General features: G+C 65.3%; 114 protein-coding genes and 1 other RNA gene (1 of these 115 running past the window's edge). 65 read left to right on the top strand and 50 right to left on the bottom strand.

The window, feature by feature from the left end; translation table 11 throughout:
• The 3 genes in view from R2770_08070 to R2770_08060 are tightly spaced (at most 31 nt apart) and all read left to right on the top strand, a layout consistent with a single transcriptional unit that may run on beyond the window.
• On the top strand, positions 1-267 hold the 3' end of the coding sequence (locus R2770_08070) for a hypothetical protein (protein ID MEZ5280416.1). 366 nt of this gene lie to the left of the window's left edge; 267 of the gene's 633 nt are visible here — the last part of the coding sequence; its start codon lies off the left edge, out of view; its stop codon occupies positions 265-267.
• 4 nt (positions 268-271) lie between these two features.
• On the top strand, positions 272-1,273 hold the full coding sequence (locus tag R2770_08065) for an NDP-sugar synthase (GenBank protein MEZ5280415.1): 1,002 nt from the start codon (positions 272-274) through the stop codon (positions 1,271-1,273).
• Positions 1,274-1,304: 31 nt separating this feature from the next.
• Positions 1,305-2,231, top strand: coding sequence for a GDP-mannose 4,6-dehydratase (locus R2770_08060; GenBank protein MEZ5280414.1), 927 nt, complete (start codon positions 1,305-1,307; stop codon positions 2,229-2,231).
• A gap of 20 nt (positions 2,232-2,251) precedes the next feature.
• Here R2770_08060 and cofE read toward each other — a convergent pair whose 3' ends face one another.
• The 6 genes from cofE to R2770_08030 are packed head-to-tail and all read right to left on the bottom strand — an operon-like array spanning position 2,252 to position 8,217.
• Positions 2,252-2,968: a coenzyme F420-0:L-glutamate ligase gene (gene cofE / locus R2770_08055; protein MEZ5280413.1), complete on the bottom strand. Its 717-nt coding sequence runs from the start codon at positions 2,966-2,968 to the stop codon at positions 2,252-2,254.
• The gene (gene cofD / locus R2770_08050; protein MEZ5280412.1) at positions 2,965-3,924 is read right to left on the bottom strand and encodes a 2-phospho-L-lactate transferase; all 960 of its coding nucleotides are present in this window, start codon (positions 3,922-3,924) and stop codon (positions 2,965-2,967) included. The genes cofE and cofD overlap by 4 nt, the downstream gene beginning before the upstream one ends.
• Before the next feature lie 10 nt (positions 3,925-3,934).
• Complete coding sequence (locus tag R2770_08045) at positions 3,935-5,134, bottom strand: glycosyltransferase family 4 protein (GenBank protein MEZ5280411.1); 1,200 nt, start codon at positions 5,132-5,134, stop codon at positions 3,935-3,937.
• Positions 5,131-6,207: a glycosyltransferase family 4 protein gene (locus R2770_08040; protein MEZ5280410.1), complete on the bottom strand. Its 1,077-nt coding sequence runs from the start codon at positions 6,205-6,207 to the stop codon at positions 5,131-5,133. Before R2770_08040 ends, R2770_08045 begins: the two co-directional genes overlap by 4 nt.
• Positions 6,204-7,259 carry a glycosyltransferase gene (locus R2770_08035; protein MEZ5280409.1) on the bottom strand — a complete coding sequence of 352 codons (1,056 nt, stop codon included), beginning with the start codon at positions 7,257-7,259 and terminating at the stop codon, positions 6,204-6,206. Before R2770_08035 ends, R2770_08040 begins: the two co-directional genes overlap by 4 nt.
• A gap of 7 nt (positions 7,260-7,266) precedes the next feature.
• Positions 7,267-8,217, bottom strand: coding sequence for a hypothetical protein (locus tag R2770_08030; GenBank protein MEZ5280408.1), 951 nt, complete (start codon positions 8,215-8,217; stop codon positions 7,267-7,269).
• 40 nt (positions 8,218-8,257) lie between these two features.
• On the opposite strand from R2770_08030, the gene R2770_08025 reads away from it, so the two are divergent.
• Both R2770_08025 and gmd read left to right on the top strand, forming a co-directional pair.
• Complete coding sequence (locus R2770_08025; protein MEZ5280407.1) at positions 8,258-9,328, top strand: glycosyltransferase family 1 protein; 1,071 nt, start codon at positions 8,258-8,260, stop codon at positions 9,326-9,328.
• 112 nt (positions 9,329-9,440) lie between these two features.
• Positions 9,441-10,424, top strand: a complete 984-nt coding sequence (gene gmd, locus R2770_08020; protein ID MEZ5280406.1) for a GDP-mannose 4,6-dehydratase — start codon at positions 9,441-9,443, stop codon at positions 10,422-10,424.
• Positions 10,425-10,504: 80 nt separating this feature from the next.
• On the opposite strand, the gene R2770_08015 is transcribed toward gmd, so the two are convergent.
• Positions 10,505-10,870 (bottom strand): hypothetical protein, encoded by a 366-nt coding sequence (locus tag R2770_08015; protein MEZ5280405.1) that lies wholly within the window; start codon positions 10,868-10,870, stop codon positions 10,505-10,507.
• Here R2770_08015 and R2770_08010 point away from each other — a divergent pair.
• Both R2770_08010 and R2770_08005 read left to right on the top strand, forming a co-directional pair.
• A complete protein-coding gene (locus tag R2770_08010) occupies positions 10,857-12,446 on the top strand; it encodes a S8 family serine peptidase (protein ID MEZ5280404.1) in 1,590 nt (529 codons plus the stop codon). The two genes, R2770_08015 and R2770_08010, sit on opposite strands and share 14 nt — an antisense overlap.
• A 46-nt stretch (positions 12,447-12,492) precedes the next feature.
• On the top strand, positions 12,493-14,595 hold the full coding sequence (locus R2770_08005; protein ID MEZ5280403.1) for a SpoIID/LytB domain-containing protein: 2,103 nt from the start codon (positions 12,493-12,495) through the stop codon (positions 14,593-14,595).
• A 24-nt stretch (positions 14,596-14,619) separates the two neighbouring features.
• Here the strand turns inward: R2770_08005 and R2770_08000 are convergent, their stop codons facing one another.
• On the bottom strand, positions 14,620-14,790 hold the full coding sequence (locus tag R2770_08000; GenBank protein MEZ5280402.1) for a hypothetical protein: 171 nt from the start codon (positions 14,788-14,790) through the stop codon (positions 14,620-14,622).
• 98 nt (positions 14,791-14,888) lie between these two features.
• Here R2770_08000 and R2770_07995 point away from each other — a divergent pair, with 98 nt between their 5' ends.
• The 3 genes from R2770_07995 to R2770_07985 are packed head-to-tail and all read left to right on the top strand — an operon-like array spanning position 14,889 to position 20,245.
• Positions 14,889-18,089 (top strand): glycosyltransferase, encoded by a 3,201-nt coding sequence (locus tag R2770_07995; GenBank protein MEZ5280401.1) that lies wholly within the window; start codon positions 14,889-14,891, stop codon positions 18,087-18,089.
• Complete coding sequence (locus R2770_07990) at positions 18,086-19,786, top strand: hypothetical protein (protein MEZ5280400.1); 1,701 nt, start codon at positions 18,086-18,088, stop codon at positions 19,784-19,786. The genes R2770_07995 and R2770_07990 overlap by 4 nt, the downstream gene beginning before the upstream one ends.
• A 21-nt stretch (positions 19,787-19,807) precedes the next feature.
• A complete protein-coding gene (locus R2770_07985) occupies positions 19,808-20,245 on the top strand; it encodes a thioredoxin family protein (protein MEZ5280399.1) in 438 nt (145 codons plus the stop codon).
• An 18-nt stretch (positions 20,246-20,263) separates the two neighbouring features.
• On the opposite strand, the gene ftsH is transcribed toward R2770_07985, so the two are convergent.
• Positions 20,264-22,153, bottom strand: a complete 1,890-nt coding sequence (gene ftsH / locus R2770_07980; GenBank protein MEZ5280398.1) for an ATP-dependent zinc metalloprotease FtsH — start codon at positions 22,151-22,153, stop codon at positions 20,264-20,266.
• Positions 22,154-22,216: 63 nt separating this feature from the next.
• On the opposite strand from ftsH, the gene R2770_07975 reads away from it, so the two are divergent.
• From R2770_07975 to R2770_07895, 17 genes are all read left to right on the top strand, one after another.
• Entirely contained in the window at positions 22,217-22,501 is a 285-nt protein-coding gene (locus tag R2770_07975; protein MEZ5280397.1) for a DUF3499 family protein, read from the top strand.
• A gap of 4 nt (positions 22,502-22,505) precedes the next feature.
• Complete coding sequence (locus tag R2770_07970) at positions 22,506-23,216, top strand: type II CAAX endopeptidase family protein (protein MEZ5280396.1); 711 nt, start codon at positions 22,506-22,508, stop codon at positions 23,214-23,216.
• Positions 23,217-23,398: 182 nt separating this feature from the next.
• Complete coding sequence (locus R2770_07965) at positions 23,399-23,545, top strand: hypothetical protein (GenBank protein MEZ5280395.1); 147 nt, start codon at positions 23,399-23,401, stop codon at positions 23,543-23,545.
• An 84-nt stretch (positions 23,546-23,629) separates the two neighbouring features.
• Positions 23,630-26,458, top strand: coding sequence for a hypothetical protein (locus tag R2770_07960; GenBank protein MEZ5280394.1), 2,829 nt, complete (start codon positions 23,630-23,632; stop codon positions 26,456-26,458).
• A complete protein-coding gene (locus R2770_07955; protein MEZ5280393.1) occupies positions 26,455-27,639 on the top strand; it encodes a glycosyltransferase in 1,185 nt (394 codons plus the stop codon). The genes R2770_07960 and R2770_07955 overlap by 4 nt, the downstream gene beginning before the upstream one ends.
• Before the next feature lie 58 nt (positions 27,640-27,697).
• A complete protein-coding gene (locus tag R2770_07950) occupies positions 27,698-29,050 on the top strand; it encodes a phosphomannomutase/phosphoglucomutase (protein ID MEZ5280392.1) in 1,353 nt (450 codons plus the stop codon).
• Between the two features lie 53 nt (positions 29,051-29,103).
• Complete coding sequence (locus R2770_07945) at positions 29,104-29,334, top strand: Trm112 family protein (protein ID MEZ5280391.1); 231 nt, start codon at positions 29,104-29,106, stop codon at positions 29,332-29,334.
• A 178-nt stretch (positions 29,335-29,512) separates the two neighbouring features.
• The gene (ahcY, locus tag R2770_07940; GenBank protein ID MEZ5280390.1) at positions 29,513-31,009 is read left to right on the top strand and encodes an adenosylhomocysteinase; all 1,497 of its coding nucleotides are present in this window, start codon (positions 29,513-29,515) and stop codon (positions 31,007-31,009) included.
• Positions 31,010-31,101: 92 nt separating this feature from the next.
• Positions 31,102-31,944, top strand: a complete 843-nt coding sequence (locus R2770_07935) for an SDR family NAD(P)-dependent oxidoreductase (protein MEZ5280389.1) — start codon at positions 31,102-31,104, stop codon at positions 31,942-31,944.
• A 143-nt stretch (positions 31,945-32,087) separates the two neighbouring features.
• A complete protein-coding gene (locus R2770_07930; protein ID MEZ5280388.1) occupies positions 32,088-32,621 on the top strand; it encodes a hypothetical protein in 534 nt (177 codons plus the stop codon).
• Positions 32,622-32,651: 30 nt separating this feature from the next.
• Complete coding sequence (raiA, locus tag R2770_07925; GenBank protein ID MEZ5280387.1) at positions 32,652-33,239, top strand: ribosome-associated translation inhibitor RaiA; 588 nt, start codon at positions 32,652-32,654, stop codon at positions 33,237-33,239.
• Positions 33,240-33,298: 59 nt separating this feature from the next.
• Positions 33,299-36,007 (top strand): preprotein translocase subunit SecA, encoded by a 2,709-nt coding sequence (gene secA / locus R2770_07920; GenBank protein MEZ5280386.1) that lies wholly within the window; start codon positions 33,299-33,301, stop codon positions 36,005-36,007.
• Complete coding sequence (gene prfB / locus R2770_07915) at positions 36,004-37,119, top strand: peptide chain release factor 2 (GenBank protein ID MEZ5280385.1); 1,116 nt, start codon at positions 36,004-36,006, stop codon at positions 37,117-37,119. The genes secA and prfB overlap by 4 nt, the downstream gene beginning before the upstream one ends.
• On the top strand, positions 37,116-37,811 hold the full coding sequence (ftsE, locus tag R2770_07910) for a cell division ATP-binding protein FtsE (protein MEZ5280384.1): 696 nt from the start codon (positions 37,116-37,118) through the stop codon (positions 37,809-37,811). The genes prfB and ftsE overlap by 4 nt, the downstream gene beginning before the upstream one ends.
• Positions 37,808-38,695, top strand: coding sequence for a permease-like cell division protein FtsX (locus R2770_07905; GenBank protein ID MEZ5280383.1), 888 nt, complete (start codon positions 37,808-37,810; stop codon positions 38,693-38,695). Before ftsE ends, R2770_07905 begins: the two co-directional genes overlap by 4 nt.
• Before the next feature lie 53 nt (positions 38,696-38,748).
• Positions 38,749-39,654 (top strand): crotonase/enoyl-CoA hydratase family protein, encoded by a 906-nt coding sequence (locus R2770_07900; GenBank protein MEZ5280382.1) that lies wholly within the window; start codon positions 38,749-38,751, stop codon positions 39,652-39,654.
• 22 nt (positions 39,655-39,676) lie between these two features.
• Positions 39,677-40,738 carry a phosphotransferase gene (locus R2770_07895; protein ID MEZ5280381.1) on the top strand — a complete coding sequence of 354 codons (1,062 nt, stop codon included), beginning with the start codon at positions 39,677-39,679 and terminating at the stop codon, positions 40,736-40,738.
• A 4-nt stretch (positions 40,739-40,742) separates the two neighbouring features.
• Here R2770_07895 and R2770_07890 read toward each other — a convergent pair whose 3' ends face one another.
• From R2770_07890 to R2770_07875, 4 genes are all read right to left on the bottom strand, one after another.
• On the bottom strand, positions 40,743-41,213 hold the full coding sequence (locus R2770_07890) for a DUF427 domain-containing protein (protein MEZ5280380.1): 471 nt from the start codon (positions 41,211-41,213) through the stop codon (positions 40,743-40,745).
• A 109-nt stretch (positions 41,214-41,322) separates the two neighbouring features.
• Positions 41,323-41,700, bottom strand: a transfer-messenger RNA (tmRNA) gene (gene ssrA, locus R2770_07885).
• A 54-nt stretch (positions 41,701-41,754) separates the two neighbouring features.
• Complete coding sequence (gene smpB / locus R2770_07880) at positions 41,755-42,243, bottom strand: SsrA-binding protein SmpB (GenBank protein MEZ5280379.1); 489 nt, start codon at positions 42,241-42,243, stop codon at positions 41,755-41,757.
• Positions 42,244-42,286: 43 nt separating this feature from the next.
• On the bottom strand, positions 42,287-43,135 hold the full coding sequence (locus R2770_07875; GenBank protein MEZ5280378.1) for a hypothetical protein: 849 nt from the start codon (positions 43,133-43,135) through the stop codon (positions 42,287-42,289).
• Positions 43,136-43,231: 96 nt separating this feature from the next.
• Between R2770_07875 and R2770_07870 the strand changes: the two genes are divergently transcribed.
• Complete coding sequence (locus R2770_07870) at positions 43,232-43,948, top strand: hypothetical protein (protein MEZ5280377.1); 717 nt, start codon at positions 43,232-43,234, stop codon at positions 43,946-43,948.
• On the opposite strand, the gene R2770_07865 is transcribed toward R2770_07870, so the two are convergent.
• Positions 43,911-44,834: a YihY/virulence factor BrkB family protein gene (locus R2770_07865; protein ID MEZ5280376.1), complete on the bottom strand. Its 924-nt coding sequence runs from the start codon at positions 44,832-44,834 to the stop codon at positions 43,911-43,913. The genes R2770_07870 and R2770_07865 overlap by 38 nt on opposite strands.
• Positions 44,835-44,892: 58 nt before the next feature.
• Here R2770_07865 and murI point away from each other — a divergent pair, with 58 nt between their 5' ends.
• From murI to rdgB, 4 genes are read left to right on the top strand one after another with little or no spacing between them, the layout of a single operon-like run.
• On the top strand, positions 44,893-45,690 hold the full coding sequence (gene murI, locus R2770_07860; GenBank protein MEZ5280375.1) for a glutamate racemase: 798 nt from the start codon (positions 44,893-44,895) through the stop codon (positions 45,688-45,690).
• Entirely contained in the window at positions 45,690-46,433 is a 744-nt protein-coding gene (locus R2770_07855) for an MBL fold metallo-hydrolase (GenBank protein ID MEZ5280374.1), read from the top strand. The genes murI and R2770_07855 overlap by 1 nt, the downstream gene beginning before the upstream one ends.
• 36 nt (positions 46,434-46,469) lie before the next feature.
• Entirely contained in the window at positions 46,470-47,204 is a 735-nt protein-coding gene (rph, locus tag R2770_07850; GenBank protein MEZ5280373.1) for a ribonuclease PH, read from the top strand.
• Positions 47,201-47,776 (top strand): RdgB/HAM1 family non-canonical purine NTP pyrophosphatase, encoded by a 576-nt coding sequence (rdgB, locus tag R2770_07845; GenBank protein MEZ5280372.1) that lies wholly within the window; start codon positions 47,201-47,203, stop codon positions 47,774-47,776. Before rph ends, rdgB begins: the two co-directional genes overlap by 4 nt.
• 28 nt (positions 47,777-47,804) lie before the next feature.
• Here rdgB and R2770_07840 read toward each other — a convergent pair whose 3' ends face one another.
• Positions 47,805-48,809, bottom strand: coding sequence for an alanine racemase (locus R2770_07840; protein ID MEZ5280371.1), 1,005 nt, complete (start codon positions 48,807-48,809; stop codon positions 47,805-47,807).
• A 148-nt stretch (positions 48,810-48,957) separates the two neighbouring features.
• Between R2770_07840 and R2770_07835 the strand changes: the two genes are divergently transcribed.
• Positions 48,958-49,548: an ATP-dependent Clp protease proteolytic subunit gene (locus R2770_07835; protein MEZ5280370.1), complete on the top strand. Its 591-nt coding sequence runs from the start codon at positions 48,958-48,960 to the stop codon at positions 49,546-49,548.
• Between the two features lie 17 nt (positions 49,549-49,565).
• Here the strand turns inward: R2770_07835 and R2770_07830 are convergent, their stop codons facing one another.
• Positions 49,566-49,991 (bottom strand): hypothetical protein, encoded by a 426-nt coding sequence (locus R2770_07830; protein MEZ5280369.1) that lies wholly within the window; start codon positions 49,989-49,991, stop codon positions 49,566-49,568.
• A complete protein-coding gene (gene rpe / locus R2770_07825) occupies positions 49,988-50,668 on the bottom strand; it encodes a ribulose-phosphate 3-epimerase (GenBank protein MEZ5280368.1) in 681 nt (226 codons plus the stop codon). The genes R2770_07830 and rpe overlap by 4 nt, the downstream gene beginning before the upstream one ends.
• A gap of 55 nt (positions 50,669-50,723) precedes the next feature.
• Here rpe and R2770_07820 point away from each other — a divergent pair, with 55 nt between their 5' ends.
• Genes R2770_07820 through R2770_07805 form a run of 4 tightly spaced genes read left to right on the top strand, consistent with a single transcriptional unit; the run spans position 50,724 to position 53,736 of the window.
• Positions 50,724-51,953 carry a methyltransferase gene (locus R2770_07820; GenBank protein ID MEZ5280367.1) on the top strand — a complete coding sequence of 410 codons (1,230 nt, stop codon included), beginning with the start codon at positions 50,724-50,726 and terminating at the stop codon, positions 51,951-51,953.
• Between the two features lie 47 nt (positions 51,954-52,000).
• Positions 52,001-52,447 (top strand): hypothetical protein, encoded by a 447-nt coding sequence (locus R2770_07815; protein ID MEZ5280366.1) that lies wholly within the window; start codon positions 52,001-52,003, stop codon positions 52,445-52,447.
• A 57-nt stretch (positions 52,448-52,504) separates the two neighbouring features.
• The gene (locus tag R2770_07810) at positions 52,505-53,038 is read left to right on the top strand and encodes an RNA polymerase sigma factor (GenBank protein MEZ5280365.1); all 534 of its coding nucleotides are present in this window, start codon (positions 52,505-52,507) and stop codon (positions 53,036-53,038) included.
• 5 nt (positions 53,039-53,043) lie between these two features.
• Entirely contained in the window at positions 53,044-53,736 is a 693-nt protein-coding gene (locus R2770_07805; protein ID MEZ5280364.1) for a hypothetical protein, read from the top strand.
• Between the two features lie 12 nt (positions 53,737-53,748).
• Here R2770_07805 and R2770_07800 read toward each other — a convergent pair whose 3' ends face one another.
• Positions 53,749-54,351, bottom strand: coding sequence for a hypothetical protein (locus R2770_07800; GenBank protein ID MEZ5280363.1), 603 nt, complete (start codon positions 54,349-54,351; stop codon positions 53,749-53,751).
• Positions 54,352-54,404: 53 nt separating this feature from the next.
• Here R2770_07800 and R2770_07795 point away from each other — a divergent pair, with 53 nt between their 5' ends.
• Positions 54,405-54,587: a hypothetical protein gene (locus R2770_07795; protein MEZ5280362.1), complete on the top strand. Its 183-nt coding sequence runs from the start codon at positions 54,405-54,407 to the stop codon at positions 54,585-54,587.
• Between the two features lie 168 nt (positions 54,588-54,755).
• Here R2770_07795 and R2770_07790 read toward each other — a convergent pair whose 3' ends face one another.
• From R2770_07790 to R2770_07780, 3 genes are read right to left on the bottom strand one after another with little or no spacing between them, the layout of a single operon-like run.
• Positions 54,756-55,481: an SGNH/GDSL hydrolase family protein gene (locus tag R2770_07790; GenBank protein MEZ5280361.1), complete on the bottom strand. Its 726-nt coding sequence runs from the start codon at positions 55,479-55,481 to the stop codon at positions 54,756-54,758.
• A 10-nt stretch (positions 55,482-55,491) separates the two neighbouring features.
• A complete protein-coding gene (locus tag R2770_07785; protein MEZ5280360.1) occupies positions 55,492-56,223 on the bottom strand; it encodes a DsbA family protein in 732 nt (243 codons plus the stop codon).
• A gap of 39 nt (positions 56,224-56,262) precedes the next feature.
• Entirely contained in the window at positions 56,263-57,510 is a 1,248-nt protein-coding gene (locus tag R2770_07780; GenBank protein ID MEZ5280359.1) for a cytochrome P450, read from the bottom strand.
• A gap of 97 nt (positions 57,511-57,607) precedes the next feature.
• On the opposite strand from R2770_07780, the gene R2770_07775 reads away from it, so the two are divergent.
• Positions 57,608-59,614 (top strand): ATP-binding protein, encoded by a 2,007-nt coding sequence (locus R2770_07775; GenBank protein ID MEZ5280358.1) that lies wholly within the window; start codon positions 57,608-57,610, stop codon positions 59,612-59,614.
• Between the two features lie 3 nt (positions 59,615-59,617).
• On the opposite strand, the gene R2770_07770 is transcribed toward R2770_07775, so the two are convergent.
• From R2770_07770 to R2770_07755, 4 genes are read right to left on the bottom strand one after another with little or no spacing between them, the layout of a single operon-like run.
• Positions 59,618-60,616 carry an amidohydrolase family protein gene (locus R2770_07770; GenBank protein MEZ5280357.1) on the bottom strand — a complete coding sequence of 333 codons (999 nt, stop codon included), beginning with the start codon at positions 60,614-60,616 and terminating at the stop codon, positions 59,618-59,620.
• A gap of 55 nt (positions 60,617-60,671) precedes the next feature.
• Complete coding sequence (locus R2770_07765; GenBank protein MEZ5280356.1) at positions 60,672-61,676, bottom strand: hypothetical protein; 1,005 nt, start codon at positions 61,674-61,676, stop codon at positions 60,672-60,674.
• Positions 61,673-61,873: a hypothetical protein gene (locus tag R2770_07760; GenBank protein ID MEZ5280355.1), complete on the bottom strand. Its 201-nt coding sequence runs from the start codon at positions 61,871-61,873 to the stop codon at positions 61,673-61,675. Before R2770_07760 ends, R2770_07765 begins: the two co-directional genes overlap by 4 nt.
• 45 nt (positions 61,874-61,918) lie before the next feature.
• Positions 61,919-62,203 (bottom strand): hypothetical protein, encoded by a 285-nt coding sequence (locus tag R2770_07755; GenBank protein MEZ5280354.1) that lies wholly within the window; start codon positions 62,201-62,203, stop codon positions 61,919-61,921.
• Positions 62,204-62,250: 47 nt separating this feature from the next.
• Here R2770_07755 and R2770_07750 point away from each other — a divergent pair, with 47 nt between their 5' ends.
• The gene (locus R2770_07750; protein MEZ5280353.1) at positions 62,251-63,906 is read left to right on the top strand and encodes a thiamine pyrophosphate-binding protein; all 1,656 of its coding nucleotides are present in this window, start codon (positions 62,251-62,253) and stop codon (positions 63,904-63,906) included.
• Positions 63,907-63,944: 38 nt separating this feature from the next.
• Here R2770_07750 and R2770_07745 read toward each other — a convergent pair whose 3' ends face one another.
• A complete protein-coding gene (locus tag R2770_07745) occupies positions 63,945-64,949 on the bottom strand; it encodes a methyltransferase (protein ID MEZ5280352.1) in 1,005 nt (334 codons plus the stop codon).
• A 57-nt stretch (positions 64,950-65,006) separates the two neighbouring features.
• Between R2770_07745 and R2770_07740 the strand changes: the two genes are divergently transcribed.
• Positions 65,007-65,561 carry a carboxymuconolactone decarboxylase family protein gene (locus R2770_07740; GenBank protein MEZ5280351.1) on the top strand — a complete coding sequence of 185 codons (555 nt, stop codon included), beginning with the start codon at positions 65,007-65,009 and terminating at the stop codon, positions 65,559-65,561.
• The gene (locus R2770_07735) at positions 65,562-66,362 is read left to right on the top strand and encodes an SDR family NAD(P)-dependent oxidoreductase (protein MEZ5280350.1); all 801 of its coding nucleotides are present in this window, start codon (positions 65,562-65,564) and stop codon (positions 66,360-66,362) included. It abuts the gene before it with no gap.
• A 15-nt stretch (positions 66,363-66,377) separates the two neighbouring features.
• Here the strand turns inward: R2770_07735 and R2770_07730 are convergent, their stop codons facing one another.
• Both R2770_07730 and R2770_07725 read right to left on the bottom strand, forming a co-directional pair.
• On the bottom strand, positions 66,378-66,866 hold the full coding sequence (locus R2770_07730) for a pyridoxamine 5'-phosphate oxidase family protein (protein MEZ5280349.1): 489 nt from the start codon (positions 66,864-66,866) through the stop codon (positions 66,378-66,380).
• A gap of 4 nt (positions 66,867-66,870) precedes the next feature.
• Positions 66,871-68,055, bottom strand: coding sequence for an MFS transporter (locus R2770_07725; GenBank protein ID MEZ5280348.1), 1,185 nt, complete (start codon positions 68,053-68,055; stop codon positions 66,871-66,873).
• Positions 68,056-68,077: 22 nt separating this feature from the next.
• Here R2770_07725 and R2770_07720 point away from each other — a divergent pair, with 22 nt between their 5' ends.
• Positions 68,078-68,551, top strand: coding sequence for a VOC family protein (locus R2770_07720; protein ID MEZ5280347.1), 474 nt, complete (start codon positions 68,078-68,080; stop codon positions 68,549-68,551).
• Here the strand turns inward: R2770_07720 and R2770_07715 are convergent.
• Positions 68,490-68,975, bottom strand: coding sequence for an isoprenylcysteine carboxylmethyltransferase family protein (locus R2770_07715; protein MEZ5280346.1), 486 nt, complete (start codon positions 68,973-68,975; stop codon positions 68,490-68,492). The genes R2770_07720 and R2770_07715 overlap by 62 nt on opposite strands.
• Positions 68,976-68,986: 11 nt before the next feature.
• Positions 68,987-69,955, bottom strand: a complete 969-nt coding sequence (locus tag R2770_07710) for an aldo/keto reductase (protein ID MEZ5280345.1) — start codon at positions 69,953-69,955, stop codon at positions 68,987-68,989.
• Positions 69,956-70,011: 56 nt separating this feature from the next.
• On the opposite strand from R2770_07710, the gene R2770_07705 reads away from it, so the two are divergent.
• Complete coding sequence (locus R2770_07705) at positions 70,012-71,229, top strand: CoA transferase (protein MEZ5280344.1); 1,218 nt, start codon at positions 70,012-70,014, stop codon at positions 71,227-71,229.
• Positions 71,230-71,262: 33 nt separating this feature from the next.
• Positions 71,263-72,978 (top strand): amidohydrolase family protein, encoded by a 1,716-nt coding sequence (locus R2770_07700; GenBank protein ID MEZ5280343.1) that lies wholly within the window; start codon positions 71,263-71,265, stop codon positions 72,976-72,978.
• Positions 72,979-72,984: 6 nt separating this feature from the next.
• On the opposite strand, the gene R2770_07695 is transcribed toward R2770_07700, so the two are convergent.
• The gene (locus R2770_07695; GenBank protein MEZ5280342.1) at positions 72,985-74,538 is read right to left on the bottom strand and encodes a hypothetical protein; all 1,554 of its coding nucleotides are present in this window, start codon (positions 74,536-74,538) and stop codon (positions 72,985-72,987) included.
• 90 nt (positions 74,539-74,628) lie between these two features.
• On the opposite strand from R2770_07695, the gene R2770_07690 reads away from it, so the two are divergent.
• On the top strand, positions 74,629-75,768 hold the full coding sequence (locus tag R2770_07690) for a transporter substrate-binding domain-containing protein (protein MEZ5280341.1): 1,140 nt from the start codon (positions 74,629-74,631) through the stop codon (positions 75,766-75,768).
• Between the two features lie 3 nt (positions 75,769-75,771).
• Here R2770_07690 and R2770_07685 read toward each other — a convergent pair whose 3' ends face one another.
• From R2770_07685 to R2770_07670, 4 genes are read right to left on the bottom strand one after another with little or no spacing between them, the layout of a single operon-like run.
• Positions 75,772-76,518, bottom strand: coding sequence for an SDR family oxidoreductase (locus tag R2770_07685; GenBank protein MEZ5280340.1), 747 nt, complete (start codon positions 76,516-76,518; stop codon positions 75,772-75,774).
• Complete coding sequence (locus R2770_07680; GenBank protein ID MEZ5280339.1) at positions 76,515-77,753, bottom strand: cytochrome P450; 1,239 nt, start codon at positions 77,751-77,753, stop codon at positions 76,515-76,517. The genes R2770_07685 and R2770_07680 overlap by 4 nt, the downstream gene beginning before the upstream one ends.
• On the bottom strand, positions 77,750-78,529 hold the full coding sequence (locus tag R2770_07675; protein ID MEZ5280338.1) for an SDR family oxidoreductase: 780 nt from the start codon (positions 78,527-78,529) through the stop codon (positions 77,750-77,752). The genes R2770_07680 and R2770_07675 overlap by 4 nt, the downstream gene beginning before the upstream one ends.
• On the bottom strand, positions 78,526-79,734 hold the full coding sequence (locus R2770_07670) for a CoA transferase (protein ID MEZ5280337.1): 1,209 nt from the start codon (positions 79,732-79,734) through the stop codon (positions 78,526-78,528). The genes R2770_07675 and R2770_07670 overlap by 4 nt, the downstream gene beginning before the upstream one ends.
• Positions 79,735-79,857: 123 nt before the next feature.
• Here R2770_07670 and R2770_07665 point away from each other — a divergent pair, with 123 nt between their 5' ends.
• The 3 genes from R2770_07665 to R2770_07655 all read left to right on the top strand — a co-directional run bounded on the left by R2770_07665 (position 79,858) and on the right by R2770_07655 (position 82,613).
• On the top strand, positions 79,858-81,438 hold the full coding sequence (locus R2770_07665; GenBank protein ID MEZ5280336.1) for an AMP-binding protein: 1,581 nt from the start codon (positions 79,858-79,860) through the stop codon (positions 81,436-81,438).
• 73 nt (positions 81,439-81,511) lie between these two features.
• Entirely contained in the window at positions 81,512-81,922 is a 411-nt protein-coding gene (locus tag R2770_07660) for a pyridoxamine 5'-phosphate oxidase family protein (protein MEZ5280335.1), read from the top strand.
• 1 nt (position 81,923) lies between these two features.
• Complete coding sequence (locus tag R2770_07655; GenBank protein ID MEZ5280334.1) at positions 81,924-82,613, top strand: hypothetical protein; 690 nt, start codon at positions 81,924-81,926, stop codon at positions 82,611-82,613.
• Between the two features lie 19 nt (positions 82,614-82,632).
• Here R2770_07655 and R2770_07650 read toward each other — a convergent pair whose 3' ends face one another.
• The gene (locus R2770_07650) at positions 82,633-83,856 is read right to left on the bottom strand and encodes an acetyl-CoA C-acetyltransferase (protein MEZ5280333.1); all 1,224 of its coding nucleotides are present in this window, start codon (positions 83,854-83,856) and stop codon (positions 82,633-82,635) included.
• A 168-nt stretch (positions 83,857-84,024) separates the two neighbouring features.
• On the opposite strand from R2770_07650, the gene R2770_07645 reads away from it, so the two are divergent.
• Together R2770_07645 and R2770_07640 are read left to right on the top strand one after the other, a co-directional pair.
• Positions 84,025-84,660 (top strand): MBL fold metallo-hydrolase, encoded by a 636-nt coding sequence (locus R2770_07645; GenBank protein ID MEZ5280332.1) that lies wholly within the window; start codon positions 84,025-84,027, stop codon positions 84,658-84,660.
• A gap of 5 nt (positions 84,661-84,665) precedes the next feature.
• Positions 84,666-85,397 (top strand): rhodanese-like domain-containing protein, encoded by a 732-nt coding sequence (locus R2770_07640; GenBank protein ID MEZ5280331.1) that lies wholly within the window; start codon positions 84,666-84,668, stop codon positions 85,395-85,397.
• An 88-nt stretch (positions 85,398-85,485) separates the two neighbouring features.
• Here R2770_07640 and R2770_07635 read toward each other — a convergent pair whose 3' ends face one another.
• Positions 85,486-86,580: an NADH:flavin oxidoreductase gene (locus tag R2770_07635; protein MEZ5280330.1), complete on the bottom strand. Its 1,095-nt coding sequence runs from the start codon at positions 86,578-86,580 to the stop codon at positions 85,486-85,488.
• A gap of 60 nt (positions 86,581-86,640) precedes the next feature.
• Here R2770_07635 and R2770_07630 point away from each other — a divergent pair, with 60 nt between their 5' ends.
• Positions 86,641-87,837: an MFS transporter gene (locus R2770_07630; GenBank protein ID MEZ5280329.1), complete on the top strand. Its 1,197-nt coding sequence runs from the start codon at positions 86,641-86,643 to the stop codon at positions 87,835-87,837.
• Between the two features lie 7 nt (positions 87,838-87,844).
• Here R2770_07630 and R2770_07625 read toward each other — a convergent pair whose 3' ends face one another.
• From R2770_07625 to R2770_07615, 3 genes are read right to left on the bottom strand one after another with little or no spacing between them, the layout of a single operon-like run.
• On the bottom strand, positions 87,845-89,068 hold the full coding sequence (locus R2770_07625) for an MFS transporter (protein ID MEZ5280328.1): 1,224 nt from the start codon (positions 89,066-89,068) through the stop codon (positions 87,845-87,847).
• Between the two features lie 30 nt (positions 89,069-89,098).
• Positions 89,099-91,345, bottom strand: a complete 2,247-nt coding sequence (locus R2770_07620) for a xanthine dehydrogenase family protein molybdopterin-binding subunit (protein MEZ5280327.1) — start codon at positions 91,343-91,345, stop codon at positions 89,099-89,101.
• Entirely contained in the window at positions 91,342-92,811 is a 1,470-nt protein-coding gene (locus R2770_07615) for an FAD binding domain-containing protein (protein MEZ5280326.1), read from the bottom strand. The genes R2770_07620 and R2770_07615 overlap by 4 nt, the downstream gene beginning before the upstream one ends.
• Before the next feature lie 52 nt (positions 92,812-92,863).
• Between R2770_07615 and R2770_07610 the strand changes: the two genes are divergently transcribed.
• Both R2770_07610 and R2770_07605 read left to right on the top strand, forming a co-directional pair.
• The gene (locus tag R2770_07610; GenBank protein ID MEZ5280325.1) at positions 92,864-93,580 is read left to right on the top strand and encodes an alpha/beta hydrolase; all 717 of its coding nucleotides are present in this window, start codon (positions 92,864-92,866) and stop codon (positions 93,578-93,580) included.
• Between the two features lie 107 nt (positions 93,581-93,687).
• The gene (locus R2770_07605; protein MEZ5280324.1) at positions 93,688-94,836 is read left to right on the top strand and encodes a 6-phosphofructokinase; all 1,149 of its coding nucleotides are present in this window, start codon (positions 93,688-93,690) and stop codon (positions 94,834-94,836) included.
• Between the two features lie 20 nt (positions 94,837-94,856).
• Here R2770_07605 and R2770_07600 read toward each other — a convergent pair whose 3' ends face one another.
• Both R2770_07600 and R2770_07595 read right to left on the bottom strand, forming a co-directional pair.
• A complete protein-coding gene (locus tag R2770_07600; protein MEZ5280323.1) occupies positions 94,857-96,107 on the bottom strand; it encodes a globin-coupled sensor protein in 1,251 nt (416 codons plus the stop codon).
• Between the two features lie 16 nt (positions 96,108-96,123).
• On the bottom strand, positions 96,124-97,530 hold the full coding sequence (locus tag R2770_07595) for a globin-coupled sensor protein (GenBank protein MEZ5280322.1): 1,407 nt from the start codon (positions 97,528-97,530) through the stop codon (positions 96,124-96,126).
• A 187-nt stretch (positions 97,531-97,717) separates the two neighbouring features.
• Between R2770_07595 and R2770_07590 the strand changes: the two genes are divergently transcribed.
• From R2770_07590 to thrH, 9 genes are all read left to right on the top strand, one after another.
• Positions 97,718-98,530: an ABC transporter ATP-binding protein gene (locus tag R2770_07590; protein MEZ5280321.1), complete on the top strand. Its 813-nt coding sequence runs from the start codon at positions 97,718-97,720 to the stop codon at positions 98,528-98,530.
• Positions 98,527-99,363, top strand: coding sequence for an ABC transporter permease (locus R2770_07585; GenBank protein MEZ5280320.1), 837 nt, complete (start codon positions 98,527-98,529; stop codon positions 99,361-99,363). The genes R2770_07590 and R2770_07585 overlap by 4 nt, the downstream gene beginning before the upstream one ends.
• A gap of 23 nt (positions 99,364-99,386) precedes the next feature.
• A complete protein-coding gene (locus tag R2770_07580) occupies positions 99,387-100,523 on the top strand; it encodes an ABC transporter substrate-binding protein (protein ID MEZ5280319.1) in 1,137 nt (378 codons plus the stop codon).
• Positions 100,508-101,560 (top strand): LLM class flavin-dependent oxidoreductase, encoded by a 1,053-nt coding sequence (locus R2770_07575; GenBank protein MEZ5280318.1) that lies wholly within the window; start codon positions 100,508-100,510, stop codon positions 101,558-101,560. Before R2770_07580 ends, R2770_07575 begins: the two co-directional genes overlap by 16 nt.
• 16 nt (positions 101,561-101,576) lie before the next feature.
• Positions 101,577-102,269 carry a response regulator transcription factor gene (locus tag R2770_07570; protein MEZ5280317.1) on the top strand — a complete coding sequence of 231 codons (693 nt, stop codon included), beginning with the start codon at positions 101,577-101,579 and terminating at the stop codon, positions 102,267-102,269.
• A gap of 1 nt (position 102,270) precedes the next feature.
• Entirely contained in the window at positions 102,271-103,635 is a 1,365-nt protein-coding gene (locus tag R2770_07565) for an ATP-binding protein (GenBank protein MEZ5280316.1), read from the top strand.
• A gap of 82 nt (positions 103,636-103,717) precedes the next feature.
• Positions 103,718-104,752: a serine protease gene (locus R2770_07560; GenBank protein MEZ5280315.1), complete on the top strand. Its 1,035-nt coding sequence runs from the start codon at positions 103,718-103,720 to the stop codon at positions 104,750-104,752.
• Positions 104,753-104,853: 101 nt separating this feature from the next.
• Positions 104,854-106,155 carry a PhoH family protein gene (locus R2770_07555; protein ID MEZ5280314.1) on the top strand — a complete coding sequence of 434 codons (1,302 nt, stop codon included), beginning with the start codon at positions 104,854-104,856 and terminating at the stop codon, positions 106,153-106,155.
• A 27-nt stretch (positions 106,156-106,182) separates the two neighbouring features.
• Positions 106,183-106,809, top strand: coding sequence for a bifunctional phosphoserine phosphatase/homoserine phosphotransferase ThrH (gene thrH / locus R2770_07550; protein MEZ5280313.1), 627 nt, complete (start codon positions 106,183-106,185; stop codon positions 106,807-106,809).
• Positions 106,810-106,824: 15 nt separating this feature from the next.
• Here thrH and R2770_07545 read toward each other — a convergent pair whose 3' ends face one another.
• The 4 genes from R2770_07545 to R2770_07530 all read right to left on the bottom strand — a co-directional run bounded on the left by R2770_07545 (position 106,825) and on the right by R2770_07530 (position 110,913).
• Positions 106,825-107,673, bottom strand: coding sequence for a phytanoyl-CoA dioxygenase family protein (locus R2770_07545; protein MEZ5280312.1), 849 nt, complete (start codon positions 107,671-107,673; stop codon positions 106,825-106,827).
• A 10-nt stretch (positions 107,674-107,683) separates the two neighbouring features.
• Positions 107,684-109,114, bottom strand: coding sequence for a DUF2254 domain-containing protein (locus tag R2770_07540; GenBank protein MEZ5280311.1), 1,431 nt, complete (start codon positions 109,112-109,114; stop codon positions 107,684-107,686).
• A 132-nt stretch (positions 109,115-109,246) separates the two neighbouring features.
• Positions 109,247-109,438, bottom strand: a complete 192-nt coding sequence (locus R2770_07535) for a hypothetical protein (GenBank protein ID MEZ5280310.1) — start codon at positions 109,436-109,438, stop codon at positions 109,247-109,249.
• Positions 109,439-109,461: 23 nt separating this feature from the next.
• Positions 109,462-110,913, bottom strand: coding sequence for a HAMP domain-containing methyl-accepting chemotaxis protein (locus R2770_07530; protein ID MEZ5280309.1), 1,452 nt, complete (start codon positions 110,911-110,913; stop codon positions 109,462-109,464).
• A gap of 208 nt (positions 110,914-111,121) precedes the next feature.
• On the opposite strand from R2770_07530, the gene R2770_07525 reads away from it, so the two are divergent.
• Both R2770_07525 and R2770_07520 read left to right on the top strand, forming a co-directional pair.
• Positions 111,122-111,931, top strand: a complete 810-nt coding sequence (locus tag R2770_07525; GenBank protein MEZ5280308.1) for a metal-dependent hydrolase — start codon at positions 111,122-111,124, stop codon at positions 111,929-111,931.
• Between the two features lie 11 nt (positions 111,932-111,942).
• Entirely contained in the window at positions 111,943-112,449 is a 507-nt protein-coding gene (locus R2770_07520) for an alpha/beta fold hydrolase (protein ID MEZ5280307.1), read from the top strand.
• A gap of 31 nt (positions 112,450-112,480) precedes the next feature.
• On the opposite strand, the gene R2770_07515 is transcribed toward R2770_07520, so the two are convergent.
• The 4 genes from R2770_07515 to R2770_07500 all read right to left on the bottom strand — a co-directional run.
• Positions 112,481-112,846: a hypothetical protein gene (locus tag R2770_07515; GenBank protein MEZ5280306.1), complete on the bottom strand. Its 366-nt coding sequence runs from the start codon at positions 112,844-112,846 to the stop codon at positions 112,481-112,483.
• Between the two features lie 168 nt (positions 112,847-113,014).
• The gene (locus R2770_07510) at positions 113,015-114,010 is read right to left on the bottom strand and encodes an aminoglycoside phosphotransferase family protein (GenBank protein MEZ5280305.1); all 996 of its coding nucleotides are present in this window, start codon (positions 114,008-114,010) and stop codon (positions 113,015-113,017) included.
• 98 nt (positions 114,011-114,108) lie between these two features.
• Positions 114,109-114,732 (bottom strand): hypothetical protein, encoded by a 624-nt coding sequence (locus R2770_07505; protein MEZ5280304.1) that lies wholly within the window; start codon positions 114,730-114,732, stop codon positions 114,109-114,111.
• A gap of 294 nt (positions 114,733-115,026) precedes the next feature.
• Positions 115,027-115,343, bottom strand: a 317-nt coding sequence (locus tag R2770_07500) for a hypothetical protein (GenBank protein ID MEZ5280303.1), incomplete at its 5' end; no start/stop codon positions are given.

Genomic DNA, 115,343 nt, shown 5'->3' with positions numbered 1-115,343 from the left:
CTCTTGATCCTCAAGTGGGTCAGGGCCGACACCGAGCGGCCGCTGGTCATCGCCGAGGGTCTGGGCGCCGTGCGTTTCGACCAGAACGATCCGAACGAGGGTCAGCTGTTCACGTTTGCTCTCGTCGAAAAGGACGCCGACCTCGACTACGACGCCCTGCGTCCTGACACCACGCTGCTCGACGACTACATCGATGGCGATCCGCCGGCCGAGGAGCCCATCGTGGCCGACGAGTCGACCGAAACCACCGACACCTCCGAAGGCTGATCGCATGAAGGCTCTGGTACTGGTCGGCGGGTTCGGCACCAGGCTTCGGCCGCTCACCCTCTCCAGGCCCAAACAGATGTTGCCCATCGCCGGCAGCCCCATGATCGAGTGGGTGGTGGGCCGGCTTGGCGACTTCGGAGTGGACGAGGTCGTGCTGAGTCTGGGATACCGACCCGACGCCTTCGTAGAGGCCTACCCCGATCAGGTGTGCGCCGGCGTCGCGCTGCGTTATGTGACCGAGCCCGAGCCGCTCGGTACCGCCGGAGCCGTCCGTTTCGCCGCCGTTGAAGCCGGGGTCGACGAGACCTTCCTGGTTCTCAACGGAGACGTCCTGACCAACCTCGATATCGGTGCGCTGATCCAGTTCCATCGCGACGCCGGCGCCGAGGGCACCATCGCGCTGCAGCGCGTCGACGATCCGTCGGCCTTTGGAGTGGTGCCCACCGACGACGACGGCCGGGTCGTTGCCTTCGTCGAGAAACCTCCACGAGATGAGGCTCCCACCGACTTCATCAACGCCGGTACCTACGTTCTCGAGCCCTCTGTCATCGACACCATTCCCGAGGGTCGCCAGGTGTCGATAGAGCGCGAAACCTTTCCGGCACTGGTCGAGCGTGGCTCGCTGTACGCCATGGCTGCCGATACCTATTGGCTCGACACCGGCACGCCCGAGCTCTACATCAGGGCCAACCTCGACGTCATCACCGGAAGGCGGCAGGGCGCGTCCGCGGTGGCGGTCCAAGGCGACGTAGCCGATTCTGCACGAGTCGTCGAAAGTGTTGTCGGAACAGGCTCGACCATCGCATCTGGAGCCTCGGTTTCGGGTTCGGTGATCATGAACGAGGTTTCGGTCGGAGTCGACGCCGTGGTGGCCGACTCGATCCTGATGGACGGCGTCGTCGTGGGCGCCGGGGCCGAGATCGTCGACGGGTCGGTCATCGGCGCCGGACAACACATCGAGGCCGGCCGGCGAGTGGCCGCGGAACGTATTCCGCCGCCGGAGTGACAGTGGCAAGCATGTCGATGGCGGGGGTCGCATGGCACGTGTGATGGTCACCGGAGCAGCCGGGTTCATCGGCTCGCACCTGGTCGATCGGCTCATAGCCGATGGGCACCAGGTCGACGCCATCGACAACCTCTCGGTCGGGAGTTTGTCCAATCTCGCCCAGGCGCGATCTGCAGGCGGTCTCAGCTTCCACAAGATCGATGTTCGGGTCCCCGAGTTCGTCGATCTGGTGGGCCATCGCAAGCCCGATCTGATCTGGCATCTCGCCGGCCACGTCGACCGTCCTGGTTCACTACACGATCCGGTCTTCGACGCCGACGTGAACGTGCTCGGCACGCTCAACGTGCTCGAGGCGGTGCGCATGCACGAGATCGCCCGTATCGGGCTGGCGGTTCAGGGGCTGTTCAGACGTGACTCTGACGTAACCGGTCGCACCATCGTCGGTCAGGCTCCGACCATGCCGAGCCACATAGCGGTCGAGGCGCAGGTCGACTACATGCGGGTACATGGTGATGTCTATGGCCTCGACTGCCGCGTGGTTGCGCTGTCCAACGTCTACGGACCCCGTCAGGCCGCTACCGGCAACGGGCCGTGTGTCGCCAGCTTCGTAAAGCGTGCGCTGGCGGGCGAGGCGCCTGTGGTTCACGGCGACGGCAAACAGGCGCGCGACTTCTTGCATGTGCGCGACGCCGTCGACGCCATCGTCAAGGCGTCCGACATCGACGCCGGCGCGATCGTGGCGGTTGGTACCGGTCGTCTGACCCGGGTGCTCGATGTGGCCAAGGCGGTGTGCGAACTGGTCGACCGCGAGATCGAGCCGGCATTCGGTCCGGCCAGGCGCCTCGACCGGGCAGGCTTGGCATTCCCGACCGACGAGGCGTACAGGCGCCTCGGATGGCGGCCGGCCGTCGAAGTCGACGAGGGCCTGGCTGAGTTGGTCGAGCTGGCCAGGCGCTGAGCGACCAGCTCGGTCCCAGGTCAGCGAAACAGGTCTTCGGCGGGGGCTCTGACGATCTCGTCCACCACCGACGACGTCCTGAACCACGAGCGATCGACTCCGCGGATCAGGGCCACGGGCACACCGGTGGCCTTGCCGCACACCAGATCTGCCGCCGAAGCCAACTCGTCGACGACACAAACCTCGGTGACCTGCAGCTCGCGGCCCAGTGAGTCGTTGGTGCCCTTCAGGTCGAGAATGGCGCCGATGCCTGCGCAACCGATGGCCACGTCGGTCAGACCGCGGCGCCATGGCCTTCCGAACGTGTCGGAGATGATGACGGCCGTATCCACGCCGTGCACGCCCATCAGACGGTCGCGAATTCGCCGCGCCGATCGGTCGGAGTCCTCGGGCAACAGGGCGGCCTGGCCGCGGTCGACGTTCGACAGATCGATGCCGGCATTGGCGCACACGAAACCGTGTTTGGTTTCGCTGATGATGAGGTCACCGCGACGTCGCAGGATGCGCACCGACTCTCGTTCGACTATCGGCTTGTGGCTGAGCGGGTCGGACGGGTCCACCTCGACCATGGCTCCCTCGGCCTTGGACACGATCTTTTGTGTTACCACCAGCACGTCGCCGTCGAGCAGGCCATGCTCGGTCTGTTCGCATGCCTGGACGATGGCCGAGGCGATGTCGTCGCCCCGCCGTATCTCGGGGATGCCAGCGATGGGGAAGATCTGAAGTGCGCCGGTCAAGTCGACCTCCGTCCTTGAATGGTTGCAAGCGTGGTTGCCGCCAAGGCTGCCGCCACGTCGGGCTCGGACATGATGGTGTCGGTGAAGACACACGTCATGCCCAGCTCGCGAATGGGCTCGGCGAGGGCCGCGTCGATCTCGTCGATCACCAGCGAAGAGGCGAACGGCTGGTACATGTGCGCTACTCCCAGTGCCGTCGGCTCGTGACCCAACTCGACCAGCATCCGGTCGGCCGGGCCCTTCAGGGCCTTGCCCCCGACGATCGGTGAGATCGCCCCCACGTGTTGTCTCCTGCTGACCAGGGCCTCGCGGATGCCGGGCACTGCCAGCACCGGACCGATCGACACGATGGGGTTCGAGGGCGCGATCACGATGCTGTGGGCGTTGGCGATGGCATCGAGCACACCGGGCGCCGGCGACGAGGTGTCAGCGCCTGCAAACCGAACGGCGTCGACCGCGACGCTGTGCCGGCGGGCGACGAAATAGTCCTGGAACGAGATCTCGCCCTCTCCCTCGACGGCGACCATGGTCTGGATCGCGTGTTCGCTGGCGGGCAGAACCGTGGTTCGCAGCCCCAGCGCAGCGGTGACTTCGGAGGTGATCTGGGCCAGGCCAGCCCCGTCGGCGGTGCGTTGGGTGCGGTACAAGTGCACGGCCAGGTCGCGGTCGCCCAAGCTGAACCAGGTCTGGCCGCCAAGCCTCTCCAGCTCTTCCTTGACAGTCCACGTCTCGCCGGCGCGTCCCCAGCCGGTTTCGGGATTGACCAGCCCGGCGAGGGTGTAGGTAACGGTGTCCAGGTCTGGGCAGATCCGTAGGCCGTGCAGCACGAAGTCGTCGGCCACATTGACGATGGCGGTGTCGTCGCGAAACGCGTCGCCGCGATGAAGCGCCAGACCGCGAAGGAACTTGGCGGCGCCGACGCCACCGGCGATGGTTACGACCGAGTCGGATTGCACGGCTGGGAGCCTACGCGCCGCCGGCTCGCAGGCCAGACAACACCGTCTCGCAGAACGCTACGTAGCGACCTATCACCGCTTCCCATGCGAATACTTGCTCGGTGTAGCGCCTGCCGTTGGCCGCCAGAAGGGCTCTGAGGTCCGGGTCGCCCATCAGCCGATCGAGCGCGGCCTCGAACGTGGGGTAGTCGCCGAACCACAATCCGCCGCGGGCTCGGTGGGCGTGCTCGACGGTTGCCCCGCACTGGGCATTCACCAACACCGCTGTGTCGGCCAGCCAGGCCTCGAGGATCACCATCGAGAACGACTCCATCGCCGAGGGCGATATCGACACTTCGGCACCGCGCACCAGCGCCCACTTGGTCGCCTCGTCGACGGCGTCGGTCATCACCACATCGGGATGGGGGTCGAGTTTCTCGCTGGCGGGTCCTACGAACACCAGCGCCAGGGGGCTCGGACGGCGCCGCTTGTACTCGCGGAAAAACGCGTCGAGGGCACGGGCACCCTTGCCGTTCTCGACACGCCCCACGCACACGACGTAGGGCCTGTCGGACAGGCCGAAGCGATCCCTGGCCTCGTCGACATCGCCCTGGTCGTCTGGCACGTCGATTCCCAGGCCCAGCGTGACGCTCGGCTTGTGTACGACGGGAAAGAACCGTTCGGCCAACTCGCGTTCGGCGTCGGTGTAGTACGACAGAGCGCCAGCGGCGGTGTACATCTGCTGGACCAGGTCGAGGCGCAGCGCGGCCTCGTCATGGGCGGCGCCGTGCAGTATCGCTCTTTTTCCGATGATGGGTACACCGCGGATCGAGGGCCAGAACAGGTAGGGCGAGAACGCGATCAGGTCGGCGTCGGACGCCTCGGCGGCTTCGATGACGTCTGGGCACACCGGACCCTGCTGGTCGACGAACATCGCCTCGCCGATGGCGTCGAGGCTGGTGGGCGAGTAGTCGACGCGCGTAGCGATGTGGTGCCATTCGGGGTCGCGGCCCGACTTCGATTCGAACCGGTTGACCGTCACACCATTGAAGCTCGACAGGCCCGGTGTCTCGACGTCTTCCCAGGTGATGGCCGACCGGGCGCACGTGGTGAACACCTCGACCTCCCAGCCCTCGAAGGCCACCAGGCGCTCGCCGATCATGCGCATCGCCTTTTCGGCGCCGCCGACGGCGTCGTCGCCGTAGCGGGGTACCACGATGCCGAGCTTCATAGAGCGTCCTCCGAGGTCACAGCATCGAGCAATTCGAGTGCGGCCAAGAAGGCGTCGACCGCCCTGTCGGCCGAGAATGCCTCGGCTCGCCGGCTGCCGGCTGCGGCTAGTGAAGCCGCCAGCTCTGGCGAGCCCAGCACCCGGTCGAGAGCGGTGGAGACCGTCGCCGGATCCTTCACCGGCAGCAGCAGGGCGGCGCCGTCGACGGTTTCTGGCACAGCCGACGACGCGTACGCCACAACGGGCAGGCGTCTGGCCATCGCCTCGATCAGCGGAACGCCGAAGCCTTCGTGGTCTGACAGGCAGCACAACACGTCGGCCTGCGCGTACTCGACTTCGAGTTGTGCATCGTCGACCGGGCCGACGAACACCACGTTTCGAGCCAGGTCCAACCCGGCCACCATGCGCTCGAGAGCGGTCTTGTAGCGGTCGGATGCCGAGGCTCCGACCAGTCTGAGCTGCACCGACGGACGCTGCTGCACCAGGAGCGCAATCGCTTTGATCAGGTCGTGCTGGGCCTTGTTGGGAGCGATTCGGCCTACGAACAGGACGACCTCTGAGTTGCGACCGCCCGAGTGTTCGGCACGCGAGACCGAAGGCGGATCGAACACGATTGGCGCCACCGCAGTAGACGCGAACCCGAGTCGCTCGAGTTCGAGGCGGTTGTATTCGGAGTCGCCGATTCCCAGCCGACTGGAACGCGCCAGCGATTCGAGCTGGCGACGAGCAAGGGTCAGCTGGTGGACCTGTTCTGGGTCCCAAGGTGCCATCAGCTCGAGCGGGGTCAGGTTGTGATGAACCGTCACCAGCGGCTCGGACCTGGCGATGAGGGTTTCGACGACGGCCGAGCCCGTGGCCATGTGGTACACGTTCACCGCGTGCGGGTCGACAGGCCCCAGCGTCGAAACCGGCCGGGTGTGCGCAGCGGTCTCGGGCCTGGTCTCCTCGACGAACACGGGTGCGTCGAATCCGCGCAACCCCAGCTCGCGCGAAAGCCTCAGAACTTGGCCCCCCACCGCGTCTCGTGGGTAAACGGCTGGTACGAACTGGCGAATGGTGCGCAGGGCGCTCATCGTGCTGCGCCGATCGTCGCCTCGATTACCTCTGTCCAGGCCCTCCTGGTGTTGTCCAGGCTGAAGTGTTCTGCTCTGGATCGACCCCTGGTGCGCATCTGCTGGGCCAGATCGGGAGTGCTGACGACCCTGGCAACGGCATCGGCGACGATGTCGGGTGACTTGGACGTAAGCAACAGGCCGGCATCGCCGAGGGTCCCGGCAACGGCCGTCGAGTCGAATGCGATAACCGGGACGCCGTGGTGCATCGCCTCGATCAGGGGCACACAGAACCCTTCGTGGTCGGACACGCATACGAACACGTCGGCCAGCGCGTACTGGGACGCCAGCTCGTCGTCGCTGACCCCGTCGTGGATCTTGACCGCCCTCTCGAGACCCAGATGTTCGACATAGTCCTTCATCGCCTGGGCGTACGAGCCAAAGGTCGCCGACCCCACCAGGTGGAGCTCGGCGAGCGGATCGTGCCTCTGCCGCAGCACCGACAGCATCGCGACCAGCTCGTGTTGGGCCTTGTTGGGCGCCAGGCGGCCCACGAACAACACCCGGGTGGGCGACCCGTTCGGCTTGGTCGCATCGACGTGCTGTAGGCGTCCGGGTTCGAACATCACCGGGATTGTCGTCGTGTTCGGATAGTCCAGAACGTCGACTTCGTGGCGGTTGTAGTCGGAGTCGCACACAGCGACGTCTGTGATCGACGCATACCGCGACAGCTGGTCGCGCCCCAGCGTTATCTCGGCGCCGACGTCGCCCGACCATCGCTCCAGCAATTCGATGGGAGTGATGTTGTGGTAGACGAGGATGCGTCCGCCGAGCCTGGCCTCGTACGCGTCTCCGGCCACTCCGCCGATCGAATGGTGATAGATGCACCAGTTCTCGTCGTCTGGCAGCTCGGTGAGCGGACGTGCGATGTTCATCAGCTCCCAGTGGATGTTGGCCGCGTACAGGCGCGCGTCATGCCCCATGTCGAGCAATAGCTGGTGGAGCTCGAGGGTGCTGTTGCCCACGGCATCGCGGGGGCTCAGCGTGGGGAGGAACTGGTGGACGACGGCCATCGCGATCTCAGGCGATGGACGCTACGACGACGAGGGCCTGCCCGACTCGCTGGACTGTTTCGGAGCGACAACCCAGGCGTTCGAACACAGCGCGCCACGTGTCTTCGGACCAGGGCCGACCCGGTGCCAGATCGATGGCGACCCCTGTGGCGTTGTCGGCCCACGCGTCCGGCTCGGCGGCTGCGACGATCAGGCGACCGCCGGGGCCGATGCAGCGAACCGCCTCGTACACCAGGGCCATTCGCTCGACCGCTCCACTGGTGTCGACCCGCGAGTTGGCAATCACCACGGCGCCCAACGCATGGTCGGCGATGCGGCGCAGGTGATCGAGCGCCGGCTCGTGCCTGACCTCGCCGTGATGAACATCGCCCAGGGGCGAGACCGTATAGGCGTCACAGCCGGCATCGCGCACTGCAATGGCCTGCGCCTCGTCGACTCCGATCATCAGCACTCGGCCGATGGCACCTGCCGCAGCACCCGCAACCGCTTCGACCACCTGCGGGTCGAGGGCGGGCGCGGGGCAACCACCACGACCGATCTCGGCCAGCAGTTCGGCCGCGGGTCCTGACGAGGTCTCGAGCGAGGCAACCCGGTTGGTCAAGGCCTGCTGGGCCTCGTGCAGCATCCTCAGAGGCCGGGTGACCTGGATGCCCAGGGTCGTCACCTGTCTGGCCACGTGGAGGTGGTACCAGGCGGTGCCCCGCTTGATGGCCTCTTTCACATAGTGAAATGGCTTGCGGCTTGCGTCGGTCGGGACTTCGACGTTGATGAACGAGGCTGACTCGACCGCCCTGATGGCTCCGTCGATTCCGGTGCGTCGATATGTCAACGGGGCAAATCGGTCGAACTCGGCGTCGAGACGCTCGAGAGTCTCGACCGAGAACTCGCCCGAATCGCGGCGGCGTTGAGCCTCGGCCACGATCTCGTCGACGATGGCTGAGAAATCAAGATCGCTCACAGGCGGCGAGAGTAGTTCGTGCTGGTCTAGCTTCTGCGCCGTGCGGGTAGGAATCGACGTGACACCGCTTCTGGGCGACCGCACCGGCATCGGGAATGTGGTCGCCGGTTGGTACGAGGGGCTTTCCTCTCGGGGCGACGTCGACCTGGTTCCCTTCACGGTCTCTGGCCGCGACCGCAGCGGGGCCGGCGTGGGCGCCGTGTCCTTGCCGCTGCCGGCCGGCATAGCTCACCGGTTGTGGTGGGCGTTCGATCGCCCGCGCTCGGATGGCCGCCTGGGTCATCCAGACCTGGTCCACGGCACCAACTATCTGGTGCCGCCCTCCCGATCGGCAAGGCTGGTCTCGGTCTATGACCTGTCGTTCGTTCACGACCCGGCCGCTGCGGGCGATCAGGTTGCGCGGTTCGACCGCTACGTTGGCCGGGCGATCGATCGTGGCGCCGCGGTGCACACCACCTCGCGCCACGTGGCCGGCGAACTCGCCGAACGCTACGGCGTGAGCGCCCATGTGGTGATGCCGGGCCTGGATGCGGCACCGCCAGTCGCAGGCCACGCTTCTTCTGAGCACGGCGGACCCCCGACGATCGTGGCCATCGGCACAGCCACGCGACGCAAGAACTTCCCGCTTCTCGTCGCGGCCTACTCGCTGGTTGCCCGGCAGGTCCCGGATGTGCGTCTGGTCATCGCAGGCGGCGATTCGGACGACTCACAAAACCTGCGCTCGGCGGTGGCCCATCTGTCGCCCGAGCTCTCGAGCCGCGTCGAGTTGGTGGGCAGGGTCGCCGATACCGAGCCGCTCTATCGGAGGGCGACCGTGCTGGCGCACCCGAGCAGCTACGAAGGTTTCGGTATTCCGGTGTTGGAGGCCATGGCCAGGGGCGTTCCGGTTGTGGCAGCGGCTGGTGGTGCCGTGCCCGAGGTCGCCGGTGATGCGGCCGATGTTGTTCCCGTCGACGATGTCGACAGCCTGGCCGCTGCATTGGTGCGGGTCATCGACGATGACATGCACCGCGCCGGGCTGATCGATGCGGGTCATCAGCGAGCCATGGCGTTTTCGTGGGAGTCGTCGGTAGCCGAGATGGTCGATCTGTACCGCGCCATATCGGGTTGATATCGCGAAGCGTGGCAAGCTCCGCGTCTAGGCGGACGGGTATGCGCCCCAACCGGCGAAAGGCAACCTACTCTTAGGCCCTCGTCTGCTTCGTACTGCCTAGGGGTGTCACGTGCCTTCCGCTCTGATAACAGGAATCACCGGCCAGGACGGCCAATATCTCGCCGAGTTCCTGCACTCGATGGACTACAAGGTCTACGGAATGGTCCGTGGTCAGCGCAACCCGAGGGCCGACATCATCCAGCGCGAGCTTCCTTTCGTCGAGCTGGTTTCCGGCGATCTCCAGGACCTGTCGTCGCTGATCGCTGCTCTCGAGTACAGCCAGCCCGATGAGGTGTACAACCTCGGCGCCATCAGCTTCGTGGCGCTGTCGTTCAAGCAGGCCGAGCTGACCGCCGACGTCACCGGCCTGGGTGTTCTGCGCATGCTCGAGGCGATCCGCCTGGTCGGTGGTCAAAACAACCCCATCCGCTTCTATCAGGCTTCCAGCTCGGAGATGTTCGGCAAGGTCCGCGAGACTCCCCAGACCGAGTTGACGCCCTTCTACCCGCGGTCGCCGTACGGAACCGCGAAGGTCTTCGGCCATCACACCACGGTCAACTACCGCGAGTCCTATGGCCTCTACGCGTGCTCGGGCATCTTGTTCAACCACGAATCGCCGCGGCGCGGCATCGAGTTCGTCACCCGCAAGGTCACCAACGCCGTCGCCAGGATCAAGCTCGGCTTGCAGAGCGAGTTGGTGCTGGGCGATCTGACGCCGCAGCGCGACTGGGGCTTCGCGGGCGACTACGTCAAGGCGATGTGGGCGATGCTGCAGCAAGACGAGCCCGACGACTTCGTCGTGGCTACGGGCCAGACTCACCAGGTCCAGGAATTCGTGCGGCTGGCCTTTGAAGCGGTTGGCATCGAGGACTGGCAGTCCCACGTGCGACAGGACGAGCGCTTCATGCGCCCGGCCGAGGTCGACCTGCTGATCGGCGATTGTTCCAAGGCTCGGGATCAGCTCAACTGGGCTCCCGAGGTCGAGTTCAAGGATCTCGTCACGATGATGGTCGAAAACGATGTGGCGCTAGAGAGCGCCAACCTCAACCGCTGAGCAATCCCGTCGCATTATCAGCGGCCAGATGACACCCAAGCGGTGAGGTTGTTCTGTACTCTCCGGTAGCGGTCGTGGACTTACGGGCGGAGCACCCGATCGGACCAGACCGTGCATCGATCAGTTGCGGCTATTGCAGCCTTGGCCCTCGCCTTGTCGGCGATGGCTGCGCCTGCGTCTGCCGACGAACCCGTTTCGCCGACGTCGACCTCGGCTGCCGTGCCGCAGCCCGAGATGTCTTCGACGACCTCGACGACGCTTTCGCCGAGCATCACTGCAGCTGACGATCCGGTCGATGTGTCCACCTCGGTGGCGCCGACCACAACCACGACCTCGACCGCGGCGCCGACCACGACCACAACGTCGACCTCGGTAGCACCGGCCACGACCACAACGTCGTCCGTGGCACCGGCCACGACCACAACGTCGTCCGTGGCACCGGCCACGACCACGACCGTGGCGCCCACCCCGCCTGTGTTGGGCCCGGCTTCGGGTCCAGATCCTTGCGTGCTGGGTTGCGCGGTCGGCGAGGTCGTGCTGTCGCAGTGGCACCTGGCCGCCATGGGGCTAGATGCTCCGCTCGATGGCGGTGGTCTGGCGATTGCGATCATCGACTCGGGGATCGAACTCGATCATCCCGACCTCTCGGGCCTTGTCGAGCGGCCCGGCTGCGCACCGGGAGAGCCCATCGAGACCGATCACGCAACGTCGGTTGCAGGCCTGGTGGCTGCCCATCTGGGCGACGGGTCGGGCCTGGCCCCGCTGGTGGACGACGTCAGGTTGCTGGACATCCCCGTGTACAGCCTGGTCGATGGTGAGTTGATCGCAAACGACGCTGCGGTCGCCACCGCCGTCACATGCGCCGTCGCCGAAGGCGCTTCGGTGATCAACCTTTCGATGGCCAGCCAATGCTCGGCGATGCCCCGGGTGGAGGCGGCCATCGCCGCCGCGCATCGGGCGGGTGTCGTGGTCGTCGCGGCCGCCGGCAATCATCGAGGTGAGACGCTGGTGTGTCCGGCAGCCTTCGACACCGTCATAGGCGTTGCCGCCAGCGATCAACAGGCACGACCGTTCACATCGCTGGCGTCGGCCGATGTCGTCGCTCCGGGCCGGTCGCTTCTGACCGCCGGCGTGTTTCCGGGACGGCCCCAGACGACCCGAACCGGTTCGTCGTATGCCACCGCCATCGTTTCGGGAGCAGCGTTGGCGCTCAAGCAGATGCACCCTGAATGGACTGTCGACCGCATCGCTACGCATCTCCACGACCTGTCGCGCGCTGCGGTTGCAGCCAATAGGCACCTCGACCTGTCGGGTCTGGGCCAGTCGCGTCCGGGCTTGCAGGTGCTCAGCACGTCAGGAACCGTGCACGCGCTGGGCGACTCTGTGCCGATCGTCGGGCCCGAGTTCGTGCATCGCGGGGCGGTGGCCGCGGCGCGCAGTTGTTCGGGGCTGTGGACGGTGGATGCTGCGGGGCTCGTCCGAACTGGCGGCGACGCCGCGTTCGTTGGCGACGTCCGCTCGATCGCGCTGGCTGCTCCGGTGGTCGCAATCGTTGCGACGCCCTCGGGTAGGGGCTATTGGCTGGCAGCGGCCGACGGCGGCGTCTTTGCGTTCGGCGACGCCGGATTCTTTGGCTCGCTCGGCGGGGTGAACCTCGGTGCTCGGGTGGTCGACATGGTCGCGTCGCCCTCGGGTCGTGGGTATTGGCTCTTCACATCCGACGCCCGCGTGTTCGCCTATGGGGATGCGACCTATCAGGGCAGCATCCGGGCGACGGTTTCCGGCGCTGCCAACCTCGGCGCCGGGTATGCGTTGATCGTCGATCGGGGTGTCGTGACCCTGCCGGTTGCCGGCTATGTCTCGGCAACCGGGTCTGGGCGCCTGGTCGGTGCGATCTCGTCCGCTGGAGAGCTGTGGTTCGTTCACGACACAGGCGACGTCCGCAACGCCGATGGCACCGCTAGCTTGGTTTCACCGCCAGCGGTGGCGGTGGCGCGGGTCAACCGGTCCGTCGATTGTTAGGGAGTAACGGCCAACTGCCGACATTGCTGGTGGTGAGTGCCCACCGATGCTTCGTTTCACAGATGAGCTGATCGCCGCTATGGCCCGAACTAGTGCTGTTTTTGTTTCCTTGACCCTGATCTTGTCGGCCCTGGCCGGCATCGGCTCGTCGTCGGCCGGCGCTCAGAGCGCGTCGGCGGCCGCCGTTGCGCCCGACCAGATCGTCATCGAAGGCAAGGGTTTCGGCCACGGGCGTGGCCTGGGCCAATACGGGGCGTTGGGCTACGCGGTCGACGACGGATGGACCTACGAGCAGATCCTCGACCAGTACTACGGCAACACGACGTTCGGCGAGATCGTCGCCGACGAAGACATCAAGGTTCACCTCACCGCACTGAACCGCACACCCCTCAGGATCACCGCAAACACGCCGTTCTCGGTGGCTGGTGTCGAATTCGCCGCCGGCGAGGCGGCCCGTATCCGCCTGGAGGGAGTCGATCGGTTTGCTGTGGACCGCGGGCCCGATTGCGCCGGTGCCGACTGGGCGGCCGCTGCCTCCGGCATCGATGGCACCGAGGGCCAAAACGGCCATCCGTTCATCGAAGCGGTCGTCGGGTTGGCCGAGCAAGGCGACGACCTGAACCAGATGCTGCAGGTCTGCACCGGCGACGACAAGCGTGCCTATCGCGGGGCCTTGCGGTTCGTCGAGATCGGCAACGAGTCATTTGTGCTCAACCGGCTCCCGCTCGAGCAATACCTGAGGGGCGTCGTGCCTCGCGAGTCGCCGTCGTGGTGGGGCACAAGAGGTGAAGGCCGCGGCCTCGAGGCCCTGAAGGCCCAGGCGGTGGCGGCGCGCTCGTACTCGATGGCCCAGGCCGCAAGTCGCCGGGTCAGCGGCTATGCCTCCGACACCTGCGACACGCAGTCGTGTCAGGTCTATGGCGGAGCGGGCCTGAACGGTTTGCCCCTAGACCACGGGCCGGCACAGGCCACCACCAACGCTGCGGTTCTGGCCACAGCAGGCCAGGTCAGGCGCCACACCGACAGCTCGATCGCTCTCACCGAGTTCGCCTCGTCGACCGGGGGCTGGACCGCCGACCTGAACGAGGGCAGCGCTTTCCCGGCGGCCGAGGATGCCGGCGACGACGTGTCGCTGAACCCCAACCACAACTGGAGTGTCGCCATCGATCGCAGCCGCATCGAGGAGATCTGGCCGTCGCTGGGAACCCTGGTTCGTATCGACGTGACTCATCGCAACGGTCTGGGCGAGCTCGGGGGAAGGGTCCGTGGACTCGATCTGGTTGGCACCGCCTCTACCGTGCAGCTGCGATTCAACAGCTGGGGCGGCGACGTGTTTCGCCGGTCGTTGGGCCTGCGATCCGACTGGTACCACTTCCCCGACTTCGAGTCTCCCGAGCCTCAGACCCAGGGCCTGTATCTGGCCAAGTCCGACGGCACGGTGCTGGCGTTCGGGCGGGCGATCCACTACGGCGACATGTCGGAATATGACCTGAAGGAGCCCATCGTGGGCGTGGCAGCCACGCGCTCGGGGCGAGGGTATTGGCTTGTGGCCTCCGACGGTGGTGTGTTCGCTTTCGGCGACGCGACGTTCTGGGGCAGCACGGGCGACATCGTTCTGGATCAGCCGATCGTCGGCATGACGCCCACGGCCAGCGGCAACGGATATTGGCTGGTGGCCTCCGACGGTGGTGTCTTCGCGTTCGGCGACGCGGCGTTTCACGGGTCGATGGGTGGTGTACGCCTGGACAAGCCGGTTGTGGGGATGTCTCGCGCACCCAGTGGGCTTGGTTATTGGCTCGTTGCAGCAGACGGTGGAATTTTCGCATTTGGCGATGCCCCCTTCCACGGCAGCACCGGGGGCATGAACCTCGACCAGCCGATCGTGTCGATGATTCCCTCGTCTTCGGGCCAGGGGTACGCGTTCGTCGCCAGCGACGGCGGGGTCTTCATGTTCGGAGACGCCCGCTTCCTGGGCAGCAGGGCCGGGCGCGACAACAAGGGACGGGTGGTTGCGTTGGCGACCTCATCCACGGGTGATGGCTATTGGATAGTCACCGAGACCGGCCGAAGCTTCCCGTTCGGAGATTCCCCCGATTATGTGACCAGCGTTGCGGGCGACGGCGTGGTTTCGGTGGCCTCGCTGCGCTGACGAATCGGGCCGGGCTCTGGTGAGTCAGCGCTCTTCGAGCCACTCCGAGCCGTGGCGGGTCCACGATCGAGCCAACGAACCGAACTCGCGCTCGAGCTGACGCCGCTTGACCTGAAGCCGCTGAAACCCCAGAACGGCGAAGCCGATCGCGGTGTACGCGGCGTCCCTTAGATCGTCTGACTCTGAGCTGGCCATCGGGGGTTGAAGGTATCGGTCCCGAGCCACCTCGACACGCGCAAAACCGGGGGCTTCGCGGGCCTATCGAGGTCGATGTCGAGTACCCTCGCCAAGTCGTGACCGAGTCGCCCGCTGCCCTTCCCCCGGTTGTCGCCGTGGTGGTTGCGTGCAACCCCGGCCCGTGGTTCGAAGAGACGCTTTCCAGCCTGACCACTCAGACCTACTCGAGCCTCGAAATCCTCGTAATCGACACCGGCTCGGAACCGGTAGCAGAGCGCGTCAGCGCCGTGGCTCCCCGAGCGGTGGTGCACCGGGCCGAGGCGGCCAAGGGTTACGGCGCCGCGGCCAACATGGTCACCGAGTCGGTTTCGGGCGCAGGGTTCTACCTGTTTCTCCACGACGACATCGCCTTGTCCGAAGACGTCGTGTCGATCCTGGTCGAAGAGGCTTTCCGTTCCAATGCCGGAATCCTCGGGCCCAAGATCGTCGATTGGTCAGATGGCCGCCGCATCCGGTCTGTGGGCATGGCGGTCGACAAGACGGGTGTTCAGGCTCCGTATGCCGAGGCCGGCGAACTCGACCAAGAGCAACACGACCGGGTGCGCGACGTATTTGCGCTGCAGTCGGGCTGCCTGCTCGTCAGATGTGACCTGTTCGAGTCGGTCGGCGGCTTCGACCCCGAGATCGACTTTCTGGGCGACGACGTCGACCTGTGCTGGCGTTCTCACATCGTCGGTGGGCGGGTCATGGTGGTTCCCGACGCCAAGGTCAGGCATCTCGAAGCCCTGGGCGCTCGCCAGCCCGACATCAGCAGGCGCCATCGGCTGCTGAGGCATCGGGTTCGGTCGATGCTCAAGTGTTATGGCTGGGTCGACCTGCTGCGGGTGCTGCCCCAGGCGATCGTCTGGTCGGCGGGCGAGATCGTCTTTTCGGTGCTCACCGGCCGCTTCGCCCAGGCTCGCGAAATCGCCAGCGCGTGGACTTGGAATCTCCGACGCTTCGGGCGGTTTCCCAAGATGCGTCGCGAGATCCGCAAGATCAGGCGAGTCCGCGACAGTGATGTGAGGCGCCTTCAAGTCGGCGGAAGTGCCCGATTCTCGGCGTTTCTGCGCGGCCAGATCGGGGAAGGTTCGCGCTTCCAAGACTTCGCGGCGCGCGGCCGCGAGCTTGCCGGCGCCATGTCGGAGGGTCCGCGGCGGGTTGCCCTGGTCGTGTGGGCCGTGCTGGCGCTGTTCCTCGTCTTTGGTGCCAGGCACCTGATCACCAGAGACATCGCATCGTTCGGGCAGTTCCTTCAGTTCCCGTCGAGGGGGGCCTTCCTGCACACATTCGGCTCGAGCTGGTCCGACGCCGAGCTGGGTTCTTCTGGGTTCGTTCCGGCCGGTGTCGGGATGCTCGGCCTGGCTTCGACCCTGCTGCTGGGTGCCACCGGGCTGCTGCGCAAGCTCTTGATCGTCGGCCTGATACCGATGGGATGGATAGGCGCCTGGCGGCTGTCGGGGCCGCTCGGGTCCAGGCGTGGCCGGTTGGTTTCGGCTATCGCCTACGCAGCAATACCCATCGCGTACGACGCGGTGGCGGCCGGCCGCTGGGACGTGCTGCTGCTGTACGCCACGATGCCTTTCATCATCGGCCGACTCGCTCGGCTCATCGGGGCCTCGCCCTACGGCCCCCAAGGCGACGGCCCCGGGCCCGGCGTGGTGGTTCGCAGCGCGGGGCACCAAACGGTGTCTCTGGCCTTGGCTCTGGCCATAGTCGCTGCGTTCGAGCCATTCGTGCTGGTGATGGTTCCCGCCATCGCAACGGTGCTGGTGGTCACGTCGATTCTCACCGGCCATGTTCTGCGGCCATTGCGCGCCGTGGTCTTGAGCCTGGTCGCCTCGGCGGTGGCCCTGGCGATGCACGCCCCATGGCTGTCGCGCTGGCTGGACGATCCCGAAGCGCTTTGGCAGTCGGTTCTGGGTCCTAACCGGGGTGGCCCGACCGAGCTGATCGACATCGTGGGCTTCTCGGTGGGCCCGTGGAGCACTTCGGTGGTGACCCTCGGGATACTGGTGGCTGCCGCTCTGTCGTTGGTGATGGGGCGCGATTGGCGGGCCACGTGGGCCACCAGGGCATGGTCGGTTGCGCTGGTGTCTTTTGGCGCGGCCTGGGTGTCGTCCAACCAGCCGTTCTCGCAGCTGGAGCTGCCAGACGTACATCTGCTGTTGGTTCCCGCTGCGGTCGGCGTCTCGTGGGCCGCAGGCATAACCTTTGCGACGTTCGAGTTCGACATTCCCCGCTTTGGGCTCGCAGCTCGACGCTTGACGGTCGGCATCGGTGCAGCCGGGTTGGCCTTGGGCAGTCTGTCGGCTTTGGCCGCCGCGGCCGGCGGCACCTACGGCGCACCCACCACTGATCTGTCCGGTGCGCTCCGCCTCATCGCGAACGAACCCTCGGAAGGTTCGTTCAGGGTCATGTGGATCGGCGACCCCGAGCTGTTGCCGATACCGGGCCGCGAGATATCCGAAGGCCTGGCGGTCACCGCCTCCAGCGACGGCCTGGCCGATGTCAGGTCTGCCTGGCTGACCCCGGCCAACGCGGCCAGCGAGTTCATGGTCGAGTCTTGGAGTGCGGCCCTGGCCGGCGACACCGCTCGCCTGGGTCGCCTGCTAGCGCCGATGGGCGTCAGATACTTGGTGGTGCCCCAAGCCGCTGCGCCGTCGTTCGCGGGCGGCGTGGTGACGCCTGCAGACGCCGACCTGATCGACACCTTGTCGGCACAACTCGACTTCGACCGCATCGCTTCAGATCCGTCGGTCATCGTCTACCAGAACCTCGCCTGGAGGCCGGTCAGGGCAGTTACGGTCTCCGACAATCCGGTGCTGGGCACCAGCACCCCCACCGAGCTGGCGTCGACCCCCACCGGTGACTGGTTCCCGGTCTTCGTCGACCGCAAGTCGCCCGTCGAATACACCGGCGACGTTCCTGCGGGCACGGTGGTGCTGGGAGTCGGCGACGCCGACACCTGGAGCATTCAGGCTGGTGGCCGAACGGTGCAGAGCGCCCCTGTGCACGGCTGGGCCGGCGGGTTCGAGCCCGGTGTCACAACCGGGGCGACCCTGGTACACACCCCGCCGGACGCGAACGGCTGGATACTGCTGGCTCAGTGGGTCGGCTGGTTGGTCGTGGCCCGCATCGCGTTCGCCGAACGACGCCGATCGCCCGATGCTGCGCCCGCAGCGCCCACCGGCGAGCCCGGCACCCACGACGAGCCCTCGCTGCTGGCGCAACTCGAGATAGGAACCGGCGGCCAATTCGATGAGGTCGTGCCATGAGAGCCTGGAGATGGCCGGCGCGTCTGGCGATCGTCACCGCCGTTGCGTCCGCAATCGTCATAGACGCCCAGTTCGGCGAGGAGCAGCCCATCACCGAGGTAGTGGCGGCCGAGACCACTCTCGAGCTAGGTGGGTACCCGCTGCCTGGTGCGGGGGCCGATGCCTTGAGCTCTACCTGGTATTGCCCCACGATCCGATCCGGCTCCGCCGATGGCGGGCTCTTGACGGTCGCCGAACTGTGGGTGACCAACCTGCAAACCGCCCCGACCACCGTCACGGTGACCCTGCAGAGCGCCACCGACCGCGACGTCGTCGTCACGCAACAGTTGGCGGCCCGCTCGTCGACGCTCATCGAGTTGGCTGACGATCTCGTCGCCGACCGAGTCTCGGCGATCGTCGAAGCCGAGCGCGGCCAGGTCTTCGTGACCCGCCAGATGACCAATGCGCTTGGCATCGACGATGCACAGTGTGCTCCAGAAGCCTCGACCGAGTGGCTGTTTGCCGCCGGCGACACACAGCGCGACGCCACCGAGGTGGTGCAGGTTTTCAACCCATTCCCCGACGACGTAGTGCTGGACGTGACCTTCGCAACCGAGGTCGAGGCCGGACAGTACAAGGCGGCTGAGCTTCAGACGATCGTGGTTCCGGCCCGGCAGGCGGTGGGTGTTTCGATCGGCGAGTACGTGCGTCGCCGAGACGTGGTTTCGGTCGTGATGACCTCGCGCGGCGGGGGAGTGGTGGCCGACCGCCTGCAGTATTACGACGGCAGCGAGGGCCGGCGAGGCTTTTCGGCCGGGCTCGGAATATCTTCGCCCGCCACCACCTGGATTCAGCCCGGGCTCGTGGTCGACGACGGCACCACAGCCCTTCTGCATATCCACAACCCGAACCCGATCGAAGCCGAGATCGACGTTGCGGCCTTTGCGGCTTTGGCCTTCGCCGGTGGTGACCCGATCGCTCTGACCGTGCCGGCCCACGACACGCTGGTGGTTCCTGTGGTCGCCACGGGTGAGCCATCGGAGGGACTGAAGCTCGAGGTCGATCCAGACGTCGAGCTCAGTGTGGTCGTGCAGTCGGCCAACTCGGTGAGCTTGGCCGTCGAGGTCGAGATGGTCGTCGAGGAACTGGTCGTTCCGGCACCGCCCACGACCACCACGACCACCACGACCACTACAACCACCGAGGCACCGACCACGACCACCGAGGCGCCGACGACCGATGCCTCCGAGGCCGCCGAAGGCGAGGCGTCGGGCACCACCACCACCGAGCCGACCGAAACGACCACGACCACCACGACCACGACGACCACCACCACGACAACGACGACGGTTCCCGAGCCGATCGAACCCCCGGCGATAGCTCGCGACTTTCGTGCGAAGTCGGGTTTTGCGGTGTCACCCCTGATCTCTCGCTTCGCCACCTCGTGGCTGGTGGTCGGAACATCGGACTCCGACGTGGTCTCCACCGCCCTCATCCACAACAGTTCGGCCGAACCCGTCGATGTCATCGTCGGGCGCCTCGACGGGACCGCCGTCGAGACCCTTTCGATCGAACCTGGGGTGTCGGTTCGCAGGCTGGTGCCGTTGGCCGGCAACGTCTTGTTGCTCGACGCCTCGGGCCCCGTTGCGGTGCTGATCTCCAGTGAGCGGGTCGATGGCGAGGGTGTTTCGTTGGTCCCGGCGTTGCCACTCGACTGACAACCCAGCAGGCTTGTCCTAATGGAACGCGTAATCATCGCCGCAGCCATCATCGCGGTGGCCCTCGTCGTGGCCTTTGTGGCCCAGCGACGCCGCACCGATCCTCCTACCCAGGCCACGCCGGTGCGGTCATTGCCTCAGCAGCTCGACCGCGAAGACTTCGCTGCTCCCGGAACCACATTCGTCGTGGTGATGTTCTCGTCCGACACCTGCGACGCATGTGCGTTGGTTTCCGAGACGGTGAAGGCGATCGAAGCCCCCGACGTGGCGTTCCAGAACGTGTCGTGGCAGGCCGACAAGAAGTTGCACGCCCGCTACGAAATCGAGTCGGTACCGGCAACGGTTATCGCAGGGCCAGACGGAGCTGTGGGCGCAGCATTCCTGGGCACCATCGTCGAGGCAGAACTGGTCGAGGCGATGCAGGCGTTCAGGAACCGCCTCGCCGACGAGAGCGCCTGACGTCGTCGCCAGTGGGGCTCAGGGCTGGGGTACGTCGGCGACGGGTGCTGGCGGGTTGTTGGCCAAGGCGATGGCCTGAACCTCGGCGCCAGTGATGGTCTCGCGTTCCAGCAATGCCTGAGCGATCTCGTCCAGCGCAGGCCGGTGCTCGGTGAGCACACGCCTGGCGCGCTCCTGCTCCGTGCGCAGTATGCGTTCGACCTCTTCGTCGATGACCCTGGCGGTCTCGTCGCTGTAGTCGCGGGTGTGCATGAGGTCCTCGCCCAGGAACACCTGGTTGTTCGAGCCCCAAGCCATGGGGCCGATACGGTCGCTCATGCCCCACTCGCGCACCATCTTGCGGGCGAACTCGGTGGCGACCATCAAGTCGTTGGCCGCGCCCGTCGAGGTGACGCCGTAGATGAGATCTTCGGCCATGCGACCGCCCATCAGCACCGCAAGCCGGTCTTCGATGTACTTCTGGTCGTAGCTGTGGCGTTCCTGCGGAAGCTGCTGGGTGACACCCAGTGCCTGCCCGGTGGGCAGGATCGTGACCTTGTGCACCGGGTCGGCGTTGGGCAACACGGTGGCCAGCAGTGCATGTCCGCCTTCGTGATAGGCGGTCATCTCCTTCTCGTGGTCGGTCATGGCGACCGACTCGCGGCGCTGACCCATCAGCACGCGGTCTCGGGCGTTCTCGAAGTCGATCGCCTCGATGCGATCTGATCCTCGGCGCACAGCGTGCAGCGCCGCCTCGTTCACCAGGTTGGCCAGATCGGCACCGCTCATGCCCGGGGTTCCCTTGGCCATGGTCTTGAGGTCGACGTCGCCACCCATGCGCTTGTCGAGGCAGTGCACCTTCAAGATCGCGAGTCGCTCCTCGGACTCTGGCAGGGGCACCACTACCTGGCGGTCGAAGCGGCCGGGCCGCAGGAGGGCCGGGTCGAGAATGTCGGGTCGGTTCGTGGCGGCCATCATGACGATGCCTTCTGTGGCCTCGAAGCCGTCCATTTCGGCGAGCATCTGGTTGAGGGTCTGCTCGCGTTCGTCGTGGCCGCCGCCCAGGCCCGCACCTCGCTTGCGCCCGATCGAGTCGATCTCGTCGACGAAGATGATGGCTCGGCCAAGCCTGCGGGCGCTCTGGAACAGGTCGCGGACACGGCTGGCGCCGACGCCGACGAACATCTCCATGAAGTCCGAGCCGGTCACCGACAGGAAGGGCACGCCGGCTTCACCAGCGACAGCGCGGGCGATGAGCGTCTTGCCTGTTCCTGGGGGGCCCACCAACAGCACGCCCTTGGGGATGCGGGCACCGATGGCCGCGAACTGATCGGGCTTCTTCAAGAAGTCGACCACCTCGGTGATCTCCTGCTTGACACCCTCGTATCCGGCGATGTCGGCAAACGTCGTGCCTGGGCGCTCGGTCGTGTAGGTCTTGGCCTTGCTGCGCCCGATAGACATGATGCCCGACATCTGGCCCTGGGCCCGGCGCTGCATCCACCAAAAGAAGCCGATGAGCAGGCCGATGGGCAGCAGCAGAGGAATCAGCTGGATGAAGAAGTTGGTGGTCTGGTTCTCGAACTCGACCCCGACGTTGCGCTCCTCGAGGAGTTCGATGTGGCTCTCGATCGGGTCGCGGGGGCCCTTAGTGCGGATCTTGGTGTCGGAGTCGTCGAGGGTCGCGACGATGTCGCCGGTGTCGTTGTTGATTACGACAGACTTGACCTCGCCATTGCGAACCTGCTCTTCGTACTGGCTGAAGGTGACCTGCTCGGCGTTGTCGGCTTCGAACATCTGCGGCACGAGAAAGGTCGCCACGACGATGCCGATCAGAATCCAGAGAGACCAGCGTGGGAAGCCGCCGTCGCCCTTGTTGGTGCGCGGCGCCCCGCCGTCCTGATCGGTTGGTGGAGGGGACTGTCGGGCCATCACTACATGGTAGGGGTGAAAGTGTCCACTCGGGCGGGCGCGGGCGCGGTACCTTGGCCCCACATGGGGTTCGTCACCAACGTCGTGCCGGTTTCCGAGAGGTTGTGTTCGCGGCCTCTGTGCGGAGCCCAAGCCGAGGCCGTGCTGCTGTTCGACTACGCATCGGGCCACGTGGTGCTCGACTGGACCCGCGAGGTCCACGATCCGAACCACCTCGAGTTGTGTGCGGCCCACGCCGAGCGCTTCCGGCCACCGAACGGATGGACGATGGAAGACCGGCGGGTGATCGGCCCGCCAGCTCGTATCGACCTGGTCGGCGGCGAAACGGTCGAGTCTTTCGTACGCTGAGCGGGTGCACGCACCCCAACCCAATCCAGGCGCGCCCTCACCAGCTGGTCGATCTCATTGGTGGGGGCTGATCGGCCTCGCATTCGCCGTATGGTTCGCCTCACAGGTCGTGGGTGCTGTGGCTGCGGCCGCTGTGGCCGACGGCCGCAGCTTCGACTCGTTCTCGGGCCGAGACCTGTTCGTGGTCACCTTGCCATTCCAGCTGGTCATCGGCGGCGGAGCCATCTTGCTGGCAAGGTGGTCGGGCTCGGGGTACGAGCTGTTGCGGCTGGGGCAACACAAGTGGTCTGATCTGCCGGTCGGCCTGGCGATCGGCGCGGCCCTGCAGCTGGTCGTGGGCATCGTGTACCTGCCGCTCTCCGAGCTGTTCGACCGCGACACGAGCGCAGCGCGAGAGCTGGCCGATCGCTTCGACGGAGGCGACATCGCCTTGTTGTTCTTGATGGCCGGCGTGTTTGCCCCCATAGTCGAGGAGTTGTTCTTCCGCGGTGTACTGCAAGGGGCTCTCGAACGGCTCCTGCGTCCGTGGGTCGGCGTTGTGGTGGCGGCGCTGTTGTTCGCCTTCACCCACTTCCAGGTCTTCGAGCTGTTGGGCTTGTTCATCTTCGGGTCGGCCGCGGGCGCCATCTTGCGTCGCACGGATCGCATGTCGTTGGCGGTCACGGTGCACATGGGGTTCAACATGGCGAGCCTGTTGGTGTTGGCAACCACCTGACCCGAAGGGCCAGCCGTCACTTTGAGTGTTATGGCTGACCCGCACATCACTCTGGGTGGGAAATCTCGACCCGTTCCCTCAAATCGCTACGGAGAGTGGCGATGGATAGACAGCGCACCACACGAGGTGGTCGATGTCGAAGGGATAGCCACATGGCGGCATGCTCGCACTGCGGACGAACGATGATCGAGATCGAGCTCTCCACGCCGACGGCACCGGTGACCATGCGCAGCTGTTCGCGATGTGATCGTCGCGAGTGGTTCGTCGACTCCGAACCGACCGATCTCGAGGGCGCCCTGGAGCAGATCGCCACCACCGGCCGGCGGTAGTCCCACCACGGTGAGCGGCGCGGTTTTGGCCATCACCCGACCTGCCGCACCAGAGCGGTCCGCACCTGCGATCATGGTGCGTTCATGCAGACTCCTTCGGAATCTCTGCCAGCGGGCGACTTGACACAGGTGGTCGAAGAACCCCAGGCGGAATCGGTCGAGACACAGTCGGACTCACAAGGACACGAACCCCGACAGCGCGCGAGCGCTGCCGAGAGGTTCGGCGCCCTGTACTCCAGGGCACGTTCGGCGACGCCCGAGTCGTGGGTGACATTCGCCGTCGTGGTCCTGAGCGTGGGCTTGGTTTTCCTGCGACTCCACCCCAGCAAGATCCTGGCCGACACCACCCCGGCGGGCGGCGACATGGGTGCTCACGTGTGGGGCCCCGCCTACCTGCGCGACAACCTGCTGTCGGGCTTCAGCTTCCGCGGCTGGACCATGGACTGGTACGGCGGGTTCCCCGCCATGCACTTCTACATGGTGCTGCCTTACCTCCTCATCGTCCTGCTCGACGTCGTGTTGCCCTATGGCGTTGCCTTCAAGCTCGTTGCGGTCGCGGGTGTAGTGACCATTCCGGCGTCGGCCTATGCCTTCGGTCGCCTGGCTCGCATGCCCTTCCCGGTGCCCGCGATCTTCTCGGTGGCCGGCCTGCTGTTCGTATTCGACTTCAACTTCACCATCTATGGCGGCAACATCGCGTCGACCCTCGCAGGCGAGTTCGCGTTCTCCTTGAGCCTGTCGTTCGCTCTGTTGTTCCTGGGCTTCTTCATCAGGGGCGTCGACGAGGGCACTCACCGGGTGTGGGCTGCGGTCTTCCTGGCGGCGACGGCGACCTCGCATCTGATCCCGCTGGCGTTCGCCGTGGGTGCAGCTGTAGTGATCGTTCTGGGCCGCGCCTACCACCGGCTGCCGAGGCTGCTGGGCGTCGGGCAAACCATCCTGGTGACGGTCGCAGGCGTGATGATGCTGGCCGCCGTGTTTCGGCTGACAGACGCCGCGCTGCCCCGCCTGGTTGCTGTGGCCTCGCTGGCCCTGCTGCTGATGATCGTCGACCTGCGTCGTGCATGGTGGGCCCTGACGGCCGGAACGGCCGGCATCATGCTGGCTTCGTTCTGGTTGGTGCCCTTCCTCTTGCGGCGGCACTACCTGAACGACATGGGCTGGGAAAAGCTCTACGACGTCCGCAACAACCTCTTCCAGCCCGAGCTGCTTTCCGGCACCCATCTCGAAACGACCTGGCTTTTGGGGATGGCCGCGGTGGGCGTCGTCCTGGGAGTGGTCTTGTGGGACCGCATGGCCCTCACCTGGCTGGGCATCGGCGCCATGGCTGGGTTTGCCTTCGTTCACTGGCCCCAGAACAGGCTGTGGAACGCTCGCTTCCTCGGATTCTGGTATCTGGCGCTCTACGTCATGGCGGGGCTCGGAGCCTGGTTCGTTGCCCGAGCGGTCGGTGGCGAACTCAAACGACGTTGGCAGGCCAGCGGTCATCCCTACGGATCCGATGCGTTCAGGGCTCTGCGCCTGGCGTTCCCGGCGTTTGTGTTCCTGTTCGGTTATGGCTACACGAGCCTCCACCTCGGCCTGCTGCCCGGTGGCAGCACTACCGCCGATGGCGGCTATGCGTGGGGTCCGTTGAGGGTGTCGGCCGACGACCGCAACTTCGTCTCGGGATGGGCCAACTGGAACTTCTCGGGATACGAACGCAAGGACGCCTATCCCGAGTACTACAACCTGATGACCACGATGGATCGGCTGGGCGACGATCCCGAGCACGGTTGCGGCCGGGCCATGTGGGAGTTCGGCCGCGAGCACCTCGATCGTTATGGCACGCCCATGGCACCCATGTTGTTGCCACACTGGACCGACGGGTGCATCGCCTCGATGGAGGGCCTGTACTTCGAATCGACAGCGTCGGTACCGCACCACTTCCTGATGCAGTCGGAGCTGTCACAGGATCCTTCCAGGCCCATGCGCGACATCCCGTACTCGGGGTTCGACATCGACGAGGGCATCGCCCACATGAAGCTGATGGGCGTCAAGTACTACATGGCGTTCAGCGACACGGCGCTCAGCGCGGCCTTCGCCCGCCCCGGCGAACTCGAGTTGGTCGCCCAAAGCGACGGCTGGTCGATCTTCGAACTCGCCGAGACCTCCATCGTCGAACCGTTGAGCTATGAGCCCGTCGTAGTGGAAGACATGGGACACAGTGGCCGTGAGTGGACCGATCCGGCGGTCGCTTGGTTCAACGACCCGCAAGCCCGTCAGGTCGTGCTGGTCGACGAGGGCCCAGATCAATGGGCGCGGGTGGACCTCGTCGCCGAGGTGCCCGCCCAGCCCGACGGCACCCCCAGGCAACCCGCCTACGCTGCGCCGGCACCGCTGCATGAGCTCGAGCCCGCCACCGTTTCCAATGTCGTGATCGACGACGACCGGGTTTCGTTCGAGGTCGACCGCACCGGCGTGCCGGTCTTGGTGAAGGTGTCCTACTTCCCGAACTGGAGCGTCTCGGGCGCTGAAGGTATCTATCGGGCCACCCCCAACCACATGGTGGTCGTGCCGACGTCCAACAGCGTGGTGCTCGAGTACGGCGACACCCCGGTCGAGTACGGCGGCTATGCGTTGACGCTGGCCGGCATCGCCTTGTTGTTCGGCCTGGCTCGGTTTGATCCGTTCCGACTTCGCCGCGACCCCGATGGCCGGCTCGTCGACAGCAGGGGACCGGCCTTCTGGGAGCTTGCGACCCACCCCGTAGACGGCGGCGAACCCGACGAAGGCGACGGCGCCGGCGCGGACGGGGCCGAAGAGGTAGAGACCGACGAGATCGAGGCCGACGAGATCGAGGTTGCCGAAGTCGCCGCTGACACCGAAGTCGCCGGCGAGAGCGAGCCCGAGGAGCCCGACCCAGTCCCATGAAGCGCCGTCTCCGCCGCTTCCTGCTGATCGGCCTGGTGGTCACGGGCGTGGACTTGAGTCTCCTCGTGGGTCTGGGCACCCGGGCCGGTTTGGCCTGGATCGTTGCCGACCTGATTTCGGTGCTGGTGGCCTCTGGCGTCTCGTTCGCCTTCCATCGGGTCATCACCTTCGCCGACGACCCCCATGCCCTGGTCGACCACCGGCCGCTGTCGTTCTTCAGGGCCGTGTATCCAGCAGTCGCCGCCGACGTGGCGATGGTGGGTCTGGGCGTCGCGCTGGCCGGTGAGTCGACCACCTCGGCGCTGGTCTCCAAGGCCGTTGCCCTGGCTGTTGCCGCCATGGTCAGGCTGGTGCGCTACCGGCGGGTGCTGTTCGCCGCGGTCAGGGCCGATCAGGTGCCGACCCTGGGCCGACCCCCGGCCCCTGGCGACGTCCGGCTGTCGGTCGTGTTGCCCGCATACAGGGCAGCCGAGGTAGTGGGTCCGTCTGTGCAGCGCCTTCGGGTCGAATTGGCCGCACAGGGAGTCAGCGATGTCGAGGTCGTCGTGGTCGACGACGGCTCCGACGATGGCACGGCCGAGGCCGCCCGAGCCGCTGGTGCCGACTTGGTGGTCGTCCAGCCGCAGAACCGGGGCAAGGGAGCCGCGGTGCGTGCCGGAATGCTGGCAGCCTCGGGGCGAACCCGGGTGTTCACCGACGTCGATCTGGCCTACCCGCCGGCCCAGATCGCGGTCTTGCTGGCGACCATCGAGGACGGCAGCGATCTGGTCGTTGGTTCGCGGCGCCACTCGGCGACCCACACGGTGCACCGCGGCCCCAAGCTGCGCGAGGTCGGCTCGCTGGTGTTCAACCTGTTCACCTACGTCGTGTTGCTCGGCCAATACCGCGACACCCAGTCGGGGCTGAAGGGCCTTCGCAGCGACGCCGCCGACCTGATCTTCAGCCGCACGCTCGTCGACGGATTTGCCTTCGACGTCGAGGTGCTTCACCTGGCCGAACGCTTCCGGCTGACGCTCACCGAGGTGCCGGTGGTTCTCGACAACATCGACGACTCGACCGTCAGCTTCGCAGCCGACACCATGCGTATGGTGCGTGATGTGTTTCGGGTCAGGCGTTGGTCGGCCCAGGGACGCTACGACAGCGATCAAGCCGACCGGTCAGCGGTCGACCGTTGGGTGTAGTTACATCGTTATGCCAGACCCGGCTCCGAGCCGGCAACCGACAGGATGGTCGAAAACCATGAGCTCGATCCCGCCGATTCCCGCCGAGCGTCTAGACGCGATCGTCAAGGCCTACGACGTCAGGGGCACGGTTCCAGACCAGCTGGATGCCGACATCTGCCACTCGTTCGGTGCTGCCTTCGCCAGGTTCGTGGGCACCGAAGCAGTGATCGTCGGGCGCGACATGCGACCTGACGGCGTCGACTTCTCGGAGGCATTCGCCAGGGGTGTCATGTCTCAGGGTGTCGATGTGGTCGACATCGGTTTGGCCTCGACCGACATGTTGTACTTCGCTTCGGGCCACCTCGACCTGCCCGGTGCGATGTTCACCGCTTCGCACAATCCGGCTGGCTACAACGGAATCAAGCTCTGCGGCAGAGCAGCCAAGCCCATCGGCACCGAGACGGGTCTGCTCGACATCAAGGCGATGGTGGTCGAGGGCCATCAAAAGGTCGGGGCCGGTAACCACAGCAAGGTCGAGCTCCTGCCCGACTTCGTCGCCCACATCCACTCGTTCATCGACACCGCCAAGCTCCGACCGCTGAAGATCGTGGCTGACACCGCCAATGGCATGGGCGGATACGTTGCGCCGGCGGCATTCGAGGACCTTCCCGTCGACATCGAGATCCTCTACCCAGAACTCGACGGCACCTTCCCCAACCATCCCGCCGACCCGATCCAGCCAGAAAACCTCAGAGACCTCCAGCGGCGCGTGCTCGAGACCGGAGCCGATATCGGCCTGGCGTTCGATGGTGACGCCGACCGTGTGTTCCTGGTCGACGAGAAGGCCCAACCCATATCCGGCTCGCTGACGACCGCCCTGGTCGCCAAGGCGATGCTCGCTCGAACAGGCCCCGGCCCCATCATCCACAACCTGATCTGTTCGCGTTCGACCGCCGAGGTGATCCGCGAGAACGGTGGCGAGCCGGTTCGCACCAAGGTCGGACATTCGTTCATCAAAGCGGTGATGGCCGAAACGGGTGCTGCGTTCGGTGGAGAGCACTCGGGTCACTACTACTTCCGCGACAACTGGAAGGCCGACTCGGGGCTGATCGCAGCGATGATCGTGCTAGAGCAACTGAGCGACTTCGGCGGGCCGCTGTCCGAGCTGATCGCGCCCCTCGACCGCTATGTCGCCTCCGGCGAGATAAACACCCGCGTCGACGACGCGGCAGCGGTCATCGATCGCGTGGCCGAGGCCTATGCGAACCACCCCCAGGATCGGCTCGACGGGCTCACCGTCGACATGGGCGAATGGTGGTTCAACCTCCGGCCGTCCAACACCGAGCCTCTGCTGCGGCTGAATCTCGAGGCGCCCACGGCTGCAGAGGTCGACGCCCACGTCGACGAGGTCAGGTCACATTTCGCCTAGCGCCGACCGGCGATCGCTAACCTTTGGACCGTTCGCTACCACTGGAGGCCCACGTGGCTCTCGATCCCCGCTTGCTCGAAATCTTGGCGTGCCCCGAAGACAAGGGCCCGTTGCTGTATTTCGAGGACGAGGCGATCTTGTTCAACCCTCGGCTGTCGCGCACCTATGAGATCCGCGACGACATCCCCGTGATGCTCGTTGACGAGGCCACCACCGTCGACGCTGCCGAGGCCGACCGCCTCGTCGCGAAGGCCGATGTCGAGGGAATCGAACCCACCTTCTGACCCGACCTCTGCAGTCGGGCCTTCAGCGAACACCCGAAACTACCGACAGGGTTGACTGGCCGTTCTTGCTAGGTACCCTCGATGGTTGGCATTCCACCAGTTGGTCGTGGATCACGTAGATCCAGGGCAGAAGCCCAGGTGCCGAACGACTACGACAGACGTCAACTGGAGTTTCTACGTGTCTGAACTACCTGCCCTTCTCGACGGCGACTTCAAGGTCGCCGACCTCGCCCTCGCGGCTTCGGGCCGCAAGCAGATCGAGCTTGCCGAAGTCGAGATGCCCGGCCTGATGGAGCTGCGGGCCCGCCACTACGACGACAAGCCCCTCGCCGGCGCCCGCATCATGGGTTCGCTGCACATGACCGTGCAGACCGCCGTTCTCATCGAGACGCTCGTCGACCTCGGTGCCGACGTGCGCTGGGTCAGCTGCAACATCTTCTCGACCCAGGACGAGGCCGCTGCTGCAGTCGTGGTGGGTCGTGAGGGAACCGTCGACGCACCCCGGGGCACTCCCGTGTTCGCCTGGAAGGGCGAGACGCTCGAGGAGTACTGGTGGTGCACCGAGCAGGCGCTTCGCTGGCCCGGTGCGACTGGCCCCAACCTCATCCTCGACGACGGTGGCGACGCCACGCTGCTTGTGCACCTGGGCGCTCGCTACGAGTCAGAGGGTTCCATCCCCGATCCGGCCGGTGCCGACTCGCCCGACGAGGAAGAGATCTACAAGCTCCTCCACAAGGTCGCAGCGACCGACCCCACGATGTGGACCGACATGATCGGCAACATCCGCGGAGTCTCCGAGGAGACCACCACCGGCGTTCACCGTCTCTATGAGATGGTCGAGCGCGGCGAGCTGGCCTTCCCCGCCTACAACGTCAACGACTCGGTCACCAAGTCGAAGTTCGACAACCTCTATGGCTGCCGCCACTCGCTGATCGATGGCCTGAACCGCGCCACCGACGTCATGATCGGTGGCAAGGTCGCTCTGGTCGCCGGTTATGGCGATGTGGGCAAGGGTTGCGCCCAGTCGCTGCGCGGCCAGGGTGCAAGGGTCATCGTGACCGAGATCGACCCCATCAACGCCCTTCAGGCGGCGATGGAAGGCTTCGAGGTAGACCGCATCGAGAACGTCATCGACAAGGTCGACATCTTCGTCACCGCCACCGGCAACAAGGACATCATCTCGGCCGAGATGATGGGTCGGATGAAGCACAACGCCATCGTCTCGAACATCGGCCACTTCGACAACGAGATCGACATGGCGGGTCTCGAGAAGATGAGCGACGTTCAGCGTCGCAACATCAAGCCCCAGGTCGACGAATGGATCTTCCCGTCGGGTAACTCGGTTCTGGTTCTGGCCGAAGGTCGCCTCATGAACCTCGGCTGTGCCACCGGCCACCCCAGCTTCGTGATGTCGATGAGCTTCACCAACCAGGTGTTGGCCCAGATGGAGCTGCACGCCAAGGCCGACCAGCTCGAGAACAAGGTCTACCTGCTTCCCAAGCAGCTCGACGAAGAGGTCGCACGGCTTCACCTCGACAACCTCGGCGTGAAGCTCACCGAGCTCACCCAGGACCAGGCCGACTATCTGGGTATCCCAGTCAGCGGCCCCTTCAAGAGCGACCATCTATCGCTACTAGGCAGATCTAGCTCGCCGCTCGTCGCCGAGGGCTCCTAGTCGGGTCCTCGGCGGCGCCGGTTTTGGCGCCGCCGCCCATTCGTTTCGCAGCCCGGGCACTTGTAGCTTTCTCGAAGCGAAAGGGGCTGTGAATGGAAATGCAGGGCAAGGTCGGGTTGGTCACCGGAGCAGCCAGCGGCATCGGTTTTGCCATGGCGAAGCGCTTCGCTGCCGAGGGAATGCGGGTGGTGATGTGCGACGTCGAACCAGACACCCTCGATGCCGCCGCTACTCAACTCGCCGACGAAGGGGCCTCGGTCGAGGCATACGTGTGCGACGTGCGAAGCGACGATCAGGTCAGAGGCGCAGTCGAGTTCACCACCGGCCTGGGCGGGCTGCACCTGCTGTGCAACAACGCCGGCGTGTCGGGCGGAGGCCAGTCGTGGCAGTCGAGCGAACAAGACTGGCAGTGGGTCATCGACGTCAATCTCCACGGGGTAGCCAGAGGCGTACGCCATGGGGTTCCGGTGATGATCGAACAGGGCGAAGGGCACGTGGTGAACACCGCATCCATGGCCGGCCTGACGGCTATGCCCAGCACTGCGGCCTATTCAGCAAGCAAGCACGCGGTGGTCGCGATGAGCGAGATCCTCAAGCACGACCTGGCCGTAGCCGGTCATGACGGCATCGGCGTATCGGTGTTGTGCCCCGGCTGGGTGGTCACCAACCTGATGGAGAGCGACCGCAACCGACCCGGCGGGCCGCGCGAAGAGCCCACCGATGTGTCTGCCGAGCAGGCAGCGTTTCGTGACACCCTCGCCAATGCCTTCAACCGGGGCAAGAGCCCAGACGAGATCGCATCTCTGGTGCACGACGCCGTTGTGTCCAACCGGTTCTGGATAATCACCCACGACGATTGGTTCCCTGGCGCTGTCGGCAGGGCCCAGGACCTGATCGACCAGCGCAATCCCGAGGTGCGCTTCTGGCCCATGTAGCCCGAGTTTTTGCTGCGAAAATGGTCGTAAAGTATTGAAATGACTTGTGCGCAGTGTTCGGGTGATCCGAGGTGTTGATCGCTGCGGCTTGCGCCGGTTGTGGTGACTCCAGGTGGGCTGTGTGCCCGAACTGCCTCGACGCGATGAAACCGGCAGGACCCATCTCGGTTCGGGGTGCTCGGTCGGCGGCCGGGGTCGTGGCCTACGAGGGAACCGCACGGGCATTGGTGCTGGCGGCCAAAGGCCAATCGGGTCGTGGGCTCCTGCGCTGGTGGGCCGACGCGATCGCGGCCGACAGTCCAGACGACATCGACCTGGTTTCCTGGGTTCCGGCATCCAGGTCGGGCCGGCGCTGGCGCGGCCACGATCAGGGTCGTGTCTTGGCCTCGGCCGTGGCCAGACGCCTGGGTCGGCGCAGCCTGCAAACGCTACGGCGACCAACCGACGACACGCAGCGCGGTGCCCATCGATTGCAGCGCTCGGAAATCGAGATGAAGCCTGTGCGTGCACTCGGCGGCGAATCGGTGTTGCTGATCGACGACGTCTACACCACCGGAGCCAGTTGCGGGGTGGCGAGCCGGATGTTGCTTCAGGCGGGCGCTCGTCGTGTCGACGTGAGGGTCATGGCCGTGGTGGCGCGATCGGGCGCGGACCCCACGACAGAAGGCGTACAGTGAGCCCAGCAGACAACCCGATGGAGGTGCCTCGTGGACGTGACGATCTCAGGACGCAACGTCGACGTCAGTCAAGATGTCAAGGACGCTGTGAGATCGAAGATCGGCAGCCTGGACCGGTTCGTACCGGGCCTGGATCGTGCTGCGGTCGTCTTCCGCGAGGAGAAGAACCCTCGAATCGCCGAGCGTGACCAGCTCGAGGCGACCCTCGAGGGTCACGGCCACCACATCCGTTGCAAGGTCTCGGGCATCGATCAGATGCAAGCGGTCGACCTGGCTGTCGAGAAGCTCGAGAAGCAGCTCCGCAAGCTGAAGACGCGCGTCGTCAAGCGGCATCGCCCCAACTCGCATCGCGAGGACAACCATCGTCCGTTGGCCAAGACGGCCGTCATCGAGGAAGAGATCGTCGACGACGACGACATTCCCGAGGCCGAGCTGGTGGCACCAGAGATCGTCAAGCGCAAGTCGTTCGATCTGATGGAGATGTCTCCAGATGCCGCTGCGACCCGAATGCAGCTGCTGGACCACTCGTTCTTCTTGTTCCGCAACTCGGAAACGGGTCGCTGCGCCGTCGTGTACGTCCGCGACGACCACACGCTGGGGCTCATCGACGAGGCCTGATCAGGCCACATCGCGAGCCGCCCGGGCAACAGGTTGCAGCACCGGTACCCTTGGCTTCGATGTCGATCTTTTCAAAGGTTCTTCGCGCCGGCGAAGGCAAGAAACAGCGCGCCCTTCGGGGAATCATCCCCGACATCGATGCTCTGGAACCGCACATGCAAGGCCTGTCGGATGACGAGCTTCGGTCTCGCACAGCCGACTTCCGCAACCGCCTCGACAACGGCGCCACGCTCGATGACGTTCTGATCGAGGCGTTCGCCGTCACCAGAGAGGCCGCCAGCCGCGTGCTTGGGCAGCGTCACTACCCGGTTCAGCTGATGGGCGGCGCCGCGCTGCACTTCGGGTGGGTGGCCGAGATGAAGACCGGCGAGGGAAAGACACTGGTGTCGACCCTGCCCGTCTATCTCAACGGTCTGTCTGGCAAGGGTGTCCACGTCATCACCGTCAACGACTACCTGGCTAGCCGCGACGCCGACTGGATGGGCCAGGTGCACCGCTTCCTCGGCCTCGACGTGGGCCTGATCATCCCGGGCAACTTCTCGGCCGAACACAAGCGCAAGCAGTACGCATGTGACATCACCTACGGCACCAACAACGAGTTCGGATTCGACTACCTGCGCGACAACATGGCGCCCAACCGCAGCGCCCAGGTTCAGCGAGGCCACGTCTATGCGATCGTCGACGAGATCGACTCGATCCTCATCGACGAGGCCCGCACCCCTCTGATCATCTCTGGTCGGTTGTCCGATGCGGCCAAGCTGTACGTGACGTTCGCCGACGTCGCCCGCAACCTGATTCGCGAGGTCGACTACGAGGTCGACGAGGAGAAGCGCAACGTCGCAGTCCTCGAGCCCGGTATCGAGAAGGTCGAGCAGCGACTCGGTGTCGAGAACCTCTACGACCAGGTCTCGTCCAACCTCGTGCACCAGTTGAACGCGGCGCTGAAGGCCAAAGAGCTCTATCGCCGCGACCGCGACTACGTGATCCAGAACGGCGAGGTCAAGATCGTCGACGAGTTCACCGGTCGCATCCTCGAAGGCCGCCGGTGGTCAGAAGGCCTGCACCAGGCGGTCGAGGCCAAGGAGGGGGTGAAGATCAAAGAGGAGAACCAGACCCTCGCCACCATCACCCTGCAGAACTACTTCCGTCTCTACGAGAAGTTGTCGGGTATGACCGGCACGGCCACCACCGAGGCCGCCGAGTTCGCCAACACCTACGGCATCGATGTGGTGCCCGTACCCACGAACAAGCCGATTCAGCGCATCGACCAGGCCGATCTCATCTTCAAGACCGAAGAGGCGAAGTTCAACGCCGTTGTCGATGACATCGTCGGTCGGGTCGAGGCAGGCCAGCCGGTGTTGGTGGGCACGATCTCGGTCGAAAAGAGCGAACACCTGTCGAACCTGCTCAACAAGCGTGGTGTTCGGCACGAGGTTCTCAACGCCAAGCAACATGCTCGTGAGGCCGAGGTCGTCACCCAGGCCGGAAGGCCCGGCTCGGTCACGGTGGCCACCAACATGGCCGGCCGTGGTGTCGACATCAAGCTCGGCGGTGATCCCGAGGGCATGGCCGCCGGGCGGGTGCGAGCCGAGAACCTCGACCCCGACTCCGAAGAGGGTCAGGCGCGCTTGCACGAGCTGCTGCCCCAGTTCGCGGCCCAGTGCGCCGAAGAGGGTGAAAAGGTGCGCTCCGCAGGCGGTCTTTACGTCTTGGGCACCGAGCGCCACGAGTCGAGGCGTATCGACAACCAGCTCCGCGGCCGCTCGGGCCGCCAGGGCGACCCGGGCGAGAGCCGGTTCTACATCTCGCTTGAGGACGAGCTGATGCGCCTGTTCGCAACGGGCGCCATGAGCTGGGTGATGGATAGGGCGTTGCCCGAAGACGTTCCCATCGAGGCCAAGATGGTCACAAACGCCATCGAGCGGGCCCAGAACACCGTCGAACAGCGCAACGCCGAGATCCGCAAGAACGTCCTCAAATACGACGAGGTGATGAACGAGCAGCGCAAGGTCATCTACGCGCGCCGCGACCAGATCCTCGACGGAGCCGACCTTCGCGCCGAGGGCTTGGAATACCTCGAGGCCGCGGTCGAGGCGATGGTCGAAACGTTCTGCGTCGCCGACTACGAGGACGAGTGGGACCTCGACGGTCTGGTCACCGAGGTCACCACCATGTGGCCTACCGAGGTCACTGTCGAAGATCTGGCCAAGCTCGAACATCGCCGCGAAGTCGAAGCCTTCCTGCTCCAGGAGGGCATCGCCAACTACGAACGCCGCGAGGCCGAGTTGGGCGATAAGACCATGCGTGACGTCGAGCGCCAGGTGATGCTTCGCATCATCGATCAGCGCTGGCGTGAACACCTCTACGAGATGGACTATCTCAAGGAGGGCATCAACCTCAGGGCGATGGGTCAGCGCGACCCGCTGACCGAGTGGCAGCGTGAGGGCTACGAGATGTTCGGCGAGATGATGCAGTCGATTTCACGCGACTTCGTCCGCTACGTCATGCACGTGCAGGTCGTCGTGAACGATCCTGCCCCCAAGCCCACCGATGTCCAGGAGTCTGGTCCGGCCGACCCGTCGACGACCTCGTCGTCTTCGGGGGCGGCTCCCAGCTCGGCCTTGCCGACCCAGCCTCAAGAAAGCAAGCAGGTGTCGCGGACTCCGGTCGTCAAGGGCGATCACGAGAAGATCGGTCGCAACGATCCGTGCTATTGCGGCAGCGGCAAGAAGTTCAAGCAGTGTCACGGCAAGGTAGGCGTGAGTTGAAAGACTTCTCCGACGCGTTCAAGGACCTGAACGCCCGGCTGTCTCAAGCCGAGGGCTACCTGCGGATCGGCCCCGCCCGCGACCGAGTCGTGCAACTGGAATCCGATGCCTCCAGGCCCGACCTCTGGGACGACCCAGAACAGGCTCGCAAGGTCACCACCGAGCTTCGCGAACTTCAGGACGACATATCGACTTTCGAGGGTCTCACCGAAGACCTCGAGAACACCGAGGTCTTGTACGAGCTGGCGGCCGACGAGGGCGACGATTCACATGAAGCCGAGATCGCGGACGCGATAACCGATCTGGGCAGGCGCTTCGACGATGTCGAGCTGCGTTCGTTGCTTTCGGGCGAGCACGACGACAAGGATGCGGTCTGCGACATCAACTCGGGTGCGGGCGGCACCGACGCCCAGGACTGGGCCGAGATGTTGTTGCGCATGTATCTGCGCTGGGCCGACAAGAAGGGCTTCGACGTCGAGATCCAAGAGGTCACCGAAGGCCAGGAGGCAGGCATCTCGTCTGCCACCTTCATCGTTCGGGGCCGCTATGCGTTCGGTTACCTCCAGGCCGAGCGCGGCGTCCACCGCCTGGTGCGCATTTCGCCCTTCGACGCCAACGCCCGCCGCCAGACCGCCTTCGCGGCCCTGAAGGTGGTGCCGTTCTTCGACGCGGTCTCCGACGAGGTCGACATCGACGAAAAAGACCTGCGTATCGACACCTACCGGTCCTCGGGTGCGGGTGGTCAGCACGTCAACGTCACCGACTCGGCGGTTCGTATCACCCACCTGCCGACGGGCACCGTGGTCGCCTGCCAGAACGAACGCAGCCAGCACCAGAACAAGGACCGCGCCATGCAGATGTTGGCCGCCAAGTTGGCCGCTCGTCAGCGCGAAGAGCGCGAGGCTGCCATGAATGCTCTGGCGGGCGAACAGCGCGACGTGGCATGGGGAAGCCAGATCAGGTCCTATGTGCTGGCTCCGTATCAACAGGTGAAAGACCTGAGATCGGGCTACGAAGTGGGCAATCCCGATTCAGTGCTCGACGGAGATGTCGACGCGTTCATGGAGGCGTGGTTGCGCTGGAACCAGGAGCACGGAGCCGCTGAGTCATGATCCGACTCGAGAATGTTTCCAAGGTCTATAGGCCTGGCGGCCGCAGCATGCCTCCCACGGCCGCGCTCAACGGCGTCAGCCTCGACATCGCCAAGGGCGAGTTCGACTTCCTGGTGGGGGCGACGGGTTCGGGCAAGTCGACGCTGCTGCGCCTGCTCACCAAACAAGAGGTGCCCGACGGTGGCCGAGTGTGGGTTGCGGGCAAAGAGGTCAACGAGCTGTCTTCGTGGAAGGTGCCTTACCTGCGCCGCAACATCGGCAGCGTCTTCCAGGACTTCAAGCTGCTGCCCAACAAGACCGTCTACGAGAACGTCGCGTTTGCGCTCGAGGTCATCGGGCGGCCCACCAGTGTGGTCGCGACACAGGTCCCGGCCATCCTCGACCTGGTCGGTCTGGCCTCCAAGGAGTCGAACTTCCCGCACGAGCTGTCCGGTGGCGAGCAGCAGCGGGTGTCGATCGCGCGAGCGTTCGTCAACAGACCACTGATCCTGTTGGCAGACGAGCCGACGGGAAACCTCGACCCTGTCACTTCGAAGGGCATCATGCGGTTGCTCGACCGCATCAACAAGACCGGAACCACTATCGTCATGGCGACTCACGACCGAGGCATCGTCGACGAGATGAGGCGTCGGGTCGTCGAGCTCGACAGCGGGCGGCTGGTACGAGATCAAAAGGAGGGCGTCTACTCATGATTGCCCGTCTCGGATACTTCCTTCGCGAAACCTCCATCAACATTCGCCGCAACGTCACCTTGACCTTGGCCGCAATTCTCACCGTGGCCATCGCCGCGATGCTGGTTGGCGGCGTGCTCCTGGCCCGCCACGCCGTCGATAACGCAACCCAGCGCTGGCAAGAGGGCGTCGAGTTCATCGTCTTCCTCGACCCTGCCATCACCGGCGCCCAGAGCGACTCGATCGGCGCAGAGCTGTCCAGCCATCCCGACGTCGAGAACGTCAAGTACTTCGGAAAGGCCGAGGCCTACAACGAGTTCGTGACGTTCTTTCCCGACTTCGCCGACACCGTCGACCCCGAGCGTCTTCCACCCTCATATCGCATAGTGCCCCGCGAGGCCTCGGCCGATGTCATCGCCTCGCTTGCGGCTCAGTTCTCGGTGAGGCCCGGGGTGTTCGAGGTGGTCAGCGCCCAAGACAGCATCCGGCAACTGCGCGATTTGGGCGCCACCATGAACCGGGTGTTGTTGTTGCTGTCCGCGTTCTTGGCGCTCGCATCGGTGCTCTTGATCTACAACTCGATTCGGGTCGCCATGTTCGCCAGGCGTCGCGAGATCGAGGTCCAGAAGCTGGTCGGGGCAACCAACTCGTTCATCCGCTTCCCGTTCATCATCGAGGGTCTCATCAACGGCTTCGTCGGCGGAGTCCTCGGTGTCTTGTTGCTGATCAGCAGTCGCGGCTGGATGGGTGGTGTCCTCAACAACCTGAGCGACGTGGCCATCTTCGGTGACCTCAAGGTCTTGCCCGATCAGTTCAGCAGCACCGCGCTGCTGGTTGTACTGATAGCGCTGTTTCTCGGTGCGATCGGCTCGGCCTTCGCCGCCGGGAAGTTCCTCGACGTCTGAGCGGCCACGGTTGAGTCCTGGCGTCGCCGGTGGGGCAACATGGAGCGCCGCCTATGAACGGAGCGCCCGTGCCCTACGAGACGATCACTCTCGATGTCGAGGACAACATCGCCACCATCACGCTGAACCGGCCCGATCGGCTCAACGCCTTCACGGCGAAGATGATGGCCGAGATGATCTCCGCCATCGACGAGACCGACGCCAACGACGACGTCAGAGCGGTGATCGTCACCGGAGCGGGTCGTGGATTCTGTGCCGGCGCCGATCTCAGCGAGGGCGCCAACACCTTCGACTACGACAATCGTTCAGATGCTTCCGAGCGCGACCAACAACGGGGTGACGATGACGCGCTCGAGCGACTGCGCGACGGCGGCGGTCGCCTGACCCTTCGACTGTTCGAGAGCCGCAAGCCCCTGATCGCCGCCATCAATGGTCCGGCTGTGGGCGTTGGCGTCACCATGACCTTGCCGATGGACATCCGGCTGGCTTCGACCAACGCCAAGCTGGGCTTCGTGTTCGCCCGGCGCGGCATTGTCCCCGAGGCGTGTTCGTCGTGGTTCCTCACCCGGGTGGTCGGCCTCAGCCAGGCTCTCGAGTGGACTTTCTCGGGTCGGGTGTTCGGTGCCGATGAGGCCCTGGCCGGCGGTTTGGTCCGATCACTGCACGCACCCGACGATCTCTTGCCCGCGGCGCGCGAGATCGCCGCCGAGATCGCCCAGAACACGTCGGCGGTTTCGGTCGCGATGACCAGGCACATGATGTGGAAGATGCTCGGAGCCGACCACCCGATGGAGGCTCACAAGGTCGACTCTCGGGCCATCAAGGCCCTTGGCCAGGGAGCCGACGCCAAGGAGGGCGTGGTGTCGTTCCTCGAGAAGCGCCCCGCCGAGTTCACGATGTCGGCCGTAACGGATATGCCAGACTTCTTCCCCTGGTGGGAAGAGCGGAGGTTCTCGTGATCGTGATCGAGGGGTTGACTCGATGATCGAGCTCATCTCCGACGGCCAGAACGTCTCGGCCGACTGGCTCGGGCGGGTTCTCGACCGAGCCGGTGCCAGCGACGGCGCCAAGCTCGAGGCCATCACCGCAACCCAGGTCGGCTCGGGGCAGATGGGCGAGAACGTTCGCTATGAGCTCACCTGGTCAGACCCCGATCATCCACTGCGGACCGTCGTCGGCAAATTCCCGTCCGACAACGACACCAGCCGCGCGACCGGGTCGACGGGCGCCTATCAGCGCGAGGTGCGGTTCTATACCGATATCGCCGCCACCGTCGACATCAGGGTTGCGCGGTGTTATCACGCCGACGTCGATCTCGAAGTGGGCGACTTCGTACTGATCCTCGAAGACCTCGCGCCAAGACGGCAGGGCGACCAGATCGCCGGCTGCGGTGCCGCCGAGGCCGAGGACGCCGTCGATCAGCTGGTCGGTCTTCAAGCTCCTAGGTGGAACGATCCGTCGCTGTTCGAGATCGAGTGGTTGATGCGCCGGGTGGGCGAGTCGGTCGATCATCACGCGGCCCTGTATCGCACGCTGCTGCCGGGATGGGTCGAGCAGATCGGTCCCCTTGTCGACCCCCGCCATGTCGATGTTGCCCTACGTCTCGGTGAACACGTCGCCGAGTGGATCGACGTTCCTGGCGGACCGATGGTGGTTACTCATGGCGACTATCGCCTCGACAACATGATGTTCCACCCGCAGGCCGGTCTGGCGGTGGTGGACTGGCAGACGGTCAGTCACGGTGCGCCGCTGAACGACCTCTCATATTTCATGGGCACCGGCCCGACACCCGAATTGAGGCGTGAGATCGAATCCGACATCGTCGAGCGATATGTGGCGGGGCTCGGCGCCGCGGGCGTCCAGGTACAACCCGAATGGGTTTGGGAGCAGTATCGCCGTTTGGCTCCGGCAGGCCTGTTCATGTCGGTAGTCGCCAGCCAGATAGTCATCGAGACCGAACGGGGCAACAAGATGTTCGCCGTGATGGCCTCGCGCAGCGCCGACATGGCGATAGACCACGACTCTCTGGACTTGCTGGGCTAGCCGGCTACCACCACATCGAGCCTGGGATTCCCTTGAAGGGGCCCTTGATCTCGTCGGTGATCCAGCCCCCATAGAACTCCCCGGGTTGGGGCCTCACCCGTTCGTCGTCGACGTAGCACTCGAAGTGGGCGGGGTAGAAGGCGACCGCGCCGGCTATCGCGGCGAAGCTGCGGCTCGGGTTCTGGTAGCTCCAGGCCCTGCCGACGACCGAGGCGGTGCCAGCCGTGACAGTCCAGTAGGTGGCATCGCCCTTCCACTCACAAAAACTCGTCCCGACCGCGGGCTCGAAGAAGCTCCATTCGACACCGTTGTGCGGCACGTAATAGGTGGGCGGGTGTGATGTCTCCAATACCCGCAGGGCGTGCTTGGTTTCGGCGATCACCAAACCGCCCAGCCGGACGCAGACATGCCGTTCGACGCGTTCTAGAGCCGGCGGCCGCGGGTAAGACCAGACAGACTCTTGGCCTGGACCCACCGGGTCGGGGGAAGGTCTGTGCAGACTCACTAGGCCGACCCTACAAGGCTCTCGCGACGACACCGACCGGTTGCCAGACCCAAGGCAGGGCCGACCGGCCAGTGTCGTGTGGTGGAGGTGGCGGGAATCGAACCCGCGTCCTTCGACGCATCTATGAGTCTTCACCGAGCGCAGTCGATGAGCGATTGTCGGGAGGATGAGGGCCATCGACAGCCCGCAAGCTCCTTATCCGACTGAGATGTTTCCGCAAAGCCGTCGGCATTCGTTGCAGATGAGCCCCGCTTCATGAAGGCACGCCGACTCCGCAGGGCATGGAATCGGCGGCCAACTCACTTACTGACTAAGCCGAAGCTTGATCAGGCAGCGAGCGCCAGGTCGTCGTTAGAAACGTTGGCGTTTGTTGTGTGTTCCGGCTCTTTAACGTGGCTCCGGAGACCACGGCTCGCTTCTCTCACTTCAACTGCCGAAGTCGAAACCGATCACCCCCTGGTGTGAATTGGTCCTTCGATTGTATCGGCCGGGTGTGACAGCTCCCCGGCGACTAGTCGCGGCGCCGGGAGCGATGAGCCAGGGCACGTCGAGCCTCGAGGTCTGCGTCGCGCTTGGCGATCACCTGGCGCTTGTCGTAGTCGCGGCGACCGCGGGCCAGCGCCAACTCGACCTTGGCCCGTCCGTCCTTGAAATAGATCGACATCGGGATGAGCGACAGGTGCTCTTGTTCGGTACGCGCCCGCAGCTTGTCTATTTCGGCTCGGTGCAACAGCAGTTTGCGTCGCCGGTCGGTGATGTGACCGGTGTGGCGAGAAGAGTGGGCCCAAGGAGAGATGACCACTCCGTGAAGCCAGACCTCGCCCTTGTTGTCGACCCGGGCGAAACCGTCGGCTATCTGCACCTTGGCGTCGCGCAACGACTTGACCTCGGACCCCGAGAGTTGGATGCCGGCCTCGTAGGTGTCGAGCACGTCGTAGTTACGCCGGGCGCGCCGGTTGGACGAGATGACCCGATCTCCGTTGTCGTGCTGCTTGACCATGCCTTCGAACTCCTGGGAAGAGCGTACGCAGATAGGCCCCAGATCAGGTGAGGAAACTCACGACCAACCCGATCGGAATACTCAGCCAGCCGACGGCGAGGATGATCAGAGCGATCAGAGCAAAGGTCTTCGACTGGTCGCCGGGCGGATGGCCGCAGCGTCCGATGGTTTCCCAGAGCGCGTCGAGTGCATCTCGGCTGGTCAGCCTGATTCGGCGCCTGGCGATGGCTGCGCCCCGGATGACGATCCAGCTGATGGCGCCGAACACCGCAGCCAGCACGATGGTGGCAACGACCTTGCTCCAAGTCGAAGTCAGAGCCGAGGTCACCACCTGTTGCATCGCCGTGCCCGCCGCCGAAACGGCGGCGCCACCGAGCAGGAAGGTGGGCACACCCAGCGGGTTTCGCTTGAATCCGCTCTGTAGCTTCTCGGTTTCGTACCGCGCCCGTCCCAGCATCGCCCTGGCGGGGTCGTCTACCAGCGCATTGGCCCAACGCCTGGCGTAGAGCTTGTGCATCGAGTCGATGGCGCTCGACACGTAGCTGCGCACGATGAACCCGGTCACCAGCTGGACCAGATAGGAGGCGACGGGGTCGAGCGGACCGGCCGCCTTGACCTTTATCTGGCGCGTGCCGTTGCGGTCGAGAACCTCGAGCGAGCGCACCGCCAGGGCATGGGCGGCCGGGAAGCGATCGGGCCTGCCCAGTGGGCGCCTGGCGGAGACTTCCAGCAGTATCTGCCGGTCGAGCTCGTCGCTTGCGCCCAGCTGGTCGAGGACAGCGTCGGCGGCCGCCTTGTCGGACTTGCGTAACGCCTGGAAGGTGTCGAATTTGGCCTCGAGGTCGTCGAGAAAAAGCCCTCGCTCGTCGGCTGGTGGGGACTGGTCGTTCACCATGACAGGGTCTCCATGGAGCGATATTCCAGCACACATGGCTCGGGCGGCGCCCATGACGCAACCGGCATCCCCTTTGGGCCTACCTTGGTCGCCATGACCCGCAAAGCCGCCGTGACCGCCCTGGTCTTGCTGATCGCAGTGCTTTCCGCCTGCAGCGACAGCGACGATTCCAGCAGCGAAACGACCTTCGCCACCTCGACCAGCGAGGCCACCGGCACCACCGAGGCCGATGCCAGCACAACCACGGCCGCTTCGCAGACCACCACCACCGAGGCCAACACCACCACCACTAGCGCCGCCGAGGCCGAAACCACGACGACGACCACTCCGCCGACCACGGTCGATCCGGGTCCGACGGGTCTGTCGCTGCATGGCGGCGGGTTGGGCCCCGTGGGGTTCGGTCGCGACGTCGACACCGTTCTGGAGTACATGGGCGGCATCTTCGGGCCGGCCACCGAAGACTCGGGGTGGGTCGACAGTTTCTCGGGTTTCGGCACCTGCCCAGGCTCGGAGGTCAGGGGGGTCACGTATGGCTCGCTGCAACTGTTGTTCGGTGGACCCGACGACGATCGCACCTTCTTCAGCTGGGCGTACTTCGACCACGGAAACGGTGATGTGTTCGGGCTTCGGACCCCGTTGGGCATCGGCTTGGGCAGTTCACCGGCCGAGATCGCCGATGCCTATCCAGACGCAGAGTTCGACGAGGGGGACGAGTCGTTGCCTCCCAGCGCACGCTTCGGTGACATGTGGGCCACGCTCGACGCCGATGCCGTCACCTACCTGAGCGGCGGTCTGAGCTGCGGCGAGTGAGCTTGTCGAGCGGCGGTGGCAGATCCTTGTCGGCCAGCAGGTGATGCAGGCGCCGCGACGGTTGGGCAATGCCGGCGCGGTGGCTGATCAGCCCGTTGACCTCTGCTCCGATCAGCAGCGTCATCGCCAGCAGGTACACCAGTGAGAACGCCAACAGAGCGGCGCTGACCACGCCCACGGCGCCGTTGCCGCCCCGGGTCACATTGACATACACCGTGTAGCCCTGCAGCAGCACGGCCCAGGCGACGGCTGTGAAGAGTGCTCCGGGAAAGTCGTAGCGCCAGGGAGTGTGATGGTCTGGTGCCAGGTGAAAAACCGTCGCCATCCATGCGCTGAGCCCTGCCAGCAGCACCAATGGGGTCAGAACCGTCGCCAGAGGACCGACGGAAGGTGCGGCGAACAAGAAGTACACGCCGGCACCCGATGCGCCAAGCGTACCCAGGCCCAGCCCAAGCGCAGTGAGCCTCACGTCGAGCCAAGATCGATCTGACTCGATGTCGTAGGCCACGTCGAGTGCTCTGACGAGCCCGGCGAAGCTGCGCGAGATCGAGTACAGGGCCACGGCGACCGACAGGGTCAAGATTCCCGACCGGTCCTGCTCGAACAGGCCGGCCACGGTGTCGGTCAGAGCCTGGCTCTCGAACGTCGACGACACATAGTCGGTGATCACCTGTTCGGTGTCGGCAGCGAGGTTCTCGCCCAGCAGGCCGGACAGGGAACCCATGGCGGTGACCATCGCCAGCACCGACGCAGGCATGGCCAGGATGGCAAAGAACGAGATGGAGGCCGCCAGGTCGCCGACACGGTCGTCGCTGATTTCGTTCCACAGGTCTCGGATGGTTCGCCACGCCCAGGCAACCCAGGGCACCTCCATCAACCGTCGCATTCGGTCCACCATAGGCACGCCACTAGGCGTCGGGAACGCCGGTGTCTAACCTGATTGGGTGACCTCGCGTCCGATAGCCATGTTCGACAGCGGTTTCGGCGGGCTGACGGTGGCGCGTGCGGTCATCGATTTGTTGCCCACCCAAGACCTGGTCTACTTCGGCGACACCGGGCGATATCCCTATGGCTCGCGGCCCCTGGCCGAGGTGCATGACTTCGCGATGCAGATCGGCACGATGCTGCGGCGCGAGCACAACGCAAAGCTCCTGGTGGTGGCATGCAACACGGCATCGGCTGCCGCCCTGGACGATCTTCGGGCCGAGCTGGACATCCCGGTGGTCGGCGTCATCGAGCCCGGCATCATCGCTGCTTCCAAGGCATCGAGGACCGGGCGCGTCGGGGTGATAGGCACGGTGGGCACCATCGAGTCGGGTGCCTACCCGTCAGCGGTTGCTCAGAACGGTCTGACGGTCGAACTGACGCCGTGCGCGTGCCCGGGGTTCGTCGAGTTCGTCGAGCGGGGAGAGACCGACGGACCCGGTGTGCACGTCTTGGCTCAGCGGCTGCTGGAGCCCGTGATCCACGCCGAGGTCGACACGTTGTTGTTGGGGTGCACCCATTACCCGTATCTCGCTCGCACCATCGGCGACGTCATGGGACGCGAAGTCGTGCTGGTGTCGTCGGCCGACGAGACGGCCTTCGAGGTCAGGCGCTTGCTGGTCGAAGACGGCAGGCCCGGACGAGTCGGCAGGCGGACGTTCATCAGCTCGGGTGATGCCAGCGTGTTCGAGACGATAGGTAGGCGCCTCTTCGGCGCCGAATTGGTCGGTGCCAAAGAGCACCGTTGGGATGTTTGATGCTGTCTTTGACGGTTCTTGGCTGCTCTGGTTCGTACGCTTCGGCCTCCGAGGCATGCAGTGGCTATCTCGTGCAGACCGAGACCACCAGCATCTGGGTCGACTGCGGGCCAGGAACCCTCAGCGCGATTCAGAGATGGATCGACCCCACCCGCTTGGACGCCATCGTGGTTTCGCATCAGCACCCGGATCACTGTGCCGAACTGCCGGTGTTCTACAACGCCCTCAAGTGGTACCTCGGTGGCAAGCGGATGCCCGTGTACGCCGCGAGCGGCGTGTTCGAGGTCAGCGCGGTTCACGTTCCAGATCTGACCGATGTGTTCGACTGGACCGTCATCGATGCGACCTCGCAGGTGCGCATCGGCGACGTCGATGTGTCGTTCGATCGCACCGATCACACCGTCGAGACACTTGCCTGTCGATTCGACAGTGACGGTCGTTCGATCGTCTACACCTCCGACACCGGTCCGGGTTGGGATCCATCAGGTCTTGCGGCCGACGCCGACGTCTTGCTGGGCGACGCGACCGTGCTGCACGATCAGGTTCACGACGGGTTGCCGCACATGAGCGCCAGGCAGCTGGCCGAGGCCGCGACCCGGGCGCGTGTGGGCGAGCTGGTCCTCACCCACCTGGCGCCGGGTTCTGACCCGGCAGCGTTCATGCAGGAGGCAACCGAGCACTTTGGCGGGCCCATCGGGTGTGCGTCGGGCGGGGTGGTCGTTGTGGCCGGCCGCCACGTGTGAAGATCACTGCTAGCCCCACACCCAGGAGACAAACAGATGCGCCCAGACGGCAGAGCCAACGACGAGCTCCGCGCCATCCACTTTCAACGCGACTTCACCGATGCAACACCGGGCTCGGTGCTGGTGTCGTTCGGCCGTACCAGGGTGCTGTGCACCGTTTCGGTCAACGAGTCGGTGCCCAGGTGGATGGCTGGACAGGGGCGCGGCTGGGTGACCGCCGAGTACTCGATGCTGCCGGGTTCTGGCGCCGAAAGGGTCGGCAGAGAGGCCAAGAAGGGTAAGCAGAAGGGGCGCACCCTCGAGATCGAGCGCCTCATCGCCCGGTCGCTGCGAGGCGTGACCGACCTCGAAACTCTCGGCGAGCGCGAGGTGACCGTCGACTGCGACGTGCTTCAGGCCGACGGCGGCACACGCACAGCGTCGATCTGTGGAGGGTGGGTTGCCCTGCACGATGCCTTCGAGCGCCTGGTCGGCTCAGGATCGCTCGAGGCCAACCCGATCACCGACAACCTGGCCGCGATCTCGGTGGGCATCATCGACGGCGAACCCCGCCTCGACCTGCCCTACGTCGAAGACTCGTCGGCCGAGACCGACATGAACGTCGTCATGAACGGCCGCGGCGAGTTTGTCGAGATCCAGGGCACGGCCGAGGGTCAGACGTTCACCAGAGCCGAGCTCGACGCCTTGCTCGATCTGGCTCAGGCCGGAATTGGGCGCATCATCGAATTGCAGCGCGCCGCCATCGACCCCTCGTCAGGGGAGCCGTCTTGAGCCAGTTGCGCCTGGTGTTGGCGACCGCAAACCCCCACAAGGTGACCGAAATAGCCGAGCTGTTGCCCGGCGTCGAGCTGGTGCCCAGGCCCGACGAGGTGCGTGAGGTCGTCGAGGACGCAGGCACCCTGGTGGGCAACGCCAGGCTGAAGGCGCTTGCGATCTGCGATGCAACCGGGGAAGCGGCCGTTGCCGATGACACCGGGCTCGAGGTCGACGCGTTGGGCGGCCTTCCCGGCGTCGAGTCGGCGTACTACGCGGGTCCCGAGCACGATTCGGACAAGAACGTCGACAAGCTGCTCGCCGAGATGGATGGTGTGACCGACCGTTCGGCTCGGTTCCGCACCGTGGCCCTGGTGAGGTTCCCGGACGGTTCCGAGGTCGTCGCCCAAGGAGTGGTCGAAGGCCATATCGCAACGTCGCGCCGGGGTCCGCACGGCTTTGGCTACGACCCTGTGTTCATACCCGCGGACGGTGACGGTCGCTCGTTCGCAGAGATGTCACAGGCAGACAAGTCGGCCATCAGCCACCGCGGTCGGGCGTTTCGCTCGTTGGCCGACCTACTGGCCTGATTCCGGTCCTGGCCCGCCGCACCACGCGTCACCAGTGGCGCAGGTCTATGGCCCATCGATCGGTGACGTGGCCGTCGGTCACCACCACCAGTTCGGGGTGCTTCGCCATCGTCGGGTCGATATGGGCTGGCACCAATCTCACACGGTCGCCCACCGAAAGTCGCTCGGCCGGGCGAAACACCGTGTGCTCGTCCGAGCAGTACACGATTTCGGCGGCCTGCAGCACCTCTGGCAGGCCGTGGTCCATGCCCAAGGCCTTCAGCCCCGCGTCGCAGACCACATAGTCGGGTGCCACAGAGATCACCGTCGACTCGACGAACAACCCCTGTACGAACGGGAGGTCCTGTTGGGTGTACGCGGTGTCCATCAGCACGTAGCTTCCCGCCTGCAGTTCGTTGACCAGCCGGTTGACCAACCAGGTGCCCGAACCGCCGCCGCTGATTATGTCGCCACCGACCGCCTGGTGTGCCTGAGCCAGCATCTCCATGGCCCTGTCGGTCAGGCGAGCCTTGCGTTCGGGGTCGGTCTGGCCCATGGCGTGACCCTCGTAGCCCATGACACCCCTGACCGTGAGGCCCTTCGATCGGGCCAGGTCGGCCAGCGGGCCGGCTTCTTCGACGGCGCAGCCGCATCTGAATCCCACCCGAACATCGATCAAGACCTCGTGTATGCCGTTGTCTGCCGCAGCCTCGACGGTCTGCGGACTGTCGACGGCCACGGTTACACGTCCGCCGCACTCGGCCATGGCCCTTATTCGCTGGGCGTCGACGGTCTGGTTGGCCAACAAGAGGTCGTCGCCCAGACCGGCTTCGGCCATGCCGATGACCTCGCGCGGCGTTGCGCAAGTGAAGGCCGTGTGACCGAGTTCTGCCTGACGTCTGGCCAGCGCGGTGGTCTTGTGGGCCTTGACGTGCGGACGCAGCGATGTTCCCGGCCACCGCTCGGCCATCGTTGCCAAGTTGTGTTCGAGTGCGGCCGAATCTGCCCAGAGCACCGGTGTGGACAGGTCGCCGAGCGTTTCAGGGTTGCTCACAGATCGTTGCTTACCAGGTGATCGCGACCCTTGCCCAACGTCGCCGACTTCGCTTGGCGTTGCGGCTCGGCGGTCGACCGGTACATTGCGATCGGAGCAGGCAGCCACATCGGGCCTGCCGGCACCTACGAAACGGAGCTCAGCAAAGATGACGATGCCCATCCAGAACCTCTCAAACGCCGGGTCGGGCACCCCGTTCGACATCTACGCCAAGCTGCTCAACGATCGGATCGTCTTCCTCGGCACCGAGGTCGACGACGACATCGCCAACCAGGTAGCGGCTCAGATCCTGTACCTCGAGGGTCAAGACCCGGAGGCCGACATCTGGCTCTACATCAACTCGCCGGGTGGTTCGGTGTCTGCGGGCATGGCCATCTACGACACGATGCAGTTCGTGCAGTGCGATGTCGGCACCCTGTGCATGGGCATGGCAGCTTCGATGGGCCAGTTCCTGCTGACCGCCGGCGCGCCGGGCAAGCGATACTGCCTGCCTCACGCTCGTGTGATGATGCACCAGCCCCTCGGTGGCGTGCGCGGTCAGGCTTCCGACATCGCCATCCAGGCCGAGCAGCTTGCCTACATCAAGCGGCTCATGGCCGAGCGCATCGCCCAGCACAGTGGCCAGTCGGTCGAGCAGATTCAAGCCGACTCAGAGCGCGACCGTTGGTTCACGGCCGAGGAGGCCAAGGAATACGGTCTGTGCGACAACGTCATCGTCAAGCGAGGCGAGATCATCTGAGGCTGTCGCCGCGGCCCTCAGGGGGCCGCGGCGCAGTTTCGAGCTGCGTAGGCGGCTATCTGCTCCATGGCAGCCGGCGCGTCCGGCTCGGCCGTGGTGGCGTCGGCCAGCAGGGCTGCACGGTCGAACGGGTCGTCTGGGTTCGCATTCAGAGCCGCTTCGGCCAGAGCCACACCGAAGCGTGCCACTGCTGCCGTCTGCTCGCTGATGTCGTCTGGGGCCACCTCTGCCAGCCGTTCGAAGTGGTCGCTGAACTCTGACAACGACTCGTGCACCGCAACGCTGTCGTCGAGATCGATCTGACCGAAGCTCACGTCGGCCTCTTGCATCACGTCGAGCTGGTCGCAGAACGCCTCGAGGCTGCGACCGCCGTCGCTGCACGACGCCAGCACACCCACCAGCACCACCGCGAGAGCGCAACGGGCCACAGGGAACGACCTCACGGCCTGGCGGCCTCGGCGCGCGAGCGCAGATCGGCGACGCCGAATGCAAGACCCTCCGGGTACTTGAACAATGCACTCCCGCTGATGAACACATTGGCTCCGGCCGCGGAGGCACCTGCGATGGTCGAAGCGCTGATGCCGCCATCGACCTCGACCGAGACGTCCTCGAAGCCGCCTCGGTCGAGCATTTCGCGGACCCTACTGATCTTGGGCTCCATTGTTGAGATGTAGGCCTGACCCCCGAATCCGGGGTTCACCGTCATCACCAGAACCATGTCCAGCAGATCGAGCACGTTTTCGATTGCAGTCACTGGAGTCGACGGATTGAGTGCCACCGCGGCCTCGGCACCCAGCTCGCGAACGCGCGACAACGTGCGGTGCAGGTGCGGTGTGGTCTCGGCGTGGATGATCAACATCTGGCAGCCGGCCTCGACATACAGGTGCATCAGATCGTCGGGGCGTTCGACCATCAGGTGTGCCTCGAACGGCACGTCGACGTGCGATCGCGCCGCTGCGATGACGTCGGGACCGAAGGTCAGGTTCGGCACGAAATGCCCGTCCATGACATCCCATTGGATCTTGTCTACGCCCGCTTGGGCCAGAGCCATGCACTCGGTACCAAGCCGGGCGAAGTCGGCGGGCAAGACGGACGGGACGATCTGAACGGGGGGCGTCATTGGTCGGAATCCTGCTGTGACGACGGGTGGTTCGCTGGACAGTATCGTCCCGATCGTGACTTCGGGAGCCGCCGACAAGCCAATCTCCGCCGTCGACGGATCGATTGTCGCGGTCGAGTCGTTCGCGGTCGGGGGCAGGGGAGTGGCGCGGCTCGACGATGGTCGGGTCGCCTTCGTCGATGGTGCAGTTCCCGGCGACATGGTGCTCGTCTCGCTGCTGTCGCAGAAGCGCAGATACGTCGAGGCCGAGGCCGTCGAGATCGCTCGGCCCTCGCCGATTCGGGTCGAACCCTGGTGCCCCCACCGGGCGGAGGGCTGTGGCGGATGCGATTGGCAACATGTCGAAGCGGCCGCTCGGCGCCGACACCAGGTTGGTCTGATCGCCGAGGTGCTTGACCGCAGCGTGGGAGCCTCGATCGAGGTCGAGCATGCGGGCTCGGTTCCAGACCGTCACTACCGGACCTCTGCTCGGTTGTCGATCACCGGTGGGCGTGCCGGCTTCAAGCGGAGCCGATCGGCTGAGGTTGTGCCGTTCGGGTCTTGTGGTGTGCTGCACGACGGGCTCGGGTGGGTCGCCGAGGTCGATTGGGGCGGGGCCGACGAGGTCATGGTTCGCCATAGCGGTGCCGATGGCGTTTCGCTGGCCGTGGTGCACCCATCTGTCGAACACATCGATGCGCCAGATTCGGTCACGATTGTGGGTGCCGACGAGATTCGCGCCGGCAGGCGCGCCTGGATCTACGAGCAAGCGGCTGGACAACGATTTCGGCTATCGGCGGGTGCGTTCTTCCAGTCGGGGCCGGCCGCAGTCGAGTTGTTGGTCGACACGATCGCTCAGCGGGTCGGTAACGAGCTTGCGGCCTCTAGCCGAGTTGCCGACCTCTACGGCGGGGTTGGTGTGTTCACCAAGGCCCTGGCTTCGATGGCTCCCCGAGCCGAGTGGCTGGTGGTCGAATCGAACCGATCGGCGGTGGCCGATGCTCGAGTCAATCTCTCCGATGTGCAGGCGAGAGTCATCGCCACGAAGGTCGAGCGTTTGCGCCCTGCCCGGTCATCGGTGGTCATCGCCGATCCTCCCAGGTCGGGTTTGGGAGCCAAAGGGGCCAAGGTCGTGGCCGACATGCAGCCCGAGTCGGTGGTGCTGGTCTCGTGCGACGCGGGCGCGCTGGCCCGAGATGCCAGGCTGTTGGCACAAGCGGGTTTCCAGTTGCTTTCGGCAGACGTGCTCGATCTGTTCCCGCAGACGTCGCACGTAGAGGTTGTGTCTGTCTTTGGTGGTCGATGAATGCACATTCGCACTGCATCCGGTCACTGGGCGTACACTCACAGAACATGAGGTGGGCACCCAAGAGACTCGAGCGAAAACCGCGCCCCGACCAGGGCGAGTTCGCGGCCAAGTCGGATTTTGACCTGATCGCCATGGCGCCGCTCGACCAGTGGGCATTTCCGGAGTTCTACCGGCGGCACTTCTTTGGACTCGCCGGCTTTGTCATGACGCGTGTCGGCGATGTCGAGATTGCGCATTCCATCGCCAACGAGGCCATGGCCATAGGGCTCGAACACGCCATCGAACGCGACCGCGAGTCGATAATCGATCCGCCCGCATGGATCTACGAGCTGACACTTCAGCTTCTCGACGACTTTCGCAGCACCGGCGTGCTTCGTTCCGAGGCGACCGCCAGGGTGGGGCTCGATCTTCCGGTGACCGAGGAACGACTTCAGCGAGTTCGGTCGGAGGCCGAACGTGTTGTCGCTGCGATCGGAGAGGCGGAGGGCTGAGCGATGAGGAGGCGGTGGGCCGGCGGGAACGCCCGCAGATCTCGAGACCTGAGTTCGATGACCGACACCGAGCTCCTCGCTGCCGTCCCTTACGAGCAGTGGGCGTTTCCCGAGTTCTATCGTCGCCATTTCTTCGACGTAGCAGGCTGGATGTTCCGGCGTACCCACGATGCCGGTACCGCCCACGCCTTGGCCAACGAGGCCATGGCACTTGCATTCCAGTGGGCCGTCAAACCCAATCGTGCCGAGGTCGAGTTTCCGAAGGCCTGGGTCTTCACCATCGCCAGGCACGAATTGGCCAGGTGGCGCAAGCGGGGTATGGTCGAAACCCCGGCATCGGACGATGTGGGCCTGGCCATGCCTGTCGCCGACAGCCGTCTCGAAGCCATCGTCGAATACTCCGACCTGTACGCAGCCCTCGACGAGTTGTCCGATGATGAGGCGCTGGCCCTGGTGATGGGTTACGGAGGCGGACACACCACCGAGGAGGTGGCCGAGATGATCGGTCGCAGCCGCGAAGCAACAAAGAAGATGATGCAACGGGCCAAGTCGCGGGTGCGCGATCGGCTCGAGATGGGTGAAGGGGGCTGACCTCGGTGGCAGCAGACGAACTTCGGACCGATCCTTTTGCCTGGGCTCTTGCCAAACACCACGTTCAGGTGGTTGCGCCACGCCAGGCCAAGACCCGTCGTCGCCGGCTGACAGCGATGCTGCTGTCGGCTTCGTTTCTGGCCGTCGTCGCCTCCTGGATTGGCGTGTCGACCCTGTCAGCCGATGCGCCGCCGGCCGCATGGATCGAGGCGGGTTCCGGCGGAGGAGCCTCCTTAGGGGTCAACGCGGGAGCGTCCGAGCGCGAGATGATCGACGAGCTGAGGGCTCTGCTGCGTAAAGCAGAGCTCGACATCGAGGTCGACTCGTACCCCGTGCGGGGCCCAGTGGCCGGCCGGCTGTTGCCAGAGGGCGACGGAATGACCCTGGTCGACCGCGACCCGGCGCTCGACAACACGGGTACCCAGATCGAACTGGCCGCCGGCGCTACTGGCACCATCTTGGTGACCACGCCGGCGGCCGAGAACGAAACCCAGCTCCTCCCCGGACTAGACATGCGCTGTGCTGTCAGGGGTTTGTCCCTGGCCGAGGCCAGGAGGGTTGCCGCAGGTGCCGGATTCGAGGTGTCGATACCCGACGGGTTCGACGTGGCCGAGACGTCGGTGGTTGCTGACGCACTCACCCAGGGCTCAACCGTCTACGTGTTCTTCGACATCCCTCTCTCGGACCAGAACTGCTAGCGAACCAGAGCCCTACAGGTACTGCACCGAGTTCGCCCGGTCGATCATGTAGCTGAGGTTGCCGTTGGGCCAGGTGCTTTGATAGCTGCCGCTCAGGGCGTAGCTGTCGAAGTGCTTGACCCGGTCGCATCCGCTGCCGTACGTGACGGTCGAATTGATGCGGTTGACCCAATTGCTCGGAAGGTTGAGCCACCCACCGCTGCAGCTGGAGCCCGCGATCGACAAGCTCGAACCCGAGTAGTTGCTTCCCTCCCAGTGGCGGGCGAGTGTTGCGTAGCGGGCTCCCGCGGCAACCTCTCCCTCGGAGGCCCACTGGCCTACACCAACCGACGCCGCAAGGCTGTCGAAGGAGCCGGTGGTGCACTCGGGCTCGGAAAGGACGAACTCGCCGTCGTCGTTTTGGCCGAGTACCACCGCAATGCAGTGTTCTTGCTCCTCGGCCGATGACCACGAGTTCTTTCCGAACGCGAGCATTGGGACGGATACGGCCAGGGCCGCGATGATCAGCAGGTACCGCCGCACAGCGATCTCCTCCAGATTGGTCCCACCCAGCTCTGGCGGCCACGGACCGTAGCCGCATGTCGTGAAGAGCCGCAAGGAGAACTTCCGGTTCACCTGTCCCCAGAAGCGCCCGATCGTCCTCTCAACTGGCAATTGGGAGGACCATCATGGTCACTGCGGTCGGCGAGATCCCGCCAACATCACAGCAGCGAGAGGCTCTCAGGGCATTTGTCCTGTCTGCCACCACTGCCGAGGTCGTGGATCGACTCGCGCGTTCTGAGGGACGGCTCCGCGAGCTCGACGAACAACTTCAGCTGATGCGCGAGAGCCTCGTCGACCACGAGGCCTGAGCCTGCGACCAGCCGGTCGCAGCGCTCGGGTTTCGGGTCCTCCTATTTTGTCGCGCCCAAATTCGCGCTTGCGACCAAGGGTCGTTTGACGCGAGTCTCTGTCGAGACCCCCGGTTCGGTGGCCATGTCTGTCCTCCCACCCGGCTCGGCTGATGCCGAACCGGAGGGTCAACCCTCTAGGGGCTCGCCCAGCTTGGCTGCGATGGCTCGCCAAGCCCCGTCGGCGATGAAGCGGTAGCCCTTGTCGCCGGGGTGGAAGCGATCGGCGGCCAAGGTGTTGGACCGCTCGGGCCACCGGTAGGGCTCGAACAACGTCACGTCGCCCTTGTCTGCGGCCGCGGCGAACGGACCGCGAATCGCACGATTTCGAGCTCGGCCGCCAGGCCCTGCGATCTTGCCGAGCAGTGTGCCCGCGGGCAAAGACGTCACGAGCGACTCGGCATCTTCTCGCATCGTTTCGGCCCTGGCTCCTGCGATGAAATCGTTGGTGCCGATCATGCAAGTGACCAGGGCGGGCTCGAGGTCGAAGCGGTCGATGAGTGGTATCTGCTCGTCGACAACGTGGAACATTCGAGCACCTGTCATGGACAGATTGACCACGCGCCAACTGGGGTCGAAGGTTTCGCGCAAGCGGGCCAGAACCTCGGGCACCCAGCCAGTCTGGGGTGAACTGGCGCCCACGCCCTGGGTGGCCGAGTCGCCCAGGGCAACCCATAGAGGTCCTGGCGATGCAAGCGCCAACTCGTTCTGCTGATCCCAGTACCGAGCGAAGGGTTCGCGTTGTGAGTCGACCTCGCGAACACCGCTCAGGAAGATCGAAGCGATGCGAGCCAGGTTCCAGGGTTTGCGCTTGACCCGCAGGGTAGGCAGCCGCGGCTGTTCGGTCTCTTCCACGGGCTTCTGGTCAGTCCCAGCGGCGGCTGCCGGCCTTCCAGTCCTCGACGATCGCAGCCTCGCCGGGCTCGGCTCCGAAAGCCCGCAACTGTGGCCGCTCTCGAAGGCTGCGCTTCATCTCGGCGAAGCCGGGGAACGATGCCATCGTGACCACGGCGTCCCACAGCCTCAGTGCGTCCTCGTCGGTTGGGACGCGGCTGATGACGGGGCCGAAGAACGACGGGCCATCGGGTGGATTGAGCGACAGGATCGGTGTGCCCACGTCGCGACCAGTGCGCGAGAACGCCAGATCGGTCTCGGCTTCCAGTTCGGCATCCCATGACGTGTCATCTGCGGCCTCGGCAAACGACAGAGCGAGGCCCGCTGTCTCGAGTGCCGACTCGATGGCCTGGCGGCTACCCGGCGGCACTCGGTCGTCGGTCGGGTAACTGTCGAACACCTGCGAGCCCATGGCGGTGTAGAGCCCGCCCAACACGTCGCGGCCCACAGCGGCCCTCACGGCCGCCGCGGTGCGCAACATGCGCAGCCCTGCTGTGTGGCCGGCCTCGTATTCGGGCGGGAAGTGGGTTGCGTAGTCGACGTCTTTGTTGATTATGCGAAGCGAGATGAAACGCCAGTCGACGGTGAGGCCTCTCTGCTGGACGACCTTGTTGACCCAGCGCGATGTGATCCATGCAAACGGGCAAACCGGGTCCCAGAAGAACTCGAGGTCGTAGTGATCGGAGCCGTTGGCGTTGGACATGTGATGACCATACAAGCGTCGGGGGTTGCAACCGCCCGCTCAGACCCGCACGGGCAGGGTCTTTGCGCAGTTCAAGAAGTTGGAGTGCGCCCGCGTGGCGGGTGCGGTGACATCTATCGAGGGATAGGCCTCCAGCAGCGCCCTGAGCATCATCTTGATCTGCAGGCGTCCCAGCCTGGCGCCCAGGCAGAAGTGTGTGCCGATGCCGAACGCCAGGTGATGGTTGGGCTCGCGGGTGATGTCGAACTCGTCGGGTCGGTCGAACATCGCCGGGTCACGATTGGCCGCCGGATACCACATCAGCAGCTTGTCGCCCGCCTTGATGTCGGCCCCAAGCAGGTGGTGGTCGACCGTCGCCGTGCGTCTGAAGTGCAGCACCGGGTTGGTATAGCGAAGGGCCTCCTCGACAAAACCCGGGAGGTACCGATCGAGGTCCGACATCAACAACTCGCGTTGGTCGGGAAACTCGCTGAGCATCTGCATGCAGCCGGTCAAAGACGACCGCGTCGTCTCGTTGCCTGCCACCAACAGCAGGTACCAGAGCATGATTATTCGTTCGTTGGTTAGGGGTTCGCCTTCTATCTCGGACTTGATGAAGGCGCTGACCAGGTCGTCGCCCGGGGCCGCCCGGCGGTCGGCGATGACGGCTCTGCCGTATGCGAACAGCTCGTCCTTGGCGCGCAGGAAGTCCTGCACGGTGCCACCGAAGTCGGGGTCGTGGTTGCCGATGATCTTGTTGCTCCAGTCATAGAACTGGCGCCGATCTTCGGCCTTGACACCGAGGATGTGCGACAGGGTCAGCAGCGGCAGCTCCGACGCGACCATCTCGACGAAGTCGAAACGATCGAGACCCTCTAGCCCGGCGACGACGTCGTCGCAGTATCGGGCTATGGCTTCGGTCAGCCCTGCAACACCCTTCGAGCCGAACGGTTCGCGGATCGAGTTGCGAAACAGGGTGTGATCGGGCGGGTCCATCGCCATCAGGTTCATTCGGGTTTCTTCGAGAATGGCCCCCGATATGTCGGCTCCGGTGAACCCGCCCAGCCAAGACGAGTAGGTGGTGGGATCGAGCGAGATCGTGCGTATTCCCTCGTGGCTGGTGACACACCAGAAGCCCGGTCCGTGTTTGCCACCTTCACGGCGCGGTGGCTCTGGATGCCACGCCACCGGGGCGGCCTCGCGGAGCTTCGCGAACTCGCCATAGGGAGGTCCGGACTTGAACGTCGCCGGGTCCCAGAGGTTCACATCGATGAAGTCCGGTGCGTAAGGAGATCGCTGGGTTTCCATGTTTCTCGCCCCTGTTCTGGTCGCACAAACTAGTCGGGGCAGGCCACACTGTCGGCATGTGTGAAGAGCCGTTGGGTCGCCTGGCGAGGTTGTTGCCGTGAAGTTCGTGGTGCGGTCCGGCGATGTCGAGGTGGCTGTGGCCGACCCCACGATGCTGAGGGCACTGGGACTTCCGGCCGGCGGCATCGTGACCCTGGGTTCGACCCATGTACTGGTCAAACCCGGCGAGGTCGCCTCACCTTCGTATCTGATGGTCGGAGCCAGGGACCTGGCCAACTCGGGCCTCGGTGTCGGATCGCCTGTGGACATCAAGCGCAAGGTGCTGGGACCCGCAGAACGGCTGGTGGTCGACGATCTGCCCCCCGACCTTCATGGCGTGCTTCACGCACTTCACGGCAGGCCGGCCACAGCGGGCGACTCGCTGAAGGTTCACGGCGCCTATCTGCAGGGCGGCGAAGATGTCAACCTGCGGGTTCTGGAGGTGGTGCCCGACGGCGTCGGGCTGATCGGCGCGCAAACGCTGGTGACCACCGAGCGGTCGACCACATCGGTTCGGGTGGGCTCGCCGTCCATCAGCGGTGCCCCCGTTGTCGGCGGCCCCGCCAAGCCGTCGATGGCGACCGCCTTGCTGGCCGGTCTCGAAAACGAGGTCGATCTGTTGACGGGCTGGTTCTCGCTGCTTGCAGGCCCCACCGACCTGGCCGGGTCGTGGGGTCTTCCCGAGGTGGCCGGAGTGCTGCTGGCCGGTCCCAACGGTTGCGGCAAGTCCGAGCTCGTGGCGGCGGCTGCGGCCAGAGCCGGCTGCAAGGTGGTCGAGATCGACCTGACGCTGGTGTTCAAGGCCGAGAGCCTGCTCGACAAGCTGTCGGCGGCCATCGAATCGGCAGACGGTCCCACCGTGATACACGTGGATCGGCTCGAAGCGATCACGGGCGACGGCACGCTGATCACGTTCAGGACTCAGGCCGCGGCCATTCTCAGGTGGTTCCTCGATGCTGTGGCCGACAAGCCCAGGCTCGCATGTGTGCTGGGCGTGACCTCGCTGGGGCAGCTCCATACATCGGTTGTCACGTCGCCCCTGCTGCCGCGTTCGATAACCATCCCGCCACCCGATGTCGACAGGCGCAGGTTGCTGTTCGAGGCTGCCACCGCTCGGTTGCCCACCGACGAACTCGATTCGGCACGGCTGGCAGCCGCCTCGTCGGGGTTCTCGGGCGCCGACATCATGGCCTCGGTGGTGCAGGCCTCAACCGTCATCGCCCGCGCCGGAGGCCGGCTCTCGACCGAGCTGATCCTCGAGTCGATCAGGGTGGTGACTCCCTCTTTGGGGTCGGTCCCGGTTGGCGAGATGACCTCGTTCGGGTTCGACAAGGTGGCCAACCTCGAGGATGTCAAGCAGCGCCTGACCGAGGCGGTGATCTGGCCGGTGGCCAACCCCGACCGTTTTGTCCAGCTCGGCATCGAGCCGCCAAAGGGCGTGCTGCTGTACGGCCCGCCCGGCACAGGTAAGACCTTTGTGGTGAAAGCCCTGGCCCACGAGGCCGGCGCAGCGTTCTTCTCGATCAAGGGTGCCGAGCTGCTCGACAAGTATGTGGGCGAGAGCGAGCGCGGGGTTCGTGAGGTGTTCGCCCGGGCCCGGGCAGCGGCACCTTCGATCATCTTCTTCGACGAGTTCGATGCTCTGGCCCCGGTCAGGGGGCGCTCGTCCTCGACGGTGTCTGACTCTGTGGTGGCTGCACTGTTGACCGAGCTGGATGGCGTGTCGGACAGAGGTCAGGTGGCGGTGATCGCCGCGACGAACAGGCCCGACCTGATCGACCCGGCACTGCGACGCGCCGGGCGTTTCGAGGTGCACATCGAACTTGGTCTGCCGCCTGCCGAGTCGCGTCGCAAGATGCTCGACCTGTCAGATGTGCCCCTGGCCGAAGACGTCGATCTCGACGAACTGGCGCGGCGGTGCGAGGGATTGAGCTTTGCCGACATGGCCGGACTGCTGCGCGAGGCAGCACTCGACACACTGCGAGGCGATCACGGTGCGATGACGGTGGGCTGGCCCCAGCTCGAGTCTGCCCTGGCTCGTTTCCAGAACCGGGTCGACGACTGACCTTCAGCCGATGGAGTACACATCGGCGGCGGTGCCGTAGAACATGCGGTCCCGCTCGGTGTCGTCGAAGCTGGCTGCGATCTTCTTCAGGCCGTTCCACATGACGTGGTACGAAATCGACCATCTGTCGACGGGGAAGTTGCTCTCGAACATGCAGCGGTCGGGGCCGAAGCAATCGATCATGTGCAAGTACCAGCGTTCCTGGGCCTGAACGAACTCATCTGAGGTCGGTGGCCGTTCGGCGGTGTCCCAGCCGAACCCGTTGTCTGGCATCGCCATGCCGCCGAGTTTGGCGACGACGTTGGGGAACTTGGCCAAGGCCGCGATTCCAGCCTTCCACACCGGGTAGATCTCGTCGTGGCAGCCGGCGAAACGCCCGACGCCCAGGGGGGTGCTCAGGTGGTCGAGGACGATGGTCGTTGCCGGCGCTGCGGCCGCCAGATGGGTCAGCTCGTCGAGCTGATAGTGGTACTGCCAGGTGTCGTAGGTGAGGCCCAGCTCGCCCAGCCGCCGAACTCCGCGCTGAAAGGCGGCGTCTTCGTAGAGACCTTCGGGCGCCGCGCCTGGAATGCGCATGCCCGTGGGGTCGATCGCCCGGCTGCCGGCGTGGCGTATGCCCTTGAACAGCGATCCGCCGGCCTCGGCGTGGGCATCGAGAACCTCGTCTAGCTCGTCGAGCCTGAGGTCGGCGTGGGCGACGATGCCCTTGATCTCGGCCTTGCCAGAGCGGGCGCTGGCGGCCGCGTTGGCGGCGACGAACTCGGTCTCGCCGATGGGGCGCAGGTGCTGGGGGCCATCGGTCCTGTAATTCGACCTGCACTCGACGAACACGGTGGCGACCACGTTGTGGCCCGATTCGGTGTCGGAGTGCAGTTGCTCGAGGGTGTACGGAATGCGCCCGTCGGGGCCCCACAGGTGGTGGTGTGGGTCGATGATGCGCTGATCGGGGTCGACGATGTCTTCGACGACCTGGGCGAGCCACTCGTTAGAACCTGGTTCCATGAAACTGATTCTCCCAGACGCGCCAGTTTGCATAGGCATTTGCGTCGACGCCTGCTCAGGCGGTGGCCCAGGGCACCTCGCAGGCCTGTCCGATCTCGACCTCGACGCTGACGGCACGGTTGCGGTGTGTTCCAGCGCACCAGGTCGGGAACACGAACGAGTACAGCCCTCCACCTCCGGCAGCCACGATCAACACGTCGTCTGGTGAACCGAACGCAGGCTTGCCGTTGCGCATCAGAGCGCGCTCGAATATTCGCTCGGCGACTGATGCCTTGGTGTGTCCGGCCCGGTGCAGGTGGTCGACCTGGTCGGGGTTGATCACCACCACCGCCTGCCCGCGCCCGAGGTTCGCATTGTTCGTGCCGGGGGCGGCCAGCATCGCCGCCAGGCCGTCGATCAAACGGTTGGGCGATTCGGGGTCGTCACCGTCTCCGATGTGGATCACCGAATGCGGCGGTTCAGTACCGATGACGGTGACCACCGACTGCTCGGCCGTGAACCCGCGGGTGGTGTGCAGCTGCGCCCAAGGGCTGCGCTGGTCTTCGGCCAGGCATTGGCCGAACTTGCCGCCGTGGCCCAGCAGCGTCATGTCGGACGATCCGGGTCTGCCGCCTCCGATGTTGATCATGGCCAACCTCAGAGCGCGGCCGATGGATGCGTTGGCCCTGTGGCCAGGCCCCAGCGCGCCGAAACCCGCCGCGACCCCACACGCTTGGGCGGCAGGGCCGTTGACGATGATCAGCGGTGCGGTTCCGAACGTCGTGGCCTGCATCTCGGTGAGATCGAACTCGGGCTGCATGACCGCCATCGCCGCTGCCAACACGATCGGCATGTGGTCGGGCAGGCAACCGGCCATGACGGCCGCCGCCGCCAGCTTCTCGACCGTGCAGGTTCCCATCATCGGCCCCATGATCCCCAGCGATGCGTCGGGGGGATAGCCGGTGGCGACGACCATGCGCTCGACTCGCTGGGGCGTCGGCACGATGACCGGCAGACCGTCGGTGCAGCCCATCTCGTGCAGCATCTCGATCGCCGCGTATTCGTCGGGTGCCTCGATCATGGCCTGGCCTCCAGCGCCGCAACGATGTGGGGTGCCACATCGCGGGCGATCGCCTGCATGCGGCCCGAGCCCGTGCCCGCCACCGGATGCGGCAGGCGCACGCGCGGCACGGTCGGCATGCCAAATGCGTTGGCCACGAAATCGCCCTGCGCCCAGAACTCGTCGGTCACCAGGGCAACAGCGGGCAGGCCTCGCATGGCCGAGTTCAATCCGTCACGAACCGTGCCGGTTGTGCAGCTGCCTCAATGGCCGTATGCCGCCACCACCGCCGAGCACTCGGCGGCGATGGTCGACAGCATCTGGTCCGAGGCGATCGAAGACGCGTCGCCCTTGTCGTAGCGTCGGAATCCGGCATTGGGCAACAGATCGGCCAAGGCGGCCTCGACGTGATCGAGGAAGGCGACAGAGTCTGGGAACCCGTTGGCCAACAGTCCGATAGTGACCTGGTTGCTGGTGTCGAGCCGAAGCTCGTAGGCCGTCGGCTCGGTCGCGACGTCGGCCCGCGGATCTACGAAAGCGATGCTCATGTTCTCGAAACTAGTTGCCCCGGCGTCGGGCACTATGGTCGACCGCCATGAGTGGTCTTGATCGAGCATCAAACGAGGTCACGGGTGGCGTGGCGATGGCCCGCCAGCTGGTCGAGGAGGGGGTCACCCATGTATTCGCCATTCCCGGCGTGCAACTCGACTACGCCACCAACGGGCTGGCCGCGTACCGAGACCAGATCACCCTGATAAACGCCAGGCACGAGCAGACCACGACCTACGCGGCAGACGGGTACCACCGCACGACGGGTCGAATCGGCGTGGCCTTGGTGGTCCCGGGCCCCGGGGTGTTGAACGCGGCCGCAGGTTTGGTGACCGCGCTGGCTTGTTCGTCGAAGGTGCTGCTGCTGTCGGGTCAGATTCCCAGCCATGGCCTGGGTAAGGGGCTGGGACTGTTGCACGAGATCCCCGACCAGTCGGGCATCTTGCAGACCCTGTGCCGATCGTCGGTGCTGACCCGCTCGGCCGGTGAGGTCGCAGGTGCCATTCACGGGGCCTTCGTGCAGTTGGGCAAGGGTCCTGGCCCGGTGGCCGTGGAGATTCCGCCCGACGTGTTGTCGGCCCAGACCGACGGGGCTGCCATCGGTGCCGAACCCTCGGGGACCCCTGCCGGTGGTTCCGCGACAGAGCTTGCCGCGGCGGCCGAACGCTTGCTGGCGGCCGAGCGACCCGTCATCTATGCAGGCGGCGGGGCCCGAGCCGCCGACGCCTGGGACGAACTGCACCGCGCGGCAGAACTGCTGGGAGCGCCTCTGATCGCCAGTACTGGCGGAAAGGGATCGTTCGACGAGGGCCACGCCAATGCTCTGTTGCCCCTCGCCCATCACGAGCTGATGTGGCGGGCCGACGCGGTGCTGGTTGTCGGCAGCCGCACGGTCAGCCCCCGAGCGGGTGCGTTGAAGATCAACCCCGACGCATTCCAGATATCGATCAACGACGACCCCAACGCCTTCGGTCCGCCACGCGACTTCGACCTGGCGGTGTTGGGAGACGCCCGCACGAGCCTGGCCGTGCTTGCCGAGCAGATCGAGCGCGAGACGGGTGGCGACCATCGTCGGCTCTGGATCGACGATCTCGACGACGTCAAGGCCAGGGCTCACGAACGACTCGCGGGGTTGGAGCCGCAGATGTCGTATGTGGCGGCCCTGCGTCAGGCGATGCCCGACGACGCCGTGCTGGTCAACGAACTGACCCAGGTCGGGTATGTGTCGCGGTATGGCTTCGAGGTCAGGCACCGTCGCAGCTATGTCGACCCGGGTTATCAGGGCACGTTGGGTTACGGATACCCCACCGCCATCGGGGCTGCTGTCGGCAACCCCGATCGTGCCGTGGTGTCGATCAACGGCGACGGCGGATTTGGCTATGGGTTGGCCGAGATGGCAACGGTGATGAACCACGACATCCCACTGGTGGGTGTGGTGTTCAGGGACGACGCCTTCGGCAACGTGCAACGGATGCATCGCCAGCAGTTCGATGGCGATCACCATGGCACCGAGCTGTTCAACCCCGACATGCTGACGCTGGCGCGCGCCTACGACATGGACGGCTATCGCGCCGAGTCACCAGACGAGCTACGACGCATGCTCGACCAGGCGATCCAGGCACGCCGCCCCGCCCTGATCGACGTTCCCATCGGCGCGACCCCCGACCCCTGGGCCCCGGTGTTGCGCCCTTGGCAAGGCTGACCGGCCCCGGACGGGCGCCGCGCACCTGACGAGGGCGGTCAGGGCTTGCGGCCGGTGGTGCGGGTGAGCACGCCGGGAACGAAGTCGACGTTGTGTACGTCGACGAAGCCGGCGGCCTCGAAGTAACCGATGCACTCGGTGATCGAGTGCGAGCGTCCGCCGCTGCCGTAGTTGATCTCGGCCATTCCCCAGAGCGCGGCGTCCAGAGGGCCGATGCCATCGGCGTTCAGGGTCTCGCCGATCAGGTGCATCTCGCCGCCGGGCTCGAGGGCCTCGAAGGTCTTGGCCACGACCTTGGCGATGTTGGCCGAGTTGTAGATAGGCAGGTTCGATGCCATCACCGCCACGTCGCAACCCTGAGGCAGCGGATCGTTGATGAAGTCACCGCCCACGGTCGACACCCGATCCGCGACGGCGTTTTGTTCGAGGTACTCCTGCGTAACCACCGTCACGGGTGGCAGGTCGAAGACGATTGCCTCCAGCCCGTCGAACGACTGAACGGCGTTGATGGAATAGGCGCCAGAACCACCGCCCAGGTCGAGCATGCGCTTGCGCCCACTGAGGTCGACGGTGCGACAGAACCTGCGTCCGGCTCCCATCCCGATGCTGTAGGTGGCCGAGTGATACTTGCGGGCCCGCTCGACGGTGAGGTCGTCGTACATGCCCAGCTCGCTGGGCGGGGTGGGGTCGGTCAGCTTGGATGTCAGGTCGAACCAGTCGGGCACCTCGTGGCGGGTGAAGGTCATCCATGGCCCGGCGTATCGAGGTGACCCCTTCACCATGAACTTCTCACAGTCGGCGGCGTTGACGATTCGGCCGCTTTCGTCTTTGTCGAGCAGACCCATCGCCAGGCAGACGACCACCAGCCGCTCGGCGTTCAGTTCGCTGGTTCCCATCGCCGCTGCCAACTGATCGATGCTGCCCGCCCCGTTGGACACGTGGGTGAACAGCTCCAGATCGATGGCCGAGTAGAACACGGCTGTCTCGGTATAGGCCCTGGCCAGCTTCTGAAGCCTTGTGGTGTCGACCTTGTCGTTGCTCATTTGTGCAGTGTCGCGCAGATGATGTGCCGAACGTCACTTCGGGCGACAATGGCCGTCATGAGACTCGACGAGCCACGCATCCCAGCACTCGACCCAGACGACTGCAGCGAAGAAGCTGCGGCGGTGATGCGACCGTTTCGTGACACGGGGCGGGTGCTGAACATCTTCCGCACGCTGGGCAATCATCCCGACCTGGCACGGCGGTGGATGGTGTTCGCCAACCACGTCCTGGCCAAGTCGACCCTGTCGGCACGTGATCGCGAGATCGCCATCCTGCGAATCGGTTGGCTTTGCAAGGCGGGCTACGAGTGGGGCCAGCACGTGATCATCGCCCGCCAGGCGGGCATCACCGACGAGGAGATCCGCAATATCCAGGCTGGGCGGGACGCGCCTGAATGGGGCGAGCTCGAGGCGCTGATCCTGCGTGCCACCGACGAGCTACACGAAGACGCGTTCGTGTCGGACACGACCTGGAACGCACTGTCGCACCACTACTCGACCGAACAGATGATGGATCTGGTGTTCACCGTCGGCCAGTACAACCTGGTGTCGATGGCCCTCAACTCGTTTGGGGTGCAGCCCGATCCTGGGCTGCCGGGCTGGGACGTCTAGATGGGCGAGGGCAGACTGGCGGGCAAGGTCGCCGTGGTGGTGGGAGGCGGCCAGACCCCCGGAGAAGGCATGGGCAACGGCCGGGCCACGGCCATCAGGTTTGCCCAGGAGGGCGCCACGGTCTTGGTCGTCGACAAGGACCCCAACTCGGCGGCCGAGACGGTCGAGATGATGGGGCCCGACGCAGGCGAATCGTCGGTTCTGGCGGCCGACATCACCTCGGAAGCCGACTGCGAGTCGATCGCTGCCACTGCGGTCGAGCGGTATCGCCGCATCGACGTGCTGCACAACAACGTGGGCATAGGCACAGGCGACACGTCGACGTCGAGGATGACCCCGGCGGTGTGGGATCACATCTTCGACGTCAACTTGAAGGGCGTCATGATGACCTGCACCAAGGTGCTGCCGGTGATGCGAAAGGCGGGCTCGGGAGCGATAGTCAACATCTCTTCGATAGCTGCCGTGTGCGCCGCGAACATCGTCGCGTACAAGACCTCGAAGGCCGCTCTGAACGCCTACACCCATGCCCTGGCAACCGGCAACGCCCGTTACGGCATCAGAGCCAACGCAATCATGCCCGGTCTCATGAACACGCCGATGGCCATCGAGGGTTACGTGACGGCCGGCCACGACCGCGAGCAGCTGGTGGCGCGCCGCAACGCTCAGGTGCCGCTGGGCCGCACCATGGGCGATGCGTGGGATGTGGCCAACGCGGCGCTGTTCCTGGCCTCGGACGAGGCTCGTTTCATCACCGGCGTGATCTTGCCGGTGGATGGGGGACAGTCGGCCATGATCGGGTGATCGTCGGCCGGCCTGTCAGGCGCGGTGGTAGTACTTGGGCGCCCACACGGCCAGCTTGTCCTCGCCCTTGCCGGGCATTCGCCAGGTCGACACCTGGGCGCCCGCCAGTTGCAGCGACACCAGGCCTCGAGGTTCGTCGTGGGTGTCGGTCAGGTAGGCCTCGCCAAACGATTCGGGCACGTACCTCATGGTGATGTCGCGATACAGGTCGCGCCATGCGTCGTCGTTGCCCACCTCGTGTTCGATGGTGGCCGTTCCTCTTGCGATGACCTTGCGCAGCAGGCCGCCCGACTCGTCGATGGTGCAGCACACGCCCGGGTTCTTGCGCAGATCGTCGAACCAAGCCGATCGGGCTCTGGGGGTGAACCACAGCTTGCCGTTGCGGTGGATGAACCAGATCGGCACCACACGTGGTAATCCGTCGGTGCCGACGGTTCCCAGCCTCAAGAGATGACCGGGTTCGTCCAAGAACGACTCGAGCTCCGATTGTGACAGTCCAGGCATCGGCTCAGTCTCGCGCCACCTCGTTGGCCTCGCCCGATCCGATCAGGATGCCGCCGACGACCAGCCCCGCTATTCCCATCAGCACGGTGGGGTTCCAGCTGCCGGCGGAGTCGTGGATGACCGCGCCGAAGATGGGCCCCAGGGCACCGGCCAGGCCTGCGGCGGCGCCCTGCATGCCCATCAGCAGCCCCAGATCGTCGGCGTCGAAGCGGTTGCGGGCATGTATCGCTTGCAGCGGCGAGGTGGCTCCGATGGCGGCGCCTGCGATGACGGCGAAGGCCACCCCGGCGACCAACGAACCCACGGGCAGCAGAGCCAGCCCCACAGCAGCCGACCAATAGGCGGCGCGCAGCAACGCACCCGAGCCGAATCGGTTGACGGCACGTATCAGGCCGACGCGCCCCAGTATCTGGCACAGGCCCCGAAGCCCGGCGACCACGCCGGCGGTGCCCAGCGTCAGCCCCGAGGCGGTGAGGATGGGCACTTGATAGACGATGACTGACGAGAACGCGATCCACGTCGTCACGAAGCCGATCAACATGTTGCGCACCGGTCGGCTCGCCAAGGCCTTGCGGATCGCTGCCAGGGGCTTGGGCGATGGTCCGCTGGCGCCCGTTGTCTTGCCGCCGCGCACGGCGGTGAGCCCCACCAAGGCCCCGGCAAGGCACGACGCGGCCAAAGCACGTCCCACAGAGCGCCAATGCCACGAGCTGAGCATCCAGGTGGTCAATGGGAGGTAGATGGGGCTCGAGAACGCGCCGACGATGGTCAGGCTGGCGATGGCTCGTTCGGGTTCGTTTGGCGCAGATCTGGCTGCCACCACGGTGGTCACGTGGTAGAAGCCGGTAGCACCGACGATGCCGCCGCCCAGGCCGTACGCCAAGGCGAAGGCCCACGGCTGGGTGGTCCACGTAGCGCCAAGCAACAGGCCGGCGCCCAGCGTTGCCTGAAGCCCGAAGGGCCCAGACGCCCCGACGCGGTCCAGAAGCCGGCCGCCGAAGAACGCGCCAACGGCTGTGATCGCCTGGGCGATGCCATAGGTGACGCCCAGCAGGGTCGTCGACCAGCCGGTGTCGTCTCGAATGGCGTCTATCAGAACGCCGTAGCCATACATCCACGAGCCGTAGGCGGTGATGGTGACTATGCCCAGGGCCAGTACTTCACGAGATGTACCCCTGCGTCGCGGCATCGGCGGAGTCTACGGTTGGAGCATGGATCGACCGGGACCTTCATCGACCAGATGGACCCACGTTGCCCTACGTGTCGGCGACATCGACGCAACCATCGACTGGTACCGGCGTTACACGCCACTCGAACTGTTGGCGCGGCGCTCTGACGATTATGGCCATGGTGCTTGGCTGGCCATGAGCGACCAGGTCGAGCATCCGTTCGTGCTGGTAGTGGCCGAGTTCTTCCCCGAGACCGATCCGTATCGTGCGGTGCCCAAAGCGGTTCTGGGGCCGTTTGCCCACCTGGGCTTCGAGATGCCCACCAGAGCCCAGGTCGACGAGGTCGCGGCCATCGCCCGTGCCGACGGTTGCCTGTCGTTGCCTCCGACCCAGATGCCAGACCCTGTCGGCTACATCTGCATGCTCACCGATCCAGACGGAAACACGGTCGAGTTCAGCCACGATCAGGGCGTGTACGCCGCAGCACAAGAGGTGTGGGGACAAAACGCGACGTGACTGCCGCATAGCGCTGGTAGTCGGGGTAGTGCTCTGCCAGGCGAGCCTCTTCCCACCGAGCCTTGAGATTGAAGAAGGCGATGGTGGCCAGCGCGACGGCCACGGTCGGCCAGCTTCGGCTCCGGAGCGCGATGGCCACCACCAGAGCCATGACACCCGTGTAGATGGGGTGTCGCATCCAGCGGTACAGACCGTCGCTGACCATCGAACCCCCGGCCACAGGCACCGGTGTGGCGGTGAGCGAACGCCCGAGCCGCAGAGCCGAGATCAGCATCACCGCCACCCCGACGAAGAACAACACGCCGGCCGCTGCCGACAAGGCTTGCGAACGGGGCCAATCGTTGCCTGAGGGCAAGAACACCAACGTCACCAGCAGTACGGCCTGCACAGCGACCCAGGCCCAGCCGATAGTGGTCTTGTTCACAGCATGCCCATTCAGAAGATGTTGTCGCGCGGTGTGTATGGCTCTTCCAGTGCGGCGCGCTCGTCGGCCGACAGTTCGATGTCGACGGCGGAGACAACGTCTTCGATGTGGGAGATCTTGGTGGCACCCACGATGGGGGCGGTCACGACCGGGTTGGACATGACCCAGGCCAGAGCCACCTGGGCCCGCGGCACCCCGCGAGCCTCGGCGATGTCGGCAACGCGTTCGACTATGGCCCGGTCGCGCGACTCGTCATAGCGGTTGAGGCCCCGCACATCGGACTCGGTTCGAGCCGTCTGCTCGTCCCAATCGCGGGTCAGGCGACCCCTCGCCAGCGGGCTCCAAGGGATCACGCCGATTCCCTGATCGGCACACAGCGGCATCATCTCGCGCTCTTCCTCGCGCTGCAGCAGGTTGTAGTGGTTCTGCATGCTGACGAACTTCGACCAGCCGTGCAGTTCCGAGGTGTAGAGCGCCTTGCTGAACTGCCATGCCCACATCGATGAGGCACCTATGTAGCGGACCTTGCCGGCCTTCACTACTTCGTGCAGTGCCTCCATGGTCTCCTCGATGGGAGTGTGCGGGTCCCAGCGGTGGATCTGATAGAGGTCGATGTATTCGGTGCCCAGGCGCTTCAGGCTGTGGTCGACCTGGGCCAGGATCGACTTGCGAGACAACCCCACCGCGTTTCGCCCCTGATGCATCGGGAAGAAGACCTTGGTGGCGAGGACGATTTCGTCGCGGTTGGCCATGTCGGCCAGCGCCCGCCCGACGATCTCTTCGCTGCTGCCCAACGAATAGGCGTTGGCCGTGTCGAAGAAGTTGATGCCCAATTCGAGCGCTCGCTCGATGAAAGGGCGACTGGTCTGTTCGTCCAGCGACCAGCCCTGCGTGCCCGCGGCCGGTTCGCCGAAGCTCATGCATCCGAGACAGACCTTCGAGACGTCCAGGCCCGTGTTGCCCAGCTTGGTGTATTTCATCGAACTCGCCCCCTGACGATTCGGCCTGGCATCGGCCTGGTGCCTATCTTGCACGAATGGACCAGCCGTCTACGAAAGGCCCGCTGGCCGGGGTGCGGATCCTCGATCTGACCTCGGTTGTCATGGGCCCGCTCGCCACCCAGATTCTGGGCGACATGGGGGCAGACGTCATCAGCGTCGAGGATCGTTCTGGCGATACCAACCGGTCGATGGGCCCCGCGCTGGTCGATGGCATGTCCGGCGTGGCCATGAACATCCTGCGCAACAAGCGCAGCATCGGCCTGGACATGAAACACCCGCAGGGTCGACAGGCGGTTCTGGACATCGCAGCCACGTGCGACGTGGTGGCCACCAATCTCAGGCCCGGCCCGCTCGGTCGACTGGGGTTGACCTACGACCACATCAAGGCGGTGCGGCCAGACATCGTGTTCTGCCGGGCCAATGGCTATCCCAGCGACGGTCCTGATGCCGATGCTCCGGCCTACGACGACATCATCCAATCGGGCAGCGGCATCGGCGACCTGTTCGTCCGCCTGGGCCAAGAACCGATGCTGTTGCCCACACTCGTGGCCGACAAGGTCTTGGGCCTGACCATCGCCTCGGCGATCCTCGGAGCCCTGTTCCACCGAGCGGTCACCGGACAGGGGCAGGAGGTCGAGGTTCCGATGATCGACGTGATGCGCTCGTTCGTGCTCGTCGAACACGGGGCCGGCGCCATCTTCGAACCGCCTATTTCATCGCCCGGGTATCCGCGGATATTGACCCCCAACCGCAAACCTCAACGAACCGCCGACGGCTGGATCAACGTGCTGCCCTATACCGGCGAGCACTACAAGGCGGTCTTCGAGGCAGGCGGCAGAGCCGACCTGTTGGAAGATCCGCGCATAGCCACGAGGTCGTCGAGGCACGCCAACAGCGACACCCTGTACAGCGAGCTGGCGAAGATCTTGCTGGGGCGTACCACCGACCAATGGCTCGACTTTTGCAAGACCAACGGCATTCCGGCGACCAGGGCCGCGTCGCTCGATGACCTGGTCGCACAGCTGCCTGTCGTGGAACACCCCGAGCTCGGAAGATACAGGCAGATTCCGCCGCCGATCCGCTTCGCTGCAACTCCGGCCTCGGTCAGGCGTCACGCTTCGATGCTGGGCCAAGACGGCATCGATGTGTTGTCCGAGGTCGGCTACTCCGAAGACCAGATCGGTGACCTGATGGCTGCCGATGTGCTCTTCGGATACGAAACTGCGAGAATCGAGGGGCAAGAACCGGCCTAGTCGGCCGGAGTTTGTCGCTTGGGGGTAGACGCAATGGCCGAACACGACCTGGTCATCAGGGGAGGCACTGTCATCGACGGGTCAGGCGACCAGCGCCGCACCGCCGACGTGGCAGTGAGCGATGGGGTCATAACCCATGTAGGTGAGGTGTCGGGAACCGGCCGGCGCGAGGTCAACGCAGACGGTCGCTTGGTGCAGCCGGGCTTCGTCGACATCCACACCCACTACGACGGCCAGGCCACCTGGGACAGCCAGCTGGCGCCGTCCAGTTGGCACGGAGTCACCACCGTCGTCATGGGCAACTGCGGTGTCGGGTTTGCGCCGGTCAGGCCGGCCGACCACGAGCGGCTCATCCAGCTGATGGAGGGCGTCGAGGACATTCCCGGCATTGCTCTGCACGAGGGCCTGCCCTGGACCTGGCAGAGCTTCGACGAGTATCTCGACCACCTGGGTGGTCGTCACTACGACATAGATGTCGGCGCCCAGGTTCCACACGCGGCCGTGCGTCTGAACGTCATGGGCGAGCGCGGTGCGGCCCGCGAGACCGCCACGCCAGACGACATCGCCGCAATGGCCGAGATCGTCAAGCGGGGCATCCAGGCCGGTGCTCTGGGATTCAGCACCAGCCGAACCCTCAACCACAAGTCTTCGCTGGGCGAGCCAACACCCACACTCACCGCCGAGATCGAGGAGATGGTCGGCATCGCCGAGGCCGTCGGCTCTACCGGAACCGGTGTTCTGCAACTGGTGGGCGACTTCCGCGACTTCGACGACGAGTTCCGCATCGCCAGGGCCATGGCCGCGCGATCGGGTAGGCCGATCTCGATTTCGGTCGCCCAGGCAGGGGGTCGCCCCGAACAGTGGAAGGCCCTGCTCGACTCGATGGCCGCGGCCACCGACGAGGGTGTGACGATGCGGGCCCAGGTGGGAGCCAGGGCTGTTGGCATCCTGCTGGGGCTGCAGGCCACGCTGAGCCCGTTCATGAAGTGCCCGACCTACAGGCGCCTCGCCGAGCTGCCTCTCGAAGACCGGGTCGTCGCCATGGCTGCCCCCGAGGTCAAGCAGGCGATCATCTCCGAGCTGTCCGACGATCTCGATCGCAACGTTCTGGGCGCTCGCGTGGCCCAGCGCTGGGACCTGATGTTTGCGCTCGGCGACCCGCCGCAATACGAACCCTCACCACACGACAGCGTCGAGGCCACCGCCGGACGTATGGGTGTAGAGCCGGCATCGTTGGCATATGACCTGATGCTCGAACGTGGGGGACAGGCACTGCTGTATGTGCCCTCGCTCAACTATGTCGACGGCAACCTCGATGTCGTGCGCGAACAGCTGATGCACCCTGTGGCGGTTCCGGGCCTGTCGGATGGCGGGGCTCACGTGGGCACCATCTGTGATGTCAGCTTTCCCACCACGCTGATGCAGTGGTGGGGTCGCGACCGACCGCACGGGCGCATCCCCCTGGAGACCATCGTTCACAAGCAGGCTCGGGCCACCGCCCGTGCCGTCGGCCTGAACGACCGGGGCCTGCTGGCCCCTGGCTACAAGGCCGACATCAATGTCGTCGATTTCGACTCGCTCACCCTGCACGCTCCGGTGATCGTCGGCGACCTTCCGGCGGGCGGGCGCCGGCTCCTGCAGAGGGTGACGGGTATCGACCACACCTTCGTGTCGGGTGTCGAGGTGTGTTCGAACTCCGAATCGACCGGCGAGACCCCGGGCCGTTTGGTGCGAGGTGCGCGCGGCTGAACCGGCTCAGCCTTCTCGTATCACGATGGTTGCGAAGCACATCTCGTCGTCGGTGCCGTCGGCCCACAGCACGTAGGCGGGCTCCAGGCTCGGATCTCGAAGCGATCGGTCCCAGGTGCATTCGATGCGCACCATGTCAGAAGGCGCTACGTCGATCTGTTCGACCGGGTAGTAGTTGTACTGCCAGTCGAAGTCCCATTCGGGGATGTCCAACAGCACCCGCTCGTCTGGCGTGTCGGGGTTGAGGGTCATCCGGAAGCTGGCACCCAGCTCGTGCTGGTGCCCCAGAACCGAAACGATGGTGCCGCGCTCGCGCATCGGCAGGTCGCATGCCGCCGAGGCCAGACCTTCTGTCATGTGCGCGAAGTCGGCTGGCGTCTTGCGACAGATCGCCAAAATGGTGTCTGCCAGCACCCCTTCGTCGCCGTATTTGGCAAGGGCCGCAGCCATCGCTTGATCGCGGTCGCACAGGGGGCCGGTTTCGGCCGAGCTGCACGGGATCTCGGCCGGTGCCAGGAACTCGACGATGTTCACCGGGTCGAGGTCGGCTCCTGCGTCGGCCAACTCGATCGCAAGAGACGAGAGGTCGGCGGGGGCGTCGACCTCGAAGTGATAGTGAACCTGGATCACTATGAAGTCGCCGGGCTGCATCGCCAGCCCAGACCCCTCCGGAAGGGCGGTGGGACCCTGCCCGGGCGCCCAACCCAGGAAGATTCCGCTGCCCCGAACGCCTGACCCGCCAAAGCAGGGCCACCCGCCCTGTTGGGGTGATTCGGCGTCGAGAGCCTCGGCGTCGGGGCGGGCCGAGGCCGGGAGCTTGTAGCCGATGGCGTGGTGAACGATCTCTGTCTGGTCTGGTACGAACTCGTAGGCGGTGAGCCACTGGGGCTCGGTGAACCCGGGGTCGTAGATGTAGCACCGATACTGGTCGGGCTCGTAGAGGTAGCCGTCGTAGCCGGCATCGGGAACCAGCACCATGTCGGGCTCGTCGAGGCCCACGACGCCGACCGCCGACTGGATCACGGTCTGGGGGTCGACATCGAGTTCGGCCTGCTGGGCCCACTGTCTTATGGCCTCGACCTCGTGGTCGGCCAACAGCAGTTGGTCAGAGAACTCGACGCTCAACGCGGAGGCCGGCCAGGGCGGCATTTCGCCCGTGATCACCGAGGCCGAGATGATGTCGGCGTTGGCCGCCACCTGGGCGGCGCTGTCGATGCGCATGTGGGCCGTGCCCGGGCCGTTGCCGGTGTGGCACTGGGCGCACATGGTCTCGAGCACCGGCAAAACGTGGCTGGAGAACGCCAGCTCGCCTTCTGGCACCGGTCGCTGCGAAGTCGTCGTGGACGGGGTGGTCGTTGCTGGGGCGCTGGTGGTCGACGCGACGGTCGCGGCCGGGGTCGCCTCCGAGGTGGGAGCCTCGCTGGTAGAAGCTGGCGCGGTGTCGACGGTCTGGGTGTCGGCGGGTGATGCGGCATTGTCGGGGCCGTTCGAACCGCAGGCGCCCAGCAGCCCCGCGGTGGCAACGAACATCGTCAGCATCAGTCCCCAACGCCATCTCATGCATCAGAGGATGCCAGACCAACAGTGGTGTTCCTCGGGCCTAATCGCCTACGGTGAGCGCCCGCAACCGCGCTCATGGAGGATGTCTTGGTGCGGACCTCGATGTTGAAGCCGGCAGCCGGGGTCGTGTTGGCCGGGGTTGTTTGGGCGAGCCTGACGATGGCGATGTCGGGCGCTCAAGAGCAGCCCGCCGAACAGACCACCGACGTCGCCGGAACCCAGGTGGTCGTCGCCACGAAACCCCTTGCGCCGTTCGTGTTCGTCGAGTCGGACCTGGCCGATGGCAGTGGCTTGTCGGGCTACAGCATCGATGTCTGGAACGAGCTCTCGACCAGGTTGGGCCTGGAAACGACCTGGCTGGTCGAGGACACGGTCGGCGAGATCCTCGAAGACGTTCGCATGGAACGGGCCGACGCGGCCATAGCCGGCATCTCGATGACAGCCGAGCGCGAGGCATTCCTCGATTTCGCCCACCCCTACTTCGACTCGGGTCTGCAGGTCGCCACCCAGCCCGTGGCAGACCAGAGCGCACTCTCGTCGATGCTGGGCTTGGTCACCAGCGGACCCGTTCTGCTGTTGGGCGCCGCCATGGTGGTGCTGACGCTGATCGTTGCCCATCTGGTGTGGCTCACCGAGCGCCGCCACAACCCCGAGTTCCCTCGCGAGTACAGCAAGGGGATCTCAGAAGCGCTGTGGTGGTCGACGGTGAGCGTCATCACCGGCGGTGAGGCGGTCAAGGACATCAGGCGGCCGCTGTCGCGGATCCTCGCCGTGTTCTGGATGATCGTCGGGTTCTTCCTCATCGCGTTCATCACCGCTCAAGCCGCGTCATCGCTGACCGTCAGCGAGCTGCAGAACGACATCGGCGGCCCCGAGGACCTACCCGGTCATTCGGTGGTGACCGTCGAGGGCACGGTCGCCGAGTCGTACCTCCAGTCGGTCAACATCTCGGCGTCGACCGTCGCCGATGTCGAAGCCGCCATGGGTGCGGTGGCCGAGGGTCGCTTCGATGCCGTGGTCTACGACGCGCCCGTGCTGTCGTATCTGATTCAGACCGTGTACCCCGGGCGGGTTGCCTTGGCCGGTTCGACGTTTGCGCCCGACCCCTCCGGCATCGCCCTGCAAACGGGCAGCGAGTTGCGCGAGCCGATAAACGCCGCCTTGCTCGAGATGTTTCGCGACGGAACCCTCGAGGAGTTGAACCTCAAGTGGCTGGGCGTCAGCCGCTGAAGGTCAGCGCCCACCGCCGACATCCAGCAGAGCGCCCGTCACGTACGAAGCCTGGTCTGACAACAGCCAACAGATCGTGTCGGCGACCTCGTCGGCCGTGCCAGGTCGTCGCAGCGGAATGCTGGGGGCGATGCGTTGAACGCGTCCAGCGTCTCCGCCCGACGCGTGGATGTCGGTGTCGATGATGCCCGGCCGCACGCAGTTGACCCTGATGCCGTGGGGGCCTCCCTCCGAGGCCAGGCCGATCGTCAGCGTGTCGATGGCGCCTTTGGTGGCGGCATAGTCGACGTATTCACCCGGCGAGCCGAAGCTCGACGCACGCGACCCCACGTTGACCAACACTCCGCCTCCGCCCGCCACCATGCGACCGAAGGCCTCTCGGGCCACGTACATGGCTCCAAGGACGTTGGTCTCGACCACCCGCCGCAGGCGTTCGCCGTCGAAGGTGTCGAATGTGCCCTGCTTGCCCAGGACACCCGCGTTGTTGACCACCGCATCGAGGCCGTCGAACAGGTCGTCGACCTCGGCGAACATCGCCATCACCTGCTGTTCGTCGGAGACATCGGCACCCAGCGCAACAGCGTCGGCTCCGGCGTCGACGCAGCGGGCCACGACCTCGTCGGCGGCTCCGGCGTTGGTGGCGTAGTTGACAACCACATCCCAGCCCTGCGAGGCGCAGCGCACGGCCGTTGCAGCTCCGATGCCTCGGGAGGCTCCCGTGATCAATACGACAGGGCGGCGATCGTTCATAGCGCTGCGCCTCCGAGCTCGACGTTGAGCGAAGAAGGCGAACGGTCGCTTATCGATGCCTTCCACGTGGGCTGGCCGACCATGTGCATGTCGGGGAAGCGGCGCAGTATGGCGGGCAGGGCAACCCTGGCCTCCAGCCGAGCCAGCGATGCACCCAGACAGAAGTGGTGGCCGTAGCCAAAGGTCAGGTGGGGGTTGGGGCTGCGGTCGAGCACGACCTCGTCGGGCCGATCGAACACCCTCGGGTCGCGGTTGGCTCCGATGATTCCCATGAACACGGCCTGACCCTCGTCGAGCACGTGCCCGCCACGCTCGTGGCGTTCGGCGACCATGCGCATCATGGCCTTGGCAGGCGCGTCCAACCGCAGCAGCTCCTCGATGGCAACCGACAGGTCGACGTCGCCCTCGGCTATGCGCCGGGCGGCTTCTGGGTTGTTCATCAGGGTGATCAGCGACGAGCCCAGGAACGAGGTCGTTGTGTCGTGGCCCGCGAACAGCAGCAGCGAACACGCGCCGAGAATCTCGGTGAAGTCGAGGCCTTGGTCGCCCTCGTTCTCGAGCAGCAGCGACAGCAGATTGTTCTGTGGTTCTGCCCGATACCGCTCGATCAGGCCGCCGATTTCGCGTTCCAGCTCTTCGCCGGCCTCGGCTGCTGCCTGCTCGTAGTCGGGTCGATTGACAGCACCGAACACCACCGCCCCGAACTTCTCGGACCATGCCGGCAGCCAGTGCCGTTGGTCTTCGGGCACACCGAACAGCTCGGCGATCACGGCGGCGGGTATCGGGTGGGTGAACGAGTGAACGAGGTCCGTGGCGCCGTCGCCAGCCTCTGCCTGAACGGCAGCCAGCTGGCGGTCGACGATCTCCTCGACCTGGCGGGTGAGAGTCGAAACCGCCTTGGGTGTGAACGACCGGCTGAGGGGATTGCGCAGACGGGTGTGGGTTGGCGGCTCGTGAAACAGCATCCAACCGTCGAGCAGGTCGATGGCCTTGGCCAGCACCTGGGCCCGGTGCTCGGGCAGACGCGATCGAAACGCGTCCATCCGCTCGGTCGACAAGCGGCGGTCTCTGAAGGCTTCGTCCAGTTCTGGGTGACCGGTGATGATCCAAGCTCTGTGGCGTTGGCTCCAGATCACCGGGTCGGTCTCCCTGAGCCGGTTGAAGAACCCTGGCGCGTGGTCGACCGCCTGGGGTGACAGCAGGTCGATCCCGTCTGCTAGCTCGGCGACGCTCATCGTTTCCATCCCTCGCTCGGCATCATGCGTAGTCCTCCGTCGATTCTGATCGTCGTGCCGTTGAGCATCGAGTTCTCGACGATGTGGGCTGCGAGCGCGGCGAACTCGGGAGGCCGCCCGAAGCGGGCCGGGAACGGCGTTTGGCCCGACAGGCGTTGCCCGAACTCGGGTGGCATGCCCGCGACCATGGGGGTGTCGAACGATCCGGGGGCTATGGCCACCGCCCTTATGCCCCGGCCGGCGAGGTCGCGGGCCAGGGGCAGCATCATGGCCGCCACGCCCCCTTTCGACGCCGAGTACGCAACACCGCCGTCGACGCCGTCGAAGGCCGCTATCGATGCTGTGCCGACCAGCACCCCGCGTTCTCCATCAGGGTCGAGCGGTTCGAGCTCGGCCATCGCCGCGGCCGCCAGCCGGAACAGATTGAAGGTGCCGATCAGGTTGACCTCGACGACCTTGCGGAAGGTCGCCGAGTCGTGAGGCCCCGAACGGCCGATCATGCGTTTACCCGACCCGATGCCGGCACACGCGACCACCGCGCGCGGGGCACCCAGGGTGGCGCTCAGGTGGTCGAATGCCGTGTCGATCGACTGGTCGTCTGCGACGTCGCACTGGGCAAATACGGCACCGATGTCGGCGGCCGTTGCCTGCCCGCGCTGTGCGTCTCTGTCCAGCAGCCCCACGGTTGCGCCTGCGGCGACGAAGTGCCTGGCGGTGGCTTCCCCCAGGCCCGACGCGCCGCCACTGATGAACACGGTGGTGTCACCCAGCTTCATTGTCCGGTACCTCCGTTGTCGACCAGGTCGCCTATCCGGTCGTCGTCCCAGCCCAGATCTGCCATGACCGCGGCCGTGTCGGCACCCAGACGGGGGGCCGGCATGCGCAGCGGCGAGTGGCGACCGTCGAACATGATGGGGTCACGTACCCAGTGATAGGCCCCTTCGGTGGGGTGCTCGCCATCTTGGATCAGCCCCACCGCCTTGAAGTGTTCGTCTTCGCCGATGCGCTCGAGCTCGATGACCTCGGCCGCAGGAATCGAATTGGCCGCGCAGAACTCCATCCAGTCGGCGGTGGTGCGGGTGGCGACGATCTCGCCGGCGAGGCTGTACAACGCGTCAGAGTTCTCCACACGACCGGCCGATGTCGCGAAGCGCTCGTCTGCGATCAGGTCGGGCCGGCCGCCGTAGGCCCAGAACGCCTCCCAGTTGGCTCGGCTGTACGGCAACACCACAACCCATCCATCGAGGGTGCGGCGCGGCCGACGGTTCGGGGTGCGGATGCGGCCATAGCTGAACCCGCCGAACGGTGGTTCGAACGTCTGGCCACCCATGTGTTCGACGAGGTTGAACGCAGCCATGGTCTCGGCCATCGGAACCTCGATGCTGGTGCCCTGGCCGGTCACCGCTCGGCCGTGCAGAGCGGCTGCGATGGCGAATGCGATGTGAACTCCGGTGACCTTGTCGGCATAGATGCTGGGAACCAGCTGTGGTTCGCCCACGGTCCACTGGAATATCGACGCCAGCCCCGAGGCAGCCTGCATGATGTCGTCGTAGGCCGCGTGACCGGCCCTGGGCCCGTCGCTGCCATAGCCATTGGCCACGCAGTAGATGATGTCTGGCCTGATCGCGCGCACCGAGGCTTCGTCCAGCCCCAAACGGCCCAGGGCCGAGCGTCTCATGTTGGTTACGAATACGTCGCCCGAGACGATCAGATCGGTCATCGCCTGACGGCCGATGTCTGACTTGAGGTCGAGGACGATGCTGCGCTTGTTGCGGTTCAGGTTGATGCTGAAGGCGCTCATGCCCTCGTTGCGCATGGGTGGGTAGGTGCGAATGACGTCACCACCCGGCTCTTCGACGCGGATGACGTCGGCGCCCATGTCTGCCAACATCCGGGTGGCCAAAGGGCCCATGACCACGTTGGTGAGGTCTATGACGCGTACTCCGGCCAGCGGGCCGGCGCTTGGATCAGGTTCTGACATCGATCCGAGATGCTACGCAACACGGCGCAGACGGATTCATTCGAGCCTCGGCCCAGCAGCACTGGCCCGACCGACGGGCCCGATTAGGATCGTCCCCGTCTTCGACGACACAGGGGGTTGATCGTGTATCCAGGCGATCAGGCAACGGCACATCCGAACCGGCCCGCGTTCATCATGGCCGCAACCGGCGAATCGGTCGACTACGCCGAGTTCGAGGCCAGGGCCAATCGGCTGGCGCACCTGCTGCGCGACCGTGGTCTTCGGCGTCTCGACCACATGTCGATCTTCATGGAGAACAACGATCGCTATCTCGAGTCATGTGCGGCAGGAGAGCGCGCCGGCCTGTACTACACCTGCGTCAACTCGTATCTGACCAGCGAAGAACTCGCCTACATCCTCGACAACTCCGAATCGCAGGTGCTGATCACATCGGCGGCCAAGCTCGAGGTGGCTCTGGAGGCAGCAGCGATGGTGCCGCGGGTCGTCTTGACGCTGGTGGCCGGCGGAGGCGCTCAGGTGTCGCAGCGTTCGGGCCCAGACGTCGGCGAGGTCGCCGACCTCGTCGAGGCCACCGCCCCGTGGCCCGCCACACCCATCGCGGACGAGGCGCTCGGCGGGGCCATGCTGTACTCGTCTGGCACCACCGGTCGTCCCAAGGGCATCATCCGACCGCTCCCAGATCAGAGCCCCGGCGAGCTGACTCCCTTGTACTCGTTCCTCGACGGGCTGTGGCAGTACCGCCAAGACATGGTGTACCTGTCGCCTGCGCCGCTGTATCACTCGGCGCCCCAGGCAGCGGTGAACCTCGCCATCCGGCGTGGCGGCACGGTGGTGATCATGGAGCGGTTCGACCCGGTCGAGTACCTGAGCCTCATCGAGCGATACCAGGTGAGCCACAGCCAACTGGTTCCCACGATGTTCAGCCGCATGCTCAAGCTCGACCCCGCAGTTCGAGACGGTTTCGACCTGTCGTCGCTCGAGTTCGCCGTTCACGCTGCCGCGCCGTGCCCGGTGCAGGTCAAAGAGCAGATGATCCAGTGGTGGGGGCCGATCATTCACGAGTACTACGGGGCCACCGAGGGGCTGGGGTTCACGGCGTGCAATTCCGAGGAGTGGCTGGCCCACAAGGGCTCGGTCGGCCGAGTGATCCTGGGCGACCTGCACATCCTCGACGAGGAGATGAACCCGTTGCCGATGGGCGAACCCGGAACCATCTGGTTCAAGACGGCCACCGAGTTCGAGTATCACAACGACCCGGAGAAAACGGCCGAGGCGACCTCGCCAGATGGCTCGATGACAACCGTCGGCGATGTCGGCTACGTCGACGAGGACAACTTCTTGTATCTGACCGACCGCAAGACGTTCATGATCATCTCGGGCGGCGTCAACATCTACCCGCAGGAGACCGAGAACCTGCTCATCACCCATCCCAAGGTCGCCGACGCCGCCGTGTTCGGCGTTCCCAACGACGATCTGGGAGAAGAGGTCAAGGCGGTTGTTCAGGTGATGCCGGGGGTCCAGGTCGACGATGCGTTGACTCAGGAACTGCTCGAGTTCTGCCGGGCTCACCTGTCGCGCCAGAAGGTTCCGCGCTCGGTCGACTACGAGGCCGAGCTGCCACGGCTGCCCACCGGCAAGCTCTACAAGCGGGTGTTGCGCGACAAGTATTGGGGCCAGGGGCAGAGCCGAATTCTCGGAACCTGACCTTTGGCCCGAGCAATCGGGCGGCGGTTTCAGCCATTATCGTGAGGTCGCAAATCGAGGTGATGGGGCACACATGAGCGTCAACGATCGAACCGGTCTCGAAGAGCTCGACGAGCAACAGTGCTGGGAACTCGCGTCGCAGCGCTCGATCGGTCGCCTGGCGGTGTCGGTGGGCAACAAGCCAGACGTGTTCCCGGTCAACTACGTGGTTCACGAAGGCACCATCATCGTCAAGACCTCTGCGGGCCTGAAGCTGGCAGCGGCGACCATCGGGCCCGGGGTTGCCTTCGAGGTGGACGCACTCGACGAGCAGACTCACACCGGTTGGAGTGTGGTGTTCAGGGGGGTGGCGACCGAGATCGAAGCCCTCGACGACATCATCGAGGCCGAATCGCTCGGAATTCAGACCTGGGCCGACAGCGACAAGCGCCGGTTCTTGCGGATAACGCCGTCGGTCATCACCGGTCGACGCATACCGACTTGAGTTGACAGCGACATCTGGCTGGTCGGCTCCCGACGAAACCGCCATCAAGTTCCTCAAGGCCGCTGAGGAGATCGTCTTCGAGTCGCAGAGCATTCTGACCGTGTCACGGGTGACCGTGGCCGAGATCGTCGAACGTGCCGATGGTGGCTTGAGTCGCGGCGCGTTCACACACAAGTGGCCGCGGCGGACCGACTTCGAGCGTGATCTGCTGGCCTACCTGGCCAGAGGTGTCGAGACACGAGCGCACAGGCGAGTGCTGGGTGCCCTGGAGGGGATCATCGACCGGGCCGGCGAACTCGATGATCCCGCCGACCTGTTGCGCGCCGGTGTGGACCGCGCCGTTCGCAGCATCGTCGACAGCGGCGAGATGTCGGTGATCATCGGCCTGTGGGGCGTTTGCGCTTCCGATCCCAACGTGCGCGCAGCCATGCGCGGAAGCTGGGAGGCCACCCGACAGGCGCTCACCGGGCCGCTCAGCCTGTTGCTGGCGGTGGTGCGTCGCCAGATCAAGCCCGGTCTCGACATCGACGAGTTGGCAGCATCGATGAACGAGATGTTCACCTCGTTCTCGTTGAGGGTCACCACTACAGGCGAGGATCCGCGGTTCGGCATCGACGAATGGGTGCGAAACGCGATGGCGTTGGTGGTCGCCTACTCGGACCCGATGACCGAAGAGGCCCCGGCCGAGTAGGCGAACACCAGGGGCAGGCTCAGACCCGTTCGATGACGATGGCTGGGGCCATGCCACCGCCGGCGCACATCGTGATCAGGCCGAACTGGCCGTCGCGGCGTTCGAGCTCGTCGAGCACGGTGCCGATGAGGATTGCTCCGGTCGCCCCGATCGGGTGACCCAGAGCCATCGCGCCACCGTTGACGTTGACCTTGTCGCGGTCGAGGTCGAGGTCGCGCATGAACTTCTCCGACACGACGGCAAAGGCCTCGTTGATCTCGAACAGGTCGATGTCGTCGATGGTCAGACCCGCCTTGGCCAGAACCTTGCGCGCCGCCGGCACCGGCGCGTTGAGCATCAGTGTGGGGTCGTCGCCCATGTTGGCGGTGGCGACGACGCGAGCGCGTGGCTTGAGCCCGTGAGCCTTGGCGTATTCGTCGGAGGCGATCAGGATGGCCGCCGAACCGTCGACCACACCCGAGGAGTTTCCGGCGTGGTGTACGTGCTGGATCTCGAGGTCTGGGTACTTCTGGTTGATCAGTTCGCGGAAGGTCTTGGCTTCGGGGGTGTGGCGATAGTCGGCCACGGCCGGGAAGCTGGGGGCGAGCTGCGCCAGGGTGTCGACAGTGGTGCCCGGCCTGGGGAACTGCTCGGCGCCGAGGGCCAGGGTGCCGTCGAGGTTGTAGACGGGGATCAGGCTCTTGTCGAAGCGGCCCTGTTCGATGGCGATGGCCGCCCGGCGCTGTGATTCGGCCGCGTGAGCGTCGAGCGCCGAGCGCGAGATGCCCTCGAGTGTGGCGATGGCGTCGGCACACACACCCTGATGCGACTGGGGGTGGATGTCTTGCAGGTGCGAGTTGCCTGCGCCCATGGGCAAGAGCCCCTGCTTGGGAAGCGACATCATCTCGGTGCCGCCGGCCACGACCAGGTCTTCCATGCCGGCCATCACCGCGTTGGCGGCGAAGTTGGTGGCGGTTATGCCCGAGCCGCAGAAGCGGTCGAGGGTGACACCGCTGGCGGTGATGTCGTAGCCGGCATCGAGGGCCGACATGCGCCCCAGGTCGCCGCTTTGTTCGCAGACCTGCGAGCTGGTTCCCCAGATGACGTCATCGACATCGGCGGTGTCGAAGCCGTTGCGCTGAACCAGCGCCTCCAGAACTGTGCGTCCGAGGTGGCCCGGATGCAGGTGGGCCAGCGCCCCCTTGCCCTGCTTGCCAATGCCTCGCGGCGTGCGGCACGCGTCGATGATGTAGGCCTCTCCCATGGTCGGGACTCCTCGTTGTGGTCTGGCTTTTGGTGGTTTGTCGTTCGGTGGTGTGGCGGTACCGATCGACGCTACTCGGGGCCCGGGAATAGAACCCAGCCGAGATGGGGTTGCACAATTGTCCGAACAATTGTACATTCGTCCTCAGATCATGAGGGGAGAAGCAAAATGATCATCGAGCAGTACCAACTTCCGTGCCTGTCGATCTCGTCGTATCTCGTGGGTGACGAGAAGAGCGGCAAGGCGGTCGTCATCGACCCTCAGCGAGACATCGGGCAGTACCTGGCAGACGCCGAAGACCGCGGCCTCACCATCGGGCACGTCTTGTTGACCCACTTCCACGCCGACTACGTCTCGGGTCACCTCGGATTGGCGCAGGCCACCGGCGCCGAGATCGTGTTCGGCGAGGGCGCCAAGACCGAGTTCGAGATCCGCAACCTCGCCGACGGCGAGCGCATCGTGCTGGGCGACGTGGCCATCGAGGCCTGGCACACCCCGGGGCACACCCCCGAGTCGACCACCTATCTGGTGTTCGAGAACGCCGACGACGAAGCTCCACACGCGATCTTCACCGGCGACACCCTGTTCGTGAACGACGTCGGCCGCCCCGATCTGCTGGGCGCCATCGGCTTCACCGCCGAACAGCTCGGTTCGATGCTGTACGACTCGCTCAACCGACTCAAGACGCTGCCAGACGATGTCATCGTGTACCCCGGTCACGGCGCCGGCTCGGCTTGTGGCAAGGCCCTGGGCAGCGACCCCCACACCACCATCGGGGCTCAAAGCGCGACAACTACGCGCTGAAGCCGATGACCAAGGACCAGTTCGTCGACATCGTCACCGAGGGCCAGCCGGCCGCCCCGGCCTACTTCCTCCACGACGCAATCACCAACCGCAAGGTGCACGACGTCTTCGACGAGTCGCAGAGCATCCCTGAGATGCCGCTCGAAGAAGCTCACCGGCGTGCTGGCGAAGGCGAATTCGTCATCATCGATACACGATCGCCGCTCGAGTTCGCCGTCGGCCACGTGCGCGGAGCAGTGAATGTTCCCCTCGACGGGCGCTACGCCGAGCAGGCCGGCATGGTCGTGTCTGCCGACCAGGACATCGTGGTCGTTGGCGACGACGGTTCGCACATCGAGGCGATGATCAGGTTGGGTCGCATCGGCTTCGACCGGGTGGTGGGCCATGTCTCGTACTACGAGCAGTCGATGTTGTCTCACCCATCGCTGGTCGCCGAGGCGCCTCGCATGGTGGTCAACGACGTTGCCGGTCTCGACCTCGACGCCGTGCAGCTGTTGGATGTGCGCAACCCGGGCGAGACGGCCGAAGGCATTATCCCCGGCGCCCAGTTGATCCCGCTGGCCCAGCTTCCTGCCAGGGCAGCCGACGAGCTCGACTCGGGACGTCCCGTGGTGGTCTATTGCGCCAGCGGACAGCGAAGCTCGGTTGCCTCCAGCTGGCTGCGCCTCAACGGGTTTGCCGACGTGACCGACGTCATCGGTGGCTACAACGGCTGGTCTGCGCTGACGCCGGCCTGACGCGCGGCGCTTCGGCGCTCCGCAAGTCTTCTCCCCCAAGAGCATGCGGGTGGCGGGTTCAACCCGCCACCCGCTTCGCGTTCAACCGTTAGTCGGCTACGAATCCCTTCCAGCGGCCCATGTACTCGACAAAGGCCGGCGACAGGCCCTCTGCCTCGAGGTAGGCCGCGGTGACCGGAGGACGCACGGGCAGGAACTGGGAGTCGGTGGCGAGGCGGGTGGGGTAGTCGTGGTGCAAGATCGCCACCCGGCCCAGAATTGCGAAGTCGGCGCCTAGCTCGAGCACCCGCTCGGCGTCGGCTGGATCGTGGATCTTTCCGGCGACCCCCACGGGTATGTGCCGGCCGGAGGGATCGGTGCGATGGTCGAGTTCGGTCGCAACCTCGCACAGTGATCGTCCCTGCCATTCCTCTTCGACCGGCTCCTTGAAGCAGTCCCACAACGAGAGGTCTAGGAAGTCGATCTGGCCTGTGTCGATCAGTTGCTGGCTGAGTTCGCGGATCTCGGCCAGCTTCATGCCGAATCGCTCGGGCGACAGCCGCACGCCGACGATGAAGTCTGGGTTTGTGGCTTCGCGTACGCCGTCGAGTATGTCGAAGAAGATCTGGCTGCGACCTGCCAAGTCCCCACCGAAGCGGTCATCTCGCTGGTTCAGCTCCGAGCTGAGGAACTGGCAGAGGATGTAGCCGTGTGCGCCGTGCAGTTCGACACCGTCGAAGCCCGCGCTTTGGGCTCGCACCGCAGCGGCAACGAAGTCGTCGATCAGCTGCTCGACCTCGGGAGTCGACAGGCCGCGAGCCCCGGTCTCGGGGTCGTCGCTGGCGCTGACCGGGGTTGTGCCGATCAGGTCTTCAGGCGATCGGTTTCCGGCGTGGTGCAGCTGCACCAGCGCAACCGAACCGTGCGACTTGATGTCGGCTGCCAGCCGAGACAGGTTCTCGATGTGCGAGTCGGCGAACACACCCAGCTGACCCGGGAAACCCTGACCGATGCTCTGCACGTGTGCCGCGGCGGTCATCACGGCCCCGTAGCCACCCTCGGCCCGCATGGTCAGCCAGCGGTGTTCTTCATCAGACAAGGTTCCGTCTGGGTGGCTCTGGCAGTTGGTCAGCGGTGCCAACATGAACCGGTTCGGCATGGCCGGACCGCGGGCGAACTCGATCGGGTCGAACAGCTGCGACATGTCGGGCGAAGCTAGCAGCTTTGGTCCGGCGCCCTACCAGCCCTATCTTCGGGAAATCCAATGACCAACTCTTCGAGTTCGCAGTCTTCGACGTCGTCGGCAGGCAACGATCAGCGGCTGTTGACCCGCGAGTTCCTGACCGTCGCCGCGGCGACATCGCTGTACTTCCTCGGGATGGGGGCGTCCAACCCGTTGCTGCCCGAATATGTGGTCGACGACCTAGGCGGCAGTGAGTCGACGGCGGGGCTGGTGGTGGGCGTCTTCGCGGTATCTGCACTGGTCACCAGGGTCGGCTGGGGTCGGTTGGGCGGACGGCGCGGCGCGCGGCTGCTGGTGGTGTGCGGCTGTGTCATCGCCACGGTCGGCATGGCCATCTTGGCGCTGACCGATTCGGTGGCCGGGGCCGTCGTAGCCCGGCTGGTCTTGGGCACTTCGCAGGCAGCCCTCATGACCGGCTCGACGGTGCTGGCCATCGAGCTGGCGCCGGTCGCTCGCCGGGGCGAGGCGTCCAGCTACATCCTGGTCGCCTTTCACCTTGGGCTTGGCTTGGGTCCGGTGCTGGGCGAAGCGGTTCACGACGCAACCTCTTACGACGCCGTGTGGTGGATGCTCGGAGCGCTGTCGCTGGCGGGCGCCGGCGTTGGGCTGTTGTTGCCCCACAGGCCCGGCGACATCGGCGACGACAAGCCTCGTTGGGTGCACCCAAAGGGTGTGGCCCCAGGGCTGGTCGCTGCCTTCGGAGTGGCTGCCTACGCGTCGTTCAGCAGCTTCCTGCCGCTCTATGGCGAGACGATCGGCATGGACAAGGTGGCGCCGGTGTTCATGGCGTCGTCCATCTCCATCGCGTTTGCCCGCGTGGTGTTCGGACGACTGCCGGACGCTCTGGGTCCCGTCACGGCCGGCACGATCGCCCTGGGTCTGGTGGTTGCCGGGGTGCTTGTCGCGGCCTTGTGGGCGTCGGTCCCTGGCGTGTTCGTGGCCGCTGTGATCATGGCCGGGGGCATGGCTCTGCAGACTCCCTCGATGATGCCGGTGGCCGTCGATGGAGTCAGCCCAGCCCAGAGGGCGTCTGCGATGGCCACCTTCACCATGTTCATGGATCTCGCAGTCGCCCTGTCGTCACCGGCCTTCGGGCGGGTCGTCGAGGCCAGCTCGTATCGGACGGCCTTTCTGGCCATGGCAGCCGTGTCGAGCCTGGGCCTGGTGCTGATGTACACCGTGCTCGCGCCCAGCCAGCGCCGCACCGCCGCAGCCTGAGACGGCGTCAGCTGTCGCGCAGCACGGGGCGCAACCATTGGCTCCAGATGGCCAGCGACACGAAAGCCCCGGTGATCATCATCGCGTTGGCGGGGCCGGTGACGCCTACCAGCCCGAACAGCACCAGTGCGCCCAGGGGAAATGCCCCGAACTGGGCCAGGGTGGCCAAGCCCATCACCCGGCCCATGCGATCGCTTGGAGTGTTGAGCTGGGTCAGGGTTCGCAGCAGCGCCATGGCGCTGCCGCCGGCGCCACCCCACATGAAGGCGACCAACACCGTCAGGGCGAACACGTCCGACCAACCCAGCAGGAACAGGCCGGTGCCCAGCCCGGCCGACAGGGTCACCAACATGGTGCGGCCGGGGCGGGCGAGCTGCCCACGCCGGGCCAGCAGCACCGATGTGATCATCATCCCCACACCCATCAGGGCGTTGATGAGGCCGGCCTTCAACGCATTGACCTGCAGAACGTCCCTGGCGATCACGGGTATCAGAATCATGTTGGCCGCCATCGTGACGCCCGTGATGACCGTGAGGAACAGCAGGGTTCGCAGCGGCTCGGTCGACAGCGCTTCGCGTGCGACCGTGGCCATCGACACCGCCGGGGTCGCCGATCGTTTGGCCGGCGCGTCGGGCAGCTGAGCCCGCGACATGGCAACCAGCGCAAGCAGGCACACCCCGGCGAGGAAGAAGATGGCGCCCGCCGTGTCGAAAACGACGATGATGGCCCCGCCGGCGAACGCACCGATGATCATTCCGGCCATCAGGCCCATGTTCTGCAGAGCAACCGCCTGCAGCAGTTGGTGTTGGGGGATCAGCGCGGGCACGACGGCCTGCAACATGGGCATCAGCATCGCCAACGGCACCGCGGTCAGGAACGCCAGCCCCACTGCGACGGGCACCGAGATGAGGTCGGTCGACGCCACCACTGCGGTGAGGCCGAAGAGCAATGCCGATGCGGCCAGCAGTATTCGCCCCATCTTCGACGGAGCCAGCCTGTCGGCCAGCGAGCCACCGGGCACCGACAGCAGCAGCGCCGGGAGGCCTATCGCAATCCCCAGCAACGCAGCCGCCGGATCCCAGTCGGTCAGGTCCTTGATCAGCCACACGAAGATGAAGCGGCTGGAGCCGTTGGCCAGCGACGACAACATGTTCGTCAGCCAGACCTGCCTGTAGCCGGGCTGCTGAAAGACCGCTCCCAGTGAGGGCCGTGCTTTTGTCGACTCGTGCAAGGCCAAGACAGTAGCTGGAGGTGCTGTCGTCTACCTCGCCGACTGTGCCAGCGCTGCCAGCACCACATCGGGTGTGAGGGGGAAAGAATCGAACCAGACCCCGGTGGCGTCGTGGAGCGCGGCCGTGACGGCGGGTGCGTAGGTCATCATCGGCATCTCTGCCATACCGCGTGCGCCCCAAGGGCCGCGAGGATCGGCCAGCTCCAGCACCACCGATTTGATCTCGGTGGGTATGTCGGCGATGCCAGGAATCAGGTAGGTGCTGAGCCGCGGGTTCAGCACGCGACCCTGGTCGACCCGAAGCCTCTCGCTGATGGCATAACCGTGGGCCTGAACCACTCCACCTTCGATCTGGCCCACCACCAGGTCTGGGTTGATCGCCCGGCCCACGTCGTGGGTGCTCACAACCCGATCTACGACGATGTGGCCAGTCTCGGTGTCGACCGTTACGTCGACGGCCTGGGCCACGTATCCGTAGCTGAAGTTGGGGTTGCACACGCCGGTCTCGGGGTCGAGGGGCTCGGTGGGCGGCGGTACATAGCGGAAGTGGCCCCGGGCCGGCCTGTCGCCGCGTCGCCATGCCTTCTCGGCCTCTTCGGCTGCGCCCAATATCGAGTTGCCTGCCATGAACGTCAGGCGCGATGCCGACGCCGAACCCGAGTCGCCCGACGTGGCGGTATCCGAGAAGTGACCGCGGACCTGGTCTACATCGATGCCTACGGCCTCGGCAGCCATCTGCAGGAAGGCGGTGTGGGCTCCCTGGCCCACCTCGGCTCCGGCATGGAACAGCTCGGCGTAGGCGGGAGACTCGTCCTCGGGATCGCCGTGCAGCACGATGGTCGCCTCGCAGCGTTCGGGGAAACCGAACGAGAAGCCGACGTTCTTGAACGCGCACGCGTAGCCGCGTCCGCGCCTGAGCGCGCCGTCGGCGGGTGGCACAGACACGAAGGGCGAGAACCGGCGGTCGTCGTCGGCGGGAACGTCGGCAGCCGCCTCTCGCTGGCACACTTCGAGCACCTCGGCGATGGTCACGCCGTCGGGCATCGGCGTCTGGGTTATTCCGATGCTGCCGTCGTGGAGGACGTTGCGGCGCCTGATCTCGATGGGGTCGATACCCAACGCCTCGGCCAGCTTGTTCATCTGGCTCTCGGCCACGAAAGCGGCCTGGGGGCCGCCGAAGCCTCGGAACGCGCCACCCGGAACACTGTTGGTATAGACCGCGTGGCTGTCTATGTGGGCGTTTGGAACCTCGTAAGGCCCGGCCTGGCCGAGGTGGCAGTTGCCCAGCACCTTGTTGGATGTGTAGTTGTAGGCGCCGGCGTCGAGCCATGCCTCGCTTTGCACTGCGACGATCTTGCCGTTGGAGTCGGCGCCCCATTTCGCGTGGATGCGGCCTCGGTGGCGCTTGTGATGTCCGACTATCGACTCTTCGCGAGACCATTGGCTGGCGACCGGCCTGTCGATGCCCATCTCGTGGAGTTTCTTGACGGCCAGGGCCAGCACGATCTGCAGCGAGGTGTCTTCGCGGCCACCGAAGGCTCCGCCTATGGCCGGATAGATGACGCGCACTTGTTCGTCGGCCAGGTCGAGGGCGTGAGCAATCTGCTCGCGGTCTTCGTGGGTCCACTGACCAGCTATCTCGACGACGATTCGTCCCGCCTCGTCGCGATAGGCAACCCCGGCCTCGGGCTGCAGGTACGCGTGTTCTTGGTGTGGCAGCTCGTAGGTCGCCTCGACCACGACCGCGGCGGCTGCCCAGCCGGCGTCCATGTCGCCCTTGCGGATCTTGTAGTTGTGGTAGGCGTTCGAGCCTCGCCCATCTTCGGGGTGCAGCAACGGGGCCTGGGGAGCGAGGGCCTGGTCGATGTCGGCCAGTATGTCCAGCTGTTCCCAGTCGGCCTCGATCAGTAGGGCGGCAGCGTCTGCTGCTTCGGCCGACTCGGCCACTATGACGGCCAGGTGATCGGCCTCCCAACGGCTGACATCACACGCGATAGGGCTGCGCTGGGTGTGGTCGAGGCCGATGAACACCGGCTGGTCGAACAGGGTCAGCCCGTACTCGTTGACGGGCACATCGGCCGACGTCAGCACCGTGACCACGCCCGGGGCCGCGGCCGCCGCCGAAACGTCGAGGTGTGTCAGCCTGGCGTGAGGCTGGTCGGTGAATACGACCTTGGCCACCAATGCGTCTGGGGGAATTCGGTCGGCCGGGTATTGGGCCGCACCCGTGACCTTGTCGATCGCGTCGTTGCGAACGCGGACGGCTCCAACGCTCATCGGGCCTCCCCAGGCTGAGAGGCTGCAGCCAGGGCTACCGCGGCCTCGATGGCTCCGTAGCCGGTGCAGCGACAGAGGTTTCCGGCAAGGCCGGCCTGGATGTCGTTGCGGTCGAGGTCGTCGAACTCACCGATCAACATCGACGCCGACATCAGCAGACCCGGAGTGCAGAATCCGCACTGGGCCGCGCCACACGACGCGAACGAAGCCTGCACAGGGTGCAGGTCTTGGGGGGTGCCAAGCCCTTCGACGGTGGTGACGTCGGCGCCGGCCGCTCGCGCCGACGGAACGAGGCAGCTCATCACAGCGGCTCCGTCGAGGTGGACGGTGCAGGCTCCGCACTCGCCCTCGGCGCAACCCTCCTTGACCCCCTTGGCGCCGCAGCTGTCGCGCAAGAAGTCGAGCAACGTCGAGCCCGGGTGGGCTGCGACCGAGACCTCTTGACCGTTCAGGGTGAACTCGATCTGGTCGCCTTCGGCGATTGCTCCCAACGCCCGTTCTGGTGGGGCGAACCGGCCGGCGAAGTCCTCGGACCACAGCATTGGTGTGCGCCGCGGCCAGGTGCTGGCGTGCTGCGAGTTGGCCACGGCCTGCAACGCCCTGCGCACCATCACCTCGACCATGCGCAGTCGGTATTCAGCGCTAGAGCGCAGGTCGTCGATTGGGCTGGCGGCCTGCGCAGCGGCGCGGGCGGCGAGATCTATCGAATCGGCGTCCAGCGAAGTTCCGGCCAGGTATTGGTCGAGCCGAACTTCTATGACAGTTGGGGCCACGCTGCCCAGGGCGACGGTGGCCGAGCCAACGGTCGAGCCGTCGTCTTCGAACCGAACCAGAACCGTGGCGTTGGCCACCGAAATCGCCTGCGCCCTTCGAAGGCCCGCCTTGACGAACATCGAGCGCGTGTTGGCCGCTTTGCCAGGGATGACGAGCCCGGTGACGATTTCGCCGGGACCCAGGCTGGTCTTCCTGAACCCCGTGATGAACTCGGCCACCGGCTGCGTCCTGGTGCCACGCGGTCCGACGATCTCGACCGTGGCTCCCAGCACCATCAGCGGGCCGATGGTGTCGTTGGCGGGGCTGGCGGTGACGATGTTGCCCACCACGGTGGCCCGGTTGCGAAGCTGGGGAGAGCCGACCTCGAGGCACGCCTGCGCCAGTGGCAGGGCAATGACCCGACAGCGCTCGTCGGCAACTACCTGGTTGTGGGTGACGGCAGCCCCCACACGCAGGCCACCGTCGGCGGTGCTGTCGATGCCGTCGAGTCCCGGCACGCGGCTGATGTCGATGAGCAGATCTGTGTTGTTGTGCGCGCCCCGGTCGAGTTCGACCAGCAGGTCGGAACCGCCAGCGATCAGCCTGGCGCTGTCGCCCGCCTGGGCCAAGAGCGCCACCGCGTGCTCGATCGATGTCGGGGCCTCATAGCGTTGCGGCCTGGTCGGGGGCCTTTGTACGTCGTGCATCTTCATGGTCGACACCAAGTTACGGCAGCGTCGCGGTCAATGGTGCAAGACTCGGGTCATGGTCAACCGTCCGATAGTCCTCGTTCACGGAGCCTGGGGTGGTTCCTACGGCTTCAGAAAGGTGCGCCCACTGTTGTGGGGTGCGGGACATGAGGTGTTCACACCCAGCCTCACGGGCATAGGTGAACGGTCGCATCTGACCAACCCCAGCGTTTCGTTGTCGACCCACGTCCAGGACGTCGTGAACACGGTCCTGTACGAAGACCTGAACAACGTGGTGCTGCTGGGCTTCTCGTACGGGGGCATGGTCGTCACGGGTGCACTCGACCACATCGGCGATCGGGTCGACCACCTCGTCTATCTGGACGCGTTCGTACCCGGCGACGGCCAGTCGGTAAACGATCTGGTGGGCAACCCAGGCCGAGGACGCATTCACCTGGGGGCCGATTGGCTGGTGCCCCCGCGGCCGCGCCAGATGGACGACCCGGACGAGATGCAGTGGTCCGATCAGCGGCGTACGCACCAGCCGGCGCGAACTTTCACCGAGCCGGTCGGGCTGAGCATGCCGCTCGAGCAGTGGCCGTTTTCGCTGACCTACATCAAGGCGACGGCCGATCCCGGCGAGGATGGGGGCTCGGCGTTCTGGCGGGCCGCGGCCCACGCGCGGGCGTCGAAGTCGTGGACCCTGCACGAGATCGCCACCCATCACCTGGTGCCCTTCACCCACCCCGACGATCTGGCCTCGATCCTGCTGGCTCTGGCAGAGTCCAGCTGATGTAAACCCTATTTTCATCCTGGAAGCGCTTGCAGCGTTCTACGCTTGGGCCGGTCAGGCGTTCGTGCCCAACATCGCGCTATCGAATTCAGGAAGAGAGTGATCTCGTGCGAGTGGCAATTCTCACCGGCGGCGGCGACGTTCCCGGTCTCAACCCATGCATCAAGGCCGCAGCCAACCGAATCCTCGAGGCCGGGTCGGAGATAGTCGGTATCCGTCGAGGCTGGGGTGGGCTGGTCGACTGCAACCCAGACGATGCAGCCAGCATCGAACACAACATCGTCGCTCTCGACGCGGGGCGTGTTCGCACCGTCGACCGCACGGGCGGCACCTTCCTGCACACCTCTCGCACAAACCCGGCCAAGGTCAAGGGATCAGACCTGCCCGACCATCTTGCCGAGGGCCGCGACCCCGAGCAGATACACGATGTGACCCCACACGTCATCTCGGTGCTCGACAAGCTCGGCATCGACGCCTTGTTGCCCATCGGCGGCGACGACACGTTGTCCTACGGGTTGCGCATGCACAACGAGGGAGTTCCCGTTGTCGCCATCCCCAAGACGATGGACAACGACGTCCACGGCACCGATTACTGCATCGGGTTCTCGACTGCGGTGTCTCGCGGTGTCGAGTTCATCCACAACCTGCGCACCAGCACCGGGTCACACGAGCGCATCGCCGTCATCGAGCTGTTCGGGCGCTACTCGGGCGAGACCTCGCTGGTCACCGCCTATCTGGCTGGTGTCGACCGGGCCCTCATCTCCGAGGTTCCCTTCGATGTCGAGAAGCTGGCATCGCTGATCATGAAGGACAAGGCCGCCAACCCCAGCAACTACGCCATGCTGACGGTGTCGGAAGGGGCAGCCATCGAAGGTGGCGAGGTTCACCTCAGCGGCGAAGCCGACGCCTACGGACACCGCAAGCTTGGCGGCATCGGGCGCACCACGGGTGAGGCGCTAAAGGCCATCACGGGCGAGAACATCATCCTTCAGGAACTCGGTTACCTGATGCGTTCGGGCCGTCCCGACAGCCTCGACCTGATGGTGGCAACCAACTACGCGGTCATGGCGGCCGATCTGGCGTTGGAGGGAACGTCGGGCCGCATGGTTGCACTGCGGTCGGGCACCTACACCAGCGTGCCCGTCAGCGTCACCGGCGAGGGCGTGAAGCGTGTCGACGTGGGCGAGTTCTACGACCTCAACGGGTATCGGCCCAAGGTTCGCCACGTGGGTGGCAAGCCGATGTTCCTCTACTGAGCCGCTTCAGCTGATCCAGGTCAGAGACGGCCCGAGGTGTTCAGGCGATCTCTGATGTCGGTGGCGGCGTCTGACACCGTGTTCAGGCTGCGCGCCAACTCGTCGACCGCGCCCGCCTGGTTGTCGACCGAATAGCTCATCGAGTCCTGGGCGTCGTTCACCCGGTTGGCCCTGTCGACGATCTCCGATATCAGGCCGACGGCGGCCGAGATCTCGTCGCGAATGCGCCTGATCTTGCTCTCGATCTCGTTGGTGGCCTTGGCAGTTTGGTTGGCCAGTTCCTTGACCTCGCTGGCCACCACGGCAAATCCCTTGCCGGCTTCGCCGGCGCGGGCAGCTTCGATGGTCGCGTTGAGGGCCAGCATGTTGGTCTGGTCTGCCACCGAGGCAATCGACTCGACGATCTTGCCGACTTCCTCGCTGCTTTCGTCCAGGCGGTTTACGGTGCTGTTGGCCTGTCCGGCGGTGGCGGCAGCGTCGGCCGCCAGATCTGAGATCTCGTGGCTTCGACCCGATATCTCCTTGGCGGTGACGTTCAGCTCTTCGGTGGCGGCTGCCAGCGATTCGATGCCCTCGGTCACGGTGCTGACCGATATCGACACCGCCTTGATCTCGTCCTTGATGGCTCCCAGGTGATCGAAGCAGTCCGAGCCCGGAGCGGGCGTGATCGACTCGAGGCTGAACCCCAGCGCTTCGACCGTAGAGCCGATGAACGAGTCGCCAACGGCCTGCAGGTCGAGGTTGAAGACCTTGTCGATGGCGAGCATTGCGTCGTCGACCCAACCCCGCCGGCGCACCAGGCGCATCGGGTTGTGCCAGGCCTCCGACGATCGAGCCGAACGCATCAGTTCCTCGTGCACCAGCACCCGCCACATGGCGTACGAGCCGATGTACCACTTGAACGGCAGGTTGATGTGGTCGTGGACAACACCGATCCGCAGGCGCTTCTCGAAGTACTCGATGTCCCACCCGCTGGTGGCGCCGGTGAACACCTCGACCAGATAGTTGGCCTGCGCGGCCTCCAGGCCGTTGCGGAGCTCGGCCACAGAGACACCGGCCTGCCTGGCGTAGTTGCGGAAGAAGGTGGCTGTCGCCTCGAATGCAAACTGCCAGTCGTAGAACCTCTTGGCGAGAATCGGGGCGTGCTGCTCAGCCCACGGAATGAGTCTCGCGATGACCTTCGCGTCGTCGGCGCCCAAGCCGATGAAGTCGCGCCTGGCTGCCAGGCTCTCGGCGGAGATCTGAAATCGATCACAGTTCGGCGTTTGCATGTGAAACCTGCCCTGATCAGGTGAGCGTGTAGTGGCCGCGAGGCAGCCCGGAGTCCATCTGAACCTGCGCCCTGATCTCGGCAGCGGCGTCAGAGACCGCCAGCAGATTTCGGCCCAGTTCCTCCACGGCGTTTGTCTGGTGGCCAATGGCCGACGACATTGCGTCTTGACTGTCGTTCACGTGGCGAACGTGTTCGACGATCGACGAGATCAGATTCACCGCGTTCGAGATCTCGTCGCGGATGCGCCTGATCTTGGCGTCGATCTCGTCCGTTGCCGCCGCCGTCTGGTTGGCGAGTTCTTTGACCTCGCTGGCGACGACAGCGAATCCCTTACCCGCTTCGCCCGCGCGGGCGGCTTCGATGGTTGCGTTCAGGGCCAGCATGTTCGTCTGGTTGGCCACCGAAGCGATCGACTCGACCACCTTGCCGACCTCTTCGCTGCTGTCGTCCAGGCGGGTGACCGCATGGCTCGCCTCGTCGGCGATGGCCACTGCGTCGCCGGCGCGGCGCGAGATGTCTCGGCTGCGGTTGGCAATCTCGCTCGCGGTCACGGTCAGTTCCTCACCTGCGGCGGCGAGCGAATCGATGTTCTCCGACACCGAGGTGACAGATCCTGCGACGGCCTGAACCTTTGCCACCACACCGGCGAACCCGTTGCCGATGGTGCCCGGCACCCTTTCGCCCAGAACTGCACTGTCCATCACATCGCTGGCAAGTGCCTGGGCCTGCGACAGCAGGATCTGGCTCCATTGCTTGACCTGGTCGAGGTGCTCGAGCCGGTCGCTTTCGGCCGACGCAACGACGTCGCCAACGTTGAGCCCCACCGATTCAAGCGTCGCCCCGATGAATGCATCGCCGATCGCCTGCAGGTCGAGGTTGAACACCTTCTCGACCGAAGCCATGACCCGCTCGACCATCTCGTACTGCGCGGCACGGTCGGGTGCCTCGGTCCCCTTCTTCGCTGCTGGAGCCGGCGCAGACACGAAGTCTCGCAGCAAGGCCTCACGCACCAGACGCCGATACTCGGCATAGGAGCCGACATACCACTTGAACGGAAGGTTGATCTGGTCGTGAACGACACCGACCTTCAGGCGCTTCTCGAAGTAGGCAAGGCCCCACTCGGTCTCGGCGCCGGTGAAGACCTCGACCAGGTACTCGGCCTGGGCCTTCTCGAGGTTGCGGCGAAGGTCGCCGACCGAAACGCCACGCTTTTCGGCGAACTCGCTGAAGAATCGCGCGGTGGGGCGAAACGAGAACTGCCAGTCGTAGAAGTCGCGTGCGATCGCGCTGGCGTGGTCTTGGGCCCAAGGGATCATCTCCTTGAGCGTGACTGCGTCTTCGGCCGTCAGGCGTACGAACTCGCGTCGCCTGCTGAGGTTCGACTCGTTGATGCCGAAGTGGATCGCGTCGAGGTTGTGCATCTTCTGCCTTGCCACTCGAGGGCGAAACAACCGTGTGGATGAGGCCGGTTGCCGCAACGACGCCCTCTTGTTCGCGACGGCGACCTCATCGTCTGGGCTGTCGACCGCTGTTGGCGCCAGTGAAGTGGACAATTTCACATGGGCACCCGTTGTCGGATGTCGGTGCCAGAACTGGCATGCTCGCGGGGTGACCGGCGCCGAGCACACGATCTTGAAGGCAGTGGGTGTGGGCAAGACCTACACGGCACACGGCCATCGCACGCGCGCCCTGTCAGCACTCGATCTCGAAATCGCGGCGGGCCAGTTCGTCAGCATCATCGGGCCCAGCGGATGCGGAAAGTCGACGTTCCTGCGGCTCGTCGGAGGCTTGTTCGAGCCCGATCGCGGGTCCATCGAAGTGGCCGGCGAATCTCCGGCCGCCGGTCGAGCCTCGAAGAGGTTCGGGCTGGTGCCCCAAACCCCGGCCTTGCTGCCTTGGCGCACCGTTCGCGAGAACGTCGCCCTTCTGGGTTCGTTGAACAAGGGTCAGGGCAGGGGAGCGGTCGGCGACGAAGAGATCGACGACCTGCTCGAGTCGGTTGGTCTGGCACCCTTCGCCGACGTGTTGCCTGCGGCCTTGTCGGGCGGAATGCAACAGCGCGTCGCCTTGGTGCGTGCTTTTGCGCTCAGGCCTCCGATCCTGTTGATGGATGAACCTTTCGCCGGGCTTGACGAGATAACCCGTTCCGACATGCGGTTCCTGCTCCTTGACTTGTGGCGGGACACGCGTGCCACGGTGTTGTTCGTGACCCACTCGATCGAAGAAGCGATCCTGTTGTCTGACCGCGTCGTGGTGTTCACCAGTCGCCCCGGTCGGGTCTTTACCGAGCTCGACATAGACCTGGCCCGTCCTCGCGAACATGGCCTCGAAGATGCGGGCCACTTCCACGCGTTGGCCGCCGAGCTGCGCGCCGCACTGCACCAGGCGGTCGATGCCGACAAGCGGAGGCCCGCAGGTTGAGCGCTCTGCCGCACCCCAATCTGGGAGTCGATGGTCACTCAGAAGCGGTTCCCGACAATGGCGAAGCGCGCTCGCCTGTGTTGCGCTATCTGGCACCCGTTTCGGGGTTGGCACTGTTGTTCGGCGGATGGGAGATCTACGTCAGGGCCGCCGACGTCACGCCTTTGACACTTCCAGCACCGTCGCGAGTGCTCGACCATGTCTTCGAGTTCCCGTCGTTCTATGCGTCAAACGGCTGGGTGACATTGCGCGAAGCGCTCATCGGCTACTTCCTGGCCCTGATAACCGCCCTGGTGGTGGCCACGCTGATGGCTCACTCGCGCTTCGCCGAGCGGGCAACGATGCCGGTGATCGTGCTCATCCAGTCGACTCCTGTCGTGGTTCTGGCGCCGGTGTTCCTGCTGTGGTTCGGTTTCAGCCCCATGCCCAAGATCCTCGTTGCGGCCCTGTTCACCTTCGTTCCCTTCGTGGCCAACGCGCACACAGGTCTGCGCAGCGTCGACCGCGACACCCTCGAGGTGATGCGGTCGGTCAACGCGAGCCGGCGCGAGATCCTGTGGCACCTTCGGCTGCCGCACGCCCTGCCCGCGCTGTTCGCAGCAGCCCGCATCTGTGTGAGCCTGGCACTGGTCGGCGCTGTTGTCGGCGAGCTTTACGGCGGTTCGATACGCGGCTTGGGCTATCAGGCCCGCGTCGCTCAGGCCCGTAGCCTGGTCGACCAGCTTTGGGGCAGCGTGTTCACACTGGCGTTCATCGGCATCGCCCTGACGTTGGCGGTGATGGCGCTAGAGCGACGCCTTTTGCGCTGGCACGAATCTCAGGCAACCCTTTGACCAGCCCACCAACGGAGAAGCAGTTGAATTCTCGAACCCAGTGGTTCCGTATCGCGTCGGCCATTCTCGCCCTGGCGGTCGTGGCGGTGTCGTGTGGCGACGATTCGTCCGACACCAGCGCCAGCACCACAGTCGCCGACACCACAGCAGGTTCCCAAGAACAGGTGCTGGCCGATCGATGCCAGGCCAACCGCGATGCGGGCACCATCACCTACTTGTCGTCGTTCGATTTCGCCGCCGCGGCTTCGATACTGGACGTCATCGTCGCCGATGCCGAGGGCTATTTCGACGACTACTGCCTCGACGTCGAGATCCAGCCGTCGTTTGCGCCGGGCAACGGGGCCCTAGTCGCCTCCGGAGGGGCCCAGCTCAGTTCGGCCGGCTCGTTCGGTGAGCTGGTCAACACCAACGTTCAGGGCGGCGCCGACCTGGTGGCCATAGCCCAATATGGCAAGACCGCCATCGAAGAGCTCGTGGTTCCGGCCGACAGCGACATCGTCGAACTCGCGGACCTGCAGGGCGCAACGGTTGGCATCAAGGGCGATCTGCCGTATTCGCTCCAGGCGATGCTCGGAATTGCCGGGGTCGAACGTTCGAGCCTGTCTGAGCCCCTGCTCGACGGTTTCGACCCGGTTGCCCATCTGGCGCTCGGAATCGACGCGTTGCCGGTCTACAAGAGCAACGAGCCTGCGCAACTGGACGCGGCCGGGGTCGAGTACCGGGTATTCGACCCGCTCGATTTTGATGTGCCTGCCTCCTTTGCCGTGTTCTTCACCAGCTCCGAGTTCTTGAACTCACACCCCACAGCGGTGGAAGACTTTCTGCGTGCCGCTTTCAAGGGGTTCGCCTTCGCTGTCGACAACCCCGAGATGGCGGTCGGCTTTGCTTTCGAGCGAATCGATGCGGCCGGTAACCCGTTCTTCTTCTCGACCGAGGGCGAGGGGTTCCGCTGGATCACCGAGAGCGACCTGGTGCTCGCTACGACACCTGCCGGACAAGGTCCAGGCCTGCTCGACACCGAACGCCTTGGGGCCGAGATCGAGTTGTTGACCGAGGTCGGTGTGTTCGACGAAGTGCCCGACTGGCAGTCGATGATCGCCGTGGGTCTGGCCGAGGGTGTCTATGACGGCACCGAGGTCGTCGAGTGGGAGAACCTCTGAGAGCCGAGGCTGGAGTGACCGAATACGGCGTCTTGTCGTTTGCAGATCTGCTCGCGGATCCGGTCGGTGGGCACAAGCCAACCCAGGTCGAACGCCTGCGCGGCGTGGTCGACGCCGCGGCAGCCGCCGAGCAGGCGGGCTTCTTCTTCTTCGGCGTAGGCGAGCACCATTTCGCCGATTACATCTTGTCCTCGCCCGAGATGGTGCTGGCCGCAGCGGCGTCTGTCACCAGCCACATCAGGTTGGGCACTTCGGTGACCCTGCTGGCCAACTCCGATCCGGTCCGCCGGGCCGAGCAGCTGGCAACCCTCGACGTCTTGTCGGCCGGCAGGGCCGAGGTCACGTTCGCCCGCGGTGTGTCTGAGCGCACGGCGCACGCCTTCGGCATCTCCGATTTCGACGCTCTGAGGCCACGCTTCGAGGAGTACCTGCGCCTGCTGCTGCGACTGTTCACCGAGGACCAGGTGACATGGGCCGGCAACTACCGCACCCCGCTCGACGCGGTTCGTCTGGAACCTCGACCGGTTCAAGAACCCCACGACATGATCTGGATCGGTGGCGGATTGTCCAACACCTCGGCCGATCTGGCGGCCTCGCTCGATCTGCCCCTGTTCCTGCCCAGCTTGTTTCGTTGGCCGTCCGACTATGTCGAAATCGTCGAGCGTTACCGGCAAAAGCGCGTCGAGGCTCGACACAGCGGGCCTGCCGAGGTCGGGTTTCCGAGCTATGTGCACGTCGCCCAGACCAGCCAGCTGGCCCGCAAACGCTGGCGTCCGTACCTCGAGAACTATCGCGATTTCGCGCTGTCGCTGCGGCGTTCGTTTGGTCGCCCCACCGGCTTCGACGATCTCATCGAAGGCCCAGCCATCTGTGGCAGCCCGGCCGAGGTCGCGGAACGCATCCGCGGCATCGACGACGAGCTGGGCCTCAGCAGGCACATCTTCTTGTTCGACGGCGGCGGGGTGCCGCCACACATCCTCGCCGAACAGATGGAGTTGATGGCCACCGAAGTGCTTCCGGCGTTGTCTCGCCCATGATCCGTAGGATCTGACGATGCGGCTGCTGGTGGTCGAGGACGAATCCGGTATCGCAGAGGCACTTCGCCGCGGCTTCAACGCCGATGGTTTCGTCGTCGACCTGGCATTCGACGGTCCAAGTGGCCTCGAGCTGGCGCTTACGAACGACTACGCGGTGATCGTGCTCGACCTGATGCTGCCGGCCATGAGTGGCTACGAGGTCTGCTCGACCCTGCGACGACAGGGCGTTCACACGCCGATCTTGATGCTCACCGCCAAGGACGGCGAGTACGACGAACTGGAAGGCCTCGAGAGCGGCGCCGACGACTACGTGAAGAAGCCGTTTCGCTATCCGATTCTGCTTTCCAGGGTCAGGGCCTTGATTCGTCGTTCTGCAATCGTTGCTTCGGCTGGCGATGTACTAGAGGTCGGCGACCTTCGATTCCATTGCGGTGCCAGGCGGGTGTTCAGGGGTGATACCGAGATCGAGTTGTCGCCGAGGGCGATGGCTGTGCTCGAGTATCTGATGTGGCAACGAGACCTGGTCGTGCCGAAGTCCCAGATCGTCGATCAGGTGTGGGGGCCCGAGTTCGCGGGCGATCCGAACATCGTCGAGGTGTATGTCTCGCGAATTCGCGCGGCGATCGACACCGCATTCGACCGGTCGTCGCTCGAGACGGTTCGTGGAGTCGGCTATCGCCTCTGCGATGATTCCAGAGGTCGGGGCTGAAGTGTCCGTGAGGATCCGCCTGACGCTGGTCGCGGTCCTCGTCACTGCACCAGTCTTGGCGCTGGCCGCTTACGCCCTGGGGTGGGTTTTGTCCGACAGCTTGCTCGACGAGGTGGATACCACGATCTTCAACCGGGCCTTCGACGTCGCCGACGGCATCGACCTGTCCGACGAGTTGTCCAACGCATCGTTCCCGGGCGACGAGGAGACCTTCGTGGGGGTTATCGAGTTCGGTGACGCCCCGGTCCTGGAGATCCACAACGATGTTTCACCCGACCCGAACGAGATCCTCGACGCCCTGTCGGATCCGACCGGAGCGATTCTTGTCGGGGAGCCCGTAGACGCCAGCCTCGACTCTTTGTCGCTGGTCGTCGGCGCAGACAACATGCGTCTGGTCGCCGCAGATCTCCAGACCGGAGACGAACTGGTTGTCGTGGCGAGAACACTCGACGGCCTCGACCGCACGACGTCGCGGGTCGATCGTCTGGCTTTCGGGTCCGTTCCGGTGCTGTCAGGCCTTGCGGGGCTCCTGGCATGGGTGTTGGCTGGGCGAGCCTTGAAACCGGTCGAGCGCATGCGGTCGCAGGTCGCCGATATCGCAGAGTCTGACCTCGACCGCCGCGTGGCGGTTCCCGAGACGCGCGACGAGGTCGCTCGCCTGGGTCGCACGATGAACTCGATGCTCGACCGACTGAGCGCCGCGCGCCAGCGGGAGCGTCGGTTCTCTGCCGATGTCGCCCACGAACTGCGCAGCCCGCTGTCGGTCATGGCTGCCCAACTCGACGTCGACAATGCCCACCTGGGCGTGGCCGACTGGCAAGCCACAGCAGCAGTGCTGACAAACGAGACCGACCGAATGAGGCGCATGGTCGACGACCTATTGGCGCTGGCGCGGCTCGACGCCGTCCCAGCCGACCGGCCGTCGTCGCCGGTGGTCGATCTCGACGACGTCGTCTTCGACGCCGCGGCGGCTGTGTCGACCCGGGGGGTCATGGTCGATGTCGGGTCGGTCGCGCCGGCCATCGTTCGCGGCGAAAGAGATCAGCTTCTGCGCTGTGTCGAGAACCTGTTGGCGAACGCTGTGCGCCACCACGACGCCGCCATCTCGTGCTCGCTCGCCGAGGCCGACGGGGTCGTACGGCTGGTCGTCGAAGACGATGGTCCGGGTGTGCCCGTTGCACAGCGGCAAGCCGTCTTCGAGAGATTCGTTCGGCTCGACGAGGCCAGGTCTCGAGAAGCCGGAGGGGCTGGGCTTGGCTTGGCGTTGGTACGCGAACTGGTCGAGGCCCACGGAGGCGCCGTGTGGGTCGACGAGTCGAGTCTTGGCGGCGCCCGGTTTGTGATCGAACTGCCGACGGCTGGCTGAACGGCACGTTCAGGTTCGTTCAGCATCAGTCCAGATCGCTCATCGACACTCGTCTCTCCGTTCAACTCGAAGGAGAGAAGAAATGTCGAAGACCATCCATACCAGGCAGATGCGATGCCATCGCCAATCGGTCAGCGCCGGCTTCTTGGCCATATTGATGCTGGCCCTCGCCGGGCCCGGGTTCGTTCGAGCCTGGGCCGAGCCCGCTGGCGCGATCGTGCAGGGGCAGGAGATTTCCATCGACAGCGTGCCCTGGCAGGTGTCGCTGCAAGATGACGAGGGCCACTTCTGCGGCGGTTCGATCGTTGCCGCCGACAAGATCGTGACCGCAGCCCATTGTGTCGAGGGCCTCACCGCCGGTGACCTCACCGTCGTAGCTGGTGTCGACCGTGTCGAGGGCCGCGATGGGCAGCGGGTTCCGGTGTCGGCGATTGCAGCTCATCCCGACTCCCAACGCACCGAACTGGGCGATATAGCCGTGTTGACCTTGGGCACCGATCTGCGGTTCGGCAATTCTGTGGCAGCGATCGAGCTGGGCGACGGCGCGGATCTGGCCCGAGCATCCACCGCCTACGTGAGCGGCTGGGGAGCGACGTCGGAGTGGGACGAGGCCGAGCCGTCGGTCTTGCGGGGCGCAGAGATACCGATCGTCCCAGATGCGGTCTGTGAGCGACAGGTCGGTGCTGAGGGTGCACTCGAGGTGTGCGCCGGAGGTACTGGTGCCGACTCGTGTTATGGCGACTCCGGAGGTCCTCTGGTCGTTCAGACCGACGACGGGCCACGGCTGGTAGGCATCGTCAGCTGGGGAGAGGAATGCGGCGGCGCCAGCCCGGGTGTCTACACCGAGGTGGCCGCGTTCGCCGACTTCGTGAACGACGGGCAGGCCCAGCCGATCGACGCGCCCGATTCAGGCTCGGACGAGTGGGGTCATGAGGACGACTGGGACTACGAGGATGACTGGGGTGACGAGGACGAGTGGGGCTTCGAGGACGAGTGGGGCTTCGAGGACGAGTGGGGCTTCGAGGACGAGTGGGGCTTCGAGGACGAGTGGGGCTTCGAGGACGAGTGGGGCTTCGAGGACGAATGGGATCATGAGTGTGGCTGGGAGGGCTGGTGATCATCTGCCCCTAACCCACAAGTCACGCAGACGACGCCGTACGTTCACCCAAGTCTGTTCGACTTGTGCACACAGCCCAGATCGACGGAGCCCTCTGCCCGATGACCCAATCCAGGCGCACCTACGTGCTCGACACTTCTGTTCTGCTCGCCGACCCCACGGCCCTTCAGCGGTTTGCCGAGCACCATGTGGTGTTGCCGCTGGTGGTGCTGACCGAGTTGGAGGGCAAGCGCCACCACCCCGACCTGGGATGGGCGGCCAGACGAACCCTTCGAGCACTAGAGGAGTTGCGGGTCGAACACGGTTCGCTGCTCGAGCACCTTCCGGTGAACGAACAGGGCGGAACGCTGAGAGTCGAGTTGAACCACACCGACACTGGCGCCCTGCCTGCAGCGTTTCGCGTCGACAGCAACGACCACCGAATCCTGTCGGTCGCGAACCACCTGTCGCGGGTGGATGGCGAGTCGGTGGTGTTGGTGTCGAAGGATCTGCCCCTGCGGCTGAAGGCTGGGGTTGTGGGAATCGAGGCGGTGGAATACCGCGAGGCCGAGGTCGACGACGACCACTGGACCGGCTATGTCGACCTCGTAGTCGATTCGGACACGATCGACGAGTTGTACGACGTCGGCTCGGTCGACCTCGACCAGGCCCGTGATCTTCCGTGCAACGCTGGATTGGTGCTGGCCAACGGCTCGCAGTCGGCGTTGGGCCGGGTGCGCGACGACAAGCGGGTGCACCTGGTTCGTCCTTCGCACGAGCTGTTCGGCATGCATCCCCGATCGAGCCAGCAGCATCTGGCCATGGACCTTCTGCTCGACCAGGAGGTGGGCATCGTCAGCTTGGGTGGTCGCGCCGGCACGGGGAAGAGTGTGTTGGCCTTGGCGGCTGCGCTCGAGGCTGTGGTTGAGCGCAACCTGCAACAACGGGTCATCGTGTTTCGCCCGCTGTTCGCCGTGGGTGGCCAGGAGCTGGGCTACTTGCCCGGCAGTGAGGCCGACAAGATGTCTCCCTGGGCGGCAGCGGTATACGACGCACTCGAGTCGATCGTCGGCCACGCCGTCATCGACGAGGTGTTGGGTCGCCGGTTGCTGGAAGTGCAACCGTTGACCCACATCCGGGGCCGCTCGTTGAGCGATGCGTTCGTCATCATCGACGAGGCCCAGAACCTCGAACGCAACGTCTTGTTGACAGCGCTGACCAGGTTGGGTCGGGGCTCGAAGGTGGTGCTAACCCACGATGTCGCTCAACGCGACAACCTGCGCGTCGGCCGCTTCGATGGCATTGCCACGGTCATCGACCACCTCAAGGGCGACCCGTTGTTCGGCCACATCACACTTCAGCGCTCCGAGCGCAGCCGCATTGCCTCGCTGGTTGCTGGTTTGCTCGATGGCAGGGTCGGCTGAGGTCGAGCGCTCGGCTACAGTCGCACGGTGCCCGCCGAGCCCGCACCACAGTTTGTTGTCGTCCTCGACGTCGAAGGCGTCTTGACTCCCGAGATCTGGATCGCCGTCGCCGACCGGTTTGGGGCCGACGAACTGAGGCGCACCACCAAGGACGAGCCCGACTACGCCAAGCTCATGCAGGGTCGTATTGACACCCTCGCGGGTCTGGGGCTGGGCCTGTCCGATATTCAGGGCGTGATCGCCCAACTCGAACCACTCGATGGGGCCAAGGACTTCCTCGATCGGCTTCGGTCGGTTACCCAGGTCGTCTTGTTGTCGGACACCTTCGAGGAGTTCATCGGCCCGCTGATGGCCAAGCTGGGTTTCCCCACCATCTTGTGCCATCGACTGCAGGTCGTCGACGACCGGATCGTCGGCTTCGTGCCTCGCATCGAGAACCAGAAGATGGCGGCCGTGCATGGGTTTCAGGCGATGAACTACCGGGTCGTCGCCGCGGGCGATTCGTTCAACGACCTGAACATGATCGACGCCGCGGACGCCGGCTTCCTGTTTCGGTCGCCTCCGGCGATCGTCGCTCAGCGCAGCGATCTGGCCGCGTTCGAGACTTACGACGAACTGTTCTGTGCGTTGACCCAGGTCATCAACGCCTCCTGATCTGGCGCAACCGGTTCAGTCGGGGCGAACCGTGGCCCAACCTCGTTCGAAGTCGCGGTCCGGGTGCACCGCCTTCAGTGGGTCTTCGCTGTCTCGCCAGTAGCCGAGCCCGTTGCCGGTCTTGGCGTACCCGATGAATCGGAGCAGTTCGTCTGGCCAGTCGGTCACCTGGGCGGGTGGGCATTCGAGGAACTGGTTGGTCGATTGTGTCAACCACCCAACGGCGTGCTGCAACGACAGCCCACAACGCCACTGGTCGGAGTTGTTGGGTCCTCCGCCGTGATACAGCGTGCCCGTGTAGATCATCAGCGAACCCTTTGCCATCTCGGCGGGCACGGTGTCGTCGGTCGAGTAGCGCTCGTCGTTGCCTGCCAGGTGGCTTCCTGGCACTACGCGGGTGGCGCCGTTGGCCTCGGTGAAGTCGGACACGGCCCACATGGCGTTCAGCTCTACCTCGAAGCCGAAGTCGACCCGGTCGTACTTCCATGCATCCCTGTGCAGGCGCTGGGGAGATTCGCCCGGGCCGATCTGGATGTATTCGGCGGCAGAGAACCTCCACGACGTGGCGTGGCCCAACACCAGGTCTCCCGCTGCCATCACCGCCGGGTGCAAGGCGATCGAACGAAACGTCTTCGACCGGGGGAGAGGTGAGCCGACGCGCCTGGTGTGGTGTCCCTCGAAGTTGCTGGCACCGATCGAGCCCAGGTGTTCGTACTCGGCGAGCTCGGCGGCGATGTGGTCCATGGTGTCGGCCGACGCTGCGGCCTCTATGACCACGCAACCTGCGGCCTGCAGTGCCGCGGCCAGCGCATCGACCCCGGAGTCGTCGGACAGGTCGGTCATGTGCAGCCGGGGAACATCCATGGGTTCGAGGTTAGGGCGCCGGGGTTGGGCGATGCGCAGCGCCAAGCGCGGCAACGGCAGCGCGGTCGCCCGTGCCCGGCCGCGACTCGTGCTCCATGTCCTCGATGACGCTGGCGATCATCGACTGCAGGGCCTCGCGCGCCTCGGTGGTCGAACGCCTGCGACGTGCGAGCTCGAGGTCGATCGACGAGATCGCCTCGACCAGTGCCTTCTGCAGCGGAGGTTGTCCCCGCGAATAGAGCCTGATCTGGTCGAAGGCCGCCCTCACGTAGTCGGCGTTGCTGGCCGAGTAGGGGCTGGTGATGCGTCGACCGGCGATCTCCAGCGATGTCGGGGGCAGCTCTCGTTCCAGGATGTTCAGCACCACCTCGGCCAGTTGGGTCATCACCGCGATGGCGGTGTTGGGGTCGTTCACGCCGGGCGACAGCGCCTTCACCGCCACGTCCTCGAGGGTCATGATTCCAAACGAGATGTCTTGTTGCATGGTGCGCTCGGCGCCGATGCTGAATGCACCTCTCAGAGCCGACTGGATCGCCGGAGCAGAGTCGGCATCCGGCGCAGGCCACACCACCGCCAAGGGCGACCCATGCATGACGTAGTCGCCGGCCATGGCCTCGACCCTCACCGTGCTGCCCTCGGGAAGGCACCCGCTGAGGGCCGCCAGGCTGAGCTGTTGCACCCACCCGCGCCTGTCAGCGGTGACGACGGCTCCGCGAAACGAGGCATCGTCGGGATCTTCGACTTCGTGAGGCTCGAGTTGCGGGTCGGCCACAGAGGCCGAGGCCAGCGTCACTCTCGAATCTGGGCGGGTCGAGCTGGGCTCGGGTAGCCGGTTGTGGATGAGAGTGATCAGTTCGTCGGTCAGTTCTCGCGTAACCGATGACACGCGCAGTTGCTGGGCCGTATGGCTGATGGAAGCGATCAGCGCCAACACCGCGACCGTGGCGAACACCACTGCGATGAATACCGAGAAGCGGGGGATGTAGGCATCGCCGCCCTCCTCCAGCGGTCCTCGGACCTCGCGCAGCACCAACAGGCTGTACAAGAAGGTGGCGGTGACCACGCCGATCATGTGCTGCTGGAATCGGTCGCGGAGAAAGCTGCGCAACACCCTCGACGAGTAGGCGCTCGTCGACAGCTGTATCGATACCAGGGTCAACGAGAACACAACCGAGGCGGCCGTTATGGTGCCCGAGCTGACCGCGGCGAGGATCGACCGGGCGCTTGCGACCGTTGTGTCCAAGAACCCCGGCAGCTCCCAGCCGGTCCCGGCCTGATCCAAACGGGTGCTTGCGTACGACCCCAACACGGCGGCCGCGATCCACAGCGCGGGCACGCCGAAGAGGCTGGTGCGAAAGCGTTCGACGAAGGTGCCCCACCAGATCGAGACCCTCCCGCCATCGGGCGATAGGGCCGATCGGTCGCTCGAGTTCGTGGTCACCTGGCCGCCCGCCCGTCGGCCCGCTCCTGGCGGCTGGAGGCGACCGACCTGGCCAAGTCAGTTCCTAGTGCTTCGACGATGTTTGGCATGGAGGGCGTCTACCCCTCCTCGGTCGCCCCCAAACGGTTGGGGCTAGCGATATTGTCCGACCAGTTCGCGAAGTTCGTCGGCCACCCGGCTCATCTCGGCGGCGGCTGAACGGGTCGCATCGGTAGAGCGGTTGGTGTCCTCGGCCGCAGCAGCCACATCGCTGATGCTGCCCGCGATCTCGACCGTGATCGACGCCGCCTCGGCAACGTTTCGCCCGATCTCTTCGGTGGTCACGGTCTGTTCCTCTACCGCGCTGGCTATGGATGTCGATATCTCGCTGATCCGATCGATCGTCTCGCCGATCTGGAGGTTGGCCTGCACCGCCCCGGCGGTATCGCTCTGGATTGCCTCGATGCGCTCGGCGATCTCTGTGTTGCCTTGGCGGTCTGATCTGCCAGTTCCTTGACCTCGCTTGCAACAACGGCGAACCCCTTGCCCGCCTCGCCGGCTCGCGCCGCTTCTATGGTGGCGTTGAGCGCCAGCAGGTTCGTCTGCTCGGCGATGGTGTTGATCACCTGAATGACCTGGCCGATCTCGACGCTCGACTGACCCAACTTCTCGACGGCCTGCGACGTGGCCTGAGCCACTTCGACGGCACTGCCGGCAACATCGGATGCCTGCGTTGCGCTGGTCGACACATCGCGGATCGACGCATGCATCTGCTCGATCGCCGCGGCCACGGTGGCGATGCGGGTCGACACGTCATCACCTGCCGCCGAGACGCTTCCGGCTTCGGATGCCGTCTTGTCGGCGTTCTCGCCGAGGCTCGACGAAACCCGGGTCAGCTCGGTGGCGGCACTCGACAGCTGTGTCGATGAGGTCGACAACCGGTCAACCATCGACTGCAGCGACTCGACCATGGCGCCGAAGGCAGCCCCGAAGTCGCCCGGGATGTCGTTTTGTGAGCTGATGTCACCTGCGGCGATCTGGCGAGCTCTGGTGCTGGCGGCTCCAAGCATCGACGTCATGTCGTTGAAGGCCATGGCCAGTTGACCGAGCACGTCGCGATCGTGGGCCGGCAGCGGTTCGACCGACAGGTCGCCCGCCGCGATCTGGGTTGCCGATGCCGTCACCTTGCGCAGCTGGCGGAGCATTCCGCCGATCACGACGATGCCGATCAAGGCGACCAGAGCGGCGATCGCCAGCGCCGATATCACCACCACCGTTCGTACGGTGAGGGCGTCGTCGCCTGCCCCGTCGAGGGCGGCGGCGGCCTCGGCGAGCAGGTCATCGACCAGCTCATCCACGGTCTCGCCCATGGTCGACGCGGCTTCGTCGAATTGTCCCATCATCTGGTTGCCGCTGGCTGGGCCGCCGTCGATGTAGGCCTGAGCCATCTCGATGCCTACGGAGTGATACTCGGCGAACACCAGCCTCAGCTCGGCCAGCTGGGGGGCGAGGTCCGGACGTATCGCCTCCAGCTCTTCGGTGGCGAGTTGGAAGTCGGCAGCGAACTCGGCGGCCACGTCGAAACCGTCGTTGAGCCCGTCTTGGCCGCGCGTGGCCGAGATGTCGGTCAGCCACTGCTGTACCTGCACGACATCGAACTTGATGCGGTTTCCCACCAGAGCGCCCTCGACGGCCACGTTCTCGACGTGGTCCATGTCGGCGACCACCGCGTTGGCAAGCGAGCGGATCAGCAAGGCTTGTGCGACGATCAAGACGGCGATTGCCAGAACGCCCAGAGTCAGCTTGGTCTTCAGGGACATTTCTCTCACTCGGATAGGGGAACGTCCCCCTGCCCGTCGGCGGCTGAAGCGCCTTACCTAAGTCGAATCTGACGTCAATCTGATGTCGGCGTCGTAATCAGAACTCCATGACGGCGACCGCAGCGGGCCAATGGACAACGCATGGGCGGCGACGAGCTGGCAGGCCAGCGGATGCTGAAGGGCGCCGAAGCCTGGTTAGCATCTGCCCATGGGGAGCATCACCGTCAGGCGTCCTAGCTTTGTTTGGCCCGAAGACCTGGGCCTCATGCCCTACCCGGACGACCCGGGTCGCTCCTGCGATCTGGTTGCGCTGTCTTTCACCCTCCCTTACCTCGAGCCCTATCTGATCCGCACCATGAGGCTGGCCGGCAAAGAGATCGCAGATCCCGAGCTCGCCGCCGAGATGAAGGCCTTCTCGGGCCAGGAAGCGCAACACTTCCAGAACCACGCCCGTATCAACGACATCGTGCGCAGCCAGCTCACCGATGGCCGCGCCGAGCAGATGCGGGCTCTGGAAGCCGACCTCGACGCCGACTATCGGCACTTCAGCGCAACCAAGTCGCTTGCGTTCAACCTGGCCTACGCCGAGGGGTTCGAAGCGATGACTTTCGCACTGGCGCGCTCGACGATGAGCGACGAGTCGTCGACCTCGGCGGCGCCCGGATGGCTCGATCTGATGGCTTGGCACCTGGCCGAGGAGATCGAACACCGCACCGTCACCTTCGACGCTTATGACCGCATAGTCGGCAAGTACCCGTATCGCGTGGCGGTCGGATCACGGGCCCAGCTGCACTTCCTGGGCTATCTGATGCGCATGGCCACCGTGCTGAGGCACGAGGTCGGCGAGCCGGGGGTGACCACGCGTCGCGTGGCCTTCGACGCGGCCAAGCGGCATTGGAAGTCGGGCGCTCTGCCCGGAACCCTGAAGGCCCTGTCGCCCCGGTACGACCCACGAAACGTGCAGCTGTCGCCCCGCGTGCGCGACGTCTGCGCGCTGGTCGGAGTCGACCTTGACTGAGAGCGGGCCACGTGGCTGACGCGCTGAAACTGCGGACTTCGTCGCTCGAGTTCTCGGCGCTGGTCGAGGGTGAACCGGGTGCCCCACTGGTGTTGTGTCTGCACGGGTTCCCCGATTCGCCGTCGACGTTCGGTCACCAGCTGCGTGCGCTGGCCGACGCCGGCTTTCGTGTGGTGGCGCCTGCGCTGCGGGGTTACGAGCCTTCGTCGATACCAGAAGACGGCGACTTGTCGTTGATGGCTCTCGCAGACGATGTGATCGGCTGGCTCGACGAGCTCGGCGTCGAGCGCGCCCACCTGGTCGGCCACGATTGGGGAGCGGCAATTTCGTATGTGGCCGCCGGCTACCACCCCGAGCGATTCCACACCCTCACCACTCTGGCGATTCCGCCGCTTGCCCGTGTTCCGGCTGCGGTTCGGAAGGTGCCGCGCCAGGTTCTGCGGTCTTGGTACATGACGTTCTTCCAGATTCCAGTGGGTGTCGGATCGAGCGTTGAAGAGCGGGCGACTGGTGGTTGATGCGCCGGCTCTGGAGAACCTGGTCTCCGGGCTACACCCAGAGCGAGCCTGACTGGGCAAGCGGCTCATCGAGGGCTTCGACCAGCCTGGCGTGGTAGGGGCTGCCCTCGCGCACTACCGCCAGAACGCCACACCACCGCTGCTGCTCGGCCTCACCTCCAGCCCTGCTATGGAGCAGGCCACGATCTCGGTGCCGACATTGGTGCTTCACGGCGCCGACGACGGGTGCATGGACCGGCGCCTGTATGGCCACGCTGTCATCGGCGAGGACTACCCGCTCAGGGTGAAGGTCGTCGAGGTTCCCGACGCCGGCCACTTCCTGCACCTCGAGCGTCCCGATGTGGTCAGCGCAGCAATCGCCGAGCACATCGGCGCCCTCTGGCTGACGGCCGAGCACGCCTCGCGATCGCCCGTCAGGCCGGAGGAGACTTCTCAGCGCATTCGCGTCACCACGCTGGGTCCACTACTCGCGCCTGCGGGCGCGTTCTCTCACAGTGAGCGTTGTGTGCGGGGTCACTCTTCGTGGACGGACCCGCTCGGCTGCGGTTGCCGTTGCGAGACCTGGTCAGATCAGGTCGGTCCAGCGGGTTGGATCGAGGTGGTGCTGGAGACCTTGCAACGCCGTTCGTGTGTCATCGGTGTCTTCGTGCGGTCGGCGCAGGTCATGGGTGAAAAGGGCTACCTCGCAGAGGTCCCACCACAGGCTGTAGAGCCGGAGGGCGTTGTCGTTCAACGCGCGACCTGCGGTTCGCTCGTAGTGGGATCGAACGGTGTGATCTTCGTCGATCAGGCTCCAGAGGTCGCGCTCGGGCGGAGCGAGGAGTGTCGTGTCCCAGTCGATGAGTACCGGCCCACCAGCGGTGACGATGACGTTGCCCCGGTGTGGCTCACCGTGGCTGATGACAAGCGGCCTACCAGCGGTTTCGACTGCTCGTACGAGTGCGTCGTAGGCGGCAAGGGCTCGCCGCAGTGAACGATGGTGCTGGCGAAGCAGTTCGTGGGCGGGCTGTGCGAAAGGGCCCGTCGACCAAGGCTCGGACAAGTTGGCCATCGCGTCGTGGAGCCGATCCCTGCAGGGGATCGTGTGGTCCGTGGTTCGTGCTGGGACCGCGATGTCTGCGCTGTGGAGTCGTGCCAACAGGTCGACAACTGCGAGTCGGTCGCCTGTGCTGTCGAAAGGCCCGAACGAACCCGTCGCTCCCTCGATGTGTGGATAGACGGCGATTGTGAAGCGGTCTTCGATCGATTGAGCGACGTGGCCCGAGCTGTCGGGCATAGGCGAGACAACGAACTCATAGCCGGCCGATCGCAACGCGAGTGCCGTGGAGAGTGCAGCCGTGAGCCGATCTCGCGCCGCCGAACGCGAATCGGCGTCGCCCAACAACCTCGCGTCGAGGTCGTCAACGGTGACGAACCAGCGTTGTGACGTTGACGCCACTCGCCAATGGTGGCTTCCGAAGCCAACGGCCGCGTACTCGATCGCTTCGACGTCGATGCCCCAACCGTCCCGAAGCGCCCCGGCCACGGCATCGTCAGACAGATCGCTCGGACGGTTGAACACCCCGCAACTCTACGAAGTGGCCGAACCGCAACGCATAGGCCCGCAGACCCTGGTCGGACCTGGATCGTGACGGCCACCCCCAGCCGCTCGCCTTCGGATCAGTCAGCGACGCTCGGTGCGCCTCGGCGGAACAACAAGATGCTGGTGATCAGAACCCACACCATGCCGATGAGCAGGCCCGTCAGTGTCACTGCTGCGACGGGGACCAGCAGGAGCACCGCGGCGAGCACGCCAATGCCGCTCAACCAGGTGGGCAGCATCTTCGAGTCGAGAGCGGCCAGGCTCGTCGCCGCGACGAACACGGCGACCCCGGCGTGGATCGGGTAGAAGAACGTGTTGAAGAGAGCGAAGATGCTGTGCAGGCTGGCGGCGTCGAGCTTGTCGGCCGACTCGGCCAGCGAAAAGCGCAACGCCGAGTCCGCTGCAATCGCAGAGGCGCCGAAGATCGTGCCGCCGAAGGCCACCGAAGCCAGCAGGCGGGCTCCTGCGTCTGCGATTCGATCGCGGAGCGCCGCTCCGAACACCAGCAGAGCGACTGCGGCCATCATGATGAAGAACGCCCCGACGATGACTTTCGCATCGTTGTCGAGGTAGAACTGCTGAATCTCGGCCGCGGGGTCGTCGGTTGCGGGTGTTCCGCCCTCGATCGCGAAGCCGATAGGAATCATCAGCACGAACGCAATGCCCGCCAGTGGCGAGAATCGCCGGATCGTGTCTTCCACGGTAGGTCCCCCTTGTTTGCGCCTGAATGGCGCTGGAGCGGGAACCTAGTCGGCGGTGGCCGCGACAGCGCTAACGAACCTGGTGACGTTTTGGAGACGACACCGAACCAGGGTTCGTGACGATTTGGTTGTGAGGGCGTCAGGTGACTTTGGGTGATGCTTAGGCCACGGTGGGTTGCGAAACGCGCCCGCGGGCGCGTTTCGTCACGATCTGTCACTTCGTCCATCACTCTGAGCGGCAGGTGGCGGGGTCAGGTGCAGCGCCGGCGGACCACGAACCTCCAGACCTCCGACTCACTCGATGGTGATGGCGATCGGATCTGCATCGACGTCTGGGTCGGCTTTGCCTCCAGTGACCCACGCGTCGTAGGTGCCGGCGGGGAAATAGTCGGGCACGATGATGGTCGCGTTGATCACCGGTCCGAAATCGGGATCGGCCCGGAAGTCATAGAACCAGGCAAATCGTGACTCGCCGTTCCAGCTTGCGGACGCAGACGCGTCATCGCGGCCATCCGTGTCCGACTGATGGATGGTTGCCGTGATCGTGCGTCCGTTGGCCTCGACAGATGCCGGTCGGTCAGTGGGCGGGATTCGTTCTCCGGTGACTGTGA

It is taken from the genome of Acidimicrobiales bacterium (assembly GCA_041394185.1).
Lineage (GTDB): Bacteria > Actinomycetota > Acidimicrobiia > Acidimicrobiales > Poriferisodalaceae > JAAETH01.
The sequence above is the reverse complement of the archived record's forward strand: the minus strand, read 5'-3'. Positions and strand labels throughout refer to the sequence as shown.

Bases quoted from the DNA above. Each gene is read 5' to 3' on its own strand.
- R2770_08065 (MEZ5280415.1), top strand. From the start codon at position 272: ATGAAGGCTCTGGTACTGGTCGGCGGGTTCGGCACCAGGCTTCGGCCG.
- R2770_08060 (MEZ5280414.1), top strand. From the start codon at position 1,305: ATGGCACGTGTGATGGTCACCGGAGCAGCCGGGTTCATCGGCTCGCAC.
- R2770_08045 (MEZ5280411.1), bottom strand. From the start codon at position 5,134: ATGAAGCTCGGCATCGTGGTACCCCGCTACGGCGACGACGCCGTCGGC.
- R2770_08040 (MEZ5280410.1), bottom strand. From the start codon at position 6,207: ATGAGCGCCCTGCGCACCATTCGCCAGTTCGTACCAGCCGTTTACCCA.
- R2770_08035 (MEZ5280409.1), bottom strand. From the start codon at position 7,259: ATGGCCGTCGTCCACCAGTTCCTCCCCACGCTGAGCCCCCGCGATGCC.
- R2770_08005 (MEZ5280403.1), top strand. From the start codon at position 12,493: ATGCTTCGTTTCACAGATGAGCTGATCGCCGCTATGGCCCGAACTAGT.
- R2770_08000 (MEZ5280402.1), bottom strand. From the start codon at position 14,790: ATGGCCAGCTCAGAGTCAGACGATCTAAGGGACGCCGCGTACACCGCG.
- R2770_07990 (MEZ5280400.1), top strand. From the start codon at position 18,086: ATGAGAGCCTGGAGATGGCCGGCGCGTCTGGCGATCGTCACCGCCGTT.
- R2770_07985 (MEZ5280399.1), top strand. From the start codon at position 19,808: ATGGAACGCGTAATCATCGCCGCAGCCATCATCGCGGTGGCCCTCGTC.
- ftsH (MEZ5280398.1), bottom strand. From the start codon at position 22,153: ATGGCCCGACAGTCCCCTCCACCAACCGATCAGGACGGCGGGGCGCCG.
- R2770_07975 (MEZ5280397.1), top strand. From the start codon at position 22,217: ATGGGGTTCGTCACCAACGTCGTGCCGGTTTCCGAGAGGTTGTGTTCG.
- R2770_07965 (MEZ5280395.1), top strand. From the start codon at position 23,399: ATGATCGAGATCGAGCTCTCCACGCCGACGGCACCGGTGACCATGCGC.
- R2770_07960 (MEZ5280394.1), top strand. From the start codon at position 23,630: ATGCAGACTCCTTCGGAATCTCTGCCAGCGGGCGACTTGACACAGGTG.
- R2770_07955 (MEZ5280393.1), top strand. From the start codon at position 26,455: ATGAAGCGCCGTCTCCGCCGCTTCCTGCTGATCGGCCTGGTGGTCACG.
- R2770_07950 (MEZ5280392.1), top strand. From the start codon at position 27,698: ATGAGCTCGATCCCGCCGATTCCCGCCGAGCGTCTAGACGCGATCGTC.
- R2770_07935 (MEZ5280389.1), top strand. From the start codon at position 31,102: ATGGAAATGCAGGGCAAGGTCGGGTTGGTCACCGGAGCAGCCAGCGGC.
- R2770_07930 (MEZ5280388.1), top strand. From the start codon at position 32,088: ATGAAACCGGCAGGACCCATCTCGGTTCGGGGTGCTCGGTCGGCGGCC.
- secA (MEZ5280386.1), top strand. From the start codon at position 33,299: ATGTCGATCTTTTCAAAGGTTCTTCGCGCCGGCGAAGGCAAGAAACAG.
- ftsE (MEZ5280384.1), top strand. From the start codon at position 37,116: ATGATCCGACTCGAGAATGTTTCCAAGGTCTATAGGCCTGGCGGCCGC.
- R2770_07905 (MEZ5280383.1), top strand. From the start codon at position 37,808: ATGATTGCCCGTCTCGGATACTTCCTTCGCGAAACCTCCATCAACATT.
- R2770_07900 (MEZ5280382.1), top strand. From the start codon at position 38,749: ATGAACGGAGCGCCCGTGCCCTACGAGACGATCACTCTCGATGTCGAG.
- R2770_07895 (MEZ5280381.1), top strand. From the start codon at position 39,677: ATGATCGAGCTCATCTCCGACGGCCAGAACGTCTCGGCCGACTGGCTC.
- smpB (MEZ5280379.1), bottom strand. From the start codon at position 42,243: ATGGTCAAGCAGCACGACAACGGAGATCGGGTCATCTCGTCCAACCGG.
- R2770_07870 (MEZ5280377.1), top strand. From the start codon at position 43,232: ATGACCCGCAAAGCCGCCGTGACCGCCCTGGTCTTGCTGATCGCAGTG.
- R2770_07865 (MEZ5280376.1), bottom strand. From the start codon at position 44,834: ATGCGACGGTTGATGGAGGTGCCCTGGGTTGCCTGGGCGTGGCGAACC.
- R2770_07855 (MEZ5280374.1), top strand. From the start codon at position 45,690: ATGCTGTCTTTGACGGTTCTTGGCTGCTCTGGTTCGTACGCTTCGGCC.
- rph (MEZ5280373.1), top strand. From the start codon at position 46,470: ATGCGCCCAGACGGCAGAGCCAACGACGAGCTCCGCGCCATCCACTTT.
- R2770_07835 (MEZ5280370.1), top strand. From the start codon at position 48,958: ATGACGATGCCCATCCAGAACCTCTCAAACGCCGGGTCGGGCACCCCG.
- rpe (MEZ5280368.1), bottom strand. From the start codon at position 50,668: ATGACGCCCCCCGTTCAGATCGTCCCGTCCGTCTTGCCCGCCGACTTC.
- R2770_07815 (MEZ5280366.1), top strand. From the start codon at position 52,001: ATGAGGTGGGCACCCAAGAGACTCGAGCGAAAACCGCGCCCCGACCAG.
- R2770_07810 (MEZ5280365.1), top strand. From the start codon at position 52,505: ATGACCGACACCGAGCTCCTCGCTGCCGTCCCTTACGAGCAGTGGGCG.
- R2770_07795 (MEZ5280362.1), top strand. From the start codon at position 54,405: ATGGTCACTGCGGTCGGCGAGATCCCGCCAACATCACAGCAGCGAGAG.
- R2770_07785 (MEZ5280360.1), bottom strand. From the start codon at position 56,223: ATGTCCAACGCCAACGGCTCCGATCACTACGACCTCGAGTTCTTCTGG.
- R2770_07780 (MEZ5280359.1), bottom strand. From the start codon at position 57,510: ATGGAAACCCAGCGATCTCCTTACGCACCGGACTTCATCGATGTGAAC.
- R2770_07770 (MEZ5280357.1), bottom strand. From the start codon at position 60,616: ATGGAACCAGGTTCTAACGAGTGGCTCGCCCAGGTCGTCGAAGACATC.
- R2770_07765 (MEZ5280356.1), bottom strand. From the start codon at position 61,676: ATGATCGAGGCACCCGACGAATACGCGGCGATCGAGATGCTGCACGAG.
- R2770_07760 (MEZ5280355.1), bottom strand. From the start codon at position 61,873: ATGCGAGGCCTGCCCGCTGTTGCCCTGGTGACCGACGAGTTCTGGGCG.
- R2770_07755 (MEZ5280354.1), bottom strand. From the start codon at position 62,203: ATGAGCATCGCTTTCGTAGATCCGCGGGCCGACGTCGCGACCGAGCCG.
- R2770_07750 (MEZ5280353.1), top strand. From the start codon at position 62,251: ATGAGTGGTCTTGATCGAGCATCAAACGAGGTCACGGGTGGCGTGGCG.
- R2770_07745 (MEZ5280352.1), bottom strand. From the start codon at position 64,949: ATGAGCAACGACAAGGTCGACACCACAAGGCTTCAGAAGCTGGCCAGG.
- R2770_07740 (MEZ5280351.1), top strand. From the start codon at position 65,007: ATGAGACTCGACGAGCCACGCATCCCAGCACTCGACCCAGACGACTGC.
- R2770_07735 (MEZ5280350.1), top strand. From the start codon at position 65,562: ATGGGCGAGGGCAGACTGGCGGGCAAGGTCGCCGTGGTGGTGGGAGGC.
- R2770_07730 (MEZ5280349.1), bottom strand. From the start codon at position 66,866: ATGCCTGGACTGTCACAATCGGAGCTCGAGTCGTTCTTGGACGAACCC.
- R2770_07725 (MEZ5280348.1), bottom strand. From the start codon at position 68,055: ATGCCGCGACGCAGGGGTACATCTCGTGAAGTACTGGCCCTGGGCATA.
- R2770_07720 (MEZ5280347.1), top strand. From the start codon at position 68,078: ATGGATCGACCGGGACCTTCATCGACCAGATGGACCCACGTTGCCCTA.
- R2770_07710 (MEZ5280345.1), bottom strand. From the start codon at position 69,955: ATGAAATACACCAAGCTGGGCAACACGGGCCTGGACGTCTCGAAGGTC.
- R2770_07705 (MEZ5280344.1), top strand. From the start codon at position 70,012: ATGGACCAGCCGTCTACGAAAGGCCCGCTGGCCGGGGTGCGGATCCTC.
- R2770_07700 (MEZ5280343.1), top strand. From the start codon at position 71,263: ATGGCCGAACACGACCTGGTCATCAGGGGAGGCACTGTCATCGACGGG.
- R2770_07695 (MEZ5280342.1), bottom strand. From the start codon at position 74,538: ATGAGATGGCGTTGGGGACTGATGCTGACGATGTTCGTTGCCACCGCG.
- R2770_07685 (MEZ5280340.1), bottom strand. From the start codon at position 76,518: ATGAACGATCGCCGCCCTGTCGTATTGATCACGGGAGCCTCCCGAGGC.
- R2770_07680 (MEZ5280339.1), bottom strand. From the start codon at position 77,753: ATGAGCGTCGCCGAGCTAGCAGACGGGATCGACCTGCTGTCACCCCAG.
- R2770_07675 (MEZ5280338.1), bottom strand. From the start codon at position 78,529: ATGAAGCTGGGTGACACCACCGTGTTCATCAGTGGCGGCGCGTCGGGC.
- R2770_07670 (MEZ5280337.1), bottom strand. From the start codon at position 79,734: ATGTCAGAACCTGATCCAAGCGCCGGCCCGCTGGCCGGAGTACGCGTC.
- R2770_07660 (MEZ5280335.1), top strand. From the start codon at position 81,512: ATGAGCGTCAACGATCGAACCGGTCTCGAAGAGCTCGACGAGCAACAG.
- R2770_07650 (MEZ5280333.1), bottom strand. From the start codon at position 83,856: ATGGGAGAGGCCTACATCATCGACGCGTGCCGCACGCCGCGAGGCATT.
- R2770_07645 (MEZ5280332.1), top strand. From the start codon at position 84,025: ATGATCATCGAGCAGTACCAACTTCCGTGCCTGTCGATCTCGTCGTAT.
- R2770_07640 (MEZ5280331.1), top strand. From the start codon at position 84,666: ATGACCAAGGACCAGTTCGTCGACATCGTCACCGAGGGCCAGCCGGCC.
- R2770_07635 (MEZ5280330.1), bottom strand. From the start codon at position 86,580: ATGTCGCAGCTGTTCGACCCGATCGAGTTCGCCCGCGGTCCGGCCATG.
- R2770_07630 (MEZ5280329.1), top strand. From the start codon at position 86,641: ATGACCAACTCTTCGAGTTCGCAGTCTTCGACGTCGTCGGCAGGCAAC.
- R2770_07620 (MEZ5280327.1), bottom strand. From the start codon at position 91,345: ATGAGCGTTGGAGCCGTCCGCGTTCGCAACGACGCGATCGACAAGGTC.
- R2770_07615 (MEZ5280326.1), bottom strand. From the start codon at position 92,811: ATGAAGATGCACGACGTACAAAGGCCCCCGACCAGGCCGCAACGCTAT.
- R2770_07610 (MEZ5280325.1), top strand. From the start codon at position 92,864: ATGGTCAACCGTCCGATAGTCCTCGTTCACGGAGCCTGGGGTGGTTCC.
- R2770_07600 (MEZ5280323.1), bottom strand. From the start codon at position 96,107: ATGCAAACGCCGAACTGTGATCGATTTCAGATCTCCGCCGAGAGCCTG.
- R2770_07595 (MEZ5280322.1), bottom strand. From the start codon at position 97,530: ATGCACAACCTCGACGCGATCCACTTCGGCATCAACGAGTCGAACCTC.
- R2770_07570 (MEZ5280317.1), top strand. From the start codon at position 101,577: ATGCGGCTGCTGGTGGTCGAGGACGAATCCGGTATCGCAGAGGCACTT.
- R2770_07560 (MEZ5280315.1), top strand. From the start codon at position 103,718: ATGTCGAAGACCATCCATACCAGGCAGATGCGATGCCATCGCCAATCG.
- R2770_07555 (MEZ5280314.1), top strand. From the start codon at position 104,854: ATGACCCAATCCAGGCGCACCTACGTGCTCGACACTTCTGTTCTGCTC.
- R2770_07545 (MEZ5280312.1), bottom strand. From the start codon at position 107,673: ATGGATGTTCCCCGGCTGCACATGACCGACCTGTCCGACGACTCCGGG.
- R2770_07530 (MEZ5280309.1), bottom strand. From the start codon at position 110,913: ATGTCCCTGAAGACCAAGCTGACTCTGGGCGTTCTGGCAATCGCCGTC.
- R2770_07525 (MEZ5280308.1), top strand. From the start codon at position 111,122: ATGGGGAGCATCACCGTCAGGCGTCCTAGCTTTGTTTGGCCCGAAGAC.